Raw genomic sequence first — 115,343 nt, forward strand, 5'->3', positions numbered from 1 at the left:
TTCAGGTATCGCACCAGCGGTAATGGCTGGTTTAATTTTAGATGTACCGGTAGTGTTTGGCCGCAAACGTAAATCAGTAACATTACAAGACAATATTTATACTGCTGACGTTTATTCATTCACAAAAAAAGTAACGAATACCATTTCAGTTTCTAAAGACTTTTTAGATAACGAAGATACATTACTAATCATCGATGATTTCTTAGCAAACGGAGAAGCTGCAAAAGGCTTACTTTCAGTCGCTAACCAAGCGGGCGCAAACGTTGCCGGCATCGGAATCGTAATTGAAAAAGGATTCCAACCAGGTGGTCAAGCGCTTCGCGAACAAGGATATCGCGTTGATTCGTTAGCAATTGTTTCTTCATTGGAAAATGGCACAGTAACATTTGCTTAGGAGGCAATTAGGACAATGAACAAGGCAAAACTTGCGACATTAGGGATTCAACATTTACTTGCAATGTATGCGGGTGCAATTTTAGTACCGATGATTATCGGTGGTGCACTAGGATTTAACGCCGCGCAAATGACGTATTTAATTTCAATCGACATTCTAATGTGCGGTATCGCGACATTACTACAAGTAATGCGCGGTAAAGTATTCGGTATCGGCTTACCATTAGTTTTAGGTTGTACATTTACAGCTGTTACACCAATCATCGGTATTGGGACAGAATACGGTTTAGGCTCGATTTATGGTGCAGTTATCGCATCTGGTTTAATCGTTGTAGTTATTTCAGGTTTCTTCGGAAAATTAGTTAAATTTTTCCCACCAATCGTTACAGGTTCGGTTGTAACAATTATCGGGGTTACATTAATTCCAGTCGCATTCAATAACGCAGCAGGTGGCCAAGGTGCGAAAGACTTTGGTTCAGCTGAAAATGTTATTTTAGCATTTACGACAATGATTCTTATCGTATTAATCTATCGTTTCTCTACAGGTTTTGTACGTGCCATTGCCATTTTAATTGGCTTAGTTGTAGGTACAGTGATCGCTGGATTCATGGGTAAAGTAGATTTCACAAACGTAGCAGACGCTTCATGGGTACATATGGTGAAACCATTCTACTTTGCAACACCTGAGTTTGATCTCGTACCTATTTTAACGATGACGTTAGTCGCAATCGTGTCATTAGTAGAATCTACAGGTTCTTACTTTGCACTTAGCAACATGACAAAAACACCAATCGACTCAAAAGCGTTAGCTCGTGGCTATCGTTCAGAAGGTTTAGCATCAATTATCGGTGGTATTTTCAACTCATTCCCATATACAGCGTTCTCTCAAAACGTTGGTCTAATGCAAATTACAGGCGTGAAAAACCGCGCTGTTATCGTTGTAACAGGTGTGATGCTTGTGGCACTTGGTTTCTTACCAAAAATCGCTGCACTCGCAACAATCATCCCAACTGCCGTACTTGGCGGTGCGATGATCGTCATGTTCGGTACAGTGATGTCACAAGGTGTGAAAATGCTTGCTGCTGCTATCGGTAAAAATGAAGGAAATGCAATGATCGTCGCGTGCTCATTAGGTATGGGTCTTGGCGTAACGGTTGTGCCGGACATTTTCAAAATCTTACCTGAGAGTATTCAAATCATTACAAGTAACGGTATCGTAGCAGGTAGCTTAACAGCAATCTTGTTAAACATTGTGTTCAATATGATTCCTTGGAAAAAGGATTCATTCTCAACAGAAGAACAACAAGAGTTAGATGCCGTTAATCCACGTAAACAATCAACTGAGTTCACTGAAAAAGAAGCTTAAGCACATAAAAAAGAGGCTGGGACATACGTGTAACAACACCATCTCAGATGAGCATAAGAAAAACCGGAATCGCGCAGTGGCGCGGTTCCGGTTTTTTGTTGCGAACGCTAAAAAAGGAAAATGAACTGTTTTGTCCCAGCCTCTTTTTTTATTCAAATTCGTGCTGTTCCCATATGCGCTGTTGCTCTTCCTCAGCGACCATTTGTAAATCATAGGCATCAATCGTTAACAGCTCATACGACGCATTATGTTTGTCGATATACGTTTCGACTAGGCGTTTGACGTATTTTGGCGAACCGTCCTGCTCCTCATCGTACAAAATTAAAAACGCATCGGAATGTAAGACGAAAAACTTGTTCTTCTCGACAAATTGCCACGGCGCTTCATATGGACGATTGGTGATAGCGGTTGTAAAATCAGCCTTCGCCATCATTTCCATATAATGCGCCTTTTTTTGTTCATTCCAATTTTTCTCTTGATCTAAAAATGGAATCATGACGCCGTATTGCAGCTGTGGATACTGTTCTTGGAGTTCCCAAACGACGTCAACGACCCACGTTTCAACGCCAAGTTGACCGCTGACGAGCACCCATTCAAGACCATCTTCTATTAATAGAAGTAAACGGTCTTTCAATGCTTTTTTAATAATGGCGAGTCCGGGGTGCTTCTCATTAAAAATTCCGAGTTCTTGCGGCTTATAACCTGTTACAGCTAAACGTTTAATTGCCATAGTTTCACCTCGTTTAACTAAGCATATCATAGTGTAATAGCAAGAAAAACGAATGCAATCGACAAGAATCATTTTCATTCGAAAAAGGCATATTGTATATGCCATATTGATATAGCTTAAAAGTAACTGAGTGTTGAAATTTTGCATGCATTGACCGATAATACAGTTGTATAACCGGTTACGACAATGCACGATAAAATTAATTTATTTGGAGGCGAAGGAATATGAAAGCAGCAGTATGGCATGGCGAGAAAGATATTCGCGTTGAAGAAAAAGAATTAAAGGCATTACAGGATAACGAGGTAACTGTTCGCGTCGCTTGGGCGGGTATTTGTGGCTCTGATTTACATGAATACCAAGAAGGGCCCGTATTTGTCCCGGTTGATAAACCCGATGAATTAACAGGTGAAGTAGCGCCAATTATTATGGGGCATGAGTTTTCAGGTGTTATCGAAAAAGTGGGGAAAAACGTTACGAACTATAAAGTAGGAGACCGTGTTGTTGTGAATCCAACAATTACCCACGGAAATAAACCAGAAGACGTAGATTGCTATGATGGCTTCAGCTTTATTGGCTTACATGGTGATGGAGGCTTTGCAGCATTTGCGAATGCACCTGAGCATAACATTTATAAATTGCCTGATACCTTATCATTACAAGATGCGGCACTTGTAGAACCAACTGCAGTAGCTGTGCAAGCAGTAAAAGAAGGAAATCTCTTATTTGGTGACAATGTGGCTGTATTTGGCGCAGGTCCAATTGGTTTATTAACGGTGATTGCCGCAAAAGCAGCAGGTGCAAGTAATATTATCGTCTTTGATTTATCAGAAACACGTTTACAAATGGCGAAAGAATTAGGTGCTACAGCCATTTTTAATTCTGCTGAGGTAGATCCGGTAGAAGCGGTAAAACAATATGCGCCAGCGGGTGTGGACGTCACTTTTGAAGTAGCAGGCGTTGCCCCAACATTCAAATCAGCGATTGAAGTGACGCGCCCTCGTGGAACAGTAGTGATTGTATCGATCTTTGCGCGTCCAATTGAATGGAATCCAATGCAATTAACAAATACAGGTGTGAAGTTGACTTCAACGATTGCCTACACGCCAACTTCATTCCAGCAAACGGTTGATTTAATGGGCACCGGCCAATTACAACCGCAAGGAATTATTACCTCACAAATTGAATTAGAGGATATTGTTGAAAAGGGCTTCGAAGCATTAACAAACGATAAATCTCAAGCTAAAATTTTAGTAAAATTAAGCGGTGAAATGTAAGCGCTAGAACATATAAAAAGCAGAAATCGCCTTGTATAGCGGTTTCTGCTTTTTAATTTATGAAAAGATTTTCATATAGTAGGAACTCTGGCACCGTAAACGCGAATTCCTTTGAACTTATCTTCCTTGTCATTTTATAGAATACATAGCCTTCAAATAATCGCGCTAAAATTTCTTCTATAGAGAGTAAATAATCCCGGTGCCCCTGTGGCAGCTCGGTATTAGAAGAAATACGTTGCAACGTTTCAGATGCTTGTAACTGTTCATAAAGCTTTTGTCTTTTACGTGCATAAGCTTTATCATGTTTGTGATACAAATCCACAAGATGACCATATTCATGGAAAAAGGCAAGTTGCATTTGCGCGGTGCGATCATATTTGTAGTACAGACCAATCGTTTGCGTCGTTGGATCAAAAAAACCATTCGTTCCTTTTCGTCCGGAATAAAGAGTTAGAGAAGGAATCTTGATAAATGTTTTGGAATGTGCTGATAAAAATGTGCAGCATTCCTCAATAATCGCCAAGAAATGCCGTGCTTTTTCACGCGGCATATAGGCGATAGACCACGTTGTAATAAATGGCGTTAAACGTGAAAAATCGTAATCTTGCTGCAGTAGTGCGCGCATATCTTTTGGCGTTTCAAGTTTTTGTTGCTGTTTCAGCGCTCGTGCACAGCGCTCGATTTCCATTGAAAAAGCAGCATCATAATGATGATGTGCATCTCGGACGACAAATGAAGAACGTCCAATGGTATACAACGTTTGCTGCTCATTTTGTAAAAAAATTTTATTTGCTCGTCCCGGTATTATGGTCATAACGGGAATAAAGGTCTCAAAAAGTGAAATAGCGATGGTCGCTTTTCTAAAAGAAGATATACAGCAACGCGCAATTCCTTCTATAAGTGTTGTTAAAAACCCAACCCTTTTTATGGTGTTGCCATCGATTGTTAACCGGGTAGTGCAGGTGCTTTCTTCTATAGTATGTTGTTCAGGGAAGGAAATGATCGAATCTTCGTATGAAAAGGTCGCTGTTTTAACATGAAAATCCAATGAAGTCACCTCCTCCTTTATCATATAACAATGTTTTTTAAATAAATAATAAAAAATATAAAAAAACTATTGCATCATTATTCTTTATAATATATAATATTCCTTGTCTTAAAAAAATAAGATATAAAAAGCGATTGACAGACGTTAATCAGATTTGTTATTATCAAATAGTTACTTAACAACTTATAAAAAACTTTTAAAAAGTTGTTGACAAACAAAAAGATATGATGATATAATAAGTAAGTCGTTAAGATAACGGCGAACGAAATGAACCTTGAAAACTGAACAAGCAAGATGTAATCACAATAAATTCGGTTCAATAAGAATCGAAACAAAATGTTATCAAGCAAGATAACGCTAGCAAAGCAAATGAGCTTTCAAACACTTTTTATGGAGAGTTTGATCCTGGCTCAGGACGAACGCTGGCGGCGTGCCTAATACATGCAAGTCGAGCGAGGTTGTTTGGAATGCTTGCATTTCAAACAACCTAGCGGCGGACGGGTGAGTAACACGTGGGCAACCTGCCCTGTAGACTGGGATAACTTCGGGAAACCGGAGCTAATACCGGATAATTCTTTTAGCCTCATGGCTTTAAGCTAAAAGGCGCTTCGGCGTCACTACAGGATGGGCCCGCGGTGCATTAGCTAGTTGGTAGGGTAACGGCCTACCAAGGCAACGATGCATAGCCGACCTGAGAGGGTGATCGGCCACATTGGGACTGAGACACGGCCCAAACTCCTACGGGAGGCAGCAGTAGGGAATCTTCCACAATGGACGAAAGTCTGATGGAGCAACGCCGCGTGAGTGATGAAGGTTTTCGGATCGTAAAACTCTGTTGTAAGGGAAGAACAAGTGCGTTAGGTAATGAACGCGCCTTGACGGTACCTTATTAGAAAGCCACGGCTAACTACGTGCCAGCAGCCGCGGTAATACGTAGGTGGCAAGCGTTGTCCGGATTTATTGGGCGTAAAGCGCGCGCAGGTGGTTTCTTAAGTCTGATGTGAAAGCCCACGGCTCAACCGTGGAGGGTCATTGGAAACTGGGGAACTTGAGTGCAGAAGAGGATAGTGGAATTCCAAGTGTAGCGGTGAAATGCGTAGAGATTTGGAGGAACACCAGTGGCGAAGGCGACTGTCTGGTCTGTAACTGACACTGAGGCGCGAAAGCGTGGGGAGCAAACAGGATTAGATACCCTGGTAGTCCACGCCGTAAACGATGAGTGCTAAGTGTTAGGGGGTTTCCGCCCCTTAGTGCTGCAGCTAACGCATTAAGCACTCCGCCTGGGGAGTACGACCGCAAGGTTGAAACTCAAAGGAATTGACGGGGGCCCGCACAAGCGGTGGAGCATGTGGTTTAATTCGAAGCAACGCGAAGAACCTTACCAGGTCTTGACATCCCAATGACCGTCTTAGAGATAAGACTTTCCCTTCGGGGACATTGGTGACAGGTGGTGCATGGTTGTCGTCAGCTCGTGTCGTGAGATGTTGGGTTAAGTCCCGCAACGAGCGCAACCCTTATTCTTAGTTGCCATCATTTAGTTGGGCACTCTAAGGAGACTGCCGGTGACAAACCGGAGGAAGGTGGGGATGACGTCAAATCATCATGCCCCTTATGACCTGGGCTACACACGTGCTACAATGGACGGTACAGAGAGCTGCAAGCCCGCGAGGGTTAGCCAATCTCATAAAACCGTTCTCAGTTCGGATTGTAGTCTGCAACTCGACTACATGAAGCCGGAATCGCTAGTAATCGCGGATCAGCATGCCGCGGTGAATACGTTCCCGGGCCTTGTACACACCGCCCGTCACACCACGAGAGTTTGTAACACCCGAAGCCGGTGGGGTAACCATTTATGGAGCCAGCCGTCTAAGGTGGGATAGATGATTGGGGTGAAGTCGTAACAAGGTAGCCGTATCGGAAGGTGCGGCTGGATCACCTCCTTTCTAAGGATTATTACGGAATAGATGACTCGGTCATCTACGATTACACTTGCTGTTCAGTTTTGAAGGTTTATGAATCTTCTAAAACTTGTTCTTTGAAAACTGGATAAAACGACATTGAAAGTAACAAACAAATTTCTATTATAGATTTTTTATTATTAAGTTTTAATTTTTAGGCTTAATAACTTATATAGGTTAAGTTATTAAGGGCGCATGGCGGATGCCTTGGCACTAGAAGCCGATGAAGGACGGCACTAACACCGATATGCTTCGGGGAGCTGTAAGTGAGCTTTGATCCGGAGATTTCCGAATGGGGGAACCCACTGTTTTTAATAGGACAGTATCTACACGTGAATTCATAGCGTGATGATGGCAGACTCAGGGAACTGAAACATCTAAGTACCTGAAGGAAGAGAAAGAAAATTCGATTCCCTTAGTAGCGGCGAGCGAAACGGGAAGAGCCCAAACCAAGGAGCTTGCTCCTTGGGGTTGTAGGACACTCTATACGGAGTTACAAAGGAATGAGTTAAGCGAAGCGGCATGGAAAGGCCCACCAAAGAAGGTAACAGTCCTGTAGTTGAAAGTTCATTCCCTCCAGAGTGGATCCTGAGTACGGCGGAACACGTGAAATTCCGTCGGAATCTGGGAGGACCATCTCCCAAGGCTAAATACTCTCTAGTGACCGATAGTGAACCAGTACCGTGAGGGAAAGGTGAAAAGCACCCCGGAAGGGGAGTGAAAGAGATCCTGAAACCATGTGCCTACAAGTAGTTAGAGCCCGTTAATGGGTGATAGCGTGCCTTTTGTAGAATGAACCGGCGAGTTACGATCCCATGCAAGGTTAAGCTGATAAGGCGGAGCCGTAGCGAAAGCGAGTCTGAATAGGGCGAATGAGTATGTGGTTGTAGACCCGAAACCAGGTGATCTACCCATGTCCAGGGTGAAGGTAAGGTAACACTTACTGGAGGCCCGAACCCACGTACGTTGAAAAGTGCGGGGATGAGGTGTGGGTAGCGGAGAAATTCCAATCGAACCTGGAAATAGCTGGTTCTCTCCGAAATAGCTTTAGGGCTAGCCTCGCGGCTAAGAATCTTGGAGGTAGAGCACTGTTTGGACTAGGGGTCCATCCCGGATTACCGAATTCAGACAAACTCCGAATGCCAATGATTTATACGCGGGAGTCAGACTGCGAGTGATAAGATCCGTAGTCAAAAGGGAAACAGCCCAGACCACCAGCTAAGGTCCCCAAGTAATCGTTAAGTGGAAAAGGATGTGACGTTGCTTAGACAACCAGGATGTTGGCTCAGAAGCAGCCATCATTTAAAGAGTGCGTAATAGCTCACTGGTCGAGTGACGCTGCGCCGAAAATGTATCGGGGCTAAACGATTCACCGAAGCTGTGGATGGACATCTCAGATGTCCGTGGTAGGAGAGCGTTCTAATCGCTGTGAAGTCAGATCGTAAGGACTGGTGGAGCGCTTAGAAGTGAGAATGCCGGTATGAGTAGCGAAAGATGGGTGAGAATCCCATCCACCGAATGACTAAGGTTTCCTGAGGAAGGCTCGTCCGCTCAGGGTTAGTCGGGACCTAAGCCGAGGCCGATAGGCGTAGGCGATGGATAACAGGTTGATATTCCTGTACCACCTCCTCACCATTTGAGTAATGGGGGGACGCAGTAGGATAGGGTAAGCGCGCTGTTGGTTATGCGCGTCTAAGCAGTGAGGTGTGAGTGTAGGCAAATCCGCACTCTTTAACATTGAGCTGTGATAGCGAAGCTCTTAGAGCGAAGTTCCTGATTTCACACTGCCAAGAAAAGCCTCTAGCGAGGTGAGAGGTGCCCGTACCGCAAACCGACACAGGTAGTCGAGGAGAGAATCCTAAGGTGAGCGAGAGAACTCTCGTTAAGGAACTCGGCAAAATGACCCCGTAACTTAGGGATAAGGGGTGCTCTGGTAGGGTGCAAGCCCGAGAGAGCCGCAGTGAATAGGCCCAAGCGACTGTTTATCAAAAACACAGGTCTCTGCTAAACCGTAAGGTGATGTATAGGGGCTGACGCCTGCCCGGTGCTGGAAGGTTAAGAGGATTGGTTAGCGCAAGCGAAGCTGAGAATTGAAGCCCCAGTAAACGGCGGCCGTAACTATAACGGTCCTAAGGTAGCGAAATTCCTTGTCGGGTAAGTTCCGACCCGCACGAAAGGCGTAACGATTTGGGCACTGTCTCAACGAGAGACTCGGTGAAATTATAGTACCTGTGAAGATGCAGGTTACCCGCGACAGGACGGAAAGACCCCATGGAGCTTTACTGTAGCTTGATATTGAATTTTGATACATTTTGTACAGGATAGGTAGGAGCCTGAGAGACCGGAACGCCAGTTTCGGTGGAGGCGTTGTTGGGATACTACCCTAAATGTATTGAACTTCTAACCCGCACCCCTTATCGGGGTGGGAGACAGTGTCAGGCAGACAGTTTGACTGGGGCGGTCGCCTCCTAAAAGGTAACGGAGGCGCCCAAAGGTTCCCTCAGAATGGTTGGAAATCATTCGCAGAGTGTAAAGGCACAAGGGAGCTTGACTGCGAGACCTACAAGTCGAGCAGGGTCGAAAGACGGGCTTAGTGATCCGGTGGTTCCGCATGGAAGGGCCATCGCTCAACGGATAAAAGCTACCCTGGGGATAACAGGCTTATCTCCCCCAAGAGTCCACATCGACGGGGAGGTTTGGCACCTCGATGTCGGCTCATCGCATCCTGGGGCTGTAGTCGGTCCCAAGGGTTGGGCTGTTCGCCCATTAAAGCGGTACGCGAGCTGGGTTCAGAACGTCGTGAGACAGTTCGGTCCCTATCCGTCGTGGGCGTAGGAAATTTGAGAGGAGCTGTCCTTAGTACGAGAGGACCGGGATGGACACACCGCTGGTGTACCAGTTGTCTTGCCAAAGGCATCGCTGGGTAGCTATGTGTGGACGGGATAAGTGCTGAAAGCATCTAAGCATGAAGCCCCCCTCAAGATGAGATTTCCCATTACGCAAGTAAGTAAGACCCCTGAAAGACGATCAGGTAGATAGGTTCGAGATGGAAGTATGGCGACATACGGAGTTGACGAATACTAATAGGTCGAGGACTTAACCAAATATACTTTCATGTCACAATTTTATCCAGTTTTGAAAGAACAATTCTTTCTATAGTCTAGTGATGATGGCAAAGAGGTCACACCTGTTCCCATGCCGAACACAGTAGTTAAGCTCTTTAGCGCCGATGGTAGTTGGGGGTTTCCCCCTGCGAGAGTAGGACATTGCTAGGCTATTATAATATTGGAGGATTAGCTCAGCTGGGAGAGCACCTGCCTTACAAGCAGGGGGTCGGCGGTTCGATCCCGTCATCCTCCACCATTTACAGGGGCATAGTTCAACGGTAGAATAGAGGTCTCCAAAACCTTTGGTGTGGGTTCGATTCCTACTGCCCCTGCCAATTATATTATGGCGATTGTGGTGAAGTGGTTAACACACCGGATTGTGGTTCCGGCATTCGTGGGTTCGATCCCCATCAGTCGCCCCATTTTTATATTTTTTATGCGGAAGTAGTTCAGTGGTAGAACATCACCTTGCCAAGGTGGGGGTCGCGAGTTCGAACCTCGTCTTCCGCTCCATATGGGGCCTTAGCTCAGCTGGGAGAGCGCCTGCCTTGCACGCAGGAGGTCAGCGGTTCGATCCCGCTAGGCTCCACCATTTTAATATTTTTATGTTGGAGGTATACCCAAGTCCGGCTGAAGGGATTGGTCTTGAAAACCAACAGGCGGGTCAAACCGCGCGGGGGTTCGAATCCCTCTACCTCCTCCATTTATTTTTAATTTAATATTCATTATCGCGGGGTGGAGCAGTTCGGTAGCTCGTCGGGCTCATAACCCGAAGGTCGCAGGTTCAAATCCTGTCCCCGCAACCAATGGTCCGGTAGTTCAGCTGGTTAGAATGCCTGCCTGTCACGCAGGAGGTCGCGGGTTCGAGTCCCGTCCGGACCGCCATTTTTTAATATATTGGTTATTCCGTTGTAGCTCAGTTGGTAGCAGCATCTGACTGTTAATCAGAGGGTCGCAGGTTCGAGTCCTGCCAACGGAGCCATATGGAGTAGTACTCAAGAGGCTGAAGAGGCGCCCCTGCTAAGGGTGTAGGTCGGGTAACCGGCGCGGAGGTTCAAATCCTCTCTACTCCACCATTTTTTTATGTTTTTTGATAGACGGCCCCTTGGTCAAGCGGTTAAGACACCGCCCTTTCACGGCGGTAACACGGGTTCGAATCCCGTAGGGGTCATTTTCATATGCCGGTGTAGCTCAGTTGGTAGAGCAACTGACTTGTAATCAGTAGGTCGAGGGTTCGACTCCTTTCGCCGGCACCATGAGTCATTAGCTCAGTTGGTAGAGCATCTGACTTTTAATCAGAGGGTCGCTGGTTCGAATCCTGCATGACTCATATTAAGCGAGTGCAAATTGCATTCGCTTTTTTTGTGCGTTTAAATCGTTCATCTTAGAAGCAACAGTGGGCTGACAGATGCCATGCCATTTTAAGGTAGATGCATATAAATATATCATAGCGTCATTCGGCTGCGGTGTAGCGAATATTTATACTTGGTACGCAAATGAGTGCTAACTCGGCGCAATGGCTCTGGACACGCTGAATGTGAACGCTTAAGGCGGTGTTAGGCAATAGTAAGGTAGAAATAGCCTCATTCCTTTAAATCTTCTATGTTCATATGTTTAGAGGCTACCTGGCCATTTGTTAATTAACGTCATGATACAGAGGCTGGGACAAAACATTCCCTTTTCCTTTTTTAGCGTTCGCGACAAAAACCCAGAACCGCGCCACCGCGCGATTCCGGGTTTTTTTATGCTCATCTGAGATGGTGTTGTTACACGTATGTCCCAGCCTCTTTTTCAATTGGTACATAAAAAAAGGGCATGCTACACAATTGTGTAGCATGCCTCGTAAGTTTAATGTAAGAAGCCGCTTTTGCCGTAAGTCATTACATTGAAAGTTTTAAACCACCACTCCTCAAAGTGGGTGTTTGCAAAGAGTTTCATGTTCGTCTTAACGATTCCGCTAAGCATACCAGTCCGCTCTCTATCTTAAACTCCCTATTACAGATCAAAGGTTAAAACTTAATATTATTACGTACAACGCAGCTTGTATTAATACTATACTGCAACAACGCTTTTTGTGCAACATAGATGCTTTACTTAAAAAAGTGTAAAAAAAAAGAATGTAGCTTTTTGCTACGCTTCTTTGATCACTTCATGTGTTAACTTCGTAATATCGATTGTTGTATCTTCATTGAGTACATCATTTAAAATGACATCTCGGAAATAAGCAACGCTCGGTTGAAGGTCAATTTTTAAAATTCGTTTTAGTGCTTGTTGATACATATTAATAAATTCAGGGTCATTGTTACCGCGTTTTAGTTCTGCGAATGACTCGTAGAATTGATCTAGCTTATCCGCAAATTCGAGTAGTTGGCCTTCAATCGTTGCATCTTTACCTTCTTTTAAACGGTCTTTAAAGACGGCTTTAAAGTCATCGGGTATTTCGCGTGTAATGAAGTCCTCAATCATTTTATCCTCGACATGGGCAATCATTTCTTTTAACTCCGGAGATGAGTGTTTGACGGGTGTTTTAATATCACCGATGAACACTTCACCATAGTCATGGTTAATAGTTTTTTCATATAATGATTTCCAATCAATGGTTGCGCCATTTTTTTCTTCGATTGTTGCAAAAATGAGCGCATATTGAGATACTTTCCAAGAGTGGGCGGCAACGTTGTGCTCCTCGAATTTAAAGCGTCCAGGGCAACGAATGATTCTTTCTAAGTCATTTAAGCTCATAAAAAATTTGTGGATTCCCATACAACTTCTCTCCCTTCGATCTCTGTCTGTAATAGAAGTATACCCTATTTTCATAAAATAAAACGGCGGCTTACATAGGATTTAGAAAAGCTTAACACCACGTTTATAATGTTGGAGGAACAGAATGTTTTACAATTTAATTGTCTATTTCCATGTCATTGGCGCTATTTTGTCGATCGGTCCATTTTTCGTCTTATTTCCATTGTTGAAGCGTATGCAATGCGAGCAAAATATGGCTGTCTTAAAAGGTCATGTTGAGGCGTTTAGCTTGGCGATTCAAGTCGTGAAACATGCAGGGCATTTTTTAGTAGGTTTCGGGATTTTAGCAGTGTTTGTAGGCGGTTATCGATGGACGACGCCATGGATTTTCATAACGATTGTGTTATTAGTGAGCTCGGTCATTTATTTAGCGCGTGCATTCAAGCCAACGCTTCGTACATTTGGCACCGCACAATTTAATCAGCGACAATTCGTCCGAAAGTTACGTCAAGCTGTGTGGATTTATGTCGCGTTATTATGTGTGATGCTGTGGCTTATGGTGACAAAGCCGATGTTTTGGTAATGAAAAACAGGAACCGCTTGTAAGCGATTCCTGTTTTTTTAATGCTCTAACACCGGGATAAGTGATTTCGATAATTCGATTGCTGAACGTCCAGTTTTCTTATGGTTTTCGACAATCGTTAATAATAAATAATCTTCTTTATCGGCATTAAATACAAAGACAAAGCTATTTTCTGTGCCGTCATAGACACCTTGTTTTTGCTTTAATTCGGCTGTACCAGTTTTGGCAGCTAAGTTGTATGGTAAATCTTTCAGCGTATTACCAGTACCGCCTTTATGTTTCACGACTTGTTGCATCGCCGCACGTACTTTATGGGCCGATTTTTCAGTAACAGCTGGTGTCGTTTTCACTTTTTGATCTTTGATGAGGCGAGGATATGTCATGTTGCCATCATTTGCAAAGGCTGTGTAAGAGACAGCTTGCTGAATTGGCGACATAAGCACTTGCCCTTGTCCATATGCGGTATCTGCTAATAAAATATCTGAGTTGAATTCTTTATCGTTTGAAATTTGCGCCGGTTTCATTGCGATTGGCAAGTCAAAATCTTTCCCAAAAGCAAATTTATTAAAGCCATCACGTAATTTTTTCTCACCCATTGCGAGGCCTTCTTTAGCGAAGAAAATATTGTCTGAATAAATGAGTGCGCTCTTGTATTCCACATTTGTGACATTATCATGTAGACGTGTGACATAGTAAGAGCCCCATTGCGAACTTTCTTGCCATTTCAAGCCTTTAATCGTATGCGTCTTATTTTCCGTTGTGGTGCCATTATCGAGGCCAACAGCGGCTGTCACCGTTTTTAATGTCGAGCCAGGTGCATAGCGCTGCGCGAAGCGGCTTAAAAACGGCATATTTTCATCATCGGCATATTTTGCATAATCTTCTTGAGAAATACCGCGTACCATTTTATTTGGATCATAAGATGGCTTGCTGACTAACGCATTTAAATCGCCATTTTTCGGATTGATAACAACCGACGAACCTGTCGAATCTTCAAGCGCTTTGTAAGCTGCTTTTTGTGTGCTTGAATCAATGGTTAAGTAAATCGTCTGACCGTCTGTACGCTCTGCTTTTAGTAAAACATCGCGTACGCGACCGCCTGATGTAACGACTGCAATTTGGCCGCCATCGACACCGCGAAGTTGCTTATCAAATGTTTTTTCGAGGCCGCTTTTGCCAATGATATCATCGGCATTTAGTGATTTGTTGTTTTTTAAATCTTCATCGGTCACCATACCTGTATAGCCGATTAAGTGCGCTGCTGCTTCGCCAAGCGGGTAGTAGCGCATATCTTTTGAGCTGTATTTGACACCAGGTAATTCTTTCGCTTCTTTCATATCAACAATTTTAATTGGTACGAATAAATCGTCTTTTACCCAAGACTGTGCCAATTTTTTTTCTAACGTGTCGACGCTAACATCAAATGTTTTTGCAATCGCCTTGATGTTTTTGTCGCGTGTTTTACCGTTGCCGAGGTCACTTGGTAAAATGCCCATTTGATAAAACGGTGCCGTTGTTGCGAGTGGTTGATCATCGCGGTCAACGATATTTCCGCGATTTGCGCGTTCTATCGTATACGAAATTTTATCGGTACTTTGCATATGCGGGAAAATCAATGTTGGATTCCATTTAATCGCATAGGCATCACCCTTTTCAACGAGTGGTGCGCTATATTTCAACGATTCTATTTTCCCAAGTGCTGTTTCAAGCGTCATCGTATAAGTGAGTGTATAGCGATCTTTTTTAAGTTCTTCGATTTTCATATTTGAAACGTTGACGTTTTTAGCGCCAATCCCATTGAAAATCGTCGTATATTTTTCTACAATGCTTTGCTCGGTGAAATCATTGTCTGTAATCGATGATTTCGTTACGACATTTGGAATGTCTTCAAACTGTTGTTTTTCTAAGAGTGTTTTCCATGCGTCTGCAGCATCTTGTCGCGCTGTAGTTTCGTTGTTATTGAACATCAATGTAATGATTAACACTACAGCAAGGACGATGGCGATGCCGGTGAGACTTTTTGCTAACATACGTTTATTCATCGAAATGCCCTCCTTATCTCTTATTATCAGCCATTTATACATAAAAATCATTCGTTATTTTGTGTCTAATATCCTATTAGCTAAATAAATGAAAGAAATAGCTAAAAAAAATTAAAAAATTCTACTTTAAACTGCTATTTTGTTTTAAAATAAAGGAAATAGTATCCAAATGTCGAATGATATGACTAGGGCTATACAGTTTCTTCTATATAAACGTGTAGAGAAACGAGAAGGGAGGAGCAATAATGTTTAACGCAAAACAGTTTGGCGAGCAATTAAAATCATTACGCGAGACGAGCAATCACTCGATGCTATCGCTCGCAAAGCAAATTGGTACATCGGCAAGTCGTATTAAAAGCTGGGAGGTTGGCGAAAGTGTGCCTTCTGCAAAATGGATTGTGAAGCTAAGCCAAGCGCTAGCAATTTCAACGGATGAATTATTATTGAATCAAACGATTGATGACGGCGTACCATTATTATCCGAGGTGACAAAAAGTCGTAATTCTTTGCTGCGAGACTTAAACGAATTACTACAGCATTTACCAAAGCAAGATTTAATGGAATTATACGTATTAGCTGAAGTAAAGCAAAAAGGACAAACAGCAGAGGAGATTGAGATTTTACGTGCCTAATAGTTGATTAGAAAACGGATGTGCTATAGTGCATTGCCGTTTTCTTTTTTTTTCGTTCGATGTATAGTAGGAATTGAGTTTTCGAAAGAAGGAGAATTTTTATGACAATCGAACAACAGATTTTACAGTGGTTTAATCATTTTCATACACACGCAGAAATTAGCTGGAAAGAAGTTGAAACGACGAAAAAACTAGCGAGTATTTTAGATGAGCTTGGCGTCACATATCGTTTGTTTGGTGATGTGACCGGTTTAGTTGCTGAAATTGGTGACGGTGAAGAGTGCGTTGCTGTACGCGCAGATATTGATGCGCTGTGGCAAGAAGTTAACGGCGAGTGGCAGGCGAATCATTCATGTGGGCACGATGCAAATATGGCGATGGTACTTGGTGCGCTATTACGCCTGAAAAATGAGCCGCTAGAGCATCGCGTGCGCTTTATTTTCCAACCAGCAGAAGAGATGGGCAACGGAGCTGTCGCAGCGTTTGAGCGCGGTGCTGTAGACGGTGTATCGCATTTATTTGGCGTGCATTTACGTCCAATTGATGAAATCCCATTTGGTAAAATAACGCCAGCGATGCATCACGGCGCTGCGTATTTCTTAACAGGGACGATTCAAGGTGTCGATGCACACGGAGCGCGACCACATCAAGGAAAAAATGCCATTGATGTTATTATGGCGATTCAACAAATGCTGCAGTCTCTTCATGTGTCACCGTTTACACCACATTCTGCGAAATTAACAAAGATCGTTGCAGATGGTGGTAGCGTCAATATTATTCCAGGGGCCGCAAGCTTTTCAATGGATGTGCGTGCACAGGACAATGCGACACTTGATGCGATGCATGACCATATTGAGCGTGGCCTTGCCGCAATCCGTTTGCAATTTGATATTGACCTCGCGTGGGAGTGGGTTGATTATACACCGGGTGCTGCTGTATCGGACGAAGCGGCAGCGATTGCTGAACGTGCGATTACGACGGTGTGTGGGAGCGATGCGTTAGCGCCGCCTATTTTTACACCGGGTAGTGATGACTTCCATTTTTATACGGTCAAAAATCCAGCGTTAAAAGCGACGATGATTGGCATTGGGGCCGATTTAGCGCCAGGCTTACATCATCCGTATATGACATTTAATTACGATTCATTAGCGATTGCGTCAAAAGTGTTGGCAGAAACGTTAAAAACAGCGATTCCGGCAAAAATTTTACGTTAAAAAAAGAGGGTAGGGCAATAGCCTAACCTCTTTTAATAAATAGCGAAATCGAGCATATAGACCGTGCGCGGGCGACCTTGTTGATAACCCATTTCTTCGCCGACAACGCGGACGTAATTGTTATCGACGAGCTTTTTCAAAATACGCTCGGTTGTGCGACGTGTAACTTGTAAATATTCCGATAAATCATGTGCTGTAAATTGCGTTGTTTGGCGTCCTTTACTAAAGGCGATGATTTTTGAAATGTTTAATGGGCTCAGCTGCGTTTCTTTCGCAAGTTGCATAATATACGGGTCTTTAATTTGGAGCTTTAAGTTCTCATGTTGTTGACTTGCTGGATTGATTAAGTTTTTTCGCTCATCAATAATGCAAATCGTATTTGGCGCGGTATATTGAATCGCATAAAGTGCATTTTGTTCGGCTTCATTAATTGATTGACCGTAACCAAAAGCCATCTTAATATCAAATGGTGCTTGGTCAATTAATGCTGTTAATTTTTGATGATCGAGTGCGTGTTTTAAATGCCCCATCGTCGTATAAATTTCGACGCGCTCATTGTCAAAAGGTTGTTGAATACCGTGGACAGTCGCTGCTACCGTGTTGGCAAAATCCATGTACTCAGGCGGTATGTCTAGCATACCAACGACGACTTTTGCGGACTCTGATTTCGTCATGCGAGAGAGCGCCTTCGTTTCTTCTAAACGTCGTAAAATCGAGGTTGAAGAATCTAAAATGTACATCGAAGGAATCGACGCTTGCTGTAGTTTTTCATATGTATTGTGGCTACTCGTAATGACAAAGTCGATTTGTTGTTGCTGCCATAAACGCTGGTGTAAAGCGAATAATGCGGCATCATCTGTATCGGTATTAATTTCATGAATAAACGGTTCGTCGCCTTTATATTCGATATCGCGCAAAACGTTTTCAACAAACAGCTTGTCCATGACGTCGATTGAGAGGCGGTGAACCGGGATGCGATGATTAGCAGACATCGCGAGTAAGGTGTTTGAAACCGCAAATTCGTCTTGCTTTAAATAGGTCCAAGGGATTGGCCAATTTTCTAACATTGGTTTACTATAAAGATACGGCAACGTGCCCGTAATAAAGAGCACATCGCATGGCTTGACACTTTTTAAAAGCGTCGGTGTTTGTGCGGGGTGTTCATAAATATAAAAGTCGAGTTCAACGTCCATTACGTGACGGCCGAGCTTAGTTAACCGTTCCTTAAATGCACGAGAACTAATAACAGCTACTTTCGTAGGCATAGTCATCGTTCCTTTTCAGTGAGATTGTGTGGCTATTTAACGACTATTTAACGACATCTATCTTAAATGTAGCAGAGGACGCCCACCTCAAGGAGCGTAGCGAGTAGGTGGGTGGTGAATGCTACAAGGCATTAAGTTTTGACTGTAAATCAGCTTGATTGTATAATCAGTGTTATAAAAAAGAAAGGCTGATACAACAATGGTTTTAGATAGCAATAATCATTCAGTGTTCTCATTGAATTACCACTTAGTTTTAGTCGTCAAATACCGAAAAAAAGTATTTAATGATGAGAAATCAAATTACGCAAAAGATATTTTTGAAAGAATAGGAAGCAACTACAACATATCTTTAATCGAATGGCACCATGATAAAGACCATGTTCACATTTTATTTAAAGCACACCCTAATACGGAACTTTCAAAATTCATCAATGCGTATAAATCCGCAAGCTCACGATTAATAAAACGAGATTTTCCAGAAATCAAACAGCAATTATGGAAAGGAATGTGTTGGTCTAAAAGTTACTGTCTTGTAACAACTGGTGGTACATTAATAGAAACGATTAAAAAATACATTCAGTCTCAAGGACAGAATAATAAGTAGAAAGAGGTGATTGTCATGCCACATAAAGCCTACAAATTCCGTATCTACCCCACTAAAGACCAACAAGCACTCATTCATCAAACGCATGGTCATTGCCGGTTTGTTTACAACCATTTCCTTGAACGTTGGAATACTTCTTATAAGGAAGAAGGCAAAGGGTTAAATCGTTCCATCATGTCTAAAATGCTCACAAAGATGAAAAAACAAGATGATACGGCATGGTTACGCAATGTAGATAGTGTGGCGTTACAAGCCTCTTATGAAAATTTAATGGATGCTTTTAAACGTTTTTTCAAAGGACAAAATAAGTATCCTCGTTTCAAAAGTAAAAAGAACCTTGTTCAAAGCTATACAACGAAGAACAGCCATAACTGTATTGCGATTATCGGCAATACAATCAAATTACCAAAATTAGGACTGATGAAATTTGCGAAGTCGCGTGACATCGAAGGTCGTATACTGCGCGTAACCATTAAATACAATGCAAGCGGCACGTTTTACGTATCTGTCTTATGTGAAATACCGGATTTTAAGACGTTACCTCAAACAAAACAAGCTGTTGGTATTGATTTAGGTATTACGGATTTCGCCATATTTTCTAATGGGCGTAAAGTCGATAACCAACGCTTTACGACAAAGATGGAACAGAAACTCAAACGGGAACAACGTAAACTATCGCGTCGCTACGAACAAGCGAAAAAAGATAAACGTGACTTGCGTGAATGTATGAACTACCAAAAACAACGCCGAAAAGTCGCGCGTTTACGTGAGCGTGTGGCGTTTCAGCGGGAAGATTTTTTAAACAAACTATCAACGGAATTAGTCCGCCAGTATGACGTCATCTGTCTAGAGGACTTAAATATCAAAGGCATGTTGAAAAATCATAAACTAGCGAAAGCGATTAGTGACGTATCCTGGTCCTCATTCGTCCAAAAGCTGAAATATAAAGCGAAATGGTATGGTCGAGCAGTCATGAAAATCAATCGCTTCTTCCCATCAAGCCAGCTATGCCATGTATGTGGGCACCGTGATGGCAAAAAAACATTAGCTATTCGCGAGTGGGTATGTCCAGCTTGCCACACAACCCTCGACCGGGATGTCAATGCAAGTCGCAACATCTTAGCAGAAGGATTACGCCTTTTCGAAGCAACCAAACCGTAGGAACTACGGGGATAGCCTACTAAAAAAGTGAAGCCGCTGTTTCGAACAAGTGGAAACAAGCAAGCACTGTTCGTAGGAATCCCCCACTTCAAGCACGTTCAAAGAACGGCTAAGTGGGGGTAGTTCAATTAACATAACAGGAGTATCTAACATGAAAATTACACAAATTGAAATTTACGCAATTCACTTACCATTAATCGAACCTTTTATCATCTCCTATGACCGCTATGATACAATGCCATCAATCATCGTCAAAATGACGACCGATACAGGCATTGTCGGCTATGGTGAATCGGTGCCTGACGATCACGTAACAGGCGAATCTTGGGAAAGCACATATGCGGTGTTAAAACATCAATTAGCGCCTGCAGTTATTGGTCAGAATCCAATGGAATTTGAAAAAATTCATGAAGTAATGAATAAAGTCATTCGTGACGTACCAGCCGCAAAAGCTGCAATTGATATTGCTTGCTTCGATATTGCTGGTAAGGCACTGCAAGTACCAGTATATCAATTAATTGGAGGACGTTACCATAAAAAGTTCCCAATTACACATGTATTGAGTATTGGCACACCAGAAAAAATGGCCAATGAAGCGGCTGAACATGTCGAAATGGGCTACCGTTCATTCAAAATGAAAGTCGGCACGGAAGTCATGAACGATGTCGAGCGCATTAAAGCGGTGCGTGAACGTGTCGGTGCGGATATCGCGATTCGCGTTGATGTCAATCAAGGCTGGGTCAATGCAGCAACAACACTGCGCGGTTTACGTGCGATGCGCGATTTAGATATCGATTGGTTAGAGCAACCGGTTAAAGCAGACGACATTGATGCGATGGTTGATATTAAATCAAAAGCAGACGTGGCGTTAATGATTGATGAAGGCTTGCATGGTGTGAAAGAAATGCGTGAAATTATCGCGAAGCGCGCGGCTGATAAAGTGAACATTAAATTAATGAAATGCGGTGGGATTTACCCGGCGATGAAATTAGCAGTCATGGCTGAAATGGCTGGTATTGAATGCCAAGTTGGCTCAATGGTTGAATCATCTGTTGGTTCAGCAGCAGGTTTCCATGTAGCGTTCTCGAAAAAAATTATGACAAGCGTCGAATTAACAGGACCGTTAAAATTCTCAAAAGATATCGGCGATTTGCATTATGACGTGCCATTTATCGAATTAAATGAGCAACCAGGCTTAGGTGTAAATGTCGATGAAGCAATTTTAGAAGAGCTTTGCAAATTTAAAGATGTTGTCAAGGAGGGCTAATATGCCACTTTATGAAGGACTGCTAGGAGATACGCCAATCGTTATCGAGCAGTTAACGCTTAAGCAGTTAGCAGAACTAGAAGCACTGCAGCAACAAGTGTATGAGGCGTTGCCAGACAAAAATACGTTACAACCATTATCAACAGATGAGTTTACGAATATTTTAGGCGGCAATGGGCTGTTGATTGGTGTGTATGCACGCGAGCAGTTAATTGCGTTTCGTGCCTTGTTAGACCCACAGGATGACCCGGAGCATTTAGGCGTTGATTGTGGTGTAGCACGCGAAAATTTATCACGCGTTTTTTATCAAGAAATTTCAAATGTCTCACCGGACTGGCGCGGCAATGGGCTACAAAAGTTAATGGCACAAGTGATTATGGCAGCGGCTGATATGGCGCGCTATGACTATGTGTGCGCGACCGTAAAACCGTACAATATTCCAAGTTTAAAAGATAAATTTTCACAAGGGCTAATTGTGAAAGGCTTAAAATTAAAATATGGCGGCAAATTACGCTATATTTTCTTTAAAGATTTAAAAAATGCAGCACCAGCTTATCATGAAGAACAGCAAGTAAGCATGAATGATACGGCGGCGCAACAAACTCTGCTGCAGCAAGGTTATGTCGGTGTACAATTAATCAAAAATGGTGACGATTTTGCGATTGTTTACAAAAAGTAGTGAATAAGGTCTAAAAACACGCTAAAATGATAGGAGAAGTGAATAGTTTGAATCAAATTCCAGTGATGATTGATTGTGACCCAGGCATCGATGACGCAATGATGTTAACGCTCGCGTTTGCGCGCGAAGAATTAAACGTACTGCTTGTTACAACGGAAGCGGGCAATTTAACAATCGACAAAACGACGTACAACACACTTAGCTTTTTGACGCATATTAACAAGCGTGTCGAGGTTGCTAAAGGGTTACCACAGCCACTGCTTCGTAAACAAGAAGTTGCTGAAAATATTCATGGCGAAAGTGGTCTTGGTAATGTGACATGGTCTGAACCTACGATGGAAGCGAGTGCGCGTCCGGCAATTGTCGCGATGTATGACACACTCATAAATGCTGCGGAGCCAGTTACGATTGTCGCGACAGGTCCATTAACAAATATTGCGGCATTGCTTGTAGCGCATCCAGAAGTGAAACCGTGTATTAAGCAAATTTCATGGATGGGTGGCGCTGTCGTTGGCGGTAATATGTCGGCGACTGCGGAATTTAATGCCTATGTCGATCCTCATGCGGCAGAGCTCGTGATGCGCTCAGGGGTGCCAATCATTATGAGTGGCTTAGATGTCACGCATAAAGCGTATATTACACGCGATGAAATGACACGCCTGCGTACACTAGGGACGCCATTTGCTGAAAAAGTGGCTGATATGATGCAGTTTTATACGTTTACGCAGCGACAAACGCCATTTCATGCGCCAGGATTTGCGGAGCAGATTCGCATTCATGATGTGAGTGCAATTGCTTGTCTTATCGCACCGCACATATATGATGGCGATGATTATTTCGTCGAAGTGGAGCTAGAGGGGCGCTTGACACAAGGAGCGACAATTGTTGATTATACGAAGCAATCGGGCAATGAACCAAATGTTTACGTGCTTCATTCTGTTAATCGCGCGGCATTTATCGAACTATTCTTTGATGCAGTAACAACGATTGGGAAAACGTTGTAAACACTTTTAGGGGGATTCGCATGTCAAAGAAAATTGTTGTGATTGGTAGTATTAATATGGATTTAGTGTATGAAGTGCCTGAAATTGTGAAGGAAGGTCAAACGATTCAAACGACCGACCACCATTTATTTTTTGGTGGTAAGGGGGCAAATCAGGCGATGACGGCCGCACAATTAGGTGCAGAGGTCGCATTCATTGGCAGCGTTGGTGAAGATGGTTATGGTCAGCAAGCGATTTTTAATTTAGAAAGTCAGCATGTAGATACGTCATACATTCATCATCAGGGATTAACAGGACAGGCGATTATTCAGCTCTCACATACGGCTGAAAACGCCATTTTACTTTATCCCGGCGCGAATTTTAATGTGACGCCAGCGCATATTGAAGCGGCGCGTGATGTTATTGAACAGAGCGATATGCTGCTACTACAACTTGAAATTCCGCTACCAGCTATTGAACGCGCGATCGAGATTGCTTATGCGAGCAATACACAAATCTTTTTAAATCCAGCACCATCACAGCCATTATCAGATGACTTGCTGATGAAACTCGATTATTTAACACCAAACTGTACCGAGCTTGAAAACTTATCAGGCATTCCATTTGATGAGCATAATTTGGAAGAGGCGTGCGAAATATTAATTAATAAAGGCGTTAACTGTGTCATTGTCACACTCGGTAAAAAGGGTTCGTATTATTTTACGCGTGATGGGCAGCAAGGCTATTTATCATCAAATCGTATGAAGCCGGTAGATACGACCGGCGCCGGTGATGCGTTTAGCGGGGCACTGGCGGTCGCATTGCTACATGACTCAGAGCTTGAGGAAGCGATTCATTATGCGTCTGACGTTGCGGGCTATGTTGTCACGCAAAAAGGTGCGCAACCAGAAATTCCGCTGTCGTATCGCTACGTTAAATATCATGTATAACAAAAAGCAGGAAGCGCGATTTTTTTGCGTCTCCTGCTTTTTTTAGTGTTCAAAAAATGTTTGATAAATTAAATATAAATTCAGTGACACAACTAATGCTGAAATAGCCCAGCCAAGCATCGTCGTCAATTTATGGTTTACAAGCTCACCCATAATGCGTTTATTACTCGTAAATAGGACGAGTGGAATTAAGGCAAAGGCAATCCCAAATGATAAAATAACTTGGCTCCACACGAGCGCTTTTGTGGCATTGATCCCGAAAATAATAATCGCAAGCGGTGGAATCATCGTAATCGTACGGCGCACATAAAGGCGAATTTTCTTTTGAATAAAGCCTTGCATGACCACATCACCTGCAAGTGTACCGACAGAAGAGCTAGCGAGTCCGGCGATTAACAGACCAAGACCGAATGAAATCGCCGCGGTTGGACCGAGTAGTTCATGGAATGAATTATAGGCGACATCTAAATCTTCAATGTGCAAACCGCGTGTATGGAACACCGCCGCTGCGATAATGAGCATCGCCATATTGATCGCACCAGCGACCACCATCGCGATGACAATATCGATAAATTCGAAGCGGAATACACGTTTTTTCATTGCTGGTGTTTCTGCTTTGACGCGGTGCTGGGTTAATGATGAATGTAAATAAATCGCGTGTGGCATAACGGTCGCGCCAAGAATCCCTGTTGCTAATAGCAATGAATCAACACCCGCAAAGCCTGGTACAAGACCGCTCATAACATCGCCAACAGTTGGCTCTGCAATAAATAATTGTACGGCAAAGGCGAGGACAACCATGACGACCATTGCGGAAACGCCAGCTTCAAAAGCGCGTACACCGCGGCGTTGTAGTTCTAAAATGGCAAATGACCCAATCGCTGTAATAATCGCGGCTGGAATCATCGGAATATTAAATAGTAAATATAAGCCGAGTGCTGCACCGATAAATTCGGCTAAATCGGTCGCCATAATGACGAGCTCGGCTTGAACCCACAATAAAATCGATGTTGGTTTTGAAAAGTTTTCGCGTGCGACTTCTGGTAAATTTTTGCCGGTCGCAATGCCGAGTTTTGCGGATAATGATTGAATGAGTACTGCCATTAAGTTTGAGGCAACAATGACCCATAATAATAAATAGCCGTATTCGGAACCTGCCGTAATATTTGTTGCAAAGTTGCCGGGGTCGATATAGGCAACGGCTGCGATAAAGGCAGGGCCTAGAAATGGTAAAATTCTTTTGAATCCTTTGACGTCACCGTTTAATACGGCTTCAGCAGAAGGGCGTTTATAAGGATGGAAAAGAGGAATCTTCATTTGAGCCATAACAGTTTCCTTCTTTCTTTATTTTTTCGTCAAGTACAAAAAGTTTCCTTTGGGAAAATCACATCTACAGTCTACTGCTAAATTTTTAAATTGTAAAGAATTATTTCAATGGACAAAAGCCACAAACCATTAAGCCGGGGACATCTTTTGAGAAGCAGCACGTTTTGCGCACTGGCACATTAATTAAGGACGACGGATGCACACCATTTGTATAGCGATGCCAAATCGATGTATCAGCGATGCCTTGCCAGACGTCATCTGCTTCCAATATATTAACGATTTCACGGGCCGTATCGGTCGTCATTGGATTTTGTAGGAGCGTATGGAAATGCCACAGCATATAACCAAAAATATTTTCCCAAATAAGCAACGGAGAAATCGATGTAATGTTTCGTAGCGCCTGTACAACCGGGAGGCATTGCTCGTGTAAAATCGTATGAATCGCTTCGTAGCGCTCCTCTTCATCAACAAAATCCCAGTCGTGACTATCGGCTGTCATTGAGAGCGAGCGCCGGCCATATTCATCGCGTGCAATAAAACCAATTGCTGAATAATCGCCTTGCCAAACTTCCTCATATGCCGTCATCATATAAAACTGCATGGAAATAAACATGCCGTAGCGTTTTGTAAAGTACGACAGTGCGACGGTATCATTTTCATTATCACTAAAAACATGTGCCATTTTCAATAAATCTGGACCGAAATCATCATTTAAAACGTCTTCTAATGAGAAAAGTTTTTGATTCATTTCATCGGGGTAAATACTGTATGAATGTAGTTGTATTAATTGATCGCGCGATAATGCTGACATATAAAAACCTCCACCTTTGTAAAAAAATTAAAAAATTATGTTAAATGTATTGACTATTTAATTGAGAAAGATTATCATTATCACATAAAGAAAAACTCCTTCTCGTCATTGCAACTTTGAGAAGATTCATGATTAACTACTTTTCTCCAAATCTCAGTTAATCGACGTACTATTCTTAACCCCCCTCAAAAGTTTCGAATAGAACGAACACTCCTAGAACGCTCGGTTTTCGCCAACCACAGCGTTCTTTTTTGTGTTTAAACGTAGAAAAAAGGGAATCCACTGCATAGTTTAGTGGATTCTCTTTTTGAGTAACATTGTGTGATAACTATGAATAAACATGCCGATAATAATGACTGCTAGGCCGATAAGTGCCATAGTTGATGGCAGTGCGACGTTTAAAAGCAGCATTTCTCCGATAATAACGAACACGATTTCTGCTGATTGTGTTGCTTCTACGGCAGCAAGCTTCCCTTGGTCGTGTCGTACGCGGTCGGTCGCAATAAAAAATAACACCGTTGCGATGATCCCTGAGCTGAGCGCGACAATTAATGAGTTGATGACTTGGCTCATTGACGGCCAGCCGACAGTCATAAGCGCATACATCGCCATGAGCATCCAAGCAGGCATTGACGCGATTGTCATGCCTAGTACGCGGCTAAATGTATCAAGGCGCCCATCACAGACGTCCATCATTTTACGGTTACCAAGTGGATAGGCAAATGCGGCAACAACTACAGGGATGAGGCCAAGCATTAAATCTGTAAAGCCGACTGATTTAATACTTGGTAGTTGAATCAATACAATCCCTAGTAAAATGATACAAGAAATACTAAGTGACGCAACAGGAATCTTTTGCCGTACTTTTTTGCCAGCTGTATGAATGAAAAATAATGGCGCTAGTAGTACGCCGGCGACAATCGTTAATTGCCATGTACCGGATACGAGCCAGCCTGGTCCGTAAGCTGCCGCAAACGTGAGCGGGGCGTAAAATAATACGAAACCAACGAAGCTCCAGAGTAGCCATGCGCCGGGAGCTTTTTTCATTTCCTCGGTCATCGGTGTTAAATGGCGCTGTAGTGCAACGATGATGAATAAAAATGGCAGCATAAAGAAATAGCGGAGCGATGCACTCCATAACCAACTGCCACCATCAAGCTCCATCGCGTGATTTAAAATAAACGTTACCGCAAAAAATAATGCGGCTAAAATGCCGATAATAATTTCAGTCATGCAAACTCCTTTCATCCTAAATAAGATTAGCATTAGTGTACACAAAAATTGCCGTAATGTATTGCATATGACAAAAAAACCCACGTAGAAAACGTAAAAAAATCCAGCATCAGTTGTTGCGTGATGCTGGATTTTTTACGTTATTAAGCTTGTGCCTCGTAAAGCTGAATCATTTCAATGATGACTTCAGTTGCTTTGACCATCGTTTCAGCAGATACATATTCGTATTTACCGTGCATATTTTCGCCACCTGCAAAAATATTTGGTGTTGGTAAGCCCATATAAGAAAGTTGTGAGCCATCTGTACCGCCACGAATTGGTTTAACGATTGGTGTGATGTTTAAGTTTGTCATGGCTTTGTGTGCGATATCAACAATATGTTTTACCGGCTCGATTTTGTCGCCCATATTGTAATATTGGTCGCCCATTTCAAGCGTAATAGCAGTGTCACCGTATTCAGCTTTTAGCGCATCAGCAGCTTGCTGTACAAGTGCTTTTTTCGCTTCGAATTTGTCATGATCGTGGTCGCGGATAATGTAGTCCATGTCCGTTTTTTCGATTGTACCGTTGAATTCCATTAAGTGAATGAAGCCATCGCGGCCATCTGTTAATTCAGGAACGGCATCTTTTGGCATCATTTCTTGGAATTTAATGGCCGCTGTAATCGAGTTGACCATTTTATTTTTAGCAGAGCCTGGGTGCACGTTTGTGCCGAATGTTGTTACTTTTGCATATGCTGCATTAAAGCTTTCGTATTCGAGCTCGCCTAGTGGACCGCCATCCATTGTGTAAGCGAAATCGGCATTGAAGCGCGCTACATCAAATTTATGTGGGCCGCGGCCGATTTCTTCATCAGGTGTAAAGCCGACGCGAAGCTCGCCGTGCTTGATTTCAGGATGTTCGAGTAAATATTCCATCGCCGTCATAATCTCAACGATGCCTGCTTTATCATCGGCACCAAGTAATGTTGTCCCGTCTGTTGTAATTAATGTTTGACCAACGTAACCTGCAAGCTCTGGCGACATAGAAGGTGATAACACGACCTCCTCGTTTAATTGTAAGTCGCCGCCGCCATAGTTGTCCCAGCGCTGCGGCTTGACGTTTGTGCCAGTGAAATCCGTCGCTGTATCGACGTGAGCTAAAAAGCCGATTGTTGGGATTTTTTTGTCTGTGTTGGCTGGTAATGTCGCAAATAAGTAGCCGTATTCATCAATGGCTACATCTTGCATACCAATTTCTTTTAGTTCTGTTTCAAGTAGGCGTAATAAATCCCATTGTTTGGCTGTTGATGGCGTTGTTTGGCTATCCTCATTTGATTGCGTATCGATTGTTGTATAGCGCACTAAGCGTTCGATTACTGTTTCTTTCATTCTCAAAAACCCTCCTAAATTAAACGAATGTAGCTTTATGACGTAATTTTAAAAAAATAAAGACTATTCTAACGTTATTCTAACACTTTATTTGGTAAACCGAAATAATTTACGATGCTCAAACTAAAGAAAAGCGCCGAACAGTAATATGGTGTCATCATCAGGACATTCAAGTGGCTAAGAGGTGTAATGAAATTGTTGATGGCGAATAATAAATTCGCCGAGGCAAAGCAGAGCGTTGCTGCAATAATCATCCATTGGCGGGTGTGAAAAGAGGCCCAAAGCATCGTTAATGTAATGGCAATGTAGAGGCTAATTACTAAGCTGAGCATATAGAGGTGATCTTTCATAATGTTGCCGACAACCCAGCCGATAATGATGGCTGCTAGCATAACGAGAGTTGCTAGTAACCATTTAGATGGGGTTTTCCACGGCACCGTGAAAAATGCTCGTAAAAAATACAGTTGCCCAGCGGCGAAAAACATCAGGCTAAACACGAAGTAAGGGAGTGTTGCCGTCCCGCAAGCAATCAAAATTAGCGCTACAATAACTGAACGCGCGTAGCTCTCCTGTCGTAAATCATAGAAGCGATAAGCAAGAAGAATGATGAAGAGCATCGGAACCACTTTGAAAATTTGCTGAACGAAATACGGTTCATCAAGTGGCATATAGTGAACATAATACATTGCCGATGCAATTGCGCCAATGATATAGAAGATCATCTTAAACATTCCTCCATTCATAAGCGAATTAGTTGTTATATTCCCAAATGCAGTTTAAAATGAAACTTTTTGCGTAGGATTTCCGTATAAAAAGTATTGACATTAGGAGGGAAGAAATCATGATTATGACGTTTGTTATCGCCGCGGTATTTGCCGCTATAGCGGCCATTTTAATTGTGCCGTTAACCGGTAAAACAAAAGATGGCGATTTTAAATTAGGCTTTAAAGCAGCATTTTTCGGTGGCGTCTTTGTCGCAGCGTTTATCGCATTCGGCCTTATTTTTTACATTACAAAGATTGACCAAAACTGGACTGCACTATGGCCTGTATTTTTCATTTTAGCGCTTATTGGTAGTGCTTTTTCTGCCGGTATCGAGCAAAAAGTGAAGCTTGTATTAGGCGGTGTTAGTGTGTTATTTGCGGCGTATATGCTTGTTGCGCCAGTATTAAATGCGAATGAAAAATACGATTCGGCAAAAATGGCAACCAAAACGGAATTAAAAGCATTCGATGAAACGAAAACACCGGCGAGTGTGCCGCCAAAATATGCGCGTAATAAAATGAAAAAGGCCTTTAGCCAAGTGCCAAATACGAGTTATTACGAGTTAGGACATTTACAAATTCAAAAAGTGAATGGCGAATTTGTTTATGTTGCGCCAGTAGAGTTTTCGGATTTTTGGAAATGGTTTAAAGGCGACGTTTCACCGGGTTACTTTATGGTGAGCGCGACCGATTCATCAGCTAATCCAAAATTCATGAAGGCCGATATGAAATATGTAGAATCGGCTTATTTAAACAACAATGTGGAGCGTTATATGCGTTTGCATAACCCAACGAAAATCTTCAGTGGTAATGTGCAACTCGAAGTGGATGATGACGGGAAACCGTACTATATCCGCACATACGGCGATTTTATTTCTGCACGTAATGGTTTTGAACCAAAGGGTATTGTGATCGTTGATGCGAAGTCAGGAGATATTAAAACGTATGCGTTAAAAGACGTTCCTGCATTTATTGACGGTGCTGTCTCACCAGAATCGGTGAGCTTACAAAATAGCTACTTTGGTAAATACATTCATGGGTACTTCAATACGATTTTTGGGAAGCGTGACATAAAGCTCCCATCAGATGAAGGAACAGAAGCGAACGTGAGCCCGGTATTTGATGAAAATGGTGATATGTATTACTTCACTGATTTCACAAGTCCAAAAGAGGGTGTCGACTCGATGCTAGGCTATTCATTAACGAATGCACGTACGGGTGAGGGCACGTATTATACCGGCAATAAAGAAGAAGCGTATATGGATTCAGAAGGAGCACTTCAAGTAGTTGAAAAGAAATTTGTTGAGAAGAAATGGGAAGGCTCAATGCCACTACTCTATAATTTCTACGGTGAAGCAAGTTGGCTAGTGCCGGTGCTTGATTCCAATGGTTTCTTACAAAATTATTACATCGTATCTGCTGCTAATCCAGAAATTGCAGTGACAGGAGCAACGCCAAATGAGGCGCTACGCCAATATAAAACGGTGTTAAGCCGTACCGGTGCATCAAGTACCGTAAATGGTAGCTCGTCACAAGAAGAAAAAACAGCAACTGGTAAAGTCGTGCGCGTCTATAAGGAACAAAATGGTGACTTCACGAATGTTTCCTTCTTATTAGACAATGGCGATAATTATATCGTGTCAACGGAAGTTGCACCGCTTGCAGTTTATTTACAGGAAAAAGACAAGGTAGAAGTAACATATATTAATTCTGCAGATGTCTTCCTACCAGTAAAAGAATTAAAAGTGGATGGCTTACTAGAAAAAGAATAAGCAAAAAAGAGGCTTTGACATACGTGTAGCAACCTCTTATGTAAGCATAAAAAAACCGGAATCTCGCTGTGGCGCGGTTCCGGTTTTTCATTGCGAACGCGAAAAAAGGAAAAGACGTGTTTTGTCCGAGTCTCTTTTTTAATGCGCTTATTTCCACGTAAAGCCTTTTGAAGCTAAGAAGTCCTTCATATGTGGACGCTGTTGTTTCACTAAGTAATCTGCCATTTGACGTGTCCAGTTTTCATTCTTTTGGTTGGCATTACGGTTTAAGTAATAGTTATTTAAGTCTTCATCATATTGAGATAAAAGCGCATCATACTTTTCAACATCATAGCCATTTTCGTGGACGATAGCATCGATTGGTAGACGCGGTTTTGAATCATTTGTTTTTGTCGGTGTACCAAGTGTCATCGCAAACATTGGGAACACGTACTCAGGCAGGTTAAATAGCTCGCTAATTTCTGCGGCTCCTGTACGTGCACCACCGATATAGCAAATGCCATAGCCTTCTGATTCAGCGGCTACAACGAAGTTTTGTGCGAATAAGCCAACATCATTGACACCAACTAAAATGTTTTCGGCTGTATCTGCCGTAATATCGACACCGTATTTTTGACCAGCGATTTGTAGACGCTTGAAGTCAACACAAAATAGTAGTGAGGCGCCAGCAGTTTTGAATTGGAAGTCATTTTTTGAAAGCTCGCCGAGTTTTTGTTTTTTCTCTTCATCGGTCACATAGATGACGCTATAGGCTTGGACGAAATGAGAAGTGGCTGCCATTTGAGCGGTTTCTAACATTTCATATACTTTTTCTTTCGGAATTTCTTCGCCTGTATATTTACGCACCGATGTGTGATTGCGTAATTGTTGTTGTACATCATTCATAAAAAAGCCCCCTAGTATGTAAGTTTGTAAATCCAGTTTAACTATAACGGATTTTGCCATTTAGTGGCTACCAAAAGCGCTTTGAATTTATGAAAAAAGAGCGCTCATTTCTGAACGCTCTGTTAGTCGGTTTATAATAAGCCAAGCCATTTCCAGTAGGTTGCGCTGAATAATAATATGAGTAAATAACCGGCAATTGTAAGTGGAATCCCTGACTTTAAGAAATCTTTGACTGTAAAGGCGCCTGTACCATAAGCTAGCATATTTTGCGGGGCACTTACTGGTAACAGGAAACCAAAGCTAATAACAAATTGCTGAATTAAGACAAAGCCGATAGCATCTGCAGGGAGTTGAATCGTTGTTGTGAGTGCGATTAAAATTGGAATGAGCGCAGACGATAAGCTCGTTGCACTCGCAAAGCCTAAGTGAATCAAAATATTAAAGGCACTTACTAGCGCAATTGTTGAAAGAATTGGCATATGTTCAAGGCCAAGTGAACCAAATACAGTGGAAGATAACCACTGAGCTCCCTGTGTATCAAGCAGTACAGTACCAAGTGCGATACCGACTGCAAAAACAATAATTGTACCCCATGGAATAAGTGCTTCAACAGACTTCCAGGATTCGAAGACACCGATTTTTGGTGTTAATAATAATGCAATCGCAAAAATTGTGACTGTTGTTGTATCGAATTGATGAAGGCGACCTTCTGTTGACCAGAAAAATAACAGTAGTAGTGAAATGACAATTAGGCGAATTTCAGTAGCTTTTAATTTACCTAATTCATCGAGCTGCTGTCTAATAACATCCTTGCCGCCTTCAATGACATTTGTTTCAGGTTTGATAAGCTTGATCATCACGAAAAATAAAATAACGGACATAATGAGTGAGAACGGAGCGGCATAAAGGAACCATTGACTCCATGACACATCAACATTAAATTCTTTATTAATAAAGCTGAGTGCAACCATGTTTTGTGCGGCAGCGGTTTTAATACCGACATTCCAGATGGATACGGATTGGACGGCTGTAATAACGAGTAATGCGGCAAGTCTACTATTTTTAGCAAGTCCAAATGCAGCAACCATTCCGAGTAAAATAGGTACAACAGCGCCAGCTCGTGCGGTAGCACTTGGCACGAAAAATGCTAAAATAATTGATACTAAAATGGCGCCAAAAACAATGTTTTTTGTTTTAGTACCAACAATATTTAAAATCCATAATGCTAAGCGTTTATGCAGGTTTGTCGCTTGCATCGCTGCTGCTAAAAACAGTGCAGCGGCAACGAGGGCAACAGCAGAATTAGAGAAGCCTCCTAAAATCATTTTTAAGGCACCAGCAGTTGTATACGTAGCAGAAGGGTCTTCAATTGTTGGCGCAAAGCCAAGTGAAATTGCTGTAATCGCAATAATCATTGCGGCGCTAACTGGATAGGATACAGCCTCTGTCACCCATAAAATAACGGCAAATGCGAGGATGGCAAGACTGCGTTGACCAGCAATTGGGACATCGCCGTTATTCGGAAGAAATGTAATGATAATGAGAGCAAGAAACGCTAAAGCAATCCATAATCCTTTTAAATTCTTTTTCTCTTTTTTTTCAGACATAGCATATAACACCTTCCTTTTACTTACAATTATAGGCTGTTTAAGGGATGTAATTTTGTGCAAAAGTTAAAAGTTTCGTAACAGCAGTCGTTAACGAGCGAAAGAAGTATGTTTTTTAGCGGATATGTGCATATATTTCTTATAAAGACAGTAAATTTTAAAAAATTAGAAAATTCTGTTGACGCGTATGTGTAAGTTCGTTATACTGATGTACAATCAGATGGAACAAAAAATTATATACCTTTATCAAGAGTGGCGGAGGGACTAGGCCCTGCGATGCCCGGCAACCAGTATTTTTACTACGGTGCTAAATCCTACAGATTGAATCGGATCTGAAAGATAAGGGGAGGACTATTGCTTATACAACCCTCTTCTTATGAAGAAGGGTTTTTTATTTTTCCTCCTTCTCTCCGATGTCCCATCAACTACTATTTAGGAGGCAATTTAGATGACACAATTAAACAAAGAAACATTAGCAATCCACGGTGGTCAAACACCAGACCCTGAAACAGGTGCTATCGCTGTACCGATTTACCGTACGACCGCTTATAAATTTAATGATTCAGAGCATGCGCGCAAATTATTCGCGCTAGAAGAGCCTGGTAACATTTATTCTCGTATTATGAATCCGACAGTTGATGTTTTCGAAAAACGTGTAGCGCTTCTTGAAGGGGGCACAGCAGCAGTAGCATTATCATCGGGTATGGCCGCAATCGCCTTTTCAATTTTAAACATTGCGCGTGCAGGGGACCATATCGTCGCAGCCAATAGTCTATATGGTGGTACATACAATTTATTCGCCAACACGCTTCCTCGTTATGGCATCACAGCAACATTTGTTGATGAACGCCATCCAGAGCAATTTGAAGCGGCGATTCAAGAAAATACAAAAGCAATCTATGCGGAAACAATCGGTAACCCAAGTTTAACAATTGCTGATTTAGAAGCATTAGCAGACATTGCTCATAAACATGACATTCCATTAATTATCGATAATACATTCGCATCACCAATCGGCTCAAACCCAATCGAATTTGGTGCAGATATCGTCATTCATTCTGCAACGAAATGGATTGGCGGCCACGGCACAACAATCGGTGGCGTTGTTGTCGACGCTGGTAAATTTGATTGGACACGCGGCAAATTCCCAGATTATACAGAGCCAGATGCTTCTTATCATGGCATTCGTTACGGTATTGACGCAGCAGGAGCAGCATTTGCGACGCGTCTACGCGTTATTTTATTACGCGACTTCGGTCCAACATTAAGCCCAGATGCGGCATTTAACTTTATCCAAGGCTTAGAAACAATTCATTTACGCGTTCCTCGCCATAATGAAAATGCCGCAAAAGTAGCGGAATTCCTACAAGGTCATGACAAAGTAGAATGGGTACGCTACAACGGCTTAGCCGATAGCGAAAACGCAGAACTTGCGAAAAAATATTTAAAAAATGGCGCCGGTTCGGTCCTAACATTCGGTATTAAAGGCGGCCGCGAAGCAGGTCGTCAATTAATCGATAATGTAGAATTATTCTCACACGTTGCAAACGTTGGCGATGCGCGTTCATTAATCATCCACCCAGCATCGACAACACACCAACAACTAAGTGCTGAAGAATTAATCGCATCAGGTGTACCAGAAGAACTTGTACGCTTATCAATCGGCTTAGAAAATGCCGATGATATTATTGCAGCATTAGACAATGCCTTTGCAACCATTCAGTAACGTAGGGCTCATACGCCAATAATAGAAACAAGGATGACTCATTTGTTATCCTTGTTTCTTTTACGATTGAAGAAAATGTGACCGTCTAGAGAAGACAGTTGTCGTTTGAAGAAAGAATTTTCTTGAAATTCTCTAACACATCGTCTAAACTAAGTATAATTGTTTCTAATGAAGAAACATTTGTACTTTCAAGAAGTACAAAGACTGAACGTTTAGAAGAAAAAGCATTTGGAGGCGAACAATTATGGCATCAGTCAAGGCAGCAATCTTAGGTTTCGGTACGGTCGGACAAGGCATTTACAATATCGTTCATGAACGTCGTGAACATTTCAAACAAACATTAGGTGTAGAAATTGAAGTCGCAAAAATTTTAGTACGCGACGCATCAAAAGTACGCGAAGGTATTGATGCGTCACTATTCACAGAGTCATTTGACGATATTTTAGCGATTCCTGATTTAGAAGTAGTGTTTGAAGGTATTGTCGGCGAAGACCCAGCGTATGGCTACTTAGATCAAGCGATTGAAAAAGGATGCCACGTCATCACAGCAAATAAAGTGATGTTTGCGCGCTACGGTCAAGAATTGCAATTAAAAGCAAAGAAAAAAGGCGTACAAGTAGGTTATGAAGCAACGACTGCAGGTGGCGTACCTGTAATCAAAACGATGCAAAACTTATTGCGCGTCAATGAAGTAAAGCAAGTTCAAGGTATTTTAAACGGCACATCAAACTACATCTTAACGCAAATGCGTGCGGAAGGATTGGCATTTGATGTGGCACTTAAAGCGGCACAAGATTTAGGTTATGCAGAAGCGGATCCACACAATGATATTTCTGGTGAGGATGCCTTCCGTAAATTGATGATTCTTTGTGCATTAGCGTTTGGTGAGCAGCCGGATTGGAATAACGTTGAAGTTGTCGGCATCGAGAGCATCACATCGGAGCAAGTTGAAGAGGCGAAAGCGAAAAACTTACGCTATCGTCATGTAGCGAATGCCTACCGCGACGATGCAACGGGTGAAATCATCGCGAAAGTTGGGCCAGAGCTTGTTGGCGCAGATCATCCGCTTTATGCGATTGATGATGTGAACAATGCCGTTTCACTTGATACAAACTACATTGGGACATTAACAATGGTAGGTCCTGGAGCGGGTATGTATCCAACGGCGAGTGTTATGATGGAAGATTATGCAGATATGTTAGCAAAGCCTGAAAAAACGGTTTCTTTAGCTTAATAAATGAGAAAAAGCGCGTTAGATGGGTTGTCGAATTCCCATCTAGTGCGCTTTTTTAGTCCTCATCTTTAATATCGATATCTTCTGGAATCGGCGTCGCCTTCCAAATGTCAATTTCATGTTTGATGCGCTCAAGCTGTTCAAAATACGTCGTAAATTGTTGGCTATTAATTAAAAATTGCTCCCCATCATGCACCGAGCGAATGCGGCCATGCAGTACGTAGCGCAACACTTGTGACTCCGGCATATGAATATCTTTGGCCGTTTCTGCAACCGTTTTGTACATTTGTAGACACCTTCTTTTCTAAGAGCCATTATAACTAAAAATGCAATCGTTTGCATTAAGGCCTTTTTAACTTAAACTTCATTTGTGACGGTTGATTTAATGTTTCCGTAAGCGTTTTGTCATATAACTGCAATTTTTATACAGTATACTGGCAATAACTTAAAAAACGTACGGGAGGGTCCGCTATTTATGTCTAGTAAGTCGCCGACAAAAGGTGCTTTAGTTGGTTCTGTGTTTTCGCTCGTGTTAGCTAGTTTTAGCATGCTGTTTTGTTCGCAGCAATTATTTAATTTTACGTCTTTACAGCATATCACAAATTTTGTTATGAATTTAATTCCATAGTAGAACAAGTAAAGCGCTATTTTCGGTGGACGATTAAATAGCTGCTCAAAGAAAAAAGAGGTTGCGATGAGCAGCCTCTTTTTTTTAAAGATCTTGCCAATCTCTAATAGCACGCACAGAGCATGACGCTTCATTGGCGATACGGTAGTAGATGACCGCATCTTCATACTGCTCTGTTTGCTCATATTTTTGTGCCAATACAAAGGCATATTTTTGAACGTTGTGATAGTCTTTTAATACGCTAAAATGTTGAATCGCCTGTTCGAAGCAAGCGATATTAAATTGTTCAAGTTTATGTACCATCGTATAAATATGAAAATGATAGTAATAACTTTTTGCAGCTTGATCTAAATGATGCGCTGTTATTAACTCGAGGCCATATGCGCACCATTTGGCAACTTGTTCTGCTTGATTTTCTTTTGAATATTCGCGTACGACGGCATGAATGGTCGTAAGTTTTTTAAATGGTTCTATTGTATTGTTTAAACTGCGGCGATAATAATCAATGGCTCGTTTTGGTTGATTCATCCGTGCATACGTGTAACCGATATTTTGTAGTAATGGTCCGTAATGATGTTTTTTCGCTAACTGTATAGCATAGTTATAACCGGTATTTAAAAATTTTAACGCAAAGTCATAGTTACCAAATTGTAAATTGATTAATCCTAAAAAATTGTACGTTGATAATATTTTTTCATGCGCATGGTTGTTTAAGAAAATGTCCAATGCAGCGCGCAGTCGTGAGAAGGCATTCCCTTGTTCATATAAGTGGAAATGAATCGATCCTTCCAACTCTAACAGTGCACCGTACTCCATATCTTCAATCGTAATGGAGTTTTTGATTCTGAGCGCTTCAAAGATTGCATTTTTTGCTTCTTCATATTGTTTTTTTTCATAAAAAAACTTCGAGCTAATCGCATTGTATAAAAACTTTTGATACGGGGTAAATTTATCTTTAATTGCTAAAATACCGTCGCTTAAATGTTGAATATTATCAGGTGGTTCTTCAGCAATTAATGAAAAATACAATAAATATAAATTAGCTATATAAAAATTTTCTTTGTTTTCGAGCACGATTTGTGTACTTGAAAACGTATTAAATGCAATGCGAGCATGTGTTTTAGTTTGAATTGCCAAGACAGCTCGGTAAGCTGCTTGAATATTTTCCATAAAAGTTTGTTCATCTAATTTTATGAGGGGCTCATGAATTTCTAGACGATTGAGTAGCGCTTGTTGAATCTCATGTTTTGGAATAACATGGCCTTTTTCAATTTTGCTGAGATACGATGTAGAACAAATCTTTTCTGCAAGTTGCTGTTGCGTCATATGGCGTTTGAGGCGTTGTAATTTAATTCTTTGCCCGAATTTCAATTGAAACCCCTTTCTTTTTAATTAATATGTACTAATAATACCGAAATTTTAAGTTTTTTACTATTTGAAAAACTTTAATGAACAAAAAAATATAGCCAATGACGAAGAAATTGTAAAAAAAAATTTTGTTGCTAAAAATGTCTTTTTGTTTCATAAGAGCATGCGACTATTAAAAAAAGCAGTAATCCGGCGATTGCTGCTTTTGATCGTTGTTTAATTGACTAAATGATGGGAGAACGCATAGACGACAGCTTGCGTGCGGTCTTGTACTTCTAGTTTCGATAAAATGTTGCTGACATGTGTTTTGACGGTTTTTAAGGCGATAAAAAGTTCGTCAGCAATTTCTTGGTTGGTCATACCACGCGCCATCAAGAGCAGTACTTCTGATTCGCGCTCGGTTAAATCTTCATGCAACGCGTGCTCAGGTTGGCGCATACGCTGCATCATTTTCGTCGTAACTTCGGGTTCTAATACCGATGTGCCATTACATGTTTTACGAATGGCTTCGGCGATGCTTTTCGCATTTGTTGTTTTTAAAATATAACTAATTGCACCAGCTTCAAGTGCCGGGTACACTTTGTCGTCATCTAAGAAGCTCGTGACGACCATAATTTTAGCATCGGGCCATTGTTTTATAATTTCCGCGGTAGCTTCGGCGCCGGTCATAACCGGCATCACCATATCCATTAAAATAATATCAGGACGGGTTTCGAGTGCCTTGTCGACAGCTTGCTGACCATTTTCAGCTTCGGCGACTACTTCCATATCAGGCTGTGCTTGCAAATAAGCCGATACGCCAATGCGCACCATTTCATGATCATCTGCTAGTAATACACGAATCATGCCGATTCCTCCTGTTCGGTTGGGATTTGGACTTCAATAATCGTTCCTTGATTTGGGACGGAGACAATTTTACACGTGCCACCGATTTCGATTGTGCGTTCTTCAATATTGCGTAAACCGTAAGAGCCGCCATGTGTGTCATCATCTAGTTCAAAGCCAACGCCATTATCTTGTACGCGTAAAATGACGCGGTTGTTGCGCTCAACAAGAAGGAGGTCCACTTCGCTTGCCTTTGAGTGACGCAAGGTATTTGATAACGTTTCTTGTGCGATGCGGAACACGTGATCTTCGGCACCTTTTGGCAGGCGTACTTCTTCAATGCGCTCATGAATCGTGAATAGCACCTTTTGGCGTAATTCCATTAATAAGTCGGTCATTCCTTCGGCAAGTGTTTTGCCTTTTAACGCGGCAGGGCGCAAGTGAAGGAGCAACGCGCGCATTTCTAATTGCGCTTGTTGAACGATTTTTTCCGTTTGTTGAAGTTGTTTCGCCGATGTTTCATTGACATCGATTGTTTCGTTAATGGCTGATAGTAGCATCGATGCGGCGAATAGTTGCTGCGACACCGAATCATGTAATTCGCGTGCGAGGCGCTGGCGTTCTTGAATCACTTGTTCTTCAATCATCGCTTCTTTCGCCTTCGCGTCGTCATTAATTAAACGTTGTAAACTTTTTTTCTGTGTTTGAATCAATTCGGCTAACTCGGCAACTTGTGCTGTTTGTTTACGCGGCAGCGTGCGCTTTTTAGGTAGCGTCGCATTCCCTCGTAACAGATGGTCAAGCATTTGCGCATACGTGTAATCGCGTTGTTGTGTCAGTGAAATCGACCACAACGAAATAAATAAGCTTAGCGTACTAAAAATGATGAGTAGCCAGACAGCATATGACAGCTCCAAAAATTTCTTTTCGAGTAAAATCGTAAAACCTTCTGGCGTATGCCAAAAGAATAAGCCGATAAGCACAAAGGTAAACGTGAATAATAGAAGAAACGCCATAAAGCGCATAATAAGTTTGGTCATTTTCGTATAACCTCCAAGTCTCCAAGGAATGTTGATACGGTAATAATCAATTGTTGTGGCGTATCAATTTTAACGCCGTCTTGCAGTGTGATGGATTCATTGAATAAACGATTATATTGGTTATCAAAGGCATGGATTTCACCGAATAATGTGTTGAAGTGAATGCGTACCGGCACTTCGTAAGGTACATAGACGGTCGTTTTGCCGAAGCCTTGGCGCACTGTAATGAGTGACGTATCTTTTGGTAAAATGGTCGACGTTGTATCGATCATAATATCGCCAGCCGCATTTTGAATATGCACGTCACGCCATTCATATGCTTCAGCCGCTTCCATTGAATCGAACGCGACAATTGGATTGCTATTCTTTTTTGAGGCGCCTTTATAGCTTGAAAAATCAAATTCAACAGGCTCTTTGCGCATCATTTTTATAACGACATAGCCTAATATTGCAAGGACGATGAGGCGCATACTCCACATCGACACGAGTACGAGCACAATCATGCCGGCGCTAATCCAAAAAATGACGCGTGTTTTTTTCTTCATCGCAAAAATAATGCCAAATAAGCCGGCGACAGCAAAGACAATACTGCCATTTCCAAATAAAAATCCTTCGACAAACATCAGCATGAGTGCGACAACAAAGAAAATCGTAAACGTATTCGTGCGCTGTGTCATAGTAGGCCCCTCCTTTTAAGTATAGTAGAAAACAGAAAAAACGCGCGGTTGCGCGACTTTCTGTTTTCTTGTTCTCTTACGAGTGTATAATATTTATTCTCCTTTTTCCAATGTCGGTAATTGTGTTGCCGGCATTTCATGTTGCAACGCATTTAAGCGTGCTTCTAATGAACTTGCTTTGTCAACAACTTGTGTTGGCGATTGCAAGTTGTCGATGTAGTAGCGCATATCATCAACGGTCGACACATGCTTATGCGTTTCAGGATGTAGCATCGCATCCATATGATAGTTGGCACGCACATTGTTTTCGTAGCCCATTAATTGTAGCTGACGAATTTTCATATCCTCGATTTTATGCTTCATTTGCTCATGTTTTTGTTCGAGTGCAATCAATTCATTAGTAGTGTTATGAATCGTTTGCGTTAATAGTTGCACGCGACTCGTATAAACAGCTTGTTCGGTTTCGGCGAATGCGATTAAATCGGGTTCACCAGCTTGTTGTGCTAATTGTGCCTGTGTTTGGCGCTTCGCTAAAATGTCTTGTGCTTCTGCAAGCTGTGCTTCAAGATGTTGCTTTAACGAAACTTGGCGCTCTAAATATTTTTTCGTATCGTTTGTTTGCGCTTCTGCCTCGTTAATATATTGATTTAAACGTGCTAATGGATTTTCAGGTTTTGGTTCGACTTTAAAATCCGCTTCAATGGCGTATTTTAAACGTTCTAATAACTTCATAGTAAGTGCCTCCTAATGGGGATTATTTTGTTAAGTTATGCCATTCTTTTTCGAAATTTTGGAATGGGTCATTTGATGTTTTTTTCGTCTGCGATTTTTTGCGCGTACCCCAGTCGCCTTTTTTATAGACGTAGACAAGTAACGCGATGGCAGCTAAACCAAGTAGGCCAGGGAAGTTTGCAATCGTTGATAATGCCGCAGCGATGGCAACTAAAGCCCATACGACTTTTGCGAAAGTAGTATCCGATTTAATATAGAAGTGAACTCCTGCGTAAGCGATGGCTGCTGAAAACAATAATCCTCCAAGCGGGCCAAGCATTCCTAAAATTGTAATCCCGGCGATAATACCGAGAAGAGCTAAACCAAATTTTTTCATGTTCATGTGCCTCCTTCGTTGTTTGTATCTTTATCATACGTGGATTTCGCGTCTTTCTTAACGGTCTACAAATGGATTTTCAACTAGGTCTAGAGGCTGAGTTCCAATCAGCTATGTATTTTTTTACACAAACGTAAAAGAAATAGGGGCATAAATTGTGGTATGATAATGCCACATTCTGTGTATTGGAAAAGGAGTCGCATATGGATTTTATTGAATTTTTAAAAGCACTCATCCTCGGCTTTGTCGAAGGGATGACGGAATTTGCGCCTGTATCATCTACGGGACATATGATTATCGTCGATGATATGTGGTTGAAAACAAGTGAGTTTTTAGGTGACTCATCTGCTAACACCTTTAAAATTGTCATTCAGCTTGGGTCCATCTTGGCCGTTGTTGTCGTCATGTGGAAACGTATTTTAAGTCTGATTGGCTTGTATCATTTTGAAGGTCAAACAAAATCAAGTCACTTTAACTTGATGCACGTATTAATCGGGATTATTCCTGCAGGTATTTTAGGTTTATTATTCGAAGATTACATCGACGAATATTTATTTAGTATTGAAACGGTTATTATCGGTTTACTTGTCGGCGCGTTCTTAATGATTGCAGCTGATAAGCTTGGTCCAAAAGTGCCGCGCATTACGTCACTTGATCAATTGAGCTACAAAAACGCCTTCTTCATCGGCCTTGTACAATGTTTATCATTATGGCCAGGATTTTCGCGTTCAGGTTCAACGATTTCAGGTGGTGTACTATTTGGCTTAAGTCATAAAACAGCCGCGGATTTCACGTTTATTATGGCGGTGCCAATTATGGCTGGTGCGAGTGGTGTGTCATTAATTAAACACTGGGATGAAATCAATCCGGCAGACATGGGCTTTTATGCTGTTGGTTTTATTAGTGCCTTTGTATTCGCATTATTATCAATTAAATTCTTCTTGAAATTAATCGACCGCATCAAGCTTGTACCATTTGCGATTTATCGTATTGTTGTCGCGATTATTTTAGCGATTATCGTTTTCTTATAATAATAGAAGAAACTGCAAAGAGGTTCGGCGTTGTCCGAGTCTCTTTTTTTTGTGCATTCTCACCATGTTCTAAGAAATAGCTGTTAAAATGAAGAAAAAACATAAGGGTCGTGACATAGATGGGCGAGCGTATTTTAATCATTGAAGACGAACAAAAAATTGCACGCGTGTTAGAGTTAGAGCTGCAATTTGAAGGCTATGAAACAGGGGTGGCGCATAGTGGTACGGACGGCTTGATTTTGTACCGAGAACAGCAATGGGATTTGATTTTGCTTGATGTGATGTTGCCGGGAATGAACGGCTTAGATGTGTTAAAGCGCATTCGCGCAACGGAATATGACACGCCGGTGTTACTATTGACTGCAAAAGATGCGGTGAGTGATAAAGTGGCAGGGCTCGACCTCGGCGCCAATGATTATATTACGAAGCCTTTTGAGATGGAGGAACTGCTCGCGCGTATTCGCGTGACGCTACGTTTCCGTAAAAAAGAGACATTAGAAGAAGCGGACCCGTATTTATTTACAGTTGGTCAATTAACGGTGCATACACAAATGCGTGAAGTATCATGGCGCGGGGAGCAAGTTGAGCTCACGAAGCGAGAATTTGAGTTGTTGGCGTATTTTGCTGCGCATCCAAAACAAGTGCTGACGCGTGAGCAAATTTTAGATGCAGTATGGGGCTACGATTACTACGGCGACACAAATGTTGTGGATGTGTATGTGCGCTACTTGCGACAAAAGCTTGATACCGAGCTTATTCAAACGGTGCGTGGCGTTGGTTATGTCTTGAAGGAGGGGTAGCTTGAAGCTTAGAACAAAAATTCATACGTATACGACAGCACTTATGTTACTGATGCTCGTTTGTACCGATTTAGCTGTATATTATGTGTACGAAAAAATGACGTATGATCGCGAGGCGTCGCATGTGATTAAGCGCGGCGAGGACTTGATTACATTGCTACAAGGTACCGATAGTCGAGAAGAGGCGACTGAGATGCTGCGCGCTTATGTGCCGGCAGACGGAGCGGTGTCCATTGTTCAGCAAGGGAAAAAGAGTTTGAAAGTGCAAACGACATCCGATTTAGAAGGCTTTAAGCCAACATTTGAACATGGTGCTTCGTATGCGATTAATCGCGCAGATGATAAGCCGTTTATGAGTACGAATACACCGTTCATTTGGAAGAACGGAGACATCGCTGAGTTGCACATATCGCAATCGTTAGAAGAAACCGAGCGCAATTTGTATATGCTACGCCTCGTGCTAACGATTGTGACCGTACTCGCGATGCTGCCAATTTTGTTGTCGAATATGGCACTCTCGCGCGTTATTACGCAGCCAATTGAACGACTAATTGCTACGATGCGCCGCAATAAGCGTAGCGGTGAATTTGAAACGATTCCGCTCGCTTCTAAAGGCAAGGACGAGCTGTCAGAGATGGGGCGCACGTTTAATGGCATGATTGGTCAAATTGAAGAAAACTATCGCAAACAGGAGCAATTTTTATCGAATGCGTCACATGAATTGCGCACACCGCTGACGATTATTGAAAGCTATGCGAGTTTATTAAAGCGCCGTGGTACGAGTAATGCTGACATTACGAAGGAAGCGGTTGAGGCGATTGCGAGTGAATCAAAGCGCATGAAGGCGATGATGGAGCAAATGCTCGCACTCGCTAAAAATACTGAACAAGCAGTCGTCTTTAATCGTGTAAATATTAAGTCGATGCTTGAAGAAATGGCTGAACAGCTTACGCAAGTGTATGGTGAACGCTACGTCGTACAAGCGGAGACTTCGATATGTGTTACCGATGAAGCTAAGTTGAAGCAGCTGTTGTTTATTTTTTTAGACAATGCACGTCGTTATAGTGACGATGTTATCGAATTGACTGCTAGGTGCGAGTCGCAGTATGTGCATATTATGGTGCGCGATTATGGAGAAGGGATTCCAAAAGAGATGCTTGCGCGTGTGTTTGAGCGCTTTTATCGCGTGAGTGAGGACCGTAATCGTCAGTCTGGTGGTACGGGATTAGGCCTCGCAATCGCGAAGGAGTTAGCCGAGCGCTTACATGCTAAAATTGATATTGATAGTACGGTCGGGCAAGGAACAACGCTACATTGCTATGTACCGTATGAGCGGGAGGGGTTTGATGCGTAAAACGTTATTATTAATCGTGTTAGTGCTCATGATTATTAGTGCCAGTGCCTATTTTGTTTGGGCGGAAACGATTAAGCCAGAGCCGCTATCACATGATGAACTAGCGGAGCGTATTCGTTTAATTTATGATGTGACGCCGAAGTATATTGCTGAAAAAGATGACAGTGCGATTTTCCGTTTTAAGAAAGATGGCATCATTTATAACGTGACCGTTGATGAGCTAGACGGGCACGTTGAAACGCTTGTGAAAATTGCCGGGAAATACAATGTGCCGGAGAAGAAAGAAACCGAGCCGCTAACAAAAATGCTAACGGATGACGAAGCGATTGCCATTGCGCATAAGGAATTAGCGGGTAGTGTCGATGAACTGTCGTATCGTAGTACATCCGATGGCGGCTATTATTTAATTGAAATCGATGGCGATGATGCAGAAGCAACGTTTCAAATTCATGCGCTCTCAGGTGAAGTGTTATCGATTACATGGGACGATTAATTTTCTCATGGAATTCTAATGTTCCTCACCGAAAGCTCTCATGTTGCTCCTTTATAATAAAGAATAGTAAGAGCTACACAAACTAGGAGGATGACAAACATGAAGAAATTATTCACGACAACGGTTTTAGCAACAACAATCGGCTTATCAGGTATCGTCGGCTATGCGGCAGCAGGTCAAGCGGACACAGCAACTGAGGCATCGGCGAAAAGTGTAAGCTATGCAGAAGCGAAAAAAATTGCGTTGAAAAAAGTTAACGGCAAAATTATCGAAGCGGACCGCTATGCAGATGATGGTGAGTATGAGTTTGAAATCCGCAAAGGTAACTATATTTATGAAGTAGAAGTGGAAAAGCGTACTGGTAAAGCGTACATTACAGATAAAGAATACAAGCCAGTGAAAAAAGTTAACATTTCACGTGACGAAGCAAAAAAGATTGCGCTGAAAAAAGTGCCAAACGCAAAAATAACAAAACTAGAGCTAGATGATGGTAAATATGACGTAGAGATGGTGAAAGGGAACTACGAATATGAGCTAGAAATTAGCGCAAAAACAGGTAAAATTTTAGAATATGAGCGTGACGACCGCGACTAATCGCAACTTCCAACAACAAGCGAGAGAGCTGTGCCAATAGGTGTGGCTCTTTTTTGTTGGCTCGCTAACTTTCTCATGAAACGTTAATGTTGTTCACCAAAAGCGTTAACGTTGTCTTTGTATAGTAGAACTATAGAAAATAACAAGGGGCGATTGAATATGAAAAAAGCATTGATCGTAACAGCTTTAGTTGGCACGTTGGGGGTATCGGGGATTATTGGGTATGCGGCGTCAAACGCTTCTCAACTAACAACAGGTGTGAAATCGGCGGTCACAGCTCAAACGACTACAATGACAGTCGACGAGGCGCAAAAAATCGCGCTACAGAAAGTGAAAGGTTCGATTATTAGCAGTGAGCAAGACGATGATGATTATGAGTTTGATATTCGCGATGGCGATTACGTTTATGAAGTAGAAGTGAAAAAAAATAATGGCAACGCTACAACTGTTGAAAAGGACTATAAACCAGCACATGACGTTACGGTGTCAGAAGAACAGGCACGAGAAATTGCGCTGAAAAAAGTACCAGATGGCGAAATCGTGAAACTTGAATTAGATGACGATGACGGGCAAAGTCGTTACGATGTAGAAATAGTGAAACATGACTACGAACACGAATTAGAAATCGATGCAACGACTGGTAAAATTTTAGAATATGAACGCGATACACAAGATGAGTAGTCAGACAACGTAAATTTGTATAAGAGGGCATGAAACCGAATGTTCTAAAACGATATATTCCAATATTAATTAATTTTAACCGAGCGGCGAGCAGTTGTTCGGTTTTTTGCGTTGTCAAAAAAACACCAAGAACACAGCTGTAAATACTGCAAAAGAATAATTTTTATAACATGTTTGGTGAAACTATAGGGCTTTAGTGTGCTTTTTAAATAATTAGGTTTTATACCTTGTTGAAACGGTGAAAAATATGATAGATTAGATATTATGAAAAAACCACAATATATTTGTATGTACTTCTCTAGAAGACACAAGATATTGTGTTATATTAGAAAATAGGCATATCCTGATTATTTCCCGAATCGGCCGAATATATTAGGGTTTTTAAAAAAAATAGAGTGTTAAAGCAAATATGGAATGCTTATAGAAATATCATTCCTAGAATAGCTTGACACAAGATATTGTGTTGAAAAGAATATGAGAATCTAAAAACGAAGGCTATAGGAAATAATGTAAGACATTATTTTGCTGTAATTTTGCTCGTTTTTTTATTTTGGATTATAAAGAAGGAGGTGAAGCCTGCTACGACAGCAATTAACAGAAAGTTGTTCTGTTGAGCAGTGGCAGGCAGTGAGAATGGTTCAGATGATGACATATGATAGACAATCAATCTTAGCACAGTTAGAAGAAAAATACGGTCGTGAGGAGTTAAGTCCCTTACTACGTAAACATGAGCGTTTTGAAACAAGACATCCAGATGCAGATGATGCAGAATGGACAAAAGCGCTTAGCTTAGATGCTCTAGGTTTCTTAGATGAACAAGAACCTTACTGGACATTCGTTGCAGCACGTCTCCTTATTATGGAAACTTACAAAGACGCTGCTGAAAAACGTGGCGTTGCAAATCCTGAAGAAGTGTACACTAAATTCCCAGAGCACATCGAGAAATTAGTTGATAAAGGTTTGTACGAAACATTCTTAATTGAAAAATATACAGCACAAGAGCGCGAACAATTAGCGGCGATGATCGACCGTCACCGCGATGAAATTTTCACATATATCGGTTTAAAAACATTACTTGATCGCTACGTAACATGCGACTTCGACAAAACACCTTTAGAGCTTCCACAAGAGCGTTTCATGATCATTGCGATGACTTTAATGCAAGACGAAACAGAGGACCGTTTAACGAAGGTTAACGAAGCTTATTGGGCAATGTCAAACCTATACATGACGACAGCGACACCAACATTATCAAATGCTGGTAAAACACATGGCCAATTATCTTCTTGCTTCATCGATACAGTAGATGACAGCTTACAAGGTATTTACGATTCAAATACAGACGTTGCAACACTTTCTAAATTTGGTGGCGGTATCGGCGTTTACATGGGTAAAGTTCGTAGCCGTGGTTCATCAATCCGTGGATTCAAAGGCGCGTCATCAGGCGTTATTCCTTGGATTAAACAATTAAACAACACAGCCGTATCTGTAGACCAATTAGGTCAACGTCAAGGGGCAATCGCTGTTTACCTTGATGTATGGCACAAAGATATCATGCCATTTCTAGATTTAAAATTAAATAATGGTGACGAGCGTATGCGTGCACACGATATTTTCACGGGCGTGTGCTTACCGGATATTTTCATGGAAACTGTTGAAGAGCGCGGCGAATGGTACTTATTCGACCCACATGAAGTTCGTACAATTATGGGCTTTGATTTAGAAGACAACTACGATGAAAAACGCGGCGAAGGCTCATTCCGCGATAAATATATGCAATGTGTCGCAAACCCTGAATTACCACGTACAGCGGTTCAAGCAATCGACATTATGAAACGTATTATGCGTTCTCAACTTGAAACGGGTGTACCGTTCATGTTCTACCGCGACGAAGTAAACCGTCAAAATGCGAACAACCACCAAGGGATGATTTACTCATCAAACCTTTGCACAGAAATTATGCAAAACATGAGTGCGACAACATACGAATCAACAACGCTTGAAGATGGCATCATCGTAACGCGTCGTAAAGCGGGTGACTTCGTTGTATGTAACTTATCATCAATCAACCTAGGTCGCGCTGTTCCGGCAGACGTTTTAGAACGCCTAATTCCAATTCAAGTGCGTATGCTTGATAACGTTATCGAATTAAATACGATTCCAGTAGCGCAAGCAGAGCTTACAAACTCTCGCTACCGCGGTATCGGTCTTGGTACATTCGGCTGGCATCACTTAATCGCACAACAAGGCATCGCTTGGGAAACAGATGAAGCGGTTGCTTATGCGGATACGTTATACGAAAAAATTGCGTATTTAACAATTCAAGCGTCATCAGAATTAGCAGTCGAAAAAGGTCATTATCCATACTTTGAAGGTTCTGACTGGCAAACAGGTGAATACTTCACAAAACATGGTTATGATGGCGATGAAAAATGGGATGCACTAAAAGAAACAGTGGCGAAGCAAGGTATGCGTAACGGTTATTTAATGGCTGTAGCACCAAACTCATCAACATCAATCATTGCAGGCTCAACTGCAAGTATCGACCCAATTTTCCAAAAATCGTATTCTGAAGAGAAAAAAGATTACAAGATTCCAGTAACGGTTCCAGATTTAAACGAAAAAACAACTTGGTATTATAAATCAGCTTATTTCATCGATCAAAACTGGACAATTAAACAAAACGCTGCACGCGCACGCCATATTGACCAAGGGATTTCATTAAACCTTTACGTGCAAAATACAGTGAAAGCAAAAGACTTACTTGAGCTTCATATCAATGCGTGGGCTGCCGGCATTAAAACAACGTACTACGTGCGTTCAACATCTGTTGAATTACTAGAATGTGAATCTTGCGCAAGCTAATTTTATAGTAAAAACAAACAGAGGATGCTTACGATAAGTATTCTCTGTTTTGGGTACATGAAACTATTTATTCGACTTTTTGTATCCTAAAAGTAATATAAAATTCACATGTCTCATGTTTATTTTATTAAAAATGTGGTATTATAAATACATTGAAAACCATCAGAATCTCATACAAATAATTTGCTGCATGCAGTGAAGTTGTATGGGATTTTAGTTTGAAGAGGAGAGACAAAGTATGACAAAAATTGAACCACGTAAATTAATGGATAAAGAGGCACCAAACCGCTCGACGGCTATCGTCAATGGTCGTACATCAAATGTTTTAAACTGGGATGACGTTCGTTTTAGCTGGGCTTATCCTAAATACAAAAAAATGCTTGGTAACTTCTGGACTCCATTTGAAATTAATATGTCATCTGATGTGAAGCATTTCCCAGGCTTATCAGATGATGAAAAAGAAACATTTAAAAAAATCATCGGCTTATTAGCTCTTTTAGATAGTATTCAAACAGACTACGCTGGTCGCGTGGCCGATTTCTTAACAGACTCAAGTCTAAATGCGTTAATGATTATCCTTGCGCAACAAGAAGTTATTCACAACCACTCGTATTCATATATTCTTTCAAGCCTTGTATCAAAAGATGAACAAGATCGTATTTTCGACTACTGGCGTACAGAAACAGTTCTTGAAAAACGTAATGATTTCGTCATCAAAGGTTATGAAAAATTCTCAAACGACCCAACAGTAGAAAATATGCTGGATTCGATCGTCCATGACGTTATTTTAGAAGGCTTATTCTTCTACTCAGGTTTCTCATTCTTCTACCACTTAGCGCGTAACCAAAAAATGGTCGCAACAAGCACAATGATTAACTATATTAACCGCGATGAGCAATTACACGTTGATTTATTCGTGAAAATTTATAAAGAATTATTAGAAGAATACCCACAATACGATACGCCAGAGCGTGCTGAATACGTACAAGGCGTGTTCCGTGAAGCTGCGGCACTTGAGATTGAATGGGCAAATGAAGTCATCGGTGAAAAAATCGATGGCTTAGATATTGAAGATGTTGAAGATTATATTTACTTCTACGCGAATGTGCGTTGTAACCAATTAGGTTATGAGCGTCCATTTGAAGGCTACCGTAAAAACCCATTAAAATGGATTAAAGCGTACGAAGATGTAGATTTAGGTAAAACGGATTTCTTCGAACAAAAATCACGTCAATATACGAAAGTAAATGTTAAAGACAACGGTTTTGACGAATTATAATGTCGCATAAAAGCACGAGCTTGGGACTTTCCGAGCTGGTGTTTTTTTGTATAAAGCGTGGTATAATCTGGTAAACGTGCAAGGAGTTGATAGAATGCAGAAGCCGTTATTGTGGATTGCATTTCATTTGCCAGAAGAATTGTTAGAACCAATTAAAGCGTATGTAGATGTGAAAATGTGGCGAGATACGGAAGTGGATATGCCGCAACAGGAATTTGAGACAGCAGCATATGAAGCCGATATTTTATGGACGGTCGTTTCAAATCGTGTGACGGCGGATGTTATCAAGCGTGCACCAAAGCTGAAGATGATTGCAAATTTAGCAGTAGGGTATAATAATATCGATATTGAAGCAGCTCGTGAAGCGGGAATTATCGTGACAAATACACCGGATGTTTTGGCCGATACGACAGCGGACCTCGCATTTGCGCTTATGATGATGGCAGCGCGTCGTACGCTTGAAGGCGCACGTGCATTGTATCAAGGACAATGGACGGGCTGGCAAGTGCTCGGTATGACCGGTACGGACATTCATCATAAAACATTAGGCATCATCGGCATGGGGACGATTGGCGAGCTTGTTGCAAAGCGTGCAACAGGCTTTGATATGAATGTTATTTATCACAATCGCCATGAAAAAGACAATGCATACGGTGCACAATATCGCTCAAAAGAGGCGCTGCTGCAAGAGGCTGATTTTATTATCGTCTTGACGCCATTAACGGCTGCAACGCGTAACTTAATCGCTAAAGAAGAGCTCGCATTAATGAAAAAATCGGCGATGCTTATTAATGTAGCGCGCGGCGGCATTGTGAATGAACACGATTTGTATGATGCGCTTGTGAACGGTGTTATTTTGGCGGCGGCATCAGATGTATTCGTAGAAGAGCCAGTGCCAACGTCGCATCCACTACTGACGCTACCGAACTTTACGGCATTGCCACATTTAGGTAGTGCGACCGTCGAAACGCGTTTAGCTATGGTTAGCCGCAATGTCGAGTCATTACGCGCCTATTTTCATAATGAGACAATACCATTTAACGTAATATAAGGGGGAAATAATATGGTTTTATCGAAGGGGATTACCGGGTTTTGTAAGGAATGTGATGTGACGAAAATAGAAGAGATGGACGTTAAATCATTCCGTGCAGCGTGTTATGAAGCGGCACTTCATCCAGACGTGACACTTGTGAATATTGTCGAATGTGATTATCCATTTACATATCATAAGGCGCTATTTAACATTCATGATGAACGTGTTATCGCATTATTAAATAGTTATTATCCAGTTATTGGCTTTGCGAACGATGATGACCCACTTGATTTTTGTGATGTTCCAGCACAGTTAATGACGCTAAATGTACAGTATACATTGCTTGATGAAGATACGCTGATGACGTATCCAACGACTAAGCAGCTGCAATTATTAGATGGCGAAGAATTAGCGGCTATCGAGCAATGGACACCGCGCAATTTAGGCGAAATTATTTTTAATACGTGGGATTAAAAAACAAGACTGGGGCATAAGAAAAACCGGAATCGCGCCGTGGCGCCGTTCCGGTTTTTTTGTTGCGAACGTTAAAAAAGGAACATGAACTATTTTGTCCCAGTTCCTTTTTTTGCTCGATTATTTATTAAATAAATCAAATAGACCACCGATGCCGCCTTCACCAGACGATTGACCACCGCCGCCTTGTGAAACAGGGGCAGATGCGAAGACACGGCTTGCTAAACGGCTAAATGGCATCGATTGAATCCACACAGAGCCAGGACCTTGTAGTGTCGCAAGGAATAAGCCTTCGCCACCAAAGAGTGATGTTTTGATGCCACCAGCACGCTCGATGTCGTAGTTGACGCGGTCGGTCATTGCTACTAAACAGCCAGTATCAATGCGTAGGCGCTCGCCGGGGCGTAAGTCTTTACGAATGATCGTACCACCTGCATGAACGAATGCAAGACCGTCACCTTCTAGCTTTTGCATAATGAAGCCTTCACCACCGAAGAAGCCGGCACCTAATTTGCGTTGGAACTCAACGCCAACCGATACGCCGCGCGCTGCCGCTAAAAAAGCATCTTTTTGACAAATGATTTTACCATTGTATTGGCTTAAATCCATCGGGATAATACGACCAGGATACGGCGCTGCAAATGAAACGTGCTGCTTGCCCATACCTTCGTTTGTGAACGTTGTGATGAACAAGCTTTCGCCAGTAATTAAGCGTTTGCCAGCGCCCATTAATTTGCCCATAAGGCCGCTCGTGTTGCTTGCTTGTGAGCCATCGCCAAAGAGCGTTTCCATTTGGATGCCATCTTCCATCATCATCATTGAACCAGCTTCGGCGATTGCTGTTTCGCCTGGGTCTAGCTCAATTTCGACAAACTGCATATCGTCGCCGTGGATTTTAAAATCGATTTCGTCATTTCTCATGTCTATTCCTCCAGTAAACTAGTGTATGAATTATATACGCATTGTGACAGAAAAAGTTTCAAATTTTAAAATTTCAGCATGAAAAGCTTCAAAAAAACTGTATTTTCTGTTAATTTTAAAAAAACGACATTTGGGGGGACTATGTATGAAGTTAGCGCACTATATCGGTGGAGAATTTCATGTCAATGAAGAGGAGAAATATTTAGAAGTCATCAATCCTGCAACGAGCGATACGATTGCTAATGTACCGATGGCGACGCTACATACGCTTGATTTTGCTATTAATGCGGCTGAACAGGCGCAAAAGATATGGGGGCAAGTACCTGCTCCAAAACGCGCCGATTATTTGCTTGATATTGGCTACAAGTTAAAGGAGAAAAAGGAGCATTTAGCGCGCGTGCTTACTGAGGAGATGGGTAAGGTCATCGAAGAGGCACGCGGCGAAATCCAAGAGGGCATCGACATGGCTTTTTATATGGCAGGTGAGGGGCGCCGTTTACTTGGGGAGACGACGCCATCTGAATTGACCGATAAATTTGCGATGAGCGTGCGGACGCCGGTTGGGGTTGTAGGTTTAATTACGCCATGGAATTTCCCGATCGGAGTGCCGCTTTTAAAAGCATTCCCAGCAATTGTCAGTGGCAATGCCGTCATTTGGAAGCCGGCTTCTGAAACGCCGGTTATCGCTTATGAAATGGCAAAAATCTTCGATGAAGTAGGCTTACCAAAAGGGGTTGTGAATATCGTCTTTGGTTCTGGTAATGAAATCGGCACTGAACTTGTGCAAAATCCACATGTTAACGTGATTTCGTTTACCGGCTCGACCTCTACAGGCCGCAAAGTAGCGGAGCTTGGTGGCTATCATTTGAAAAAAGTATCGCTCGAGCTTGGTGGTAAAAATGCGGTCATCGTCATGGATGATGCCGATTTAGATTTGGCTGTAGAAGGCATCGTGTGGAGTGCTTTTGGGACGGCGGGGCAGCGCTGTACGGCGTGTAGTCGCGTCATCGTTCATGAGGCGGTCGCCGATGAACTCGAGCAAAAGTTAGTTGCTGAAATCGAGAAGTTGACGATTGGCAATGGCTTAGATGAGGCGAATAAAGTAGGGCCGGTTATTAATACCGAGGCGTTGTATAAAATTCATAGCTATGTCGAGCTTGCACAGCTAGATGGTGCAACGTTATTAACAGGTGGACAAATTTTAGAAGGCGATGACTATGATTTAGGGTGTTATTATGCGCCAACATTGTTTAAGAATGTGCATCCGCAGTCGCGCCTAGCGCAAGAAGAAATTTTTGGACCGGTGATTGGTTTAATTAGCGTAGCGAATTTAGAGGAAGCGGTGGCCGTCAACAATAGCGTCACATATGGCTTATCTAGTTCGATTTATACGCGCGACGTCAATACCGTATTCCGAGCACAACGCGATTTAGATACCGGGATTGTTTATGTGAATGCCGGGACGACTGGTGCCGAAGTCCACTTACCATTTGGTGGTACGAAGGGCACAGGGAATGGACACCGCGATTCGGGTGCACGCGCATTGGAGCTTTATACCGAAGTGAAAAGTGTGTATATCGATTTCAGCGGCAAATTGCAGCGCGCACAGATTGATCGTTAGACGTACAAAAAAACAGTTCATTTGCCTTTTTTAGCGTTCGCAACAAAAAACCGGAACGGCGCCACAGCGCGATTCCGGTTTTTCTTATGCTCATCTGAGATGGTGTTGTTACACGTATGTTCGAGCCTCTTTTTATTAAGGCTGTGCTTTTCCTTCAAGTTGCGAGATTGTGACACATGTATAGCCTTTATTATCCAAATACGTCAAGATGCTATCAAGCGCATCTGCCGTTGTTGAATGGATGTCATGCATTAAAATGATGGCACCTGGATGCAATTTTTGTTTTACAACTTGTAGTGTAGCTGCGGCATTACGCGTTTTCCAATCGAGCGTATCGACACTCCAGAGCACAGTCGGTTGTGATAGCTGTTGTTCTAAACCATGATTGCGCGCGCCATATGGTGGACGAATCGTTAGCGGCTCGACACCGGTTGCCTTTTTAATAAGCGCGTTTGAACGTTCGATATTGCTTAGCGCTTGTGTCGCCGTCATTTTTGATAAATTTTCGTGGCCGTACGAGTGATTGCCGATTTCATGGCCTTGTTGTACGACTGATTTTGCGATAGCTGGTGCAGCATTCGCTGAGTTACCTAACATGTAAAATGTCGCTTTCGCATTATGTTTTTTCAACGTTTTTAAAATGCGAGGTGTTACGGTTTTATGCGGGCCATCATCAAATGTCAGCGCAACGTATTTTTTACCGTGCGTATTTAATGAGAAGACCGGCACATCGTATTTTTTGTCTAAATTACTAAGTGGAATTGTGACAGCTGTTAACTTGTCTGCGAATGTATGTGGTTGGTAATACACTTTTAGATTCGTACCATCTAGCGCAAATGTTTCGAAGTTTTTCCACGTCGGGGCTGTTAATTGCTCGATTTTTTTTGCTGAAATGTTTAATGCTGTATTTTTTTGTTGTAATTTTGTACGTGCTTCCTTTGATAAACGATTTAAGCGAGTGTCGGTTTTGATGACATCTTGAATCGTCCGTAATTTCTTCGTACCACGATTATATGTAAACGTTTGTGCCGATGTTACAACAGATTGATTTTGTTGTAGTTCTTTTTGTTTGACGATGAATGTGATTTTTTTGCCTGAAGTCGTCGATTTAATAGATAGTACTAATTTTTTAGCATCCGACTTAATGTATTTGTCGCGTTTATTGTAAATCTTTTTTTGAATCGCCTTATCTACGTCTGGAATACCTGTAGTAGGATACATGAGCGTATATTTATCTGAACTAGATTGTTCCGTTGTATACGAAATCTCTTTAAATGGCGATTTTTCAGATGTGACAACAACTTTATTAGCGTCTTGTTTTTTCTTTTTCGCCGGCTCGTCACTAATTTTTTGTACAGCACCTGCGAGGTTTTGTCCCGTTTGATTGTTGTTAAGTAGTACAAAGAAACAACCTATTAAACCAATAAGTACTGCGAGTAGTGCTAAATTAACTTTACCTAATTTAGTCTTTGGAAACCATTGCACGATGAAACCTCCTGTAGCTTTAGTACCTTCATTGTACACTATCGAAAATAAAAAACCACAAATAGCCGAAATTAGCTAAAAGTGGGTTTTTTTTACTAAAACATCGCTTCGATTACTGCGACTTCAGATGGGCGACCGATATGGTATCCTTGTGCCGCATTGCATCCATATTCACTGAGTAATTCCAATTGTTCACCATTTTCAACGCCTTCTGCTACAACGCGCATATTTAATGAATGTCCGAACTGGATCATACCATGAATCAGTTTTTGTGTTTTCTTTTGATAAGCAAGTGTTGAAATAAACGTTTTGTCGATTTTAAATTCTTCTAGCGGCAATAGCTGCATATAGCGGAATGACGCGTAGCCTGTACCGAAGTCATCTAGTACAAAGCGGATGCCATCAGCTTTTAATTGCTTCATTTGTGTAATAATAGAAGATTCTGCTTCGGCCTCTAACGCAAATTTCTCGGTAATTTCAATTTGTAGTAGTGAAGCAGGGCAGTTTGTACGCTCGAGTACTTCACGAATTAATTTTACCATATTTTTATCGCGGAATTCGCGTACAGATGAGTTGATGCTGACGCGAATCTCGTGACCGCTTGCTTTCCATGCGACGGCTTGTTCACATGATTTTTCAAGCATAAATGTACCGATATCATTAATTAAGCCCGTTTCCTCGGCAATCGGAATTAATACATCTGGTGGGATAATTCCTAGCTCAGAATCTTCCCAACGCACAAGTGCTTCGACGGCTTCGATTTTGTTCGATTTTAAATTTAATTGTGGCTGATATAATACTTTTAAATCTTTTTGATTGAGCGCAATCATTAAACGTTTTTCAATCATCGCACGTTTACTTAATGCTTTATGGTCGTCATTTGATAGGCTAGCAATCGTACTGCCGCCTTCTGTATGGATTTTATCGATAATCGCATGAGACGCTTTTAATAAGTGATTAAACGTTTGTTGGTCCTCTGGATATTTTGAAATACCACCGCAAATTGTTAGTGGTAATGCGAGTCCATCGATATAAATTGGATGTTGTTTTAAGTATGCCAAGAAGCCTTGGATAAACCATTCACCAAGCGGCGTTAGTACCGCAAAATCATTAATCGTAATACGCGCCATGACGCTATCTTGGAAGTACATTTTCATACGGTTTGTAAACTCTTGTAGTAAAATGCCTTCCATTTCTTCGTTATACAATTCTTTTAATGAATAAAATTTATCGATGCTCAAATACACAAACGTGAAATGTTGTTTTTGGTCAATCATTTCATTGACGATTTGTTCTAGGCGATAGCGATTCATTAAGCCCGTCTCTTGGTCAACGTACGCAATTTTTTCTAAACGTTGTTGCAAAAGTTGCTTTTCTGTAATATCTTTTGCTAACACAAGGTAGTAGTCCGGTGATTTGCCAGATGCGGTTACGGGAATGGCAATTAATTCTACCCAATAAGACGTACCATCTTTCGCGATTTTTTCGACTTCACCTTGCCAAATTTTCCCGCTATGAATGACATTCCAAATTTCATTAACTTGCTCCGTACCGGCGTCTGTTTGCGGGAACATTTGCCATAATGTTTTCCCTAAAATACGTTTTGGTGTCCATTTACTATATTTTAAATAAAGTGGGTTCGCAAAATTAATAAGACCTTCATGGTCAAGAGACAGCACCATAAACGACTCTTCTAATCCTGTACGAAGGCAACTAAGCTCCGCGCCTGCACTGTCCTCTGATGAAAAAGCATGTAGAAATTGAATGACGATAATACGCTCATCTTTAATCGTTAATGCTTTTGCAAAAAGAGACATTTGCAGCATATCTGAATTTTTTGTTAACAATGTAAAATTGTTTAGCATTAGCTCTTTATGTGAGCGTAAAATAGTAGTAAATTGTTTTTCAACTTTTTCTTGTTCATCGTTAAAGATTGGCGGGAAGTGCCCTAATACCTCATCTGTACTATATCCAAATACATCAGCACAATGATTATTCCAAGAAATAACCTTTCCTTGATGGTCCAAAGTCATGACAGGACTTTGAATGTGATTTAGTATCGGATTAGCATATTGAAAAACGTTCTCGATTTCTTTCATGTACGCAACGACTCCTTGAAAGTGCTTTAATAACTTCTATTATAAAGAAAAATGAGATATAAGTCATTATTAATGAATAGATAATTGGCAATAATCTTTTCGAGATAGGGGAAAAAGAGAGAGATAAGCGATATATTTTAAAATACAAATAGGATTATTGTCTTTTTTTAAAAGTGAAAATAGGGGGACAAAAGTATTGTATGAATAAACGTTTAAAAGGAATTTTAATGGTTGTAATCGGGTCTATGATGTGGGGCGCTACGGGACCAATGATGGAGTGGATGTTGAGCGAAAGTCCTATTACAGTATCATTTATGTTAACTATACGCTTATTAGTAGCAGGAATTGCATTATTATTATTCATCAAGTTACGTGGTCAGCGTGTTACGATGATTTGGCGCAATAAATATTGGGCAACATCATTGGTATTATTTGGGCTAATTGGTATGTTAGGCGTGCAATATACATTCGTCGCAACAATCGATATTAGCAATGCGGTATTTGCAACATTATTACAATTTTTAGCGCCGATTTTTATTATTTTGTATGTGTCGTTTACGAACAAAAAGTTACCACCTATCTACCAAGTACTAGGTATTTTAGGGACACTTGTCGGCTTATTTTTGTTGCTGACAAATGGCAAGTTAGATGAATTGCTCGTGAGCAATGCGGCCTTATTATCGGGCTTAGCACTTGGCTTTGCCTTTGCTTTTTACACGGTGTATCCAGTGAAAATTATGAATGAATGGGGTGTCATGCCGGTCGTTGCTTGGTCGATGATTGTTGGCGGTAGTGCAATCGGCATCGCGTCCGGATTTTGGCAATGGGAGCAGTGGGCGATTCTGCTAGAGCCGCAACTGTTAGCGATGATGCTCGGTGTTATTTTCTTTGGTACGATTGCGTTTGTGCTCTTTTTAGGCAGCATAACGTACATTACACCGGTTGAAACGAGCGTCTTATCAAGCATGGAGCCACTGACTGCGACGGTCATTTCGATTTTGTGGTTGGGGCGCACGCTAGAGCCGTTCCAAATGCTTGGCATTGTTGTTATGCTCGTCTTTGTGGCGTGGTTATCGATTGAAGGAGACCGCCAGACGCGGAAAAATAACACGAAATGATAAAACATAACAGGCTTTCGTTCAACTTGATGGCGGTGCCTGTTTTTTTATGGGAAAATACAAGTATCGAAATAAATGGAAAGGAAGATTGCGATGACAAAAATTGTATCGTATATGGGACCGTATAAATGGCCAGCAATCATCGCACTTGCGTTTATGCTCATTGAACTCGCCGTTGAGCTTGTACAACCGCTAATCATCGGGAAAATTATCGATGAAGGCATCATGAAAGGCGATATGACGTATGTCGTGACGTGGGGCAGCATTATGATGGGACTTGGGTTACTCGCGTTTGCAGCTGGCATTACGAACTCATTTTTCTCTGCTCATGCGGCGCAAAGTTTTGCGTATGACTTGCGCAGTGCATTGTTTAAAAAAGTACAGTCACTGTCGATGACTCATTTTTTGAAATTTCCAACTTCAGCGCTGATTACGCGACTGACGAATGATGTGACACAAGTACAGCAAGTGTTCTTTATGAGTATGCGCTTTATGCTACGCGCGCCACTTGTCGTCATTGGGAGTTTAATATTAGTGTTTTTCGTCAATGTCGAATTGGCATTGTACCTCGTGCTACCAGTACCATTTTTATTATTATTTTTATGGTATATGGTCAAAAAAGGGGGACGTGGTTTTGAGCGTGTGCAGCGTTCGATTGATCGCGTGAACCGCGTTATTCAAGAAAATTTACAGGCGACACGTTTAATTAAGGCGTATATGCGTGGGGTGTACGAGTCGTCACGTTTTGTGAAAATCGCACAGCAGCTCCGCGACCATACAGCGCGTGCGCTACAGCTGATGGAAATGGTGCAGCCGATTTTATTAGTCGTCATGAATGCGGCACTGCTCGTTATTATTTGGTTTGGCGCTGCGCAAATCGAGGCGCGCTCGATGCCGGTAGGAGACCTCGTATCCATTATTAACTATGCGCTACGAATTACCGGCAACTTTAGTATGTTTTCATTTATTATCGTATTATTTGCGCGTGCAAAAGCATCGGCCGAGCGTATGGAAGAAGTGCTTGATATTGAGCAACGACCAACTGCGACGACGCTTGAGCAAACGAAAGAAAATGATGCGGAGCTGACATTTGAGCACGTTGATTTTGCGTATAGTGATGACAAGATGATTTTAAAAGATATTGATTTCACGCTACGGCCACGCGAGAAAATTGCGATTATGGGCGCGACGGGTTCGGGGAAAAGTACGTTACTGCAACTAATTCCGCGGTTGTATGAGGCGACAAACGGTCAAGTTACAGTGGAAGGTATGCCGGTAGCACAGTGGCCAATTGCCGCTTTACGTGAAAAAATCGGCTTTGTACCGCAGCGCTCGCTACTTTTTACCGGCACGATTTTTGATAATGTCGTTTGGGGTAAAAAAGATGCCACAATAGAAGAAGTCGTTGCGGCGTGTAAAAAAGCGCAAATTCATGATTCGATTATGGCGTTTGATGCAGGTTATGACACGCGCGTTGGGCAAAAGGGCGTCAATCTTTCTGGTGGCCAAAAACAGCGTATTGCGATTGCGCGAGCACTTATTCGCAAGCCGGCGATTTTTTTGTTTGATGATAGTATGAGTGCGCTCGACATTCAGACTGAGGAAAAATTATGGGCGGCGCTGCAGCAAGAGCACGCGACGATGATTGTCGTGACGCAAAAAGTGCACACAGCGCAGGCGACGGACCGCGTATTTTTAATGGATGACGGGGCAATTGTCGCGACGGGTACGCATGACGAGCTTGCGCGCACATCGCCGTTATATGCCGCTATTATCGCATCACAGCGAGAGGAGAATGCCCATGTTTAAACCATTTGGATACGAGCCAATTTTGACAAAAGACATGCTTCAAAAGAAAAAAAAGCAGCGTGATAAGGCCGCAAATATGGGCACAACGCTAAAGCGTATTTGGCATTATGTCGATGAACAGCGCGCATTGTTGATCGTGGTGTTACTAATGGTCGTACTTAGCTCAGGGCTACAACTACTAGGCCCATTTTTAATCGGCCGCTTAATTGACGCTCATATTATACCGCGTGAACTTAGCGGCATGGCGACCGTTATTGCGGTCATTGCGGTTAGCTATGTGCTGCTGTCGATTACGCTATTTTTACAAAACTATTGGATGATTGGCATCGCACAGCAAACTGTTTATCGTATGCGCACCGAACTATTCAATCAATTTCAAAAACTACCGATTTCATTTTTTGACCGCAAACAACACGGCGAGCTCATGAGCCGAATGACAAATGATATGGACAATGTCAGCTCAACACTCAATAGCACATTTATCCAAGTGTTTTCGAGTATTCTCGTGTTAACGGGAACGGTTGTTGTCATGCTAACGCTTAGTCCATTACTGACGCTCATTACGATGACGATTATTCCGGTGATGTTTGTGGCGACGCGTTGGATTACGCGCCGCACAGGCCCATTATTTAAAGGACAACAACAACGCCTCGGCGCACTGAACGGCATGGTCGAGGAATCGATTTCTGGTCAATTAATCGTCAAGGCGTATTCGCAAGAGGCACGTATGGTTGACGAATTTACCGACAAGGCACAGGAGTTACGCCACGTTGGATACTGGGCGAATGTGTACTCTGGTGGGATTCCGAAGGTCATGAACTTTTTAAACAATGCGAGCTTTGCGCTAGTCGCTGGAGCGGGTGGGGTTTTGGCGGTAAACGGCCATTTATCGGTCGGTACGATTGTCATTTTCACCGAATATGCGCGCCAATTTACGCGACCACTCAATGATTTAGCGAACCAATTTAACAATGTTTTATCTGCGATTGCCGGGGCAGAGCGCGTCTTTGAAGTGCTTGATGAAGAAATCGAAAAAGAGCCTTATGCGAAGCCGCTAAATGAGCGCTTAGCCGGGCATATTCAATTTGATGATGTGACATTCCGTTACGACCAAACGACCGATAAGCCAACGCTTGCGAATATGACGTTTACTATACCAGCTGGAAAAACGGCCGCATTAGTCGGTGCAACGGGTGCTGGGAAAACGACCGTTATGCAGCTTATTGCACGTTTTTATGACATTGATGACGGCCAGCTATTGATTGATGGGCGCGCGATTGAAACGATTGCGCGTACAGATTTACGCGCGCAAATGGCGTTTGTGCTCCAAGAGCCGTTTTTATTCGAGGGTACGATTCGCGACAATATTCGCTACGGGCGCTTAGATGCGAGCGATGCGGACATTGAAAAAGCAGCCAAGCAGGCGAATGCCCATACATTTATTGAAAAGTTAGAGGCGGGTTATGATCATGTATTGACCGAGGACGGCGGCGATATTAGCCAGGGGCAGAAGCAACTTTTATCGATTGCGCGTGCGCTCGTTGCAGACCCAGCGATTTTACTACTTGATGAGGCGACGAGTAGCATTGATACGGTGACCGAAATGGCGATTCAAGAAGCACTCGACCGCTTAATGAAAGGGCGTACGAGCATCGTCATTGCGCACCGCTTAAATACCGTCAAAAATGCCGATTACATTTTTGTTTTAGAGCATGGGCGCTTACTTGAAGGCGGAGCGCGCGACGAGTTACTCGCATCAAAAGGGCGTTATTACGATATGGTCATGCAAGGGAAATAAACAAAAACAAGAGGTTGGGACATACGTGTAAAAACAACCTCTCAGATGAGCATAAAAAAACCGGAATCGTGCTGTGGCGCGGTTCCGGTTTTTTGTTGCGAACGCTAAAAAGGAAAATGAACTGTTTTGTCCTAGCCTCTTGTGTTCATATTACACGACAAAAAATCGCTTGTTGAAAAAAGGAGGGCGTTCGGCGCGTAAATTGCCGCTGAAAAATGCCGCATAACGGAAAAATCGCATGAATAACCACGACAGGAGAAGCGCTGGGATTAAGCTCGCGAGCGTATAACCAACAATGCCGTAATCGAAAAAATTATTAAAAAGTTTATCGAATGAAATATGCGCATACATAATAATGAGCGAATGCCGTTCGATAAATTCTAGTGCCCGCAAGCGTACAAGTTTCGTTACGACTTGGCATGTGAACATGATGACGATTATGCAGGCAAGCGGAATGATTAAGTCGAGTACGGGATGATTGTAGCGAATAAATTTCATACTTAGATGATAGTCGAGTGTTCCGGTCCAAACAGCGTGCATCGCCCACAGCATGATGCCGAGGCTGATGACATAGACGACCGGCTGAATATGCTGAAAAAATTCGCGGCCGTAATAACCAATCGCAAAATAAACAATGGCCATGAGGGCGACGTCTACATTCCACGGTACAAAAATCATTTGTGATGCGCGATCTATAGCGCCCCCGAGTTGTTCGACATAGTGGCTTTCCCATTGTGCCACCGCATAACATAGTGCGAGCACGATGAATTGTAGCGAACGTTTTAAATAATGCGTCATGAGCATAAAGAGCACGTAAACTGTTACGAGTGTTGTGATAAACCAAATAACGGCGTAGCAACCACGTGCAAAGCGGCCACCGATTACGATAGAATAGAAGTCATTGAGATAGTAATCCAACGAATCATTGCCGGTTGCAAACGCCAAAATATAGCGTAAAATCGTAATGAGTGACACGAAAAACACATACGGAATAATCAATTGTAGCATGCGCTTTTTCAGCGATTTGCCAATTGCTTGATCCTTTGAAACTGGATGGAAAAATAAACCGCTCAGTAAAAAGAATGCGGGCATGTGAAACCAATAAATATAGGTTAAAATGGGATGGTCCATTTCACCGGGGTAATGGCCGATGACGACGAGAATCATTAAAAATCCTTTCATGGCATCGACCCATGCTAAACGTTGTGTCATGTATTTGCCTCCAAACCTTATATATTTTATACCTGCCACGTATTTTAGAAAAGTATAAAATGTCTCAAAAACATAACAAAAGGTGGTTCTATTTATGCAGCTTTTCGCAATGAAAGCTTCTTACCCATTAGATGAACAAACAAAAGAAGAAGTACAACAATTATTAACGCGCGCAACAGAGCAGGATGCAATCGATTATAGCGTCTTAATGCACGCACCATTTTGGCAAGCAGCGGAGCAACGTGGCTTTTTCGTGCTTGTGTACGATGATGACAAAGATGTATTAATTGGCGCGTTAAGCGCGCTTGATTTATTTGGCTTAAATTCGTATGAGTGGGCGGCTGTTGTTGACCCAGCTTATCGCCGTATGGGCATCGGTTCTGAACTTGTTGCCGGCTTTAAGCATGGCTTAACTGAACGTGACTCAACAGGTGAAATGGCGACAGCTTATCCGAGCGAAGCGGCGAGTGCTTTTTTAATAAGTGCTGGCTATGAATACAGTTCATCTGAGGCGACACTTAGCGCGACAGCAACAGAACAGGCGCTTGTGTTCCCGGAAGATGATGATATTCGCCCGTACGAACAACGCGATTATTTAGCATTGCAGCATATGATGGAAGCGGGTTTTAGCGACTTAGCCGAGGAAACGGAGCAGCTAGTTGCGCAAACCGAAAACAATAAGCATATGAAACTTGCGATGTATATTGAAGACGGCGTAGCAGTTGGGACGATTTCAACGACCGTACGTGAGCAAGAATTATGGGTGACAGCCTTTACAGTAGAGCCTGGTTATCGCCGTTCAGGAATCGGCACAAACTTATTGAAATGGGCGCAAAATGAAGCGGTGAAACATGGCCAAACGGACGTATTGTTAGATGTAGAGTCTGACAATGATGAAGCACTGAGCCTTTATAAAAAAGCAGGCTTTAGCGTCAAAGGTCAAGTTGACTATTACGTCGTAAAATAATGAAAAAGGACAGCACCTCGCTCAGAAGTGCTGTCCTTTACTTTTATAATAAAAAATCCGCCATCGATTGACCGATTAAATGAAGTTCATGCATCGCGCGCGTCGTCGCGACATATAATAGCTTGCGCTCAAGCGGCGTGTCGCGGAAGCCGTCGTTATCACAAACAATCATGACCGCATCAAATTCAAGCCCTTTTGATAAATGGCTCGGCACGACGAGTAGCGCTTGCTGGTCAATCGCGGCCTGTTCATCAAGGAGCTGCGCATGAACGCCTGCAGTAGCGAGCGCGCGTTCAAAGTGCGTAGCATCCTCGGTCGTCTTACAAATCAGTGCGACAGATTGATGGCGCGCCTGAATGTTGGTGAAAAGTGTCCCAATCTGAGCCGCATCAAACGCTTGCTGCGCATGAAACTCTGGCTCTAGACCGTGGCGTACAACCGGCTCAACAAGCGGCAAGTCCTCATCCATTTTCGATAAAATTTTGTTGGCAACAGCCATAATTTCAATCGTTGTCCGATAGCTTTTTTGCAACGTTTTATAGCTAGCGCGTGGGAATAACTCCCGCACAGGTTCCCAATCGGTCAAGGAACGGTAGCTATGAATGCCTTGCGCTAAATCGCCAACCATCGTAAACATATCGGTATCAAGTCCTTCTTTTAGCGCCGCAAGTTGGAATAGGCTATAGTCTTGCACTTCATCAATAAAGACAACGCGAATTTTATGCGTTTCTTTCATGCCTTTAATTTTCGCATGAAGGAAAAATAACGCCGCCAAATCTTCATTCGTCCAGCGTTCCTTTTTATGAGCTTGTTGGAACGACTCGCGCTGCTTTGTTGTCCAATGCGGCGCAAGCATTTGTTGCACCGCATCGTCCGTTAAAAATGCGCGGTAAAGCTTTTTAATATTGTATTTTTTAAAGCGTTTCATATAAAGCGTCGCGGTTGTTTTCGCTTCTTGTTCAATAGCGGGAATGCGGCGATCGCGTTCATCAATCCAGCGTGTCACTTCTTTTTTACGGCGCTCGGCATCAAAAATGTTGAGTGCTTTGCCGATAATGTCATCGTATTTTTTATTTAACGTATATAAAATTTGTTTTTTCTTTTGGCGTACGTGGCTTTGAATGACCGCTCTCATTTTTTTGACGCGCTCTTCAATTGGTAAATAAGCGTAGTCTTCAAGGAACAATTCTTGCAAGTGACTTGCGCGTAAAATACGGTATTTTTCGATATAAACATCGTCAAATAACACCGCCATTTCTTTTGCCAATTCATCGACATAAAGCTGCATCATATCGCGGTATTCAAGCGAACCTTTCAAGCGTGGAATCGCCAAATCGACCGCCGCACGTTGCTGCATGAGTTGCTCTAAATAATGGTTTGCATCTTCTAGTTTTAATTTAAGACCGGTCGCATCGCGCACATAATCAGCAAATGTCGACTGACGAATATGGCCAACACCAAGCTCTGGCAACACATCGGCTATATAGTCGATAAATAAATTATTTGGCGCTAAAATCATGAGCTGCGAAGCATTGAAATGTTCACCCATCGTATATAAAAAATACGAAATACGGTGAAGGGCAATCGTCGTTTTCCCAGACCCAGCGGCGCCTTGTACGATGATGGGTTGCTTTAGGTGCGCGCGGATAATGTCATTTTGTTCCGCCTGAATCGTCGAGACAATTTCCGTCAAACGCACGTCAGCTTTGCCTGCTAATGCGTCTTGCAGTAAATCATCGTTCGTCGTTAAATCAATATCGCGCACCTCAAACAATTTGCCGTGCTCGATTTTATATTGGCGCTTTGAAAATAAATGACCATTCATTTCCTCGCCGTTGACGTCATATGTCACATCGCCTAAGCGTCCATCGTAATAAACATTCGCAACAGGGGAGCGCCAGTCGACAACGACCGGTTCCTGTGTATCTTTATCGAATAACGATGTTTTCCCGATGTACAATTTTTCAGCTGCTTCACCTTCTTTTTGAAAATGAATGCGTGCAAAATAAGGCTTTTGCATAATCGCCTCTAAGCCTTCTTTTTGGTTGCGTGCCATATCAAAGAAGCGCGCGTTCGTTAAAATATTTAAGTAGCTCGAACTCGAATCTAAATATTCAAGATCCGCCATCGATTTACGAATGTTGTCTTGCGCAGTCGCGACATCGCGCGCCGATTCCGCGAGCACATTGGCCATATAGTGTTTGACGTACGCTAAATGCTCGCGCTCCTGTTCAAATTCCGGATGCTGCATGAAAAGCCCTCCTTAAAAAAAATCATACTTTCTACTATACGCCATTTTTTTCAACAACAAAAGTTTTCGGCTGTTTGCGAGCTGAGAGCTATTAGAAATCGCTCATGAGCTCAAGAAGCGTGTTTTCGATACGACATAATTAATAATAAGTGCCAATGAAGGCCTATCTACGCATGAAAAAATCACCGTTTAGTAAGCATCGTGCATATGCTGTCAATGAAAATTTTTATTTACCATATAAATGGCAAATCATTACGATAGTTGATGCGTGAATCGGGGCGTTTTTTGCCCGAAAAGCGCCGAAAAGGGGGCATTTTGCGTCTCTGACGGGCAGTTTCAACACATAAAAATTCACTGGATTTTGGCGTGATGTCATTTATTATGAAAACGACACGCCGCCATTAGTTTGCTGCGCAGTATGTGTGAAAAAAGCCGTTTCGACATGGAAAAGGGCTCGAAATGGGACCGTAACGGGCATTTTTTGTCCCGTTTTGTCTAGTGGCTGTTGTGACTTTATTGTAACTATCGCCATTTATATGCTAATTATTTGTGGAAAAATGGCTGTTGCGCAAATGCGCATTATTTTCGTAGGTGAATTTACATGGCGCTGTCACATATTTATATATATGTTGTATTCAAATACCGCTATTTGGGCTTTTGGCTCATTTCTGAACAACAAAAAAGAATCGCTTCGTGACAAAAAGCGATTCTAAAAATCGTTCACCATTTTGCGACATGCTCTTCGCATGTGCCAAGTAATTGTTGGATATGGAAGTACGCGCCGTTGTCGAGTTTGATGCGGCCGTTGTAGTAGCCGACAAGCTGGTGCACAGATGACGTCACGACTTTCGCATCTGACTCGGCGATGCGTTCATAAAATGGTGTGAACGTCAGCTCGACATCTTTTGAAAAACGCGTTTTAATTTTCCACGGCTTCATATAGTCAGCAGGATCGTAGGCAAAGAGGACATCCTCATGAATTTTCGTCATATGGCCATCGATAAAAAATGCATTTTCGGTTATGCCAGTGCCATCGGTCCATGAGCCGCCGAGATTTAATCCAACGCGGTGAAAGCCGATGCGCTGTGAGGCCATGCCCCAATTCCATGTTGCTTCGCGCGGCCAAACACCGCGCCCATAATCAAGTACCGCAAATGATTCACGCGGTTCAAATGTGTAGCTTTTATCGCCGAGTTTGACGTAGCCGGTCGTTGGCAAGCTATGATGTTTTGCGGTGAATTGGAATGTTTTGCGATTCCATGGGATGACAACGTTTAGCGAATCATCTCCAAGTGGGTGCTCAATCGTTAGTTCCGCTTCTAACACGTCATCATCAAAATCTGCGACATATACCGACAGCTTCGTGTCATTTTGCGCCGTATGCATAATGTTGATTTTCATGTCAGAGTTGTTGAATGTCACCGTTTGTAACACTTCTTCAGACATTTTGACATGACTACCGAGCGGCGGTAGCGTAATCGTTTTTTCAAAAAAGCGCTGTGTTTCATATTCTAGGAAGTAGACAAAACACACAATAGCATAATCAACATGACTAATCGTTGCTGAAAACATAATTTCATCGCCAAATACACACCAATAATTCCACTTTTTCTTACGCATAAAATGACCCTTCAAATTACTTGTAATCCATGGTTTTCTTGCATAACCAATTGCTTGCGGATTTAAATTGCCGCGCTGGTCGCAAAGCATCGTCGGCTGCAAAAGTTCCTTTTCAGCGTGCTGTGTCAATGTCTAAACATCCTTTCCGTACAACTAAGATAACCTCATTGTAGCAAAAAAATACGAAGGTGTCTTAATGAATTTTTGGCGGTAATCAAAAACGAGAACCGCGTCAAAAAGCGATTCTCGTGTCGTTATGCAAACAAGCCAGCCCAGAAAAAATGAATGATTTCTTCAGCACCTTTTCGCGGTGTTTCAAACAATTGCGTGTCGTCATAGTCGGTATAGCGCCCGACATTCATGAGCGCCAAAAAAGTATGCAGTAAAAACGTAATCTCTTTGTTCGGAATTGTGCCGAGCGTCATTTCGCGCTGAAATGCTTCGCGGATCGCTTCATGCATAAATTGCTCAGATTCATAGACAGCTTGCTGTTGTTTTACAGATAAACTCGGAACCGCTTCGCGAATAAAATTGTTAATATCTACATTTGCGGTCGCATTCGCATACACTTCGAGTAAATTAATTAAACGATCCTTAAATGAAAATTGTTCATCGGCAAGCACTTGTGCGGTACGCGTTTTAATACGGTACATTAATTGAATAATCGTTTCGGTAAATAATGCAGCTTTTGAATCGTAGTAATAATAAATCGTTGCTTTTGTGACATTGCCTGCTGCTGCAATGCCATCCATTGATACCGCTTTATAGCCATGACGCATAAATTGTTGAGAGGCGACTGCTAAAATTTTTTGTTGCATCGGCATCTGTTGAGAATCTTTTTTTGGTCGACCAATAGAGCGACCGGTTGTCTTTGCCATCAAGGGGCCCCCCTCTTTTCTAGTAAATGATACATAATTATACCATGAGAAGGGAAAAGTTAATTAGTGAATATAGTTGAATAATTAACTTATTAGTATATATAATTAGTTATAAGAAAAAGGAGGGTTTTTATGAAAAAGCATCCATTAGAATTATGGGGTCATTTAGTCGCCAGTAAAAAAGGACGCTGGTTATCGCTATTATTTTGGATTTTACTCGTTGCCGTCGTGTCGTTTAGTTGGCCACAAATTAATAGTATCGACAACGTATCGAGTGAAAATTTAAAAGAGAGTGAAATGTCGAAACAGGCAGCCAAACTCGTCGAGGAACAATTCCCGGATAATTCAGGCATCCCATTATTGCTTGTGTGGCATCGCGAAGATGGACTGACGCCACAAGATTTAACGAAAATTCAAGCGTTGTATAAAGAGTTGGATGACAAGCCTGTAGAGGCACAGTCACTTGTCCCACCCCTTTATAAAGCGCCGCCGCAAGCGTTGATGCAAAACGTTTCAGAAAATGGCTCAACGCTTGTAACACCGGTATTCTTTGAAAAGGGTGCGAATACCGATGCTTTTGAAAAAGGATTAAATAGCATTACGGAATTAGTGAAAGAGGATGTGTCCCTTACCGGTAAGTATGAGGGAAATGACGATTTAAACTTACGTTACACAGGTCCGGTAGCTATTTCAGTCGATGCGACAGGCTTATTCGCGAGTGCGGATGTCAAGCTGATGATTGCGACCGTGCTTTTAGTACTTGTGTTACTTATTTTAATTTACCGTTCGCCGTTATTAGCTGTTATTCCAATTATTGCAGTAGGACTTGCGTATGGTGTTATTAGCCCAACGCTTGGGTTTATGGCTGAGCAAGGTTGGATACAAAAAGATGCCCAGGCAGTGTCGATTATGACCGTACTGTTATTTGGTGCTGGGACCGACTACTGTTTATTTTTAATTTCTAAATATCGTGAAATGTTACTTGAAATTGAAGATAAAGGGGAAGCGATGGCACAGGCGCTTAAAGAATCTGGGGGCGCAATTTTAATGAGCGCCTTGACCGTTGTTGTCGGGCTTGCCACGCTTAGCTTAGCGAATTATGGTACATTTGACCGCTTTGCCGTGCCATTTAGTTTTGGCGTGTTCGTTATGGGCTTAACGGCGCTAATCGTCTTACCTGCGATGCTTGTGTTGATTGGCCGCGTCGCGTTTTGGCCGTTTATTCCGCGGACAGCAGAAATGGAAAAAACGCGTGCTATTAAGCGCAATAAACCAATTAAACAACATCGTCCACAACATAAATTTAGTCAAAAGGTTGGACAACTCGCCACAAGTAAGCCGCTGACGGTTATTTTAGTAACGGTGATTTTACTTGGCTCACTCGCTGCCTTTGCGCCAAAAATCAAATTTACGTTTGATATTTTATCATCCTTCCCGGCAGATATGACTTCACGCGAAGGGTATGCGTTAATTGAGGAAAATTTCTCGGCAGGGGAACTAGCGCCGGTACAAATTATCGTTGATACAGATGGGAAAGACATCGACCTGAAAGACGATTTAGCTGCGTTAAATTTTGCGGCAACGGTGACCGATAAACGCGTTGGTACAAAAGACAAGGCTATTGAGCTGTACGAAATGAATTTAAAAGATAATCCATATGCAGCGCAGTCATTAGAGAATATTCCTAAGATTAAAGACAAGGCAGTAGCGCTACTTGAAGATGCCGGTGTGAGCGATGCGAAAGATCGCGTATGGATTGGCGGCGAAACAGCGTCTCAATATGATGAAATGCAAGTCATTGAAGGTGATGAGAAGCTCATTATGCCCGTTATTATCGCGCTGATTGCCTTATTATTATTAGTATACTTGCACTCGATTACGGCAACGGTTTACTTAATCGCGACCGTTATTTTATCGTACTTTGCGGCACTTGGTCTCGGTTGGATTGTACTGCATTACGGTATGGGAATTGATGCAATTCAAGGCTCGATTCCGCTGTATACGTTTGTATTTTCAGTGGCACTTGGCGTCGATTACAACATCTTTATGGTGTCGGAAGTTTGGCAGCGCCGTAAGCATAAAAATTTAAAAACCGCTGTATCAGAAGGCGTGAAATATACCGGCAGTGTGATTACGTCTGCTGGTCTCATTTTAGCTGGAACCTTTGCGGTGCTTGCGACATTACCAATTCAAGTACTCGTACAATTTGGAATCATTACGGGGATTGGTGTGTTACTTGATACGTTTATCGTGCGTCCGCTACTCGTACCGGCACTTACAACAAAATTTGGACGACTCTCTTTCTGGCCAGGTAAGCTTTGGAAAAAGAAAGTAGATGAATAATGCGCATTGTGGTATCGTTGAATCGAATAGAGTAGAAGATATTTTTTAGGAGTGAAGCATGTTGAACAGTCAATCGTTATCCGTAAGAGAAGCCATTTTAGAGCGTCGTTCGGTTGGTGTATTTAATAAACAACCCGTTGATGCACAAGATATTTTAGATATTTTAAATGATGCTGTATGGGCACCAAACCATAAAAACCGTCAACCATGGCGCGTTATTCTTGGGGTTGGCGAAGGATTACCAAAAGTATTAGATGTCATCCGCGATGTGACCATTCCAAATTACGCGCAATTATCAGCAGAAGATGTTGCGCATAAAATGACGAAATTTTTAACACCGGGTGCCTATGCATTTGTCGTTGTACCGGAAGATTTACGTCAACATGAACGTACCGAAGATTTTGCGGCAGCGAGCTGCTTTATCCAAAACATCATGTTGCTGGCGTGGGATCGTGGTATCGGTTCCATTTGGAAAAACCCAACATGGTTAGATAGCCCGGAATTTACAGAAGCAATCGGTGCAAAACCAGGTGAACGCGTTATTGCGATGGTTCAACTAGGTTACTTCGATAAAATTCCTGCGAAAAAAACACGTAAACCAGCAGAAGAAATTGTCACATTTTTCGGCGAATAATAAAAAAAAGACGGTTGCCCGAACAGGCAGCCGTCTTTTTGTATGCATTAAATTTTTTCGATTGACGCAATTTCCGTTAAGTAATCCGATACGACGCGTAAGCCTTTATCGAAGTTTTCTAAATGGAAGTGCTCGTTTGGTGCGTGGAAGTTTTCAGTTGATAGCGCGAAGCCCATCATAATAACTGGCGCACCTAAAATTTCATCGAATGTTGAAACGATTGGAATCGAGCCACCTGAACGAATGAACGCTGTTTTTTGGTCATATTGTGTTTCGTAAGCGTGACCGGCAGCTTGGACGTATGGGTGATCGAATGGGGCGATAAATGGTTTCCCTTTATCAAATTCTGTGATGGCGATATCAACGCCTTCTGGTTGGTGTTTTTCGACATGAGCGCGCAGTAATGCAACGATGTCATGTGGGTCTTGGTTTGGTACAAGACGGCAAGTGATTTTGGCGCCAGCTTGTGCCGGAAGAACGGTTTTAACCCCTTCACCAGAGAAGCCGCCAAAGACGCCGTTAATTTCAAGTGTTGGACGCGCCCATGTTTGCTCTAGGTAAGAGAATCCTTGTTCGCCAAATAATGTTTTAACGCCCGCTTCTTGTTTCATTTGCTCTGCATCAAAGCCTAATTCAGCATATGCTGCACGCTCGTCGTCTGAGATTGGTAATACGTTGTCGTAGAAGCCTTCGACTGCGATATGACCGTTTTCATCATGGAATGACGCTAAAATGTCCGCTAACACGTGGATTGAGTTGTGGACACCACCGCCGTACATGCCTGAGTGAAGGTCACCTTTTGCGGTACGCACGTCGATTTGAATACCTGTTAAGCCGCGTAATGAGTAGACAACGGCTGGTTTGCCAGGTGCGTATAGAGACGTATCAGAGATTAAGACGACATCTGCTTTTAAGTAGTCTTTATGATCGGCGATAAATTGGTCTAAATGCACAGAGCCGATTTCTTCTTCGCCTTCAAAGATGACTTTAACGTTTACAGGAAGTTTTTCGTCTGATGCAAGCATCGCTTCTAACACTTTGACATGCATAAATACTTGGCCCTTATCATCTGAAGAACCGCGAGCATACATAATATTGTCGCGAATCTCAGGTTCAAATGGCATGCTGTCCCACAGTTCAACAGGGTCTACAGGTTGCACGTCATAGTGACCGTAGACAAGAACCGTTGGCGCGCCTTCTGCATGTAACCAGTCCGCTGTCACAACAGGGTGGCCCGCTGTATCGTGGATTGTCGCATTTTCCATACCAGCAGCTACTAACAGTTCTGATAGGTGATTCGCTGCTTTGTACATATCATCTTTATGTTCTGAAAGAGAGCTCACGCTTGGAATCGCTAAAAAAGCTGTCATTTCATCAAGATGACGTTCGCGATTTTCTGTAAAATATTGATTTAAATTTTCTAATTGAGTCACTGAAAATCCCTCGCTTTATTATTTTCTATTTGCACTACAAATTATATCATAGCAACAATTCGAAGTCTTTTAACGCGTATGATTTGCGAAAAGTGGTATAACAGAAGTAACAATAACAAAGGAGGACGTGCGATGGAGTTTGTGTTTTTAGCGGTGCTACTCACGCTATCGAGTTATTTTGCGGCAGCCGAAACCGCATTGACCGCGATTAATAAGATGAAAGTAAGACTGCGAGCTGCGAACGAATGCCCATATACGCATCGTTTAATTGAATGAGATGTGTTTTTTCTCCAATTCTTTTCGAAATACACTATCAACGAGACTTCGCAAATTCCAATATAACAATAGTTTTTGAGTGGTTAGCTCACACGAAAAAATATAATTAGCGAAATAATGCTATTTAATTAGAATATATTAGGTGAATTTTTAGTTAAATATTGACATACGTCTTTTTGTTAAGTAAACTTAACGAAAAGGAGATGGGATATGTATAAATGAAAAATATAATTGAAAATGAGCGAAAGAAATTGAATTTATCAAGGGAAGAATTAGCAAACTTGGTACAAGTTTCTCGACAAACGATCTATTTCTTAGAAACTAATAAATATAATCCTTCGCTTCAACTAGCTTATAAAATAGCTAAACAACTTAATAAACCAATCGAAGAACTATTTATTTTTGAAGATGAATAATTATAAAAAGAAAATGTACATTAATCATTATTAGAGTATTAAATTATTAACGTTTATATGGGGAGGAATTTAGTTGAATTTATTAGTTAAGGCAGATGAAAGAGAAGAGATGAATTTAAAGAAAGCTTCTTACTATGGCATGTTTACTTCATGGATGATGGCTGCGATTATAATGGTTGTATTGATAGCATTAGGTGAAAAAGTAGCCTTTTTTGCGGTGACTGCATTCTTCGTAGCGCAACAATTGATAGCGATTGTTTTGACAAATTTTTTGAATAAAAAAATTTATGATAGCTTCTCAATAATTATGATTTCAATGTTTATAATTGGATGTATTAGTCTAACAATAATTTCTGTAATAACTAGTCAAATATTTTATTTGTCAGGTATTATTCTTTTTGTTTTATTTGGTTTTTTAGGTATTAAAAGAATGTATAAATTGAATAATCTTTAAGGTGTATTTTCATTGTGCATCCTGAGGTTATTAAGCATAATTGACGATGAAATTCTTATAATTTTACGAACGTAGTGAGCATACATTAATTTGTAGTGGACGCATCGAAATCGAGCGGGTAAATGAGCTATTGCATGCGGAAATTCCACTCGACCACGATATTGTCGGTGGCTTAATGCTAGAAAAAATGCAGCGTGTGCCGCGACCGGGTGATGTATTTGAGGCGTATGGTTTAACATTTACGGTTAATAACATAGAAGGAACACATGTGACGAAGGTGACAATCGTGAAAGGTTCATAAGTGGGAAAAGAGCTTCTACAACGTGTAGAAGTTCTTTTTTGGCGATTTTCGGGGTACATTACATGAAAAAGTTCCAAACCTTACACGATTGTAAGGTAAATGAAAGTTAAGTCGATGGAGCGTAAGGTAAAACTTCGCGATAATAAGAATGTAAACAAACAACACATAACTTTAACGATACAGCTATTACAGCTATAAATAGACGAATAAAACTTTAGGAGGTTTAACGTTATGGAAACTTTACAAACAACATCACTTAATGAAGTATATGAGGAATACAATCGCTACATTTATCACTTGTGCTTAAAACTGACTCGCAACAAAGCAGAAGCAGAAGATTTAATGCAAGAAGTTTGGGTGAAAGTCGTACGCTACGAATCATATGTCGCACAAGTCGATCACTTAAAAGCTTGGTTAACAACAATTTGCATGAATACATTCCGCGACCGCTACCGCAAAAATGTACGTCGCAGCAAATATATGATGAACCAACCGGATACACTTGACGTACCCGTACTGGATTTAGTTCCAAACGATGACCTATCTACGGAGGAGTTAATCGAAAAGGAAGATGTCGCGAAAGTCGTACAAGAAAAAATCAGCCAATTAGACGGCATCTACAAAAATACATTGCTGTACTTCTACGTGCATCAGCTTTCTTTAATCGAAATCGCTGACATTATGAAAGTATCAATCGGTACCGTAAAATCACGCCTATTCCGCGCGAAAGCACGCCTAAAAGAAATGGTGTTATCAGACGAAGCGGCAGCATCAGCGATTATGGCCTAATTAAATAAGTGATGAATCGACTCGTTCAGATTCGAAAGGCAAATAAAGCTTCTGACAAGCGGCGACTAGCCGCGTAGGAAGAAGTGATTTGACCCGAGAATCTAGTCGATGAAACCGGATAACAATAAGTGATGAATCGACTCGTTCAGATTCGAAGGGCAAATAAAGCTTCTGACAAGTTTAGTGTACGTTAACCTAAAAATAGTAAATAACCTAGCGCCACAGGAAGCGCTAGTCATTATATAAGCTACTGTCGACCGAGAAGCGGTAGTAGCAATACGTTCATACATAGCACGCTGTCGTAAGCAGCCGTGCTAGTCAAAACTCATCAATTTAACATAGAAGAATCGAAATCCTTCTAAGAGCCGATTCATTGAAGTGGTCGGCCCCCCGAGGTTTATATAGCAAAAGAAGTTAGTCGAATACGGAACTGACCTAAAGAACTGAGACAACATAAAAAGAGAAAGACACTTTCAGGGTATAAAAACGTTGGAGGTGTTTTTTGATGGGCAAAAAACAAGTAGATTCGTATGAAGCGAAAATAAAAGCGATTGAAATGAAGTTCGCACAACTGCCCAAATTACGTGGAGAACTTCCCAAACCAAGACCGATAACGAACACCCCAACCGCCCTTTTTCAGAAGTATACCGAAACAACTACGAAGACGCGCAATCTCCAGAAACTTTACTTTTGTAAAATGCATAAAGATGAATTATAATTAGTTGTACAATATGTCGTACAATAAGGAGGCTGAATTTATGGAAGCCATTGCGTATTCTAATTTCCGCCAAAATTTACGTGGCTATATGAAACAAATCAACGAAGACTCAGATACATTCATTGTGACGACAAAAAATGTGGAAGATACGGTGGTTGTGATGTCAAAACGTGACTATGATGCCATGCAAGAAACATTACGCACGCTATCTAATTCGTATGTGATGGATAAAATTCGTCGCGGCGATGAACAATTTCAAGTAGGAAAAGGCACAGTACGTGAATTAATCGAGGCCGAAAATGATTAAAACATGGTCAGATGATGCTTGGTCAGATTATATGTATTGGCATGACCAAGGGGATAAAAGTACAATCAAAAAAATTAATCGCTTAATTAAAGATATTGACCGGAATCCATTTGAAGGAATCGGCAAGCCTGAACCATTAAAGTATGAGTTATCTGGCAAATGGTCGCGTCGAATAACAGATGAACATCGATTAATTTATCGTGTAGCGTACAATACCATTTATATTTACTCAGTGAAAGATCACTATTGAATCAGTCACTGTTTACAATTACGAAAAGCAGCTACGCAAGCAAATCGCGCAGCTGCTTTTTTTATGTTTAATAACTTATACATAATAAATCGAATAACATTCCCAAATGATTCATTGGTAACCAACACCTCCATTTAATTGAATGTGGGGTGTTTTTGTTGCATATAAAAAAACGTCACGCGAATTTCGCGTGACGTTTAGTGCATTTCTTCCCACACAAAAAGAAATGCGTCCACATGACTTTTAGGCTTGCAGGCATTTCATAAAAATGACTTGCAACGTTTTTAATTCATCAGCAGTTAGCATGCCAAACATGCGATTCACAAGTGTCTCGATATGTTCGTATGCCTCTTCTAATAGTTGTTTTCCTTCGGCCGTAATCTCTAGTTGAGAAGCACGGCGGTCGGATTGGTTTTGCGTTTTTTTAATATATTCAGCTTTTAATAGCTTGCTCGTCAAGACAGTTACGCCACCAGTTGTAACATGCAACGTTTCTGCTAAATCGGAAGGGCGTAGCGGACCTTTTGAATCAAGTAAATCCAATAATAAAATATGTGTTTTTGACAACCCTAAATTATTATGGCTATTCCATTCATTTGCCCACTTGCGTTCAATTGCAGCCGCTACTTCAAAAAGCGCTGTGATGCCATTATTGTGGCGATCTATCACTTTAATCATCTCCAAATTTTTTGACGTCTAGTAGTCGTTCGCAAGGCGTTGCATTTCAAATAATTCGAAAGCGCGTACTTTACGAGGGATGAAGCGGCGAATATCCATTTCGTTATAGCCAACTTGTAGACGTTTTGCATCTAAAAGAATCGGGCTACGAAGCATTTTTGGATGTTCTTTGACAATGCTATACAGTTCTTGAATTGATAATGTATTAATATCACAGTTCAAGTTTTTATAGTCTTTTGAGTTTGTTGAAATAATTTCATCTGTACCATCTTCAGTCATGCTCAAAATGGTTTTGAACTCAGATAATGATAGCGGATCCGATGTAATACGCTTTTCAGTGTAATCAATCCCGTTGTCACGCAACCATTGTAAGGCCTTTTTAGATGATGTGCAGCTTGTTTGTGTGTAAATTGTAACAGTCATGTAAATTCCTACTTTCGTTCGTTTAGTATACATATATCTTATCAGTAAGCTATCTATAAGTCAAACTGAATTTTGTGAATAAACGATGAATAATTGTGAAGAAAAGAGCATATTTATCGTAAATGCATGTTTAAAATTCTGTATTCATATATAGGACGTCTTTAAATGACACAGGTTGCAACCATACCTCTTTATGAAGGAATCCGTATGAATACCGTCATGATGGGATTCAGCGGACTATACCTATTTTGAAAGCGTTTTCTTTCACAAAATAGACAAAAAAATACGATCAAAGAATCGGAAATTTCTTTGGTTGTATTTTTTTTTAATGAATATCTTGTTTTTTAAAATTACCACCACTAATTTCCGACATATTACTAAACGCAAGGAATGCCGTAGGGTCAATTTCTTTTACAATCGATTTAAGTTTTGCCTCTTCTAGTCGGCTAATAACACAGAAAATGACTTGCTTTTCATCATTTGTATAGCCACCGCGACCGTTTAAATACGTGACACCGCGACCTAAGCGGTACATAATTTTTTCACCGAGTAAATCGGGTTTATCGCTAATAATCCAAATCGATTTCGTTTGATTAAAGCCTTCCGATACGAGGTCAATTGTTTTAAAGGCAATAAAATAGGCGATTAACGAATACATAGCGCGGTCAAGGCCGAACACAAAGCTCGCGCTACCTAAAATAAATAAGTTCATGAACAAAATGATTTGCCCAACTGAAAAAGGTGATTTTTTATTGAACGTGATGGCGAGTATTTCACTACCATCTAAACAACCACCTGCACGAATGGCAATGCCCACACCAATGCCGAGCATAATGCCACCAAGTACCGTTGCGAGTAGCGTATCGTTTGTAAAGGCACCGTAATGGGGAATGAATGTAGTCGCAAGCGATAAGACAACAATGCCGTATGTAACCGAAATAGCGAAACTTCTTCCGATTTGTTTGTAGCCAAAATAAAGAAATGGTACGTTTAAAATGAATAAAAAGAGGCCAAGTGAAAGGCCAGTCATGTGTGAAATCATCATGGCAATACCTGTGACACCACCATCAATGAGTTGATTGGGGATTAAGACATTTTCAAGGGCAATGGCCATAATCAGTGCTCCGATCGTAATGCCTAAGAAGTTTAATGCGATTTTTTTAAGCCCAGCTGTATGGCTGGGCGCTATACTGTCTGCTATGTCGTTCGTCAAAAAAACACCATCCTTATGTATTAGTTTACGCTCATTTGTCGAGAGACGCCATTTAAAGGCATTAAAAAAAGAGAATTACCATAAATGGCAATTCTCTCATGTATTATTGATGGCCAGTAGAGAACCATTCTGCTACGTCCCATACTTTCGTTACGAGACCTTCGTAAAATTCAGGTTCATGCGATACAAGAACGATTGTGCCTTTGTATTCTTTCATCGCACGTTTTAATTCTTCTTTTGCATCAATGTCCAAGTGGTTTGTCGGTTCATCAAATAGCATCCAGTTGGATTCATCCATCATCAGTTTACAAATACGAACTTTTGCTTGTTCGCCACCTGATAATTGGCTCATTGGGCGGCTAATATGCTCACTTTTTAGCCCTGTTTTCGCTAGTAATGAACGCACAGCTGCTTGTGTCAGGCTAGGGTAGGCATTCCAAATGACATCGATGGGCGTTTCTTTACCCGCTTTTACTTCTTGTTCGAAGTAAGATGGGAATAGGAAGTCACCACGCTCAACTTTACCGTCTAGTGCTGGGATTTTACCGAGCATTGTTTTAAGTAATGTTGATTTACCGACACCATTCATACCGACAAGGGCAATTTTTTCACCGCGCTCGATTTCAAATGTTAATGGTGGTAGTAATGGTTTGTCATAGCCGATGACTAAATCTTTTGCTTCGACAACATAGCGGCTTGAACTACGAGATTCTTCGAAGCGGAAGTTTGGTTTTGACGCCGTTTCAGGACGATCAATCATTTCCATACGGTCTAATTGTTTTTGACGTGATTTCGCACGACCTGTCGTTGAGAAACGCGCCTTATTTTTTTGGATAAATGTTTCTTGTTGCTTAATAAATTCTTGTTGTTTTTCATACGCATCGATATGTTGACGTTTATTAATTTCTGCCAGCTCTAAGAATTTTTCGTATGATGCTGTGTAGCGCGTTAATTTTGAAAACTCTAAGTGGAAAATAACGCCAACAACGTCATTCATAAATTCGACATCATGCGAGATTAATAAAAAGGCATGTGGATAATCTTTTAAGTAACTGCGCAACCAATCGATGTGCTCTTCATCTAAGTAGTTGGTCGGCTCATCAAGTAAGAGTACTTTTGGTTTTTCCAGCAACAGCTTCGCAAGTAAGAGTTTTGTACGTTGACCACCTGATAGGGCTGCTACGTCACGGTCAAGTCCGATAGCATCTAAACCAAGACCGCGCGCGATTTCTTCGACTTTCATATCTAATGTATAGAAGTCGCCAGCTTCAAGGGCATCTTGTACTTCAGCCATCTCTTCTAGCAACTTTTCTAATTCTTCTGGCGATGCATCGGCCATTTTTTCGGCGATGCTGTTTAATTGTTGTTCTTTTTCAAAAAGGATAGCGAATGCGTCATTTAATGTGTCGCGAATCGTTTTTCCTGGTGTTAAAACGGTATGTTGGTCTAAATAACCGAAATGTGTTTTTGGTAGCCATTCTACGCGGCCTTCGTCATGTACTGCTTGTCCTGTGATGATGCTCATTAATGTTGATTTACCAACGCCATTTGCGCCGACAAGTCCCACATGTTCACCTTCGACAATGCGGAATGATACGTCTTTAAATAATGTACGGTCCCCGAATGAGTGACCTAATTTATCTACTGTTAAAATAGCCATGTTGCTAAGTTTTCCTCCTATTATATGCAAAAACAAAACTCCGAAACGCCGAAGCATTTTGGAGCTGTGTTAACGTAAAAGTTATTGTAGTTCTTGAAGTTGCTTGTTTAATACTGCTAATTCATTTTCCATATCTGTCAGGCGTTGTTCAGCCATTGCTAGTTGATCGTGGTGCCCTGTTGATTCGATTTTTTCGATATCACCTTGTTGACGGATATAGTCGCTTTTTAATTCTAAAATTTGATATTCAATTTCTGCTTTTGTAGCCATTCGAAAAAGCTCCTTCTTTGCTTAGGTTGTCATTGCTGTTTATTGTAACATACGTTGAATTAATTCCGCATTACAATTGTTTCGAGTTCACAATACGGGCAGATTTTTAGTAAACTAAATAATGAAATGAACAGAACGGAGAGAATGTTATGCATACAATTGAACAAATTAACGACACACGCGATTTTATTTTAGGAAAAATCGACGTCAAACCACAACTAGGACTTATCCTCGGCTCAGGTCTTGGCACACTCGCAGATGATATTAAAAACGCTACGGTCATTCCTTATACAGCCATTCCAAACTTCGCAAAATCAGCCGCAATCGGTCACGCCAATGAGCTTGTTATCGGTGAATTAGAAGGTAAAGTTGTCGTTGCGATGAAAGGGCGCTTCCACTATTATGAAGGTTTTTCAATGGATGAAGTGACATTCCCTGTACGCGTGATGAGGGCATTAGGTATCGAAACGGTAATCGTCACAAATGCGTGCGGTGCAGTAAATACAAACTTTAAACCGGGGGATTTAATGTTAATTGACGACCACATTAATTTAACGGGTCAAAATCCATTAATCGGACCAAATAACGACGAGCTAGGTACGCGCTTCCCAGATATGTCGAACTTATACGACAAAGACTTGCGTCAGCTAGCATCCGATGTCGCGGCACAGCAAGGCTTTAGCTTACAATCTGGCGTCTATGCATGGTGGAGTGGCCCAACGTATGAAACGCCCGCTGAAATCCGTATGATTCGTACACTTGGTGCTGACGCAGTCGGGATGTCAACGGTGCCAGAAGCCATTGTCGCGCGTCACGGCCAAATGCGTGTACTAGGAATTTCATGCTTAACGAATATGGCAGCCGGTATTCTTGATCAACCATTAAATCACGCAGAAGTAATCGACGCTGCGGCACAAGTAAATAAAAAATTCACAGGGCTTATTAAAGGCGTCGTAGCAGCGCTCTAAGCATCATTCAAAAGGCTGAATTTAATCAGAAAGTCTTTCTGAAAAGGTTTATCACTGATACAATACGAGTAAATCATGAAATTCTTTGGAGGTTACACCTATGAAAATTTTACTTGTTGATGGTACAGTGCTTGGTCGTAAAACGGGCGCTATTTTAGAACAAGTTCAAAAATATATCGCACAATTTGATGCGAGTTTAGAGCTTGAAATCTTAACGTTCTCAGATTACAAGCACGAAATCGTTGATGGTCGTCCATTCGATCAATACAACGAAGGCTTACAAGAAATGGTCAAGAAAATCGAGTCAGCTGATGGCTACATTTTCGCCACACCAATTTTCCAAGGTTCAATCCCAGGCGTATTAAAAAATGCGTTTGATTTCTTACATCCGAAAGCACTTCGTTACAAGCCGGTATCAATCGTAGCGAATGGCGGCACGTATCAACATCACTTAGTTGTTGAAAACCAACTAAAACCGATTCTTGATTACTTCCGCTGCTTAGTAACACCAAACTATGTTTACACACATTCATCGCATTTTGATGCAGATAACAACATCGTCGACCAAAACGTTCAAGAGCGCCTGCAAGAACTTGCGCGCGTGTTTGTGAAGTATTGCGAAATGAGCAAAAGCTTACCGAAAGAAACAATCGACCAACATTAATGAAGAAAGCCCGTCTTGTTTGCGCTAGCGAATAAGGCGGGCTTTCGTTATACTCAAACGTAAGAGGTGACGACAATGATTGAAAAACAACTGCAAGAAGTTGAGCTCATTATTTTTATCATTTTTTCGCAGAATACCCCTCCCTCAAGGAACGTAGTGAGTAGGGAGGGGATGAATGCGAACCCAATTATTCTGCCAGTGCTAATTTGTTGAAAAGAACATCTGTTCCCGTTATAATATTCGAAAAAAGGAGGCGTCTGTCATGCCACATAAAGCGTATAAATTCCGTATCTACCCAAATAAAAACCAGCAAGCGTTCATACATCAAACACATGGGCATTGTCGTTTTGTCTATAACCATTTTCTTGAGTTGTGGAATACTTCTTATGAAGAAGAAGGAAAAGGGTTGAATCGTTCCATTATGTCCAAAATGCTCACAAAGCTGAAAAAACAAGATGAAACGGCATGGCTACGCAACGTAGATAGTGTGGCATTACAAGCCTCTTATGAAAATTTAATAGACGCTTTTAAACGTTTTTTTAAAAAGCAAAATAAATATCCACGCTTCAAAAGTAAAAAGAATCCAGTTCAAAGTTATACAACGAAGAATACGAATAACAATATTGCGATTGTCGGTAATCAAATGAAGCTACCAAAATTAGGACTTGTAAAGTTTGTAAAATCGCGTGAAATTGAAGGGCGTATTTTAAAGGCGACAATCAAATATAATGCGAGTGGTAAGTTTTACGTGTCTGTCCTATGTGAAGTACCAGACTTTAAGCCATTGCCTAAAACAAATGAAACTGTAGGAATTGATTTAGGTATCACCGATTTTGCGGTTCTGTCCGATGGACGTAAAGTGGATAACCAACGCTTTACAGCCAAAATGGAACAGAAGTTAAAACGTGAGCAGCGCAAGTTATCACGTCGCTACGAACAAGCGAAAAAAGAATGTCGTGACTTGCGTGAATGTATGAACTATCAAAAACAACGTCGTAAAGTAGCTTGTTTGCGTGAGCGTGTTGCTTTTCAACGTGAAGATTTTTTAAACAAGCTATCAACGGAATTGATTCGTCAATATGACGTCATTTGCTTAGAGGACTTAAATACCAAAGGTATGATGAAAAATCATAAGTTGGCAAAAGCGATAGCGGATGTGTCATGGTCTGAATTTGTGACCAAGCTAAAATATAAGGCGAAATGGCTCGATAGAAAAATTGTCGAAATCGACAGATTCTATCCATCGAGCCAAATTTGTCATACTTGCAGTCATCGAGATGGCAAGAAACCATTAGATATTCGTGTATGGACTTGTTCATCTTGTGGTACGACACTAGACCGAGATATTAATGCAAGTAAGAATATCTTAATCGAAGGGTTAAGACTTTTAAAGCAACAACCGTAGGAACTACGGGGATAGCCTACTAAAAAAGTGAAGCCGCTGTTTCGAGTAAATAGAAACAAGCAAGCACTGTTCGTAGGAATCGCCCACTTCAAGCACGTTCGAAGAACGGCTAAGTGGGGGTAGTTCAATGAAGATGAAGAGGATATGGCCGAGTCATTAGAAGATATGAAAGTGTATGCGAAAACATACGAATTAGATCATGTTGAAATTGCCGAGCAGCGTAAGGAAACGCTTGATGAGGAGCGCGTGAAATATATCGTGACGCTTGAAATTAGTCGCGATAGCGAAAATCTAGGGCGTAAATACGATACCGAAGAGCAAAAAATATTTGGCTTTAGTAAATAAAATTATATTTTTCGGAAAATTCATGCTACAATAGTGGCAACTATTTTGAAACGGAGGTGAAAGGAATGAAAAATTCAGCTTATATGACATCTGCACAATTGGATAATGCCCTTTATTTTGCACGTGTCATTACGTTCAAATTTGATGCTAACGGGATTCGTATGCCCTTTTTTAACACACAACATCAAATTTTAACGTAGCTGATGAACTTCATTCTTTTCATACATGAAAGGACTGTTCGTTGATGAGCAGTCCTTTTTTGTATGCTCAGCTGCGTTGTATGGAGGTCAATACAATGACAGTAAAAGCAGAAAAAATAACAAAAACAGTTGGCGGCACGACGCTTTTTGAAAATTTAGAAGTCACGATTCCAGATGGGAAGCACGTTGCACTTGTCGGGCGTAACGGTAGCGGTAAAACGTCGCTACTACGCTTATTTGCGGGTGTCGAGGCAGTCGATAGCGGCCGCATGATTACGCCAAAGGATTGTAAAATTGGTTATTTACATCAAATTCCGCAATACGCGACAGAAACAGTTGAAGAAGTATTGCTGAGCGCGTTTTGTAAGCTGCAACAGATGCAGGTGACCATGCAGCAATTTGAGGCACAGATGGCTGTCTCTAGCGATGAGCGTTTGCTTGAAAAATACGGTGAGCTGCAGGAGCGTTTTATGCAGCTTGGCGGTTATGACATGCAGTCGAAGCTCATGACGGTCGCGAATGGTTTGGGCGTTACACCATTTTTAAAAAAGCCGTTTGCGACGCTAAGTGGCGGCGAAAAAACGAAGGTCATGCTCGCGCATATTTTACTTGGTGAGCCGACGATTTTACTACTCGATGAACCGACGAATCATTTAGATTTACGGGCGATTGAGTGGCTTGAAACGTACGTCAAGCAGTTCCGCGGTACGGTCATTGTCGTCAGTCATGACCGCCGCTTTATGAACGAAGTCGCCGAGCAAGTCATTGAGCTAGAAGGCGGCGAGGTCTTTGTCAGTCATGGCAATTACGATGCATATGTAGCGACCAAAGAAGCACATGTCGCGTCGCAGTTTGCACAGTATAGCGAGCAGCAAAAGAAAATTAAAAAAATGAAAGAAGCGATTCGCCGATTGCGTCAATGGGCGAATGAGGCATCGCCACCAAATCCAGATTTATTCCGCAAGGCGAAGATGATGGAAAAGGCACTTGCGCGCATGGAGCTTGTGAAAAAACCGATGACAGCGAAAAAAATGACGTTAGCATTGCAGGCAGAGTCGCGTAGTGGCAATGAAGTCGCAACGTTTGAGGCAGTGCGTGCTTGCGCTGACGAGCGTACGTTGTTTAGCGACGCTAATGTTCATATCTATTGGCAAGATTATGTGGCAATTGTTGGAGATAATGGCACCGGCAAATCGACGATGCTAAAAATGCTATTGCAGCAAATTCAGCCCTACGAAGGAACAGTGAAGCTTGGTAGCAATGTAAAAATCGGCTATCTCGCACAGCAGTTTGATACGTTTCAGCCCGGTGACCGCTTGATTGACGCGTTTCGTGACGAGGTGGCGGTGACAGAAGGAGAGGCACGTCATCTGCTCGCACAGTTTTTGTTTTACGGCTATGACGTCTTTAAAAAGGTGAAAGATTTAAGTGGCGGCGAAAAAATGCGCTTGCGTCTTGCGCAACTTATGCAGCAAAAGGTCAACGTATTATTGCTTGATGAACCGACAAACCATTTAGATATTGAGTCGCGTGAAGTGCTTGAAGAAACGCTTGAAAACTTTGATGGCACCGTCATTGCTGTTAGTCATGACCGTTATTTTTTAGAAAAATTATTTACGCGTACTGCTTGGATTGAACATGAAACGGTGACGATGCATGACGGGCCGTATGACTGGGCAAAGGGCAAACAGCGTGCACAAGCAGTTGAGCGTGAAATACTCTTTTTAGAGCGCAAAATCGCCGAGCACCCCGATGCAGCGCTTAGCGAGCAACTTGAAAAATTGTATGATGCGCTGTAAGGTCGCGAATACGTGCCTCATTCCGTTATAATGAAACTATCGAAAGGAATGAGATATATGGCAAAATCATTAGTTATCGCAGAAAAACCGTCAGTAGGCCGCGACATCGCGCGCGTCTTAAAATGCTCAAAGAAGGGCAATGGCAGCTTAGAGGGCGATAAATATGTTGTGACATGGGCACTTGGCCACCTTGTGACACATGCAGACCCTGAGCAATACGACAATAAATATAAAGAGTGGAAAATGGACGACCTACCAATCGTGCCAGAACCATTTAAATTAGTACCGATCCGTCAAACGACAAAGCAATTCAACGCGGTGAAAAGCTTATTAAACCGCGGGGATATTAACGAAGTGATTATCGCTACCGATGCAGGGCGCGAAGGGGAATTAGTGGCGCGCTGGATTTTAGCAAAGGCGAAATCACACAAGCCGATTAAACGTTTATGGATTTCTTCTGTAACGGATAAGGCGATTAAAGAAGGTTTTGCGAAGCTACAAGACGGTCGTAAATACGATGCGCTGTACGAAGCGGCAGTCGCGCGTGCTGAGGCGGACTGGGTTGTCGGCATTAATGCGACGCGTGCGTTAACGGTGAAGCATAATGCACAACTATCATGTGGACGCGTGCAAACACCAACGCTTGCGATGATTTTTGAGCGCGAGCAACAAATTAAAAACTTTAAACCAAAAACGTATTACGGATTACAAGCGTTAACGAATAAAACGACGTTTACGTGGCAGGAACAAGGCTCTAATCAAACACAATCATTTGATAAAGCAAAAATCGATAGCATTTTAGCGAGTTTAGATGCTGTGCATACCGGGCAAATTGTCGATGTCAAAACGACACCAAAGAAAAAATATGCGCCGACATTATTCGATTTAACAGAGCTACAAAAAGAAGCGCATAAACGTTGGAGCTGGTCGGCAAAAGAAACGCTATCTACGCTACAACATTTATATGAACACCATAAAATTGTGACGTATCCACGTACCGATTCAAAACATTTAACAGCGGATATTCAAGAGACATTTAAAGAGCGTATTAAAGCGACAACAAGTGGCGATTCACGTCAGGCAGCAAATGCACTACTGCGCCATGCGAAAGTACAAGTACAAAAAGGCGTGATTAACGATGCCAAAGTATCGGATCACCATGCGATTATTCCAACCGAAGAGCCGGTCATTTTACCGAATCTATCGGATAAGGAACGCAAGCTCTATGACATGATTGTGAAGCGTTTCCTAGCCGTATTTTATGGTCCGTATGTTTATGACCAAACCGTTGTGACGCTAAAAGTTGGCAACGAATTGTTTACAGCAAAAGGCAATACGGTTCGCGACCAAGGCTTTCGCGCTGTTTATAACCAAGATGATGACGAGACAACGACACTACCTGATTATCAACAAGGGGCGACACTTGATGTACGCGCTGTTGCCGAGACATCTGGTCAAACGAAGCCACCAGCGCCATTCAATGAAGGGACGCTACTTGCGGCGATGGAAAATCCAACGCAGTTTATGCAGGGCGAATCAAAAGAATTAATCCAAACATTGAATGAAACAGGTGGTATCGGGACGGTTGCGACGCGTGCCGATATTATCGAAAAGCTCTTTAAATCGTTTGTCATTGAGAAAAAAGGCAATGATTTATATGCGACGTCAAAAGGCCGCCAGCTACTTGATTTAGCGCCAGAAGATTTAAAATCGCCAGCACTAACAGCTGAGTGGGAAAAAGAATTAACGAAAATTGCACAAGGTAAAGCGAAGAAAAAACAATTTATGGACCGCATGATTTCATTCACGCAAAAATCAGTGAAAGAAATTAAAACGAGCGACCATAAATTTAAGCACGACAATGTCACAGGAAAACGCTGCCCAGACTGCGGTAAATTGCTATTAGAAGTAAATGGTAAACGCGGTAAAATGCTGATTTGCCAAGACCGTGAATGTGGCTACAAAAAGAAAGTATCACAGCTAACAAATGCACGTTGCCCAACGTGTCATAAGAAATTAGAACTACGTGGTGAAGGCGATGGCCGTATTTTTACGTGTAAATGTGGGTATCGTGAGAAATTATCGGCGTTTGAAAAGCGCAAAAAAGAGTCAGGTAAGACGAAAGTTTCAAAACGCGACGTGAACAAATATATGAAGCAACAAAACAAGGAAGAAGAACCTTTAAATAATGCCTTTTCAGATGCGCTAAAAGGTCTGTTTAACAACGATTAGAACATTTTTTCTGCAAGCAGTGGTAACATGAAAAAAACATCTGAATAGTGGAAAGAGGTGGACGATATGAAATTAGCAGCAATCCTAAACAATCGCTATGCTGAAATTGAAAACCGTAAACGCGTACTCAAGCAAAAAACGGCCGATGAAGCATACAAAAAGAACGCCCAATATTTTCAGCCGAAGTCAAATCAGGCACTCGATGAATTGGTCGATTTATTAACAGGGAAAAAAGAGCAGCAAGCAAAACCTGCGTTGCAGCAAGCTATCCGCGAAATGCAGGAAGCGGCGCCAAGTGACTCAGCGATGAATGATTTGGTAGCAAATGATGAGGAAGCCGTTGATATTTTAAAGCGCGTGCAACAATCTGCGTTATCAAGCGCTAATCCAACAGCACAGGACTTGCAAGTTGCGCAATCTGCGGCCGATTATATCGCTCAAAAAACGCCGTTCACTACTAACTCAGACATCGCAACACTAGCACCTAAGAAAAATGTGGACAGTTTACATGTACAACCGAGCGAGCAACAATATAAGGAAACGATTCGCACGCGCCTATTTGAAAAGGCAGCATCGCGCTATCAATTCCAAATTCAAATGGCACGTAGTGGATTCCAGTTTGATGAGCCTGTATTTTATCAAATTGCGTAATGAGGGAAGTGTACGATTTTGGCAAAACAAAAAATGCAAAAGACCAATGCAGTGCGATTGCTCGATCAGCAAAAAATCCCGTATCATTTGCAGGAATATGCAGTAAATGACGACCATTTAGATGGCGTTACAGCGGCGAATGAAGTTGGTCAGCCAGTCGAAAAAGTGTTTAAAACACTCGTTGCGAAATCAACGAAAGGTCAGCTCTATGTCTTTGTCATTCCGGTTGCAAAGGAGCTTGATTTGAAAAAAGCTGCAAAGGCCGTACATGAGAAAAAAATAGAAATGCTTCATGTGAAAGATTTATTAGCAAACACCGGCTACATTCGTGGTGGCTGTTCGCCAATTGGCATGAAGAAGCACTATCCGACATACATTGATAGCGATGTACAGCTAGTAGATGAAGTGTTAGTGAGCGCCGGCAAACGCGGTATGCAATTATGCTTAACACCTGACAATCTAGTAGCAGCTGCAAAGGCCGAAATTGTTAATATTACCGTTGATATTTAAGTCATCGTTTGTTACAATTGTCGAGTTGCAGTTGAACGTAAACTGCGACATGGAGCAATCCTTGTCGCAGTTTTTTTAATGGAAAGAAGGATGTCGCGTGAGAAAAGAATTCACAGTGCGCTGGCTATTTTTCTTCATTGGGATCATGTTTATCGGTTTGGGCGTTGCCTTGACGATTCGTGGACAACGTTATGGCGTTGGTTCATGGGATGTATTACATATCGGCATGTTTTACCACTTTGGATTGTCAGTTGGCGCGTGGTCAATTATTATCGGGCTAGTCATTGTCGCATTAACAGCGATTTTATTAAAACGTCTGCCAAAAATCGGTACGTTTATGAACATGATTTTTTGTGGCGTATTTTTAGATATTTTCAATGAAATTTTACCGCAAGCGCATACACCGCTAACACAGTTTGGTTGTTTTGTGCTTGGGATTATCGGCATTGCAGTAGGGTGCGGTATTTATGTCTCAACAAATCTTGGCGAAGGTCCGCGAGATAGCTTAATGATGTTAGCTGTTGAAAAATTAAATGTCAGCATTACGGTAGCACGTACAGCAATGGAAATTTTCGCTGCAGGTCTTGGTTATTTAATGGGTGGCCCAGTCGGTATTGGGACGGTGATTATGGTATTTGCGCTTGGACCAATTATTCAAGTCGTATTACCAATGAGTCGCCGCGTGCTAGAGCATTTTATTAAAGACCCGGTAGCAATGTATAAATAACGAATGTATAAGGAAAGTTATCCACAACTTTTCTTATACATTTTTTAAGTTGTCCACATGTGGATAACTTATTGCTTTTAAAAAACTGAAAATTACAAAAATGATTTAAATTGGCGTGTTAATTAGCCTAAAAAGCAATTCTTTCTTATAGGAGATTTCATTTGTGTGTTTCTGAAAAAGACAAATGTCGCATTGATAGTAAGTTTTATACGCGATAATAAAAAAATGTACGTTTGACATGAACATTATAAGAAAAGTATGTTAGAATAGGGGCAACTGAACGGGAAAGGATGATTTGTGTGTCAAAAATTTTAAATACATTCGTAGATGAAAACTTACAAGCGTTAAAAGAACAAGGCTTATACAATGAAATCGACCCTGTCGAAGGTGCGAACGGCCCGGTCATTACGATTCGTGGTCAACAGCTGATTAACCTATCGTCAAATAACTATTTAGGCCTTGCGACGAATGAAGAATTAAAAAAAGTTGCGCAAAAAACAATCGAAACATACGGTGTTGGCGCAGGTGCAGTACGCACGATTAACGGCACGCTTGATTTGCATGTCAAGCTAGAAGAAAAGCTCGCCGAATTTAAAGGGACAGAAGCAGCGATTAGTTATCAATCGGGCTTCAACTGTAATATGGCGGCAATTTCAGCGGTAATGGACAAAAACGATGCCATTTTATCAGACCAATTAAACCATGCCTCAATCATTGATGGCTGTCGTTTATCAAGAGCTAAAATCATCGCGTTCAACCACTCGGATATGAAGGATTTACGTCAAAAAGCTAAAGAAGCAACAGAATCTGGCTTGTACAATAAAGTGATGGTCATTACAGATGGCGTCTTTTCAATGGATGGCGATATTGCGAAGCTGCCAGAAATCGTTGAAATCGCGAAAGAGTTTGATTTAATCACGTATGTTGATGACGCGCATGGTTCAGGTGTGACCGGCAAAGGGAAAGGGACTGTGAAGCATTTTGGACTACAACATGATATCGACTTCCAAATCGGCACGCTATCAAAAGCAATCGGCGTTGTTGGTGGTTATGTCGCTGGGAAGCAAAATGTTATTGATTGGCTGAAGGTGCGTTCTCGTCCATTCCTATTCTCAACAGCATTGCCACCAGCAGATGTCGCGGCGATTACAACAGCTGTGCAAATGATCATCGATTCAACAGAGCTGCATGATAAGCTATGGGACAACGGCGATTATTTAAAAGCGGGCTTAAAAAAACTGGGCTTTAACATCGGACATTCTGAAACGCCGATTACACCATGTATTATCGGTGATGAAACGTTGACACAGCAATTTTCAAAACGCTTAATTGAAGAGGGCGTTTATGCGAAATCAATCGTCTTCCCAACCGTTCCAAAAGGCACAGGTCGCGTGCGTAATATGCCAACTGCAGCGCACACAAAAGACATGTTAGATAAAGCAATTGCGACGTATGAAAAAGTAGGGAAAGAACTAGGCGTTATTTAAGAAAGATAAAGAGGCTGGGACATACGTGTAACAACATCCTCTCAGATGAGCATAAAAAAACCGGAATCGCGCTGTGACGCGGTTCCGGTTTTTTGTGGCGAACGCTAAAAAAGGAACATGAACTGTTTTGTAAAAGCCTCTTTTTAATGACGTTCTTTTGCTTTCACATTTTTGTATGCTGTCGGTGCGACTGCATACATGATTTTACCGAACACAATCGCAATGACTGCTACGAGTACAAGTTGAATAATAAATTCAACGAATGTATTGACCGGAAGCTGTAAGCGAAGCATGACTTGGAATGCTAAAAAGACGCCAAGTGTAGTCCCGAAGCCGTAGATGAACACAACTTTCTTTTTATCTTGTTTGTCGAGCTGATTTAACACGTATCGCTGCGACGAAATGCTAACAAAACCAATGAAAGCACTAATAATTAATGAAATGACAACCAAAATTCCACCTCTTAAGCGAATAAATTAAGTGTGGCAATACGCGCCATTGCTTCGTGAATACGCGCCTCATCAACAAGTAAGCCGACGCGCACGTAGCCTTCACCATGCGCACCAAAGCCATTACCAGCTGCGACTGCGACATTCGCTTTTTCAAGTAATAAATCAGCGAACGCTTCGCTCGTCATACCGCTCGGAACGGGAAGCCATGCAAAGAAGCTACCCGCTGGAATCGTAATGTCCCAGCCGATGTTCGCGGCAGCGTCTTTTAACGCATTGCGGCGCGCTTCGTAAATTGCAAGTTGTTCGGTGACACATTGTTGCGATGCTGTTAGCGCAACAGACGCGGCATGTTGAATGGCAGGGAATAGGCTGCAGTATAGATGGTCTTGAATTAGATTTAAGCCAGCAATCATCTCCGCATTGCCGACTGCAAAACCAACGCGCCAACCAGCCATATTATATGTTTTTGATAATGTATAAAATTCAACGCCGACCTCTTTAGCACCCGGGGTTTGCAGGAAGCTTGGCGGACGAATGCCGTCATAGCCAAGTGAACCATAGGCGAAGTCATGCATAATCGCAATATTATGTGCATTAGCGAGTGCGACCGTTTCAGCGAAAAATTCGGGCGTTGCGACCGCGCCTGTTGGATTGTTTGGATAGTTGATATACAGCAGTTTGGCGGCCTCTTTTTGCGCGTCTGTTAACGCATCGTAGTCCGGCAAAAAGTCATGATCAGCAGTGAGTGGCATCGTCTCAAATTGAATATTTGCGAGCGCCACGCCTGATAAATAATCTGGGTAGCCAGGGTCTGGTAGGAGCATCGTATCGCCCTCATCTAGCATGACCATTGGCAACTCGACTAACCCAGCTTTGGCGCCAAATAAAATCGCAATTTCCGTATTCGGGTCAATATCGACGTCGTATTCACGTTTATAAAATGTGGCGATTGCCTCTTTAAACTCTACTGTACCACGGAATGGTGAATATTTGTGCATACGAGGGTCAGCGGTTGCTTGCTGCATCGCCTCGATAATGTGCGCAGGTGTTGGGCGGTCGGGATTGCCTTGTCCTAAGTTAATGACATCGCGCCCCTCGGCTACAGCTGTTGCGACATTTTGTGAGAGTTTCGCAAAAAACTGCTCTGGAAGTTGTTGCATCTTTTTTGATAATTTCATGTAGGTGCCTCCAAAAATAATCTATTGTATAATAGAAATAAATATTCTGAAAATTATTCTCATAGTAGACCTTTTTCAGAAAAATGTCTATAGGTGGTGTCGTGATGAAATTAGGTTGTATTCAATTTAAAGTCGCAACAGGCGATGTCGAAAAAAACTATGCACGCGTGGATGAATTAGTACGCGAGGCACACGCGAAAGGTGCTGAAACGGTCGTCTTACCAGAGATGTGGAACTCCAGCTATGCGCTGAAAAATCTCGAAGAGCTAGCGGACCCAAACGGTGAGCGTGCGAAGAAATTTTTACGTGAGCTCGCAAAAGAGCTAGGCATTCACATCGTTGGCGGCTCGGTTTCAACGAAAAAGAACGACAAATTTTACAATACAATGCTTGTGTTCAATAAAGATGGTGAGCAAGTTGGCGAATATGATAAGGCACATTTATTCCGTTTGATGGACGAGCATTTATATTTAGCAGCTGGCTCAGGACAAAATAATTTCAAATTAGGTGACTTAGATGCGGCGGGTGTCATTTGCTATGATATTCGTTTCCCAGAATGGCTCCGCCTCCATGCGTTAAATGGTGCGAAGGTGATTTTCGTGTCGGCACAGTGGCCAACACCGCGAATTGATCATTGGAAAACGTTGTTACAAGCGCGTGCCATTGAAAATCAATGCTTTATCGTGGCGGTCAATCGTACGAGCCATAAGCCGGAAAACTTCAACGGCCAATCGATGGTTATTGAGCCGTGGGGTGAGGTGCTTTGGACAGGTAGTGACGACGAGGAACTAGCAATCGTCGACGTTGATTTTGATAAAGTTGACGAGGTGCGCAAAAAAATTCCGGTTTACGATGACCGTCGCCCAGAGCTTTATCAAGATATTTTGAAAAATTAACTTTTTTCAGAAAAGTTATTGACAAGTGACTTAAAAAGAAATACTATTGGTGACATAATAAAAACAACTAAATAACTAGGATTTATCAAGAGCGACGGAGGGATAGGCCCGATGATGTCCAGCAACCCCCATTAAGGGAAGGTGCTAATTCCTACAGAATGTGTTTCTGAAAGATAAATAACGTTTAAAATAGCAGGCGTCTTTCAGAAGAAGGGCGCTTTTTTTGTTTTAAAAAAGTAATTTTACAAGAATAAGAGGTATGTGCATGATTGAAATAAAAAATGTCTCGAAAGTATATCGGTCAAAGAAAAAAGAGGTTATCGGCGTCGATAATGTCAATCTGACAATTAATGATGGTGAAATATTCGGAATAGTTGGATATTCAGGAGCCGGAAAAAGCTCGCTACTGCGTTGCATTAATTTATTAGAACAGCCAACAAGCGGCGAAATTTTAGTCAACGGACAAAATTTAATGACGCTACCGGCAAAAGATTTACGACAAGCACGCTTGAAAATCGGCATGATTTTTCAGCATTTCCACTTGATTGAGCAAAAAACAGTCGGTGAAAATATCGAATTTTCATTGAAGGCTGCCAATGTCGCAAAAGACAAGCGCAACGGCCGCATTAAGGAATTACTAGCGATGGTTGATTTATCGGATAAGCAAGATATGTTCCCAGGGCAATTATCCGGTGGGCAAAAGCAACGCGTTGGGATTGCGCGTGCGCTCGCAAATGAGCCGCATATTTTATTATGTGACGAGGCGACATCGGCACTCGACCCAACGACGACAACGGCGATTTTGAAGCTACTGAAAAAAATTAATCGCGAGCTTGGCATTACGATTGTGCTCATTACGCATGAGATGGAAGTCGTGAAAGACATTTGTGACCGCATGGCAATTATGCAAAATGGTCGCGTTGTTGAGCATGGTAGTGTCTATGATATTTTTGCGGATCCGACAAATCCACTGACGCAAGAATTTATCGGTAGCGTCGTATCATTCGATATTCCACAAGAAATTATGCAAACCTTTACCGGTACGATTGTGAAAGTATTGTTCAAGGGTGATACAGCCGGACAAGGCATTATTTCGGATATGCTGCAACAATTTGAAGTGCGCGGCAATTTCCTTCACGGCACGATTGAGTATATACAAGAGCGTCCGCTTGGCATCTTTATGATGGAATTAATCGGTGATGGACAAGATATTCACCGTGCGATTACGTATATGGAATCACGCGGCGTGACAGTGGAGGTGCAGTAATATGTTTGATTTCGCACATTTTACATCGATGCTACCAGATATTTGGACAGCCTTTGGTCAAACGCTATTAATGGTCGGTATTTCATTAGTCGTAGCGCTCGTAGTCGGCTTACCACTCGGCTTATTATTATTTATTACAAGTCATGGCTTTTTCGCTGTACGCAGCGCTAGTAAAAAGGCGAATCGCATCGTCAACAATGTTTTTAGCTTCGTTATTAACTTTGTGCGTTCGATTCCGTACATCATTTTATTAGTGGCGCTCATTCCGCTAACAAAAGTGTTGTTAGGTGATACGACAGGTCCATTAGCGGTAAGTGTGTCACTATCAGTAGCGGCGATTCCATTTTTCGCGCGACTTGTTGAAACGTCTCTAAAAGAAGTAAGTAAAGGGGTTATTGAAGCGGCGATTGCAGCCGGTGCCTCACCTTGGTTGATTATTAAGGAAGTATTATTACCTGAAGCAAAATCAGGCATTATTCAAGGGATTACGATGACCATTATTAGCTTGATTGCTTACTCTGCAATGGCAGGGACAATTGGCGGCGGCGGTGTCGGTGACTTAGCGATTCGCTTCGGTTACTACCGCTACGACGATACGATCATGATTGCGACGATTGTTATTTTAGTTATTCTCGTTCAAGCTGTACAAATTTCAGGTGATTTGATTGCCAAAAAAGTAAATAAAAAATAGGGGGATTTGACAATGAAAAAGTGGTTAGCAGCCGTTCTTTTAGTCATCGTCACAGCGGCGCTTGCAGCATGTGGTGGCGACTCAAAAGATACAGACAAAGAAACAACATCAAAAGATATTATTATCGGTGCAACAGCAGGGCCATATAGCGACATGCTTGAAAAAGCGATCGTACCAGGTCTTGAAGATAAAGGTTACAAGGTAACAATTAAAGAATTTAGCGATTACATCCAACCAAACAACGCATTAGACAATGGCGATATTGACGCCAACCTATTCCAACATAGCGTTTATTTAGAAAACTTCAATAAAGAAAACGGCACAAAATTAAAACCATTAATTATCGTACCAACGGCTCCAATGGGCTTCTTTTCTGAGAAATACAAATCAGTTGAAGAATTACCAGATGGCGCTAAAATCTCAATCGCTAATGATCCATCAAACTTAGCGCGTACGTTAAAATCATTACAAGACCAACGTTTAATCGAAATTAGCGATGATGTCGATCCATTAGTTGCTTCAACGAAAGACATTACGAAAAACCCAAAGAACTTTGAGTTTAAAGAAATTGAAGCAGCAGGTTTGCCACGTGCAATCGAAACATCTGATTTAGCTGGTGTACCGGGGAACTTTGCGTTAGCAGCAAACTTAAACTTAGAAGATGCGGTATTTTTAGAAGATATGCCTGATAAATTCCGTAACGTTGTAGCGGTACGTGAGGCAGACGAAAATGCGCAACTGGCAAAAGATATTAAAGCGGTTGTGGAGTCGGCAGATTTTGAAAAAATCATCGATAAAGATTTCAAAGGCTTTGGGAAACCAGAGTGGATGGAAAAGAAATAATCATTCTTTATAAGTGAGCATTCCGGATTTGGGATGCTCGCTTATTTTTTTTGGATGAAAATATGTCTAAAGTGTGACGTGCCACACTAGATGCGAGAAAGCGCTTTCTTGCATCTAGTTATGCTATTTACCTAGTTTTAAAACGGCATTTTCTTGCATCGAAATGCTTACGTCTTTTAAAAACTGTGTTTTTTAGAAATACAAATATTGTTTTCTTAAAGAATACATTATATAATATTGTTAACTTAAAACATTGATTAAACAGCGTTTGTAACATATATTTTGTTCTTCTGGAAAATACAATTGTTTTTATATTATTAGTGTTCTTTCAGGGAATACAAGTGTAAGCTGTAAGAGGAGGAAAAGAAATGAAGAAAATCATGATAACAGGTGCTTGTGGTCAAATTGGTTCAGAGCTAGTAGAGAAGTTGCGTGCGGAGTATGGGACAGATAATGTTCTTGCGACCGATATTCGCAAACCGGTCAGCTCTTCGGGGCCGTTTGAAGTACTTGATGTCATGGATGCCGAGCGCATGTATGACATCGCAAAAGCTTTTGGTGCAGATACATTAATGCACATGGCGGCTCTTCTTTCTGCCACTGCCGAAAAAGATCCGGTATTTGCATGGAACTTAAATATGGGTGGTTTAATGAATGCTCTTGAAACGGCTCGTAAATTAAACTTACAATTTTTCACACCAAGCTCAATTGGCGCATTCGGTCCATCAACACCAAAAGACAACACGCCACAAGATACGCTGCAACGTCCAACAACGATGTATGGTGTTAATAAAGTAGCGGGCGAATTATTATGCGATTATTATTACACGCATTTTGGCGTAGATACGCGCGGCGTACGTTTCCCAGGATTAATCTCAAATGTGACGCCTCCTGGTGGCGGTACGACAGATTATGCGGTCGATATTTATTATCAAGCAGTGCAAGAAGGTCATTACACATCATATATTGCGGAAGGTACCTATATGGATATGATGTATATGCCAGATGCACTGCAAGCAATTGTTGATCTAATGGAAGCGGATAGCGATAAACTCGTACACCGCAACGCCTTCAACATTACAGCGATGAGTTTCACACCAGAGCAAATCGCCGCATCAATTCAAAAATTGATGCCAAACTTTACAATCGCTTATGATGTGGACCCGACGCGTCAGGCGATTGCTGATAGCTGGCCTAATTCATTAGATGATACCGCCGCAAAAGCAGAATGGGATTTTAAGGCGGCATATGATTTAGATAAAATGACTGCCGATATGCTTGAAAAGCTTCGCCATAAGCTTTACCGTAGTGCATCTTAATTGACAAAAGCGCGACTGCCCATTATAGGGGAGTCGCGCTTTTTGCTACGATGATTAATTTACCAGCATCTAAATGGACATCAAGTGTTTTGGCTTGTTGTTCGGTAATCCCGACCGCCATGAGTTGTGTACGCAACTCCGATTCACGGGACGTAAATAAATTTTTAATGCTGCTCATGACACCTTGTTCTGCCATGCCGACTTGTGAAATATGTAATGCCTCAGCAATATCATCCGCGCGGCTCTCGTAGCGTGAAAAAACATATAGTTGCTCGCGTTCAAAACCTTCTTTTAGCAATAAATCAACGCGGTCTTTTAAGCGCACTGCATTGTCCACGACAAAATATTTTAGCATTCATTAAACCTCCCTTTTCTGCTATGTAGTGTATTGTTCCCAATTTTGTAACTACACTAAACGAACTAATTGAAAAAACGTAAATTTTCTCTAAAAATCAATTAATATTCTATAAAAATAAAATATTTTCTAAAAATTCTGGATTTTTTACTAATATTTTTATACACTATTTTATACAGGATTTGGTAATCTTGACAAAAATGCTTAGGGGATGGTTAATAATGATGGATACACAGCTTATATTAAATGGTTTTGTGAAGCGTGCCGAAACATATTTTCCGCATAAAGAAATCGTATCGCGTACATCGGCGGACAAAATTCACCGCTTAACGTACAAAGATTTTGCGGTTCGTACACGCAAGTTGGCGGCAGCATTAGAAAAATTAGGAATGACAAAAGGAATGAAGGTCGGGAGCTTTGCGTGGAATCAGCATCGCCATTTAGAAGCATATTTCGCCGTGCCATGCACAGGGGCAGTGCTGCACATGATTAATATTCGACTTGCAGATGAGCATCTTGAATACATTATTAATCACGCGAACGATGAAATTTTATTAGTGGATATTGATTTGTTCGAGACAATTGAACGCATTTTACCAAAATTAACAACAGTGAAGCATATTGTTGTGATGAGCGATACAGATGACTTACCAGCAAGCCAATTTGCTAATCTTTATTCATATGAGCAGTTACTTGCAGAAGCACCGAATGACTATCAATTCCCAACAGATTTAGATGAAAACTTGCCAGCAGCAATGTGTTACACAAGTGCAACGACAGGTTTCCCTAAAGGCGTTGTCTACACGCATCGCGGCCTTGTGCTACATGCGATTAACTTAGGGCTAGTGGATTCATTTAGTTTATCAGAGCGCTCGGTTGCACTGCCGGTTGTACCGATGTTCCATGTGAATGCATGGGGAATTCCATTTGCATCGGTGAACTTCGGCGCAAAACTAGTGCTACCAGGGCCAAACTTTACGTCGAATACATTGATTGATTTAATCGAAGCGGAGCGCGTGACGTTTACAGCAGGTGTACCGACGATTTGGATGGGTGTATTACAAGAGCTTGAAAAAGAGCCGCGCGATATGTCATCACTTGAAATGGTGGCGGCTGGTGGCTCTGCTTCACCGCCATCACTTATTCAAAAATTCACGCATAACTTTGGCATTCCATATAAAACAGTTTACGGTATGACTGAAACGTCACCAATTGTCTCTGTTGCGACATTAACGTCTGAAATGGATGATTGGAGCGAAGAGGACAAAATTGCGGCATTATCAACGCAAGGCTTAACGGTGCCATTAATCGAAACAGAAATTATTAATGAGGACGGCGAAGTACCAGCAGACGGTCAAACGATGGGTGAGTTGCGTATTCGTGGTCCGTGGATTTCTAGCGAGTACTACAATGACGAGCGCACGATTGATGCATATCGTAATGGCTGGCTTTACACAGGAGACATTGCTGTGCGTACACCGCAAGGAAATATTAAAATTACCGACCGTACGAAAGATTTAATTAAATCAGGCGGCGAATGGATTTCATCGGTAGATTTAGAAAATGCGCTGATGGCCCATGATTCAGTATTTGAAGCGGCAGTGATTGCGATTCCTCATATTAAATGGCAAGAGCGTCCACTCGCATGTGTCGTGTTACATGAAGGTTACGACGCGACAGTGAAAGAGGAGCTGACACAATTTTTAGCGACACAAGTGGCGAAATGGTGGATGCCAGATGATATCGTCTTTGTGCGTGAAATTCCGAAAACATCGGTTGGTAAGTTTTTAAAAGCGAAGTTGCGCGATGATATGAAAGATTATCAAGTAAATCCATAATAAAAAAGAGGCTAGGACAAAACAGTTCATGTTCTTTTTTTAGCGTTCGCCACAAAAAACCGGAACCGCGCCACAGCGCGATTCCGGTTTTTCTAATGCTCATCTGAGAGGCTGTTGTTACACGTATGTCCAGCCTCTTTTTGTTAAATCAATTCTTTGAAATTCAAGCGCTTATTCAGCGCTTTCATAATCGGAATACCAGCTAATAGCACGACAAACTCGCCAACTGCACATGTAAACCATGTTAATAAAAATGGTAGTTCGAATGCTAAATGTAGCTCGAAGGCGATGATGCTCATCGTAAACGTAAAGACGATCATCGTTGCGACCATACGCGCTGTTTCTCCTTTAATATAGCGGCTGATCAAAATAACGGCAGCGAGTGAAATCACTGTTTGACCAACGCCGAATACTAAATCGTACCAACCAAGTGGTGAGAATAGATTCGTTACAAACACACCTAGCACGATTGGCACGATGTACTTTTTATTAAATGCGATTAAGTGATTAAACATTTCTGCCACGCGGAATTGAATCTGCGTGAAACCAAATGGGGCAACTAGCATGGCTACGGCAACATAGAGCGCTGCGATAATGCCGCCAATTGCGATAGATCGTACTTTAGAGGACGATCGTTGAACTGTATTTTGCATATCTTTTTTGCTCCTTAGTTTTTTTACGTGGGATGGTTTCGAACCACGGTTAAAGATTTATTTTAACGATTTTTATACAAAAAGTCAAAAAGACATAAATGTTCACGCCATAAAAGTATTGTTAAAACTAAATAATTATGCTTTAATACTTTAAAGCGTAACTGTTTAGTCTGTAAAATTATCTAAAAATTCATAATTTTATTGACGATTTAAATTTCAGTTGCAATAATAGCAAATAAGAATACATAGAACATGGGGGAAATAGCGATGAAAAAACGTTTTAGCTTATTAGCATTAACAGCGACAGCAGCGTTAACACTTGCTGCGTGTGGTGGCGATAAAGCAGCCGATGATAACTCAAAGGCGGACTCAGGGGACAAAACATATAACGTAGGTGTGCTGCAATATGTAGAGCATCCTTCATTAAATGAAGCAACAAAGGGCTTCAAGGCTGCGCTTGATGAAGCGGGCTTAGACGTAAAATATCAAGAAGAAAATGCGCAAGGCGATGCGAGTATTAATACGACAGCAGCGAACAACTTAGTAGCGGCAAATCCAGATGTTATTTTCGCCAACGCTACACCATCTGCACAAGCAGTAGCGGCTGCAACGCCAGATATTCCCGTGTTATTCACATCGGTGACAGATGCCGTTGGTGCTGAACTAGTAACATCAATGGAAAAACCAGGTGGCAATGTAACCGGTACAGTCGATATGCATCCAGAGGCAATTCCAAATACCGTGAAGTTTTTAGCAGATGAATTAGGCGCGAAAAAAATCGGTATGGTCTTTAACTCAGGTGAACAAAATTCTCGCGTCCAAGTAGAGAATGCAAAAAAAGCAGCGAAGAAAAATGGCGTTACCATCGTTGAAGCATCGGCATCAACTTCTGCGGAAGTAAAACAAGCGACAGAATCATTAGTCGATAAAGTAGATGCGTTTTACATTATTACAGACAACACAGTGGTTTCTGCATTAGAGTCTGTATTAGACGTAGCAGAAGCGAAGAAAAAACCGGTGATGGTTGGTGAGCTTGATTCAGTAGAACGCGGTGGCTTAGGTGCATACGGCTTCAGCTACTACGATATCGGTAAAGAAGCGGGCGAAATGGCTGTTGAAATTTTAGAGGACGGCAAAAAACCAGCAGATATTCCAGCTGCACACCCAGCAAACTTAAAATTTGAAATCAATAAAGAAACTGCAGACAAATTAGGCATCAAAATCGACAAAGATTGGGATGCAGAAGTAGTTGAATAACTAGGAGATGATTCACGATGTTTACAGCACTCTTCGGATCTGTTGAGCAAGGGATTATCTACGCAATTATGGCACTCGGCGTGTATATTACATTCCGAGTGTTAGATTTTCCAGACTTAACAGTAGACGGTAGCTTCGTAACCGGCGCCGCAACAGCAGCGACAATGATTACATTTGGTTACGATCCATTAATCGCTACATTATGTGCGTTACTAGCAGGTTTTGTTGCTGGTAGCATCACAGGGATTTTACACACAAAAGCGCATATTAATGAGCTTTTAGCCGGGATTTTAATGATGATTGCGCTTTATTCGATCAACCTTCGAATCATGGGCTTAACGACCGAAAATGCCGTCGGACGACCAAATATTCCACTTTCAAGCTCGGATACGGTATTTACAATGTTACATGATTTTTGGTCAACATTAGGAATTGATGCGATGTTGAACAATTTGTTGACTGCAACAGGCTTAACGAGCTTACCACGTACATGGGGCGTCATCATTGTGATGTTTATCGTCGTGTTCATCATTAAATTTATGTTGGATTGGTTCTTAAAAACGGAATACGGTTTAGCACTCCGCGCAACAGGCGACAATGTCAAAATGATTCGCAGCTTCTCAGCGAATACCGACAATGTCAAAATTTTTGCGCTTGGTTTATCAAATGCCTTAGTTGCATTATCAGGCGCGTTAATCGCACAATTAAATAAATTCGCAGACGCGGGCATGGGGATTGGTATGATTGTGATCGGTCTTGCATCGGTTATTATCGGTGAAGCGATTTTTGGTAAGAAAACGATTGTACGCGCCACGCTAGCGGTGATTTTCGGCGCGATTATTTACCGCGTAGTGATTTCACTTGCGTTACAAGTTGAATTTTTAGATACCGGTGACTTGAAATTAATTACGGCGGTTGTTGTGATTATCGCGCTTGTCATTCCGTATGCGATGAATAAATACAAAGAGAAAAAACGTCGCGCAAAACGCCGTGCGCAGTTGATGAAAGAAGTCACAGCGATGCCGGAAGGGGAGAAGCCAATTGCTTAAGTTACAACATATTCATAAGATTTTCAACGAAGGCACTCCCGATGAAAAAGTAGCGCTAAATCATATTAATCTAACGCTTGAAGCGGGCGATTTCGTAACGATTATCGGTAGTAATGGTGCCGGTAAATCAACGATGATGAACATGATTTCAGGGGCGCTCACACCGGACGTTGGCACGATTACAATCAACGGTAAAGATGTGACAAACTTGCCTGAATATAAGCGTTCAAAATATATCGGACGCGTATTCCAAGACCCGATGGCCGGCACAGCACCGACGATGACGATTCAAGAAAATTTAGCGCTGGCATACTCACGTAATAAATCCCGTGGCTTGCGCAGCGGTGTGTCAAAGGCGCGTAAGGAAATTTTTTTAGCGGCGCTTGAATCGCTCAATTTGAATTTAGAAAATCGTTTAAATGCGAAAGTTGGGTTATTGTCAGGTGGGGAACGCCAAGCCTTGTCATTATTAATGGCGACATTTACAAAGCCCGATATTTTACTACTTGATGAGCATACGGCCGCACTCGATCCATCGCGTGCAGCACTTATTACGAGCTTGACGAAGGAGCTTGTTGAAAAAGACAGCTTAACGACGCTCATGATTACGCATGATATGCAGCAAGCGATTGATTTAGGAAACCGCCTTATCATGATGGATAAAGGCCAAATCATTTTAGAAGTATCGCCAGAAGAGAAGAAAAACTTAACGATTGAGGACTTAATGAATGAGTTCCAACGTATTCGTGGCGAAAAAATGGTTTCTGACCGCGCGTTATTATCTACGTAAACAACAAAAGAGGCTGGGACAAAACATTTCATTTTCCTTTTTTAGCGTTCGCAACAAAAAAACGGAACCGCGCCACAGCGCGATTCCGGTTTTTTTTATGCTCATTTGAGATGGTGTTTTTACACTTATGTTCCAGCCTCTTTTTTGTATGACAACAGCCCACCTGTTAGACAAGTGGGCTGTTTCATTCATGGGATTGGGATTAAATTAATAATGTAAATAATGTGCTATCATTGTTGACTTCCATAAACTCAAAGCCATTTGATTTAAAGCGTGCGATTAACGCATTGTAGTCGCCAGGATGTTTTAGTTCGATGCCGACTAATGCAGGGCCGCTTTCTTTATTGTTTTTCTTCGTATACTCAAATGTTGTAATGTCGTCGTCGGGCCCGAGTACTTCTGTTAAAAACTGACGTAGCGCACCAGCACGTTGCGGGAAGCTGACGATGAAGTAGTACAGTAGCCCTTCATGGATCAATGACTTCTCTTTGATTTCCTGCATACGACCGATATCATTGTTACCACCGCTGATGATACAAACAACGGATTTTCCTTTGATTTGGTCTTTGTAGTAATCAAGTGCTGCGACCGATAGCGCACCGGCTGGCTCTGCGACGATTGCTTGCTTGTTGTAAAGTTCTAAAATTGACGTACATACTTTGCCTTCTGGTACAACGACAATATCATCGACAAGTTGCTCGCAAATTTGCGACGTTAATTCGCCGGCGCATTGTACGGCGGCCCCATCGACAAATTTATCGATTTTAGGTAGTTCAACCGGGTGATGCTCGGCAAGTGCTGCTTTCATACAGGCAGCTCCCGCAGGTTCGACGCCGATAATTTGCGATTTAGGAGACAAATTTTTAATATATGTCGATACACCAGACATTAGTCCGCCACCACCAATACTACCGAATACGTAGTCAATTGGCTCCTCAATATCATTCATAATTTCGACGGCAACGGTGCCTTGCCCAGCGATAACATCTAAGTCATCAAATGGGTGAATGAAGATATGATTTTCAGCTTCGCAAAATTCCTGTGCAGCTTTAGCAGAGGCATCAAATGTATCGCCCGCTAAAATGATTTCGACATAGTCGCGTCCAAACATGCGTACTTGCTCGATTTTTTGGTTCGGTGTTGTCGTTGGCATAAAGATATGCCCATGAATGCCTAGATGGGCACACGCGAAAGCAACGCCTTGTGCATGGTTTCCTGCTGATGCACATACGACGCCGCTTTCACGGGCAGCCTCCTCGATTGTTTTGATTTTATAAAATGCCCCACGTAGTTTGAATGAACGAACGTGTTGCAAATCTTCACGTTTTAAATAAACGGTACAGCCATATTTTTTTGATAAGAAATCGTCTTTTTCAAGTGGCGTGTGTTTGACGACATCTTTTAAGAGCTGATGTGCGATTAAGACGTTCTCCACTTGAACGCGTTTTTCAGTTGCTTCCATAAGTATTGCCTCCTAGGTAAAATTATATTTGTTCATTTTAACATACAATGCGCAATAAAGTACCTAATTTTTAGTTAATTCAAAATATTTCGTCCATTATGCAGAAGAAACGTGTTGGAGTGAGTGCACACAACACCTAGCAACGTGTTAAAAGTAGAAATGTGTATAATAGAACGTAGATGATTTTTTGAACGGAGGAAGCAAGGAATGAATTTTTTTGAAACGATGGAGCGCGTGACAGGTGTGTGCTTAAATGATGTGCAGCGCGAGGCTGTACGCTGTGCGAACGGGCCATTGTTATTACTAGCATCACCGGGCTCTGGGAAAACGACGACATTAAATATGAAAATTGGTTACTTATTATTGGAACAGCATGTAGCGCCTCAAAAGATTTTAGCGATGACGTTTAGCAAGGCGGCAGCGCGCGACATGAGTGAGCGTTTTGAGCGCTTTTTTGGCACACTGACGCCTGAGCGCATTCACTTTTCGACGATTCATAGCTTAGCGTATAAAATTGTACGCGAGTATTTTTATAAGACGGGCCGCCAGTTTCGTTTAATCGAAGGGACGCGTGATTTACAGTGGAATAAAAAACCCATTTTGCGTAATTTATTTGTGGAGAAGCGTAAAACGCAACCGACAGAAGATGAGATGGATGAACTGTTCACGTATATTAGTTATGTGAAAAATCGTATGTTAGACGGCGAGCGTTTGAGCGAGGCACCTTGTAGTCTGACCGATGCGGCAGAGATTTTCGCGCGTTATGAGGAATTTAAACGTCGTGATGGTATCAACGTGCTCGTTGATTTTGATGATATGTTGACGTATTGCTATGAGGCTTTACGTGACGATGACGACATTCGCACGCGGTATCAACAACAATTTGAATACGTACTTACCGATGAAGGGCAAGATAATTCGGTCATTCAGCATGAAATCGTTCGTCTATTAGCAGCGCCTCACAACAATCTTTGTATCGTTGCAGATGATGACCAATCGATTTTTTCTTGGCGAGGCTCGGATGTCGATAAACTATTAGAATTCCCGAAAGTGTATGCCAACGCCACTGTGCTAACGATGGCGCAAAACTACCGCTCGACAAAGGAAATTACCGATGTAGCGGATCAGTTTATTAAACGTAATAAAAAGCGTTACGATAAAAAGATGTTTACCGACAATGGGCATGGCCGTAAGCCGATTATTCATAATATGCGCCGCTATACGTTGCAGTTAAATTACGTCGTTGAAGAAATCGAGCGCGCAGAGGACAGTGGAGACATCGCTGTACTGTACCGCAACAATACGTCGGCGATTCGACTTGTCGATGCGCTTGAAAAGCATAGCATTCCTTTTTATATGAAAGAAGTCGATGTGAAATTTTTCCGCCACTTTATTATTGAAGATGTGCTGAACTTTATGCGACTGTCATTTAATGATAAACGTGCCGATATTTTAGAGCGCGTCTATCCGAAAATGAATGCCTATATTAAGAAAGCGCAAATGACGCAGCTGTTGTCAAAAAATGACCGCACGACGTCGGTGTTTGACCAGCTCGCAACAAATGTTCATGCGCCGTATCAAGAGCAAGCGCTACGGAAGGCGAAAAAGAAAATCCGTACGCTGAAAGACTTGCCACCAAAAGAGGCGATTCAACTTATTCGCGATGAGTTAGGATACGATAAGAGCTTGCAACGTACCGCTGAGCATTTGAAGTTGAATGAGGACCGCTTGCTTGGGATTGTGACACAACTACAGTATATCGCAGAAGGGTTACCGGACTTAACAGCATTTGCCAATCGTTTGAAGCGCCTCGAGGAAATTATGCGCCAATCGAGTGAAAAGCGTGCGGGTGTCGTGACGTTATCGACATTTCATAGCGCAAAAGGGTTAGAGTTTGACCGCGTATATATGATTGATTTAGTCGATGGCGTCATTCCAGCACCGGACGATATTAAAGACTATAAAGAAGGTCATGAAGCGAAAATGGAAGAAGCGGTGCGTTTATTTTATGTGGGCATGACGCGCGCTAAAACGAGACTTGAATTGCTAACATATGAGCAAAATAATGAAGAAAAAACAACGCCATCTGTTTTCTTAGATGATGTAAAAGCCATTTTACAAGGTGAAAAGATTCCGGACTTTGACTTTAAAGAGCCCGCACCAGAACGCAAGGCAGTCGTGACGAATAAGGCCTATCAGCAAAAGAAAGTGGCACGTGATATTCCAGACGATGCGATTACAAAGCGTAGTGATTTGCACCGAGGGATGGAAGTGGAGCATCACCTGTATAGTAAAGGGTATATAAAGCGCGTCAGTGGCGATGAAATTGAACTCGTTTTTGACCATTACGGTACAAAGCAATTTATGATTGATTTTTGCTTACAAAAAGGTTTATTGCGCCATGTTCAAGGTGATGACTAGGAAGCGAGTGTTTACGGCAACGAAGGGCTAGCGTGACTGTCAATGCGGGTAATGGCCATAAAAAAACAGGAATCGCGCGTTGGCGCGGTTCCTGTTTTTCAATTATCGCTTAAAATGATTCTTCGAAATCTTCGTCCCATTTGTATGAGTACATCGTTTCGTCTGTAAACCAGTTGCTTTCTGCTGTGTCGCCTTCTTCGCGACGTTTTTCTTCTTCTTGTAGCATCCAGCCTGTTTGCGATGCATGAGCTTTCATTGAACCCATTTTATGTTCGAAAACATCACGAATGTCGTTGACGATATCTGGTTCGCCAAGACCTTCTACAGTATCGTTTGCGAAAGCGACGCCGTATAAACGAGGGCGCTCGGCAGTTGGCATACGACGGATTGCACGGACAACGGCTTTACACGTTGCTTCGTGGTCGGGGTGCACCGCATAGTTTGGATAAAATGTAATGACTAATGATGGCTTTATTTCAGCGATTAATTTTGTCATCATTTGGACCATTTGTTCATCGTCTTCAAATTCGACTGTTTTATCGCGCAAGCCCATCATACGAAGGTCTTGAATACCGATTGCATCACAAGACGCTTGCAGTTCTTTTTTGCGGATTTGTGGCAAGCTTTCGCGCGTTGCAAATGGTGGGTTCCCTAGGTTTCGGCCCATTTCACCTAATGTTAAGCAAGCATATGTAATCGGCACACCAGCATTCGCATATTGCGCAAGCGTACCTGACACACCGAAGGCTTCGTCATCAGGGTGTGGGAATACGACTAAAATTTGACTTTCTTGTTGTTCTAACATGAAAAATCCTCCCTTAATAAGCGAACGGCGTTTTACTAATTTCAAGCGCCACTGCTAATTTTCCCTCATAATCATGGCCAGCCATTAATAAGCGACCTTCGTTATCTAATTCAAAATGCGTAATCCCTTGTGCGTAAATCCAACCACCATTCGCAAGTTTTAAACCAACGCGGTGTGGTGCCTCGGGTGTTACTTTACCTAATTCGTATTGCACAACAATATTGCGGATAAAGCAGCCAGCGTTAAACACTTTGTCATCAAAGTGGTTGGCGTACGCTCCGTTTGTTGTTTCTAAATGAATGTATACATCTTCGTTTGCGAAAGAGTTAATTAGCTCTTGTAGCTTTGCGATTTCAACTGTTTCCATCATAAATCTCCTTCCGATGTTTCAAATCTATTTCTAATTATAGTGAATTTGAGGCGGTTTGGCGATTTGTAAGCTTGGGAAATAGATTAAAAGAGTAAGGGGGAGGTGGGCATGTGGAGATTTCGACGACATATGTAACGTGTATGATGCCATTTTCGTATCATGAACGTTCCAAATATAAGTTATATGACGCGTTAAAAGAACAAGGCTATACGTTTTTTACATTAGCCAATTTAAGCCTTCAACAAGCATACTACGGCGATAACTATGTGTTGCATGAAGAGCTGGACCAATATTTTATGCCGTATATTGAACGGCGTGTTTTTCCGAAAACAGAAAATCCAGAAGCGTTTCTACGCTATTCAAAAATAATCGAGCAAACCGCATTTATGATGATTCATGAACATTCTTATCAGTTTCGTATTATGAGCGTAGACATTATCGCTTGTCCGTTTCAAGTAGGCTTTCTGTCGTTTCGCATCGCATTAGAAGGCACATATGATTTTGATGAAGTTGTGGATTTTATGCATCATATCCGCATTTTAGAGCCAAAAATGCCAGAGGAAAAAGGCGTGCAAATTATTTGTGACGATAAAAAATTTGATAGCGTGAGCGATTATATGTTAAATGATTTATGTGCGTTTATGCTTGATTTCATTAATCATGATGCGATACGTGGCGGCTACTTTGGGAGTTTGCCATTTTTTGAAGATGAACGAATGTTGTTAGCTGGTTATTTAGAACCTGTTGAAGCGTTGTCACTTGAGCAACTGTATCGCTTGAGTCAGCTCGATGGTTTTGATGCCAACGGAGAGCCACATATATCGGCTGTAAATAAAGAGTATATGACAAACTATTTACAGCAGCGCATGAATAAGCGTTTTGCGCCTAAAATCGAAAGTTTGCTGACCGAGCATGTCTTTATGTCGCTCGTCATGCCGATGACCGACAACAATATGCGGCTGTTAGCGCGTTCACGTTTCATGGGCAATGAATATTATCAATTGTTGCTGCATTATTTTTATAAATTAACATTGTTGAAATTATCGTATTTATATAGCGAAGTGAGTGTGCTACATGACCAAGATTATACTGAGCAGTTAATTGAGCATATCGATCAATTTTCGGCCTCGTATTATTTTCAAGAGGTTAGTAGTCGTTCGTCAGGAATCGAATTAGCGGACCAGCTTCAAAAGGTCTTTAAAATTGAACAACAGTATATGGAAGTGAAGGGCACGCTAGAGAGCTTGTATCGCAATCAGGAAAGTACGTCAGCTCGCCGCCAAAATAGCTTGTTATTTATGCTGACGATTTTTACGGTAGTGTCGGGCATCTATGGCATGAATCTCATTATTGATGAATGGAAACAGCCGTATAAGTTATCGTATTTAAAAAGCTATACGTTCTTTGAATGGATTTCGTTTATTACGGCGATTTTTGGTATTAGCTTATCGATTGCCGTTATCGCAACATCAGGCTATCGTAAAATGCGGTTATTAACGCGTAAGTGGAAGCGGCGCCGCTATGAATAAAAAAAGAGACTGGGACAAAACAGTTCATGTTCCTTTTTTAGCGTTCGCCACAAAAAACCGGAACCGCGCCACAGCGCGATTCCGGTTTTTCTTATGCTCATCTGAGATGGTGTTTTTACACGTATGTCCCAGCCTCTTTTGCGTTGCTTAGTGTGCAATTGGTTGTAATTCTGTTAATGTTACAGCGGGTGCGCCAAAGCGTGGCTTCGCACCGTGGTGAACCGGGCCAACAAATTGATTTAGTTTCCAGCCGTGCTCAATGCCTGCTGCAACGAATTCTTTTGCTTCAAAGACAGCTTCTTTTACCGATAAGCCAAGTGCTAAGTTCGCAGTGACAGAAGCGGCAAATGTACAGCCAGCACCATGATTGTATGTCGTACCGATTTTGGCTGTTTCAAGTAAGTAATGTTTATCGCCATCATAGAAAAGGTCGAATGCTTGGTCGTGCGCAATGCCGCGGCCGCCTTTAATGACAACGTTTTTCGCGCCTAATTGCGTGATTTTTTCAGCGGCAAGTTGCATTTCTTCAATTGTTTTTGGTGTTTTGATACCGGCAAGTTGGCCAGCTTCAAAAAGGTTTGGCGTCGTCACAAGCGCATGTGGTAATAAATATTGTACCATCGCTGTCACATTTCCAGGATTCAACACTTCATCTTCACCTTTACAAACCATAACCGGGTCAATAACGACGTTTGTCACGCCAGCTGCTGCAATTTCTTTCCCAGCAGTTACGATAACTTCTTCTGTTGATAACATGCCCGTTTTTACAGCGTCAACACCTGTTGAGAACGCTGTTTTTAATTGTGCTTCTAATACATCGATTGGTAATGTATAAACACCGTGTGCCCAATTATTATCAGGGTCCATTGTAGCGATAACCGATACTGCAGCCATGCCGTATGTGTTATGCTCTTGGAATGCTTTTAAGTCAGCTTCAAGACCGGCGCCACCTGAAGCGTCTGAACCTGCAATTGTTAATGTTTTTGGTAATGCCATAATGGAAAACTCCTTTGTTGTCATATTTTTCAGTCAATAGTTACTGTTCATTATGCGCCGGAACTGATTGTTTGGAAATAGTCAAAAACTTATTTTTTTATAAGGTCAGATTATAGAGAATGCAAAAAGTGTCAAAATTTCTTATAATAGTTGGAGATTTTATTTAGGAGGAAAAAGAGTATGAAAAAAGGCCGCGTTTTAGTAACGTCCGCCATTGTGATATTTATTGCGGCAATGATTGCGCCGTTTGTTATTTGGAAAGCAATTACAGGGAGTAATGAAAAGATTGAAACATCGGCGTTAGTCGAGCGCATGACCGATTTGAATGAGCTAACGACCGCTGAGGCGTATACAAAAGTGCTGATTGAGCGTACGAATAATAAAATTTTTGGGCAAGAGATCAGCGTAGATTTACCGGGGACTGAGCAACAGGTGCTCGTTGTTGTGCCAGGAACGGTGCGCGCTGGCGTTGATTTAAGTCATATGACTGAAAAAAATGTAAGCGTCGATGAAAAAAATAAAACATTGGCGATTACGTTACCGAAGCCGGTGATTTTAGGGACACCCGCACTCGTTTTAGATAAAGTACAAGTCTTTTCAAGTGAAGGCATTTTCCGCAGCGAAGCGACAATTAAAGAAGGCTACGATTTAGCGGAGCAAGCTCAAAAGGAAATGCTGAAAGAAGTAGAGGCAGAAGGTTTGCTGACAAAAGCACAAGACAATGCTAAGGAATCGTTGAAAAATATGTTTGGTTTAGTAAACTATAAAGTAGAGGTCAAATTTGAGGAGTAATTTATGACGAAACAAATTTTTGATAATACGTGGCAGCAAGTCGTAGGTGACGAGTTTGAGAAGCCGTATTATTTACAGCTACGCGAATTTTTAAAGCACGAATATTTTAATGAAATGATTTATCCGCCGATGGAAGATATGTGGAATGCCTTTCGTTATACCGATTATCCAGATGTGAACGTCGTTATTCTAGGGCAAGATCCCTATCATGGTCCGGGTCAGGCACATGGCTTGAGCTTTTCGGTGAAAGAGGGCGTCAAACATCCACCAAGTTTGCAAAATGTTTTTAAGGAAATGCAGTCGGATATTGGTGTACCGATACCACAGCATGGCACGCTAACAAAATGGGCGAAACAAGGCGTCATGCTACTAAATACGGTTTTAACAGTGCGTGCTCACGAGGCGCATTCGCATAAAAACCAAGGGTGGGAGCAGTTTACAGACCGCGTTATTGAAAAATTATCAGCGCGACAAC

At 41.8% G+C, this 115,343-nt stretch carries 105 protein-coding genes, 13 tRNA genes, 3 rRNA genes, 1 other RNA gene, 1 pseudogene and 3 riboswitches (2 of these 126 cut by a window edge); of the genes and pseudogenes, 82 read left to right on the top strand and 41 right to left on the bottom strand.

Features of this window, described 5'->3' with window-relative positions; all coding sequences use genetic code 11:
• On the top strand, positions 1–394 hold the 3' portion of the coding sequence (locus V514_RS0100285; protein ID WP_029497669.1) for a xanthine phosphoribosyltransferase. The gene continues 176 nt to the left of window position 1, outside the view; the window shows 394 of its 570 coding nt (coding positions 177–570); the start codon falls outside the window, past its left edge; it ends in the stop codon at positions 392–394.
• 15 nt (positions 395–409) lie between these two features.
• Positions 410–1,759 (top strand): nucleobase:cation symporter-2 family protein, encoded by a 1,350-nt coding sequence (locus tag V514_RS0100290; protein WP_029497670.1) that lies wholly within the window; start codon positions 410–412, stop codon positions 1,757–1,759.
• A 148-nt stretch (positions 1,760–1,907) separates the two neighbouring features.
• Here the strand turns inward: V514_RS0100290 and V514_RS0100295 are convergent, their stop codons facing one another.
• A complete protein-coding gene (locus V514_RS0100295; protein WP_029497671.1) occupies positions 1,908–2,489 on the bottom strand; it encodes a DUF1273 domain-containing protein in 582 nt (193 codons plus the stop codon).
• Between the two features lie 224 nt (positions 2,490–2,713).
• Between V514_RS0100295 and V514_RS0100300 the strand changes: the two genes are divergently transcribed.
• A complete protein-coding gene (locus V514_RS0100300; protein WP_029497672.1) occupies positions 2,714–3,763 on the top strand; it encodes a 2,3-butanediol dehydrogenase in 1,050 nt (349 codons plus the stop codon).
• Positions 3,764–3,815: 52 nt separating this feature from the next.
• On the opposite strand, the gene V514_RS0100305 is transcribed toward V514_RS0100300, so the two are convergent.
• The gene (locus V514_RS0100305) at positions 3,816–4,520 is read right to left on the bottom strand and encodes a hypothetical protein (protein WP_029497673.1); all 705 of its coding nucleotides are present in this window, start codon (positions 4,518–4,520) and stop codon (positions 3,816–3,818) included.
• Between V514_RS0100305 and V514_RS20285 the strand changes: the two genes are divergently transcribed.
• The 17 genes from V514_RS20285 (at position 4,510) to V514_RS0100385 (ending at position 11,206) form a co-directional block, all read left to right on the top strand.
• On the top strand, positions 4,510–4,803 hold the full coding sequence (locus tag V514_RS20285; protein WP_161630154.1) for a hypothetical protein: 294 nt from the start codon (positions 4,510–4,512) through the stop codon (positions 4,801–4,803). The genes V514_RS0100305 and V514_RS20285 overlap by 11 nt on opposite strands.
• A gap of 395 nt (positions 4,804–5,198) precedes the next feature.
• A 16S ribosomal RNA gene (locus tag V514_RS0100310) occupies positions 5,199–6,754 on the top strand.
• A gap of 190 nt (positions 6,755–6,944) precedes the next feature.
• Positions 6,945–9,873: ribosomal RNA gene (locus tag V514_RS0100315) — 23S ribosomal RNA — on the top strand.
• Positions 9,874–9,928: 55 nt separating this feature from the next.
• Positions 9,929–10,044, top strand: a 5S ribosomal RNA gene (gene rrf, locus V514_RS0100320).
• The 16S, 23S and 5S rRNA genes sit together here with 13 tRNA genes alongside, the layout of an rRNA operon.
• Positions 10,045–10,056: 12 nt before the next feature.
• A tRNA-Val gene (locus V514_RS0100325) sits at positions 10,057–10,132 on the top strand.
• 5 nt (positions 10,133–10,137) lie between these two features.
• Positions 10,138–10,211: transfer RNA gene (locus V514_RS0100330), tRNA-Trp, on the top strand.
• Positions 10,212–10,222: 11 nt separating this feature from the next.
• A tRNA-His gene (locus V514_RS0100335) sits at positions 10,223–10,298 on the top strand.
• 16 nt (positions 10,299–10,314) lie between these two features.
• Positions 10,315–10,389: transfer RNA gene (locus V514_RS0100340), tRNA-Gly, on the top strand.
• 3 nt (positions 10,390–10,392) lie between these two features.
• Positions 10,393–10,468 (top strand) — tRNA-Ala (locus V514_RS0100345).
• Between the two features lie 18 nt (positions 10,469–10,486).
• Positions 10,487–10,579: transfer RNA gene (locus V514_RS0100350), tRNA-Ser, on the top strand.
• A gap of 26 nt (positions 10,580–10,605) precedes the next feature.
• A tRNA-Met gene (locus tag V514_RS0100355) sits at positions 10,606–10,682 on the top strand.
• A 2-nt stretch (positions 10,683–10,684) separates the two neighbouring features.
• Positions 10,685–10,761, top strand: a tRNA-Asp gene (locus V514_RS0100360).
• 20 nt (positions 10,762–10,781) lie between these two features.
• Positions 10,782–10,858: transfer RNA gene (locus tag V514_RS0100365), tRNA-Asn, on the top strand.
• A gap of 3 nt (positions 10,859–10,861) precedes the next feature.
• Positions 10,862–10,952 (top strand) — tRNA-Ser (locus V514_RS0100370).
• A gap of 23 nt (positions 10,953–10,975) precedes the next feature.
• A tRNA-Glu gene (locus V514_RS0100375) sits at positions 10,976–11,047 on the top strand.
• A gap of 9 nt (positions 11,048–11,056) precedes the next feature.
• Positions 11,057–11,132 (top strand) — tRNA-Thr (locus V514_RS0100380).
• A gap of 1 nt (position 11,133) precedes the next feature.
• Positions 11,134–11,206 (top strand) — tRNA-Lys (locus V514_RS0100385).
• A gap of 524 nt (positions 11,207–11,730) precedes the next feature.
• Here V514_RS0100385 and ssrS read toward each other — a convergent pair.
• Positions 11,731–11,922: non-coding RNA, 6S RNA (gene ssrS, locus V514_RS19895), on the bottom strand.
• Positions 11,923–12,006: 84 nt separating this feature from the next.
• Entirely contained in the window at positions 12,007–12,636 is a 630-nt protein-coding gene (locus tag V514_RS0100390; RefSeq protein ID WP_029497674.1) for a YfbR-like 5'-deoxynucleotidase, read from the bottom strand.
• A gap of 124 nt (positions 12,637–12,760) precedes the next feature.
• Here V514_RS0100390 and V514_RS0100395 point away from each other — a divergent pair, with 124 nt between their 5' ends.
• Positions 12,761–13,198 (top strand): hypothetical protein, encoded by a 438-nt coding sequence (locus tag V514_RS0100395; RefSeq protein ID WP_029497675.1) that lies wholly within the window; start codon positions 12,761–12,763, stop codon positions 13,196–13,198.
• Between the two features lie 38 nt (positions 13,199–13,236).
• On the opposite strand, the gene pbp4 is transcribed toward V514_RS0100395, so the two are convergent.
• A complete protein-coding gene (gene pbp4 / locus V514_RS0100400) occupies positions 13,237–15,240 on the bottom strand; it encodes a penicillin-binding protein PBP4(5) (RefSeq protein WP_029497676.1) in 2,004 nt (667 codons plus the stop codon).
• A 245-nt stretch (positions 15,241–15,485) separates the two neighbouring features.
• Here pbp4 and V514_RS0100405 point away from each other — a divergent pair, with 245 nt between their 5' ends.
• Both V514_RS0100405 and V514_RS0100410 read left to right on the top strand, forming a co-directional pair.
• Positions 15,486–15,872: a helix-turn-helix domain-containing protein gene (locus tag V514_RS0100405; protein WP_029497677.1), complete on the top strand. Its 387-nt coding sequence runs from the start codon at positions 15,486–15,488 to the stop codon at positions 15,870–15,872.
• Between the two features lie 101 nt (positions 15,873–15,973).
• Positions 15,974–17,086, top strand: coding sequence for an amidohydrolase (locus tag V514_RS0100410; protein WP_029497678.1), 1,113 nt, complete (start codon positions 15,974–15,976; stop codon positions 17,084–17,086).
• A gap of 32 nt (positions 17,087–17,118) precedes the next feature.
• On the opposite strand, the gene V514_RS0100415 is transcribed toward V514_RS0100410, so the two are convergent.
• Positions 17,119–18,351, bottom strand: coding sequence for a hypothetical protein (locus V514_RS0100415; protein ID WP_029497679.1), 1,233 nt, complete (start codon positions 18,349–18,351; stop codon positions 17,119–17,121).
• Between the two features lie 199 nt (positions 18,352–18,550).
• Between V514_RS0100415 and tnpA the strand changes: the two genes are divergently transcribed.
• The 6 genes from tnpA to rbsK all read left to right on the top strand — a co-directional run bounded on the left by tnpA (position 18,551) and on the right by rbsK (position 23,995).
• Complete coding sequence (tnpA, locus tag V514_RS0100420; RefSeq protein ID WP_029497680.1) at positions 18,551–18,955, top strand: IS200/IS605 family transposase; 405 nt, start codon at positions 18,551–18,553, stop codon at positions 18,953–18,955.
• Positions 18,956–18,970: 15 nt separating this feature from the next.
• On the top strand, positions 18,971–20,116 hold the full coding sequence (gene tnpB / locus V514_RS0100425; RefSeq protein WP_029497681.1) for an IS200/IS605 family element RNA-guided endonuclease TnpB: 1,146 nt from the start codon (positions 18,971–18,973) through the stop codon (positions 20,114–20,116).
• Between the two features lie 151 nt (positions 20,117–20,267).
• Positions 20,268–21,383, top strand: a complete 1,116-nt coding sequence (locus V514_RS0100430; RefSeq protein WP_029497682.1) for a mandelate racemase/muconate lactonizing enzyme family protein — start codon at positions 20,268–20,270, stop codon at positions 21,381–21,383.
• A gap of 1 nt (position 21,384) precedes the next feature.
• A complete protein-coding gene (locus tag V514_RS0100435) occupies positions 21,385–22,062 on the top strand; it encodes an N-acetyltransferase (RefSeq protein ID WP_029497683.1) in 678 nt (225 codons plus the stop codon).
• A 38-nt stretch (positions 22,063–22,100) separates the two neighbouring features.
• Positions 22,101–23,066 (top strand): nucleoside hydrolase, encoded by a 966-nt coding sequence (locus V514_RS0100440; protein ID WP_235072986.1) that lies wholly within the window; start codon positions 22,101–22,103, stop codon positions 23,064–23,066.
• A gap of 20 nt (positions 23,067–23,086) precedes the next feature.
• Entirely contained in the window at positions 23,087–23,995 is a 909-nt protein-coding gene (gene rbsK, locus V514_RS0100445) for a ribokinase (RefSeq protein ID WP_029497685.1), read from the top strand.
• 42 nt (positions 23,996–24,037) lie between these two features.
• Here rbsK and V514_RS0100450 read toward each other — a convergent pair whose 3' ends face one another.
• The 5 genes from V514_RS0100450 to V514_RS0100470 all read right to left on the bottom strand — a co-directional run bounded on the left by V514_RS0100450 (position 24,038) and on the right by V514_RS0100470 (position 29,457).
• Complete coding sequence (locus V514_RS0100450) at positions 24,038–25,321, bottom strand: Nramp family divalent metal transporter (RefSeq protein WP_029497686.1); 1,284 nt, start codon at positions 25,319–25,321, stop codon at positions 24,038–24,040.
• Positions 25,322–25,421: 100 nt separating this feature from the next.
• Complete coding sequence (locus V514_RS0100455) at positions 25,422–26,132, bottom strand: hypothetical protein (RefSeq protein WP_029497687.1); 711 nt, start codon at positions 26,130–26,132, stop codon at positions 25,422–25,424.
• A gap of 291 nt (positions 26,133–26,423) precedes the next feature.
• Complete coding sequence (locus tag V514_RS0100460; protein ID WP_029497688.1) at positions 26,424–27,365, bottom strand: DMT family transporter; 942 nt, start codon at positions 27,363–27,365, stop codon at positions 26,424–26,426.
• A gap of 143 nt (positions 27,366–27,508) precedes the next feature.
• Positions 27,509–28,735 carry a peptidase T gene (gene pepT, locus V514_RS0100465; protein WP_029497689.1) on the bottom strand — a complete coding sequence of 409 codons (1,227 nt, stop codon included), beginning with the start codon at positions 28,733–28,735 and terminating at the stop codon, positions 27,509–27,511.
• A gap of 74 nt (positions 28,736–28,809) precedes the next feature.
• Entirely contained in the window at positions 28,810–29,457 is a 648-nt protein-coding gene (locus V514_RS0100470; RefSeq protein ID WP_029497690.1) for a lysoplasmalogenase family protein, read from the bottom strand.
• Between the two features lie 119 nt (positions 29,458–29,576).
• Here V514_RS0100470 and V514_RS0100475 point away from each other — a divergent pair, with 119 nt between their 5' ends.
• Positions 29,577–31,271 (top strand): membrane protein, encoded by a 1,695-nt coding sequence (locus tag V514_RS0100475; RefSeq protein ID WP_029497691.1) that lies wholly within the window; start codon positions 29,577–29,579, stop codon positions 31,269–31,271.
• A 147-nt stretch (positions 31,272–31,418) separates the two neighbouring features.
• Here V514_RS0100475 and nfsA read toward each other — a convergent pair whose 3' ends face one another.
• Both nfsA and V514_RS0100485 read right to left on the bottom strand, forming a co-directional pair.
• The gene (gene nfsA / locus V514_RS0100480; RefSeq protein ID WP_020188968.1) at positions 31,419–32,156 is read right to left on the bottom strand and encodes an oxygen-insensitive NADPH nitroreductase; all 738 of its coding nucleotides are present in this window, start codon (positions 32,154–32,156) and stop codon (positions 31,419–31,421) included.
• Between the two features lie 131 nt (positions 32,157–32,287).
• Positions 32,288–33,763 (bottom strand): SLC13 family permease, encoded by a 1,476-nt coding sequence (locus V514_RS0100485; protein WP_029497692.1) that lies wholly within the window; start codon positions 33,761–33,763, stop codon positions 32,288–32,290.
• A gap of 240 nt (positions 33,764–34,003) precedes the next feature.
• Positions 34,004–34,109: riboswitch (SAM riboswitch) on the top strand.
• 102 nt (positions 34,110–34,211) lie between these two features.
• Here V514_RS0100485 and V514_RS0100490 point away from each other — a divergent pair.
• Both V514_RS0100490 and V514_RS0100495 read left to right on the top strand, forming a co-directional pair.
• Positions 34,212–35,489, top strand: coding sequence for an O-acetylhomoserine aminocarboxypropyltransferase/cysteine synthase family protein (locus tag V514_RS0100490; protein ID WP_029497693.1), 1,278 nt, complete (start codon positions 34,212–34,214; stop codon positions 35,487–35,489).
• 244 nt (positions 35,490–35,733) lie between these two features.
• Positions 35,734–36,723, top strand: coding sequence for a homoserine dehydrogenase (locus V514_RS0100495; protein WP_029497694.1), 990 nt, complete (start codon positions 35,734–35,736; stop codon positions 36,721–36,723).
• A gap of 55 nt (positions 36,724–36,778) precedes the next feature.
• Here the strand turns inward: V514_RS0100495 and V514_RS0100500 are convergent, their stop codons facing one another.
• Positions 36,779–37,009: an excisionase gene (locus V514_RS0100500; protein ID WP_029497695.1), complete on the bottom strand. Its 231-nt coding sequence runs from the start codon at positions 37,007–37,009 to the stop codon at positions 36,779–36,781.
• Positions 37,010–37,198: 189 nt separating this feature from the next.
• On the opposite strand from V514_RS0100500, the gene V514_RS20290 reads away from it, so the two are divergent.
• On the top strand, positions 37,199–37,351 hold the full coding sequence (locus V514_RS20290; RefSeq protein ID WP_161630155.1) for a hypothetical protein: 153 nt from the start codon (positions 37,199–37,201) through the stop codon (positions 37,349–37,351).
• An 84-nt stretch (positions 37,352–37,435) separates the two neighbouring features.
• Here the strand turns inward: V514_RS20290 and V514_RS0100510 are convergent, their stop codons facing one another.
• The 6 genes from V514_RS0100510 to V514_RS0100535 all read right to left on the bottom strand — a co-directional run bounded on the left by V514_RS0100510 (position 37,436) and on the right by V514_RS0100535 (position 42,369).
• Positions 37,436–38,722 carry a helix-turn-helix domain-containing protein gene (locus V514_RS0100510; RefSeq protein ID WP_029497696.1) on the bottom strand — a complete coding sequence of 429 codons (1,287 nt, stop codon included), beginning with the start codon at positions 38,720–38,722 and terminating at the stop codon, positions 37,436–37,438.
• 213 nt (positions 38,723–38,935) lie between these two features.
• Positions 38,936–39,565 carry a response regulator transcription factor gene (locus V514_RS0100515; protein WP_029497697.1) on the bottom strand — a complete coding sequence of 210 codons (630 nt, stop codon included), beginning with the start codon at positions 39,563–39,565 and terminating at the stop codon, positions 38,936–38,938.
• Entirely contained in the window at positions 39,562–40,584 is a 1,023-nt protein-coding gene (locus V514_RS0100520; RefSeq protein WP_029497698.1) for a sensor histidine kinase, read from the bottom strand. The genes V514_RS0100515 and V514_RS0100520 overlap by 4 nt, the downstream gene beginning before the upstream one ends.
• Complete coding sequence (gene liaF / locus V514_RS0100525) at positions 40,581–41,261, bottom strand: cell wall-active antibiotics response protein LiaF (protein WP_029497699.1); 681 nt, start codon at positions 41,259–41,261, stop codon at positions 40,581–40,583. Before liaF ends, V514_RS0100520 begins: the two co-directional genes overlap by 4 nt.
• A 93-nt stretch (positions 41,262–41,354) precedes the next feature.
• Positions 41,355–41,993: a PspA/IM30 family protein gene (locus V514_RS0100530; protein WP_029497700.1), complete on the bottom strand. Its 639-nt coding sequence runs from the start codon at positions 41,991–41,993 to the stop codon at positions 41,355–41,357.
• 22 nt (positions 41,994–42,015) lie between these two features.
• Positions 42,016–42,369 (bottom strand): lmo0954 family membrane protein, encoded by a 354-nt coding sequence (locus V514_RS0100535; RefSeq protein ID WP_029497701.1) that lies wholly within the window; start codon positions 42,367–42,369, stop codon positions 42,016–42,018.
• 203 nt (positions 42,370–42,572) lie between these two features.
• On the opposite strand from V514_RS0100535, the gene V514_RS0100540 reads away from it, so the two are divergent.
• The 10 genes from V514_RS0100540 (at position 42,573) to V514_RS0100585 (ending at position 52,973) form a co-directional block, all read left to right on the top strand.
• Positions 42,573–43,400: an undecaprenyl-diphosphate phosphatase gene (locus tag V514_RS0100540; RefSeq protein ID WP_029497702.1), complete on the top strand. Its 828-nt coding sequence runs from the start codon at positions 42,573–42,575 to the stop codon at positions 43,398–43,400.
• 119 nt (positions 43,401–43,519) lie between these two features.
• Complete coding sequence (locus V514_RS0100545; RefSeq protein WP_029497703.1) at positions 43,520–44,200, top strand: response regulator transcription factor; 681 nt, start codon at positions 43,520–43,522, stop codon at positions 44,198–44,200.
• Position 44,201: 1 nt separating this feature from the next.
• Complete coding sequence (locus V514_RS0100550; protein WP_029497704.1) at positions 44,202–45,554, top strand: sensor histidine kinase; 1,353 nt, start codon at positions 44,202–44,204, stop codon at positions 45,552–45,554.
• Positions 45,547–46,047, top strand: coding sequence for a PepSY domain-containing protein (locus V514_RS19555; protein WP_029497705.1), 501 nt, complete (start codon positions 45,547–45,549; stop codon positions 46,045–46,047). Before V514_RS0100550 ends, V514_RS19555 begins: the two co-directional genes overlap by 8 nt.
• 99 nt (positions 46,048–46,146) lie before the next feature.
• The gene (locus V514_RS18625) at positions 46,147–46,641 is read left to right on the top strand and encodes a PepSY domain-containing protein (RefSeq protein WP_029497706.1); all 495 of its coding nucleotides are present in this window, start codon (positions 46,147–46,149) and stop codon (positions 46,639–46,641) included.
• Positions 46,642–46,800: 159 nt separating this feature from the next.
• A complete protein-coding gene (locus V514_RS19560) occupies positions 46,801–47,322 on the top strand; it encodes a PepSY domain-containing protein (protein WP_029497707.1) in 522 nt (173 codons plus the stop codon).
• A gap of 633 nt (positions 47,323–47,955) precedes the next feature.
• The gene (locus tag V514_RS0100570) at positions 47,956–50,187 is read left to right on the top strand and encodes a ribonucleoside-diphosphate reductase subunit alpha (RefSeq protein WP_029497708.1); all 2,232 of its coding nucleotides are present in this window, start codon (positions 47,956–47,958) and stop codon (positions 50,185–50,187) included.
• Positions 50,188–50,425: 238 nt separating this feature from the next.
• Positions 50,426–51,466: a ribonucleotide-diphosphate reductase subunit beta gene (locus V514_RS0100575; protein WP_029497709.1), complete on the top strand. Its 1,041-nt coding sequence runs from the start codon at positions 50,426–50,428 to the stop codon at positions 51,464–51,466.
• 94 nt (positions 51,467–51,560) lie between these two features.
• The gene (locus tag V514_RS0100580) at positions 51,561–52,517 is read left to right on the top strand and encodes a 2-hydroxyacid dehydrogenase (RefSeq protein WP_029497710.1); all 957 of its coding nucleotides are present in this window, start codon (positions 51,561–51,563) and stop codon (positions 52,515–52,517) included.
• A 12-nt stretch (positions 52,518–52,529) separates the two neighbouring features.
• The gene (locus V514_RS0100585; RefSeq protein WP_029497711.1) at positions 52,530–52,973 is read left to right on the top strand and encodes a hypothetical protein; all 444 of its coding nucleotides are present in this window, start codon (positions 52,530–52,532) and stop codon (positions 52,971–52,973) included.
• A gap of 120 nt (positions 52,974–53,093) precedes the next feature.
• Here the strand turns inward: V514_RS0100585 and V514_RS0100590 are convergent, their stop codons facing one another.
• Positions 53,094–53,894 carry a TIGR00266 family protein gene (locus V514_RS0100590; RefSeq protein ID WP_029497712.1) on the bottom strand — a complete coding sequence of 267 codons (801 nt, stop codon included), beginning with the start codon at positions 53,892–53,894 and terminating at the stop codon, positions 53,094–53,096.
• A 145-nt stretch (positions 53,895–54,039) separates the two neighbouring features.
• Between V514_RS0100590 and V514_RS0100595 the strand changes: the two genes are divergently transcribed.
• On the top strand, positions 54,040–55,515 hold the full coding sequence (locus V514_RS0100595) for an aldehyde dehydrogenase family protein (RefSeq protein ID WP_029497713.1): 1,476 nt from the start codon (positions 54,040–54,042) through the stop codon (positions 55,513–55,515).
• A gap of 135 nt (positions 55,516–55,650) precedes the next feature.
• Here the strand turns inward: V514_RS0100595 and V514_RS19565 are convergent, their stop codons facing one another.
• Complete coding sequence (locus V514_RS19565) at positions 55,651–57,000, bottom strand: polysaccharide deacetylase family protein (protein WP_029497714.1); 1,350 nt, start codon at positions 56,998–57,000, stop codon at positions 55,651–55,653.
• Between the two features lie 95 nt (positions 57,001–57,095).
• Positions 57,096–59,099, bottom strand: coding sequence for a bifunctional diguanylate cyclase/phosphodiesterase (locus V514_RS0100605; RefSeq protein WP_029497715.1), 2,004 nt, complete (start codon positions 59,097–59,099; stop codon positions 57,096–57,098).
• Positions 59,100–59,299: 200 nt separating this feature from the next.
• Here V514_RS0100605 and V514_RS0100610 point away from each other — a divergent pair, with 200 nt between their 5' ends.
• The 3 genes from V514_RS0100610 (at position 59,300) to V514_RS0100620 (ending at position 63,824) form a co-directional block, all read left to right on the top strand.
• Positions 59,300–60,217: a DMT family transporter gene (locus V514_RS0100610; protein WP_029497716.1), complete on the top strand. Its 918-nt coding sequence runs from the start codon at positions 59,300–59,302 to the stop codon at positions 60,215–60,217.
• 93 nt (positions 60,218–60,310) lie between these two features.
• On the top strand, positions 60,311–62,026 hold the full coding sequence (locus V514_RS0100615) for an ABC transporter ATP-binding protein (RefSeq protein ID WP_029497717.1): 1,716 nt from the start codon (positions 60,311–60,313) through the stop codon (positions 62,024–62,026).
• Complete coding sequence (locus V514_RS0100620; RefSeq protein ID WP_407636636.1) at positions 62,019–63,824, top strand: ABC transporter ATP-binding protein; 1,806 nt, start codon at positions 62,019–62,021, stop codon at positions 63,822–63,824. The genes V514_RS0100615 and V514_RS0100620 overlap by 8 nt, the downstream gene beginning before the upstream one ends.
• 150 nt (positions 63,825–63,974) lie before the next feature.
• Here the strand turns inward: V514_RS0100620 and V514_RS0100625 are convergent, their stop codons facing one another.
• Positions 63,975–65,036, bottom strand: coding sequence for an acyltransferase family protein (locus V514_RS0100625; protein ID WP_029497719.1), 1,062 nt, complete (start codon positions 65,034–65,036; stop codon positions 63,975–63,977).
• Positions 65,037–65,130: 94 nt separating this feature from the next.
• Here V514_RS0100625 and V514_RS0100630 point away from each other — a divergent pair, with 94 nt between their 5' ends.
• Complete coding sequence (locus V514_RS0100630) at positions 65,131–66,003, top strand: GNAT family N-acetyltransferase (protein WP_029497720.1); 873 nt, start codon at positions 65,131–65,133, stop codon at positions 66,001–66,003.
• Between the two features lie 43 nt (positions 66,004–66,046).
• Here V514_RS0100630 and helD read toward each other — a convergent pair whose 3' ends face one another.
• The 3 genes from helD to V514_RS0100650 form a co-directional block, all read right to left on the bottom strand.
• On the bottom strand, positions 66,047–68,254 hold the full coding sequence (gene helD, locus V514_RS0100635) for an RNA polymerase recycling motor HelD (RefSeq protein WP_029497721.1): 2,208 nt from the start codon (positions 68,252–68,254) through the stop codon (positions 66,047–66,049).
• Positions 68,255–68,974: 720 nt separating this feature from the next.
• Positions 68,975–70,003, bottom strand: coding sequence for a DUF2804 domain-containing protein (locus V514_RS0100645; RefSeq protein ID WP_029497722.1), 1,029 nt, complete (start codon positions 70,001–70,003; stop codon positions 68,975–68,977).
• Between the two features lie 125 nt (positions 70,004–70,128).
• Positions 70,129–70,752 (bottom strand): TetR/AcrR family transcriptional regulator, encoded by a 624-nt coding sequence (locus V514_RS0100650; protein WP_029497723.1) that lies wholly within the window; start codon positions 70,750–70,752, stop codon positions 70,129–70,131.
• A 132-nt stretch (positions 70,753–70,884) separates the two neighbouring features.
• Here V514_RS0100650 and V514_RS0100655 point away from each other — a divergent pair, with 132 nt between their 5' ends.
• Both V514_RS0100655 and V514_RS0100660 read left to right on the top strand, forming a co-directional pair.
• Positions 70,885–73,095 (top strand): MMPL family transporter, encoded by a 2,211-nt coding sequence (locus tag V514_RS0100655; RefSeq protein ID WP_029497724.1) that lies wholly within the window; start codon positions 70,885–70,887, stop codon positions 73,093–73,095.
• Between the two features lie 61 nt (positions 73,096–73,156).
• Positions 73,157–73,729 carry a nitroreductase family protein gene (locus V514_RS0100660; RefSeq protein ID WP_029497725.1) on the top strand — a complete coding sequence of 191 codons (573 nt, stop codon included), beginning with the start codon at positions 73,157–73,159 and terminating at the stop codon, positions 73,727–73,729.
• A 47-nt stretch (positions 73,730–73,776) separates the two neighbouring features.
• On the opposite strand, the gene V514_RS0100665 is transcribed toward V514_RS0100660, so the two are convergent.
• Complete coding sequence (locus V514_RS0100665) at positions 73,777–75,162, bottom strand: dipeptidase (protein WP_029497726.1); 1,386 nt, start codon at positions 75,160–75,162, stop codon at positions 73,777–73,779.
• 132 nt (positions 75,163–75,294) lie between these two features.
• Here V514_RS0100665 and V514_RS20505 point away from each other — a divergent pair, with 132 nt between their 5' ends.
• The 8 genes and pseudogenes from V514_RS20505 to V514_RS0100705 all read left to right on the top strand — a co-directional run bounded on the left by V514_RS20505 (position 75,295) and on the right by V514_RS0100705 (position 78,673).
• Entirely contained in the window at positions 75,295–75,438 is a 144-nt protein-coding gene (locus V514_RS20505; protein WP_162531334.1) for a hypothetical protein, read from the top strand.
• A gap of 218 nt (positions 75,439–75,656) precedes the next feature.
• Complete coding sequence (locus V514_RS0100675; protein ID WP_029497727.1) at positions 75,657–75,854, top strand: helix-turn-helix transcriptional regulator; 198 nt, start codon at positions 75,657–75,659, stop codon at positions 75,852–75,854.
• A 73-nt stretch (positions 75,855–75,927) separates the two neighbouring features.
• Entirely contained in the window at positions 75,928–76,308 is a 381-nt protein-coding gene (locus V514_RS0100680) for a hypothetical protein (RefSeq protein WP_029497728.1), read from the top strand.
• A gap of 79 nt (positions 76,309–76,387) precedes the next feature.
• Positions 76,388–76,609 (top strand): annotated as a pseudogene (locus V514_RS19900) (transporter associated domain-containing protein); the annotation flags it as partial.
• A gap of 231 nt (positions 76,610–76,840) precedes the next feature.
• Positions 76,841–77,398 carry an RNA polymerase sigma factor gene (locus tag V514_RS0100690; RefSeq protein ID WP_029497729.1) on the top strand — a complete coding sequence of 186 codons (558 nt, stop codon included), beginning with the start codon at positions 76,841–76,843 and terminating at the stop codon, positions 77,396–77,398.
• Positions 77,399–77,903: 505 nt separating this feature from the next.
• Positions 77,904–78,116: a hypothetical protein gene (locus V514_RS0100695; protein WP_029497730.1), complete on the top strand. Its 213-nt coding sequence runs from the start codon at positions 77,904–77,906 to the stop codon at positions 78,114–78,116.
• 40 nt (positions 78,117–78,156) lie between these two features.
• A complete protein-coding gene (locus tag V514_RS0100700; protein ID WP_029497731.1) occupies positions 78,157–78,423 on the top strand; it encodes a type II toxin-antitoxin system Phd/YefM family antitoxin in 267 nt (88 codons plus the stop codon).
• Positions 78,416–78,673, top strand: coding sequence for a Txe/YoeB family addiction module toxin (locus tag V514_RS0100705; protein WP_029497732.1), 258 nt, complete (start codon positions 78,416–78,418; stop codon positions 78,671–78,673). The genes V514_RS0100700 and V514_RS0100705 overlap by 8 nt, the downstream gene beginning before the upstream one ends.
• Positions 78,674–78,916: 243 nt before the next feature.
• On the opposite strand, the gene V514_RS0100710 is transcribed toward V514_RS0100705, so the two are convergent.
• The 5 genes from V514_RS0100710 to V514_RS0100730 form a co-directional block, all read right to left on the bottom strand.
• Entirely contained in the window at positions 78,917–79,342 is a 426-nt protein-coding gene (locus V514_RS0100710; protein ID WP_029497733.1) for a MarR family winged helix-turn-helix transcriptional regulator, read from the bottom strand.
• A gap of 27 nt (positions 79,343–79,369) precedes the next feature.
• On the bottom strand, positions 79,370–79,774 hold the full coding sequence (gene spx, locus V514_RS0100715) for a transcriptional regulator Spx (protein ID WP_029497734.1): 405 nt from the start codon (positions 79,772–79,774) through the stop codon (positions 79,370–79,372).
• 325 nt (positions 79,775–80,099) lie between these two features.
• Positions 80,100–80,987, bottom strand: coding sequence for a YitT family protein (locus V514_RS0100720; protein ID WP_029497735.1), 888 nt, complete (start codon positions 80,985–80,987; stop codon positions 80,100–80,102).
• 103 nt (positions 80,988–81,090) lie between these two features.
• Positions 81,091–82,647 (bottom strand): ABC-F family ATP-binding cassette domain-containing protein, encoded by a 1,557-nt coding sequence (locus V514_RS0100725; RefSeq protein ID WP_029497736.1) that lies wholly within the window; start codon positions 82,645–82,647, stop codon positions 81,091–81,093.
• 81 nt (positions 82,648–82,728) lie between these two features.
• Positions 82,729–82,917, bottom strand: a complete 189-nt coding sequence (locus tag V514_RS0100730) for an SE1832 family protein (RefSeq protein ID WP_029497737.1) — start codon at positions 82,915–82,917, stop codon at positions 82,729–82,731.
• Between the two features lie 149 nt (positions 82,918–83,066).
• On the opposite strand from V514_RS0100730, the gene V514_RS0100735 reads away from it, so the two are divergent.
• The 11 genes from V514_RS0100735 to V514_RS0100790 all read left to right on the top strand — a co-directional run bounded on the left by V514_RS0100735 (position 83,067) and on the right by V514_RS0100790 (position 93,905).
• Complete coding sequence (locus V514_RS0100735; RefSeq protein WP_029497738.1) at positions 83,067–83,885, top strand: purine-nucleoside phosphorylase; 819 nt, start codon at positions 83,067–83,069, stop codon at positions 83,883–83,885.
• A gap of 100 nt (positions 83,886–83,985) precedes the next feature.
• The gene (locus V514_RS0100740; RefSeq protein WP_029497739.1) at positions 83,986–84,549 is read left to right on the top strand and encodes an NADPH-dependent FMN reductase; all 564 of its coding nucleotides are present in this window, start codon (positions 83,986–83,988) and stop codon (positions 84,547–84,549) included.
• A 262-nt stretch (positions 84,550–84,811) separates the two neighbouring features.
• On the top strand, positions 84,812–85,954 hold the full coding sequence (tnpB, locus tag V514_RS0100750; RefSeq protein WP_029497740.1) for an IS200/IS605 family element RNA-guided endonuclease TnpB: 1,143 nt from the start codon (positions 84,812–84,814) through the stop codon (positions 85,952–85,954).
• Positions 85,955–86,098: 144 nt separating this feature from the next.
• A complete protein-coding gene (locus V514_RS0100755) occupies positions 86,099–86,299 on the top strand; it encodes a hypothetical protein (protein ID WP_029497741.1) in 201 nt (66 codons plus the stop codon).
• Between the two features lie 65 nt (positions 86,300–86,364).
• Positions 86,365–86,499, top strand: a complete 135-nt coding sequence (locus V514_RS20735) for an RAxF-45 family protein (RefSeq protein WP_268744192.1) — start codon at positions 86,365–86,367, stop codon at positions 86,497–86,499.
• Between the two features lie 95 nt (positions 86,500–86,594).
• Entirely contained in the window at positions 86,595–88,298 is a 1,704-nt protein-coding gene (gene abc-f, locus V514_RS0100765) for a ribosomal protection-like ABC-F family protein (protein ID WP_029497742.1), read from the top strand.
• A gap of 57 nt (positions 88,299–88,355) precedes the next feature.
• Positions 88,356–90,530: a DNA topoisomerase III gene (locus tag V514_RS0100770; protein ID WP_029497743.1), complete on the top strand. Its 2,175-nt coding sequence runs from the start codon at positions 88,356–88,358 to the stop codon at positions 90,528–90,530.
• A gap of 66 nt (positions 90,531–90,596) precedes the next feature.
• The gene (locus V514_RS0100775) at positions 90,597–91,181 is read left to right on the top strand and encodes a hypothetical protein (RefSeq protein ID WP_029497744.1); all 585 of its coding nucleotides are present in this window, start codon (positions 90,597–90,599) and stop codon (positions 91,179–91,181) included.
• Between the two features lie 18 nt (positions 91,182–91,199).
• On the top strand, positions 91,200–91,691 hold the full coding sequence (gene ybaK / locus V514_RS0100780) for a Cys-tRNA(Pro) deacylase (RefSeq protein WP_029497745.1): 492 nt from the start codon (positions 91,200–91,202) through the stop codon (positions 91,689–91,691).
• A 97-nt stretch (positions 91,692–91,788) separates the two neighbouring features.
• On the top strand, positions 91,789–92,418 hold the full coding sequence (locus tag V514_RS0100785) for a YczE/YyaS/YitT family protein (protein WP_029497746.1): 630 nt from the start codon (positions 91,789–91,791) through the stop codon (positions 92,416–92,418).
• Positions 92,419–92,708: 290 nt separating this feature from the next.
• A complete protein-coding gene (locus tag V514_RS0100790; RefSeq protein ID WP_200864009.1) occupies positions 92,709–93,905 on the top strand; it encodes a glycine C-acetyltransferase in 1,197 nt (398 codons plus the stop codon).
• Between the two features lie 143 nt (positions 93,906–94,048).
• Here the strand turns inward: V514_RS0100790 and V514_RS0100795 are convergent, their stop codons facing one another.
• Both V514_RS0100795 and V514_RS0100800 read right to left on the bottom strand, forming a co-directional pair.
• Complete coding sequence (locus tag V514_RS0100795; protein ID WP_029497748.1) at positions 94,049–94,357, bottom strand: hypothetical protein; 309 nt, start codon at positions 94,355–94,357, stop codon at positions 94,049–94,051.
• 11 nt (positions 94,358–94,368) lie between these two features.
• The gene (locus V514_RS0100800) at positions 94,369–95,535 is read right to left on the bottom strand and encodes a pyridoxal phosphate-dependent aminotransferase (protein ID WP_029497749.1); all 1,167 of its coding nucleotides are present in this window, start codon (positions 95,533–95,535) and stop codon (positions 94,369–94,371) included.
• Positions 95,536–95,639: 104 nt separating this feature from the next.
• Here V514_RS0100800 and V514_RS0100805 point away from each other — a divergent pair, with 104 nt between their 5' ends.
• The 5 genes from V514_RS0100805 to V514_RS0100825 all read left to right on the top strand — a co-directional run bounded on the left by V514_RS0100805 (position 95,640) and on the right by V514_RS0100825 (position 100,551).
• The gene (locus V514_RS0100805; protein ID WP_029497750.1) at positions 95,640–96,431 is read left to right on the top strand and encodes a carbon-nitrogen family hydrolase; all 792 of its coding nucleotides are present in this window, start codon (positions 95,640–95,642) and stop codon (positions 96,429–96,431) included.
• A 79-nt stretch (positions 96,432–96,510) separates the two neighbouring features.
• Positions 96,511–96,611, top strand: a riboswitch (SAM riboswitch).
• 85 nt (positions 96,612–96,696) lie between these two features.
• Positions 96,697–97,698 (top strand): methionine ABC transporter ATP-binding protein, encoded by a 1,002-nt coding sequence (locus tag V514_RS0100810; RefSeq protein ID WP_029497751.1) that lies wholly within the window; start codon positions 96,697–96,699, stop codon positions 97,696–97,698.
• 1 nt (position 97,699) lies between these two features.
• Entirely contained in the window at positions 97,700–98,389 is a 690-nt protein-coding gene (locus V514_RS0100815; protein ID WP_029497752.1) for a methionine ABC transporter permease, read from the top strand.
• Positions 98,390–98,401: 12 nt separating this feature from the next.
• Positions 98,402–99,232, top strand: coding sequence for a MetQ/NlpA family ABC transporter substrate-binding protein (locus V514_RS0100820; protein ID WP_029497753.1), 831 nt, complete (start codon positions 98,402–98,404; stop codon positions 99,230–99,232).
• 368 nt (positions 99,233–99,600) lie between these two features.
• Positions 99,601–100,551, top strand: coding sequence for an L-threonine 3-dehydrogenase (locus V514_RS0100825; RefSeq protein ID WP_029497754.1), 951 nt, complete (start codon positions 99,601–99,603; stop codon positions 100,549–100,551).
• Positions 100,552–100,573: 22 nt separating this feature from the next.
• Here the strand turns inward: V514_RS0100825 and V514_RS0100830 are convergent, their stop codons facing one another.
• Positions 100,574–100,906, bottom strand: coding sequence for a general stress protein (locus tag V514_RS0100830; RefSeq protein ID WP_029497755.1), 333 nt, complete (start codon positions 100,904–100,906; stop codon positions 100,574–100,576).
• 221 nt (positions 100,907–101,127) lie between these two features.
• Between V514_RS0100830 and V514_RS0100835 the strand changes: the two genes are divergently transcribed.
• The gene (locus V514_RS0100835; protein ID WP_029497756.1) at positions 101,128–102,744 is read left to right on the top strand and encodes a long-chain fatty acid--CoA ligase; all 1,617 of its coding nucleotides are present in this window, start codon (positions 101,128–101,130) and stop codon (positions 102,742–102,744) included.
• A 143-nt stretch (positions 102,745–102,887) separates the two neighbouring features.
• Here V514_RS0100835 and V514_RS0100840 read toward each other — a convergent pair whose 3' ends face one another.
• Complete coding sequence (locus V514_RS0100840) at positions 102,888–103,397, bottom strand: QueT transporter family protein (protein ID WP_029497757.1); 510 nt, start codon at positions 103,395–103,397, stop codon at positions 102,888–102,890.
• Positions 103,398–103,405: 8 nt separating this feature from the next.
• Positions 103,406–103,450, bottom strand: a riboswitch (PreQ1 riboswitch).
• 214 nt (positions 103,451–103,664) lie between these two features.
• Between V514_RS0100840 and V514_RS0100845 the strand changes: the two genes are divergently transcribed.
• Genes V514_RS0100845 through V514_RS0100855 form a run of 3 tightly spaced genes read left to right on the top strand, consistent with a single transcriptional unit; the run spans position 103,665 to position 106,493 of the window.
• On the top strand, positions 103,665–104,654 hold the full coding sequence (locus V514_RS0100845; RefSeq protein WP_029497758.1) for an ABC transporter substrate-binding protein: 990 nt from the start codon (positions 103,665–103,667) through the stop codon (positions 104,652–104,654).
• 17 nt (positions 104,655–104,671) lie between these two features.
• Complete coding sequence (locus V514_RS0100850; RefSeq protein ID WP_029497759.1) at positions 104,672–105,703, top strand: ABC transporter permease; 1,032 nt, start codon at positions 104,672–104,674, stop codon at positions 105,701–105,703.
• Positions 105,696–106,493, top strand: coding sequence for an ABC transporter ATP-binding protein (locus V514_RS0100855; RefSeq protein WP_029497760.1), 798 nt, complete (start codon positions 105,696–105,698; stop codon positions 106,491–106,493). The genes V514_RS0100850 and V514_RS0100855 overlap by 8 nt, the downstream gene beginning before the upstream one ends.
• A 202-nt stretch (positions 106,494–106,695) precedes the next feature.
• Here the strand turns inward: V514_RS0100855 and ilvA are convergent, their stop codons facing one another.
• Positions 106,696–107,955: a threonine ammonia-lyase IlvA gene (gene ilvA, locus V514_RS0100860; protein WP_029497761.1), complete on the bottom strand. Its 1,260-nt coding sequence runs from the start codon at positions 107,953–107,955 to the stop codon at positions 106,696–106,698.
• A gap of 207 nt (positions 107,956–108,162) precedes the next feature.
• Here ilvA and V514_RS0100865 point away from each other — a divergent pair, with 207 nt between their 5' ends.
• Positions 108,163–110,376, top strand: coding sequence for an ATP-dependent helicase (locus tag V514_RS0100865; protein WP_029497762.1), 2,214 nt, complete (start codon positions 108,163–108,165; stop codon positions 110,374–110,376).
• A gap of 109 nt (positions 110,377–110,485) precedes the next feature.
• Here V514_RS0100865 and bshB2 read toward each other — a convergent pair whose 3' ends face one another.
• Both bshB2 and V514_RS0100875 read right to left on the bottom strand, forming a co-directional pair.
• On the bottom strand, positions 110,486–111,181 hold the full coding sequence (bshB2, locus tag V514_RS0100870; RefSeq protein WP_029497763.1) for a bacillithiol biosynthesis deacetylase BshB2: 696 nt from the start codon (positions 111,179–111,181) through the stop codon (positions 110,486–110,488).
• Between the two features lie 13 nt (positions 111,182–111,194).
• Positions 111,195–111,548: a YojF family protein gene (locus V514_RS0100875; protein WP_029497764.1), complete on the bottom strand. Its 354-nt coding sequence runs from the start codon at positions 111,546–111,548 to the stop codon at positions 111,195–111,197.
• A gap of 113 nt (positions 111,549–111,661) precedes the next feature.
• Between V514_RS0100875 and V514_RS0100880 the strand changes: the two genes are divergently transcribed.
• Entirely contained in the window at positions 111,662–113,080 is a 1,419-nt protein-coding gene (locus V514_RS0100880) for a magnesium transporter CorA family protein (RefSeq protein WP_029497765.1), read from the top strand.
• 147 nt (positions 113,081–113,227) lie between these two features.
• Here the strand turns inward: V514_RS0100880 and thiD are convergent, their stop codons facing one another.
• The gene (gene thiD / locus V514_RS0100885; protein WP_029497766.1) at positions 113,228–114,076 is read right to left on the bottom strand and encodes a bifunctional hydroxymethylpyrimidine kinase/phosphomethylpyrimidine kinase; all 849 of its coding nucleotides are present in this window, start codon (positions 114,074–114,076) and stop codon (positions 113,228–113,230) included.
• Between the two features lie 180 nt (positions 114,077–114,256).
• Between thiD and V514_RS18640 the strand changes: the two genes are divergently transcribed.
• On the top strand, positions 114,257–114,868 hold the full coding sequence (locus V514_RS18640) for a DUF4230 domain-containing protein (RefSeq protein WP_029497767.1): 612 nt from the start codon (positions 114,257–114,259) through the stop codon (positions 114,866–114,868).
• Between the two features lie 3 nt (positions 114,869–114,871).
• On the top strand, positions 114,872–115,343 hold the 5' portion of the coding sequence (locus tag V514_RS0100895; protein ID WP_029497768.1) for a uracil-DNA glycosylase. The gene runs 209 nt beyond the window's last position; 472 of the gene's 681 nt are visible here — the first part of the coding sequence; it begins with the start codon at positions 114,872–114,874; its stop codon lies beyond the right edge, outside the window.

It is taken from the genome of Kurthia huakuii LAM0618, from assembly GCF_000505545.1.
Taxonomy (GTDB): Bacteria; Bacillota; Bacilli; order Bacillales_A; family Planococcaceae; genus Kurthia; species Kurthia huakuii.

Excerpts from the sequence above, each read along its gene's own strand:
- V514_RS0100520 (WP_029497698.1), bottom strand. The coding sequence starts at position 40,584 with ATGACCAAACTTATTATGCGCTTTATGGCGTTTCTTCTATTATTCACG.
- V514_RS0100490 (WP_029497693.1), top strand. The coding sequence starts at position 34,212 with ATGACACAATTAAACAAAGAAACATTAGCAATCCACGGTGGTCAAACA.
- V514_RS0100630 (WP_029497720.1), top strand. The coding sequence starts at position 65,131 with ATGCAGCTTTTCGCAATGAAAGCTTCTTACCCATTAGATGAACAAACA.
- V514_RS0100840 (WP_029497757.1), bottom strand. The coding sequence starts at position 103,397 with ATGCAAAATACAGTTCAACGATCGTCCTCTAAAGTACGATCTATCGCA.
- V514_RS18640 (WP_029497767.1), top strand. The coding sequence starts at position 114,257 with ATGAAAAAAGGCCGCGTTTTAGTAACGTCCGCCATTGTGATATTTATT.
- V514_RS0100865 (WP_029497762.1), top strand. The coding sequence starts at position 108,163 with ATGAATTTTTTTGAAACGATGGAGCGCGTGACAGGTGTGTGCTTAAAT.
- V514_RS0100300 (WP_029497672.1), top strand. The coding sequence starts at position 2,714 with ATGAAAGCAGCAGTATGGCATGGCGAGAAAGATATTCGCGTTGAAGAA.
- V514_RS0100535 (WP_029497701.1), bottom strand. The coding sequence starts at position 42,369 with ATGAAAAAATTTGGTTTAGCTCTTCTCGGTATTATCGCCGGGATTACA.
- nfsA (WP_020188968.1), bottom strand. The coding sequence starts at position 32,156 with ATGAATGATGTACAACAACAATTACGCAATCACACATCGGTGCGTAAA.
- V514_RS0100615 (WP_029497717.1), top strand. The coding sequence starts at position 60,311 with ATGACAAAAATTGTATCGTATATGGGACCGTATAAATGGCCAGCAATC.
- V514_RS0100415 (WP_029497679.1), bottom strand. The coding sequence starts at position 18,351 with ATGCCTACGAAAGTAGCTGTTATTAGTTCTCGTGCATTTAAGGAACGG.
- pepT (WP_029497689.1), bottom strand. The coding sequence starts at position 28,735 with ATGAAAGAAACAGTAATCGAACGCTTAGTGCGCTATACAACAATCGAT.
- V514_RS0100450 (WP_029497686.1), bottom strand. The coding sequence starts at position 25,321 with ATGGCTCAAATGAAGATTCCTCTTTTCCATCCTTATAAACGCCCTTCT.
- V514_RS0100775 (WP_029497744.1), top strand. The coding sequence starts at position 90,597 with ATGAAATTAGCAGCAATCCTAAACAATCGCTATGCTGAAATTGAAAAC.
- V514_RS0100835 (WP_029497756.1), top strand. The coding sequence starts at position 101,128 with ATGATGGATACACAGCTTATATTAAATGGTTTTGTGAAGCGTGCCGAA.
- V514_RS0100735 (WP_029497738.1), top strand. The coding sequence starts at position 83,067 with ATGCATACAATTGAACAAATTAACGACACACGCGATTTTATTTTAGGA.
- V514_RS19560 (WP_029497707.1), top strand. The coding sequence starts at position 46,801 with ATGAAAAAAGCATTGATCGTAACAGCTTTAGTTGGCACGTTGGGGGTA.
- ilvA (WP_029497761.1), bottom strand. The coding sequence starts at position 107,955 with ATGGAAGCAACTGAAAAACGCGTTCAAGTGGAGAACGTCTTAATCGCA.
- V514_RS0100705 (WP_029497732.1), top strand. The coding sequence starts at position 78,416 with ATGATTAAAACATGGTCAGATGATGCTTGGTCAGATTATATGTATTGG.
- V514_RS0100755 (WP_029497741.1), top strand. The coding sequence starts at position 86,099 with ATGGCCGAGTCATTAGAAGATATGAAAGTGTATGCGAAAACATACGAA.
- V514_RS0100620 (WP_407636636.1), top strand. The coding sequence starts at position 62,019 with ATGTTTAAACCATTTGGATACGAGCCAATTTTGACAAAAGACATGCTT.
- V514_RS0100435 (WP_029497683.1), top strand. The coding sequence starts at position 21,385 with ATGCCACTTTATGAAGGACTGCTAGGAGATACGCCAATCGTTATCGAG.
- V514_RS0100800 (WP_029497749.1), bottom strand. The coding sequence starts at position 95,535 with ATGAAATTATCAAAAAAGATGCAACAACTTCCAGAGCAGTTTTTTGCG.
- V514_RS0100470 (WP_029497690.1), bottom strand. The coding sequence starts at position 29,457 with ATGATCTTCTATATCATTGGCGCAATTGCATCGGCAATGTATTATGTT.
- V514_RS0100455 (WP_029497687.1), bottom strand. The coding sequence starts at position 26,132 with ATGTCAGCATTATCGCGCGATCAATTAATACAACTACATTCATACAGT.
- V514_RS0100290 (WP_029497670.1), top strand. The coding sequence starts at position 410 with ATGAACAAGGCAAAACTTGCGACATTAGGGATTCAACATTTACTTGCA.
- V514_RS0100655 (WP_029497724.1), top strand. The coding sequence starts at position 70,885 with ATGAAAAAGCATCCATTAGAATTATGGGGTCATTTAGTCGCCAGTAAA.
- V514_RS0100825 (WP_029497754.1), top strand. The coding sequence starts at position 99,601 with ATGAAGAAAATCATGATAACAGGTGCTTGTGGTCAAATTGGTTCAGAG.
- V514_RS0100625 (WP_029497719.1), bottom strand. The coding sequence starts at position 65,036 with ATGACACAACGTTTAGCATGGGTCGATGCCATGAAAGGATTTTTAATG.
- spx (WP_029497734.1), bottom strand. The coding sequence starts at position 79,774 with ATGACTGTTACAATTTACACACAAACAAGCTGCACATCATCTAAAAAG.
- V514_RS0100540 (WP_029497702.1), top strand. The coding sequence starts at position 42,573 with ATGGATTTTATTGAATTTTTAAAAGCACTCATCCTCGGCTTTGTCGAA.
- V514_RS20505 (WP_162531334.1), top strand. The coding sequence starts at position 75,295 with ATGGAGTTTGTGTTTTTAGCGGTGCTACTCACGCTATCGAGTTATTTT.
- V514_RS0100575 (WP_029497709.1), top strand. The coding sequence starts at position 50,426 with ATGACAAAAATTGAACCACGTAAATTAATGGATAAAGAGGCACCAAAC.
- V514_RS0100405 (WP_029497677.1), top strand. The coding sequence starts at position 15,486 with ATGTTTAACGCAAAACAGTTTGGCGAGCAATTAAAATCATTACGCGAG.
- V514_RS0100545 (WP_029497703.1), top strand. The coding sequence starts at position 43,520 with ATGGGCGAGCGTATTTTAATCATTGAAGACGAACAAAAAATTGCACGC.
- V514_RS0100830 (WP_029497755.1), bottom strand. The coding sequence starts at position 100,906 with ATGCTAAAATATTTTGTCGTGGACAATGCAGTGCGCTTAAAAGACCGC.
- V514_RS0100845 (WP_029497758.1), top strand. The coding sequence starts at position 103,665 with ATGAAAAAACGTTTTAGCTTATTAGCATTAACAGCGACAGCAGCGTTA.
- V514_RS18625 (WP_029497706.1), top strand. The coding sequence starts at position 46,147 with ATGAAGAAATTATTCACGACAACGGTTTTAGCAACAACAATCGGCTTA.
- V514_RS0100875 (WP_029497764.1), bottom strand. The coding sequence starts at position 111,548 with ATGGAAACAGTTGAAATCGCAAAGCTACAAGAGCTAATTAACTCTTTC.
- bshB2 (WP_029497763.1), bottom strand. The coding sequence starts at position 111,181 with ATGTTAGAACAACAAGAAAGTCAAATTTTAGTCGTATTCCCACACCCT.
- helD (WP_029497721.1), bottom strand. The coding sequence starts at position 68,254 with ATGCAGCATCCGGAATTTGAACAGGAGCGCGAGCATTTAGCGTACGTC.
- V514_RS0100590 (WP_029497712.1), bottom strand. The coding sequence starts at position 53,894 with ATGAGAAATGACGAAATCGATTTTAAAATCCACGGCGACGATATGCAG.
- V514_RS0100595 (WP_029497713.1), top strand. The coding sequence starts at position 54,040 with ATGAAGTTAGCGCACTATATCGGTGGAGAATTTCATGTCAATGAAGAG.
- V514_RS0100805 (WP_029497750.1), top strand. The coding sequence starts at position 95,640 with ATGAAATTAGGTTGTATTCAATTTAAAGTCGCAACAGGCGATGTCGAA.
- V514_RS20290 (WP_161630155.1), top strand. The coding sequence starts at position 37,199 with ATGTCTAGTAAGTCGCCGACAAAAGGTGCTTTAGTTGGTTCTGTGTTT.
- V514_RS0100495 (WP_029497694.1), top strand. The coding sequence starts at position 35,734 with ATGGCATCAGTCAAGGCAGCAATCTTAGGTTTCGGTACGGTCGGACAA.
- liaF (WP_029497699.1), bottom strand. The coding sequence starts at position 41,261 with ATGACACAGCGCACGAATACGTTTACGATTTTCTTTGTTGTCGCACTC.
- V514_RS0100850 (WP_029497759.1), top strand. The coding sequence starts at position 104,672 with ATGTTTACAGCACTCTTCGGATCTGTTGAGCAAGGGATTATCTACGCA.
- V514_RS0100695 (WP_029497730.1), top strand. The coding sequence starts at position 77,904 with ATGGGCAAAAAACAAGTAGATTCGTATGAAGCGAAAATAAAAGCGATT.
- V514_RS0100725 (WP_029497736.1), bottom strand. The coding sequence starts at position 82,647 with ATGGCTATTTTAACAGTAGATAAATTAGGTCACTCATTCGGGGACCGT.
- V514_RS20285 (WP_161630154.1), top strand. The coding sequence starts at position 4,510 with ATGGTATACAACGTTTGCTGCTCATTTTGTAAAAAAATTTTATTTGCT.
- V514_RS0100475 (WP_029497691.1), top strand. The coding sequence starts at position 29,577 with ATGATTATGACGTTTGTTATCGCCGCGGTATTTGCCGCTATAGCGGCC.
- V514_RS0100410 (WP_029497678.1), top strand. The coding sequence starts at position 15,974 with ATGACAATCGAACAACAGATTTTACAGTGGTTTAATCATTTTCATACA.
- V514_RS0100430 (WP_029497682.1), top strand. The coding sequence starts at position 20,268 with ATGAAAATTACACAAATTGAAATTTACGCAATTCACTTACCATTAATC.
- V514_RS20735 (WP_268744192.1), top strand. The coding sequence starts at position 86,365 with ATGAAAAATTCAGCTTATATGACATCTGCACAATTGGATAATGCCCTT.
- V514_RS0100690 (WP_029497729.1), top strand. The coding sequence starts at position 76,841 with ATGGAAACTTTACAAACAACATCACTTAATGAAGTATATGAGGAATAC.
- V514_RS0100515 (WP_029497697.1), bottom strand. The coding sequence starts at position 39,565 with ATGATTCGTGTATTACTAGCAGATGATCATGAAATGGTGCGCATTGGC.
- V514_RS0100390 (WP_029497674.1), bottom strand. The coding sequence starts at position 12,636 with ATGGGAATCCACAAATTTTTTATGAGCTTAAATGACTTAGAAAGAATC.
- V514_RS0100500 (WP_029497695.1), bottom strand. The coding sequence starts at position 37,009 with ATGTACAAAACGGTTGCAGAAACGGCCAAAGATATTCATATGCCGGAG.
- V514_RS0100650 (WP_029497723.1), bottom strand. The coding sequence starts at position 70,752 with ATGGCAAAGACAACCGGTCGCTCTATTGGTCGACCAAAAAAAGATTCT.
- V514_RS0100770 (WP_029497743.1), top strand. The coding sequence starts at position 88,356 with ATGGCAAAATCATTAGTTATCGCAGAAAAACCGTCAGTAGGCCGCGAC.
- V514_RS0100700 (WP_029497731.1), top strand. The coding sequence starts at position 78,157 with ATGGAAGCCATTGCGTATTCTAATTTCCGCCAAAATTTACGTGGCTAT.
- V514_RS0100605 (WP_029497715.1), bottom strand. The coding sequence starts at position 59,099 with ATGAAAGAAATCGAGAACGTTTTTCAATATGCTAATCCGATACTAAAT.
- pbp4 (WP_029497676.1), bottom strand. The coding sequence starts at position 15,240 with ATGAATAAACGTATGTTAGCAAAAAGTCTCACCGGCATCGCCATCGTC.
- V514_RS0100580 (WP_029497710.1), top strand. The coding sequence starts at position 51,561 with ATGCAGAAGCCGTTATTGTGGATTGCATTTCATTTGCCAGAAGAATTG.
- abc-f (WP_029497742.1), top strand. The coding sequence starts at position 86,595 with ATGACAGTAAAAGCAGAAAAAATAACAAAAACAGTTGGCGGCACGACG.
- V514_RS0100460 (WP_029497688.1), bottom strand. The coding sequence starts at position 27,365 with ATGACTGAAATTATTATCGGCATTTTAGCCGCATTATTTTTTGCGGTA.
- V514_RS0100815 (WP_029497752.1), top strand. The coding sequence starts at position 97,700 with ATGTTTGATTTCGCACATTTTACATCGATGCTACCAGATATTTGGACA.
- V514_RS0100530 (WP_029497700.1), bottom strand. The coding sequence starts at position 41,993 with ATGAAGTTATTAGAACGTTTAAAATACGCCATTGAAGCGGATTTTAAA.
- thiD (WP_029497766.1), bottom strand. The coding sequence starts at position 114,076 with ATGGCATTACCAAAAACATTAACAATTGCAGGTTCAGACGCTTCAGGT.
- V514_RS0100675 (WP_029497727.1), top strand. The coding sequence starts at position 75,657 with ATGAAAAATATAATTGAAAATGAGCGAAAGAAATTGAATTTATCAAGG.
- tnpB (WP_029497681.1), top strand. The coding sequence starts at position 18,971 with ATGCCACATAAAGCCTACAAATTCCGTATCTACCCCACTAAAGACCAA.
- V514_RS0100585 (WP_029497711.1), top strand. The coding sequence starts at position 52,530 with ATGGTTTTATCGAAGGGGATTACCGGGTTTTGTAAGGAATGTGATGTG.
- tnpB (WP_029497740.1), top strand. The coding sequence starts at position 84,812 with ATGCCACATAAAGCGTATAAATTCCGTATCTACCCAAATAAAAACCAG.
- V514_RS0100610 (WP_029497716.1), top strand. The coding sequence starts at position 59,300 with ATGAATAAACGTTTAAAAGGAATTTTAATGGTTGTAATCGGGTCTATG.
- V514_RS0100295 (WP_029497671.1), bottom strand. The coding sequence starts at position 2,489 with ATGGCAATTAAACGTTTAGCTGTAACAGGTTATAAGCCGCAAGAACTC.
- rbsK (WP_029497685.1), top strand. The coding sequence starts at position 23,087 with ATGTCAAAGAAAATTGTTGTGATTGGTAGTATTAATATGGATTTAGTG.
- V514_RS0100730 (WP_029497737.1), bottom strand. The coding sequence starts at position 82,917 with ATGGCTACAAAAGCAGAAATTGAATATCAAATTTTAGAATTAAAAAGC.
- V514_RS0100790 (WP_200864009.1), top strand. The coding sequence starts at position 92,709 with ATGATTTGTGTGTCAAAAATTTTAAATACATTCGTAGATGAAAACTTA.
- V514_RS0100810 (WP_029497751.1), top strand. The coding sequence starts at position 96,697 with ATGATTGAAATAAAAAATGTCTCGAAAGTATATCGGTCAAAGAAAAAA.
- V514_RS0100740 (WP_029497739.1), top strand. The coding sequence starts at position 83,986 with ATGAAAATTTTACTTGTTGATGGTACAGTGCTTGGTCGTAAAACGGGC.
- V514_RS0100820 (WP_029497753.1), top strand. The coding sequence starts at position 98,402 with ATGAAAAAGTGGTTAGCAGCCGTTCTTTTAGTCATCGTCACAGCGGCG.
- V514_RS0100485 (WP_029497692.1), bottom strand. The coding sequence starts at position 33,763 with ATGTCTGAAAAAAAAGAGAAAAAGAATTTAAAAGGATTATGGATTGCT.
- V514_RS19555 (WP_029497705.1), top strand. The coding sequence starts at position 45,547 with ATGCGTAAAACGTTATTATTAATCGTGTTAGTGCTCATGATTATTAGT.
- tnpA (WP_029497680.1), top strand. The coding sequence starts at position 18,551 with ATGGTTTTAGATAGCAATAATCATTCAGTGTTCTCATTGAATTACCAC.
- V514_RS0100395 (WP_029497675.1), top strand. The coding sequence starts at position 12,761 with ATGTTTTACAATTTAATTGTCTATTTCCATGTCATTGGCGCTATTTTG.
- V514_RS0100570 (WP_029497708.1), top strand. The coding sequence starts at position 47,956 with ATGGTTCAGATGATGACATATGATAGACAATCAATCTTAGCACAGTTA.